At 39.1% G+C, this 106512-nt stretch carries 101 protein-coding genes, 2 tRNA genes and 1 other annotated feature; of the genes, 70 read left to right on the top strand and 33 right to left on the bottom strand.

Annotated elements, in window-relative coordinates; all coding sequences use genetic code 11:
• The first annotated feature begins 186 nt into the window (after positions 1–186).
• From ku to BABA_RS18495, 4 genes are all read left to right on the top strand, one after another.
• Positions 187–1017, top strand: coding sequence for a non-homologous end joining protein Ku (gene ku / locus BABA_RS18510; RefSeq protein WP_007086756.1), 831 nt, complete (start codon positions 187–189; stop codon positions 1015–1017).
• A 131-nt stretch (positions 1018–1148) separates the two neighbouring features.
• Positions 1149–2111, top strand: coding sequence for a nucleoside hydrolase (locus BABA_RS18505; RefSeq protein ID WP_007086755.1), 963 nt, complete (start codon positions 1149–1151; stop codon positions 2109–2111).
• A gap of 230 nt (positions 2112–2341) precedes the next feature.
• Complete coding sequence (locus BABA_RS18500; RefSeq protein ID WP_007086754.1) at positions 2342–2542, top strand: cold-shock protein; 201 nt, start codon at positions 2342–2344, stop codon at positions 2540–2542.
• 136 nt (positions 2543–2678) lie between these two features.
• A complete protein-coding gene (locus BABA_RS18495) occupies positions 2679–2882 on the top strand; it encodes a cold-shock protein (protein WP_007086753.1) in 204 nt (67 codons plus the stop codon).
• A 39-nt stretch (positions 2883–2921) separates the two neighbouring features.
• Here BABA_RS18495 and BABA_RS18490 read toward each other — a convergent pair whose 3' ends face one another.
• On the bottom strand, positions 2922–3215 hold the full coding sequence (locus BABA_RS18490; RefSeq protein ID WP_007086752.1) for a DUF6509 family protein: 294 nt from the start codon (positions 3213–3215) through the stop codon (positions 2922–2924).
• Positions 3216–3404: 189 nt separating this feature from the next.
• Here BABA_RS18490 and BABA_RS18485 point away from each other — a divergent pair, with 189 nt between their 5' ends.
• Genes BABA_RS18485 through BABA_RS18475 form a run of 3 tightly spaced genes read left to right on the top strand, consistent with a single transcriptional unit; the run spans position 3405 to position 7282 of the window.
• Positions 3405–5756 (top strand): DMSO/selenate family reductase complex A subunit, encoded by a 2352-nt coding sequence (locus BABA_RS18485; RefSeq protein ID WP_007086751.1) that lies wholly within the window; start codon positions 3405–3407, stop codon positions 5754–5756.
• Positions 5757–5768: 12 nt separating this feature from the next.
• Entirely contained in the window at positions 5769–6356 is a 588-nt protein-coding gene (locus BABA_RS18480) for a DMSO/selenate family reductase complex B subunit (protein WP_007086750.1), read from the top strand.
• Between the two features lie 20 nt (positions 6357–6376).
• Positions 6377–7282 carry a 4Fe-4S dicluster domain-containing protein gene (locus BABA_RS18475; RefSeq protein WP_007086749.1) on the top strand — a complete coding sequence of 302 codons (906 nt, stop codon included), beginning with the start codon at positions 6377–6379 and terminating at the stop codon, positions 7280–7282.
• 63 nt (positions 7283–7345) lie between these two features.
• On the opposite strand, the gene BABA_RS18470 is transcribed toward BABA_RS18475, so the two are convergent.
• Positions 7346–7434, bottom strand: a tRNA-Ser gene (locus BABA_RS18470).
• An 8-nt stretch (positions 7435–7442) separates the two neighbouring features.
• Positions 7443–7516: transfer RNA gene (locus tag BABA_RS18465), tRNA-Gly, on the bottom strand.
• Positions 7517–7730: 214 nt separating this feature from the next.
• Here BABA_RS18465 and BABA_RS18460 point away from each other — a divergent pair.
• The 3 genes from BABA_RS18460 to BABA_RS18450 are packed head-to-tail and all read left to right on the top strand — an operon-like array spanning position 7731 to position 11276.
• Positions 7731–8483, top strand: coding sequence for a DeoR/GlpR family DNA-binding transcription regulator (locus tag BABA_RS18460; protein WP_007086748.1), 753 nt, complete (start codon positions 7731–7733; stop codon positions 8481–8483).
• Positions 8480–9394, top strand: coding sequence for a 1-phosphofructokinase (pfkB, locus tag BABA_RS18455; protein WP_007086747.1), 915 nt, complete (start codon positions 8480–8482; stop codon positions 9392–9394). Before BABA_RS18460 ends, pfkB begins: the two co-directional genes overlap by 4 nt.
• A gap of 13 nt (positions 9395–9407) precedes the next feature.
• Positions 9408–11276, top strand: a complete 1869-nt coding sequence (locus tag BABA_RS18450; protein WP_007086746.1) for a PTS fructose transporter subunit IIABC — start codon at positions 9408–9410, stop codon at positions 11274–11276.
• A gap of 46 nt (positions 11277–11322) precedes the next feature.
• On the opposite strand, the gene BABA_RS18445 is transcribed toward BABA_RS18450, so the two are convergent.
• Positions 11323–12600: a bacillibactin exporter BcbE gene (locus BABA_RS18445; protein ID WP_007086745.1), complete on the bottom strand. Its 1278-nt coding sequence runs from the start codon at positions 12598–12600 to the stop codon at positions 11323–11325.
• A 178-nt stretch (positions 12601–12778) separates the two neighbouring features.
• Positions 12779–13030: a binding site (T-box leader), on the top strand.
• A gap of 64 nt (positions 13031–13094) precedes the next feature.
• Between BABA_RS18445 and trpE the strand changes: the two genes are divergently transcribed.
• The 11 genes from trpE (at position 13095) to odhB (ending at position 25563) form a co-directional block, all read left to right on the top strand.
• The gene (trpE, locus tag BABA_RS18440) at positions 13095–14483 is read left to right on the top strand and encodes an anthranilate synthase component I (protein ID WP_007086744.1); all 1389 of its coding nucleotides are present in this window, start codon (positions 13095–13097) and stop codon (positions 14481–14483) included.
• Positions 14480–15091 (top strand): anthranilate synthase component II, encoded by a 612-nt coding sequence (locus tag BABA_RS18435; RefSeq protein ID WP_007086743.1) that lies wholly within the window; start codon positions 14480–14482, stop codon positions 15089–15091. The genes trpE and BABA_RS18435 overlap by 4 nt, the downstream gene beginning before the upstream one ends.
• Positions 15063–16088 (top strand): anthranilate phosphoribosyltransferase, encoded by a 1026-nt coding sequence (gene trpD / locus BABA_RS18430; protein ID WP_007086742.1) that lies wholly within the window; start codon positions 15063–15065, stop codon positions 16086–16088. Before BABA_RS18435 ends, trpD begins: the two co-directional genes overlap by 29 nt.
• Complete coding sequence (gene trpC / locus BABA_RS18425; RefSeq protein ID WP_007086741.1) at positions 16089–16880, top strand: indole-3-glycerol phosphate synthase TrpC; 792 nt, start codon at positions 16089–16091, stop codon at positions 16878–16880. It abuts the gene before it with no gap.
• Entirely contained in the window at positions 16877–17518 is a 642-nt protein-coding gene (locus BABA_RS18420; RefSeq protein ID WP_007086740.1) for a phosphoribosylanthranilate isomerase, read from the top strand. Before trpC ends, BABA_RS18420 begins: the two co-directional genes overlap by 4 nt.
• Positions 17493–18707: a tryptophan synthase subunit beta gene (gene trpB / locus BABA_RS18415; RefSeq protein WP_007086739.1), complete on the top strand. Its 1215-nt coding sequence runs from the start codon at positions 17493–17495 to the stop codon at positions 18705–18707. Before BABA_RS18420 ends, trpB begins: the two co-directional genes overlap by 26 nt.
• Positions 18688–19479 carry a tryptophan synthase subunit alpha gene (trpA, locus tag BABA_RS18410; protein ID WP_211214200.1) on the top strand — a complete coding sequence of 264 codons (792 nt, stop codon included), beginning with the start codon at positions 18688–18690 and terminating at the stop codon, positions 19477–19479. Before trpB ends, trpA begins: the two co-directional genes overlap by 20 nt.
• Before the next feature lie 140 nt (positions 19480–19619).
• Positions 19620–20009, top strand: coding sequence for a hypothetical protein (locus tag BABA_RS18405; protein WP_007086737.1), 390 nt, complete (start codon positions 19620–19622; stop codon positions 20007–20009).
• Positions 20010–20231: 222 nt separating this feature from the next.
• Positions 20232–21302 (top strand): tRNA 2-selenouridine(34) synthase MnmH, encoded by a 1071-nt coding sequence (gene mnmH / locus BABA_RS18400; protein ID WP_007086736.1) that lies wholly within the window; start codon positions 20232–20234, stop codon positions 21300–21302.
• Positions 21303–21449: 147 nt separating this feature from the next.
• The gene (locus BABA_RS18395; RefSeq protein ID WP_007086735.1) at positions 21450–24317 is read left to right on the top strand and encodes a 2-oxoglutarate dehydrogenase E1 component; all 2868 of its coding nucleotides are present in this window, start codon (positions 21450–21452) and stop codon (positions 24315–24317) included.
• Complete coding sequence (odhB, locus tag BABA_RS18390) at positions 24310–25563, top strand: 2-oxoglutarate dehydrogenase complex dihydrolipoyllysine-residue succinyltransferase (protein WP_007086734.1); 1254 nt, start codon at positions 24310–24312, stop codon at positions 25561–25563. The genes BABA_RS18395 and odhB overlap by 8 nt, the downstream gene beginning before the upstream one ends.
• Before the next feature lie 43 nt (positions 25564–25606).
• Here the strand turns inward: odhB and sda are convergent, their stop codons facing one another.
• On the bottom strand, positions 25607–25735 hold the full coding sequence (gene sda, locus BABA_RS18385) for a sporulation histidine kinase inhibitor Sda (protein WP_420806005.1): 129 nt from the start codon (positions 25733–25735) through the stop codon (positions 25607–25609).
• Between the two features lie 228 nt (positions 25736–25963).
• Here sda and BABA_RS18380 point away from each other — a divergent pair, with 228 nt between their 5' ends.
• Both BABA_RS18380 and BABA_RS18375 read left to right on the top strand, forming a co-directional pair.
• Positions 25964–27601 carry an AMP-binding protein gene (locus BABA_RS18380; protein ID WP_007086733.1) on the top strand — a complete coding sequence of 546 codons (1638 nt, stop codon included), beginning with the start codon at positions 25964–25966 and terminating at the stop codon, positions 27599–27601.
• Between the two features lie 97 nt (positions 27602–27698).
• Positions 27699–27902, top strand: a complete 204-nt coding sequence (locus BABA_RS18375) for a DUF6501 family protein (RefSeq protein WP_007086732.1) — start codon at positions 27699–27701, stop codon at positions 27900–27902.
• Positions 27903–27957: 55 nt separating this feature from the next.
• Here the strand turns inward: BABA_RS18375 and BABA_RS18370 are convergent, their stop codons facing one another.
• The 5 genes from BABA_RS18370 to BABA_RS18345 all read right to left on the bottom strand — a co-directional run bounded on the left by BABA_RS18370 (position 27958) and on the right by BABA_RS18345 (position 33774).
• Positions 27958–28548, bottom strand: a complete 591-nt coding sequence (locus BABA_RS18370) for a YhcN/YlaJ family sporulation lipoprotein (RefSeq protein WP_007086731.1) — start codon at positions 28546–28548, stop codon at positions 27958–27960.
• A gap of 128 nt (positions 28549–28676) precedes the next feature.
• Complete coding sequence (yidC, locus tag BABA_RS18365) at positions 28677–29471, bottom strand: membrane protein insertase YidC (RefSeq protein WP_007086730.1); 795 nt, start codon at positions 29469–29471, stop codon at positions 28677–28679.
• A 480-nt stretch (positions 29472–29951) separates the two neighbouring features.
• Positions 29952–30695: a pyruvate formate-lyase-activating protein gene (gene pflA / locus BABA_RS18355; RefSeq protein ID WP_211214201.1), complete on the bottom strand. Its 744-nt coding sequence runs from the start codon at positions 30693–30695 to the stop codon at positions 29952–29954.
• A 63-nt stretch (positions 30696–30758) separates the two neighbouring features.
• The gene (gene pflB / locus BABA_RS18350) at positions 30759–32984 is read right to left on the bottom strand and encodes a formate C-acetyltransferase (RefSeq protein ID WP_007086727.1); all 2226 of its coding nucleotides are present in this window, start codon (positions 32982–32984) and stop codon (positions 30759–30761) included.
• A gap of 337 nt (positions 32985–33321) precedes the next feature.
• Positions 33322–33774, bottom strand: coding sequence for a cupredoxin domain-containing protein (locus BABA_RS18345; protein ID WP_007086726.1), 453 nt, complete (start codon positions 33772–33774; stop codon positions 33322–33324).
• Between the two features lie 265 nt (positions 33775–34039).
• Between BABA_RS18345 and mprF the strand changes: the two genes are divergently transcribed.
• Together mprF and BABA_RS18335 are read left to right on the top strand one after the other, a co-directional pair.
• The gene (gene mprF / locus BABA_RS18340; RefSeq protein ID WP_007086725.1) at positions 34040–36568 is read left to right on the top strand and encodes a bifunctional lysylphosphatidylglycerol flippase/synthetase MprF; all 2529 of its coding nucleotides are present in this window, start codon (positions 34040–34042) and stop codon (positions 36566–36568) included.
• A 105-nt stretch (positions 36569–36673) separates the two neighbouring features.
• Positions 36674–37837, top strand: coding sequence for a D-alanyl-D-alanine carboxypeptidase family protein (locus BABA_RS18335; protein WP_007086724.1), 1164 nt, complete (start codon positions 36674–36676; stop codon positions 37835–37837).
• A gap of 52 nt (positions 37838–37889) precedes the next feature.
• Here the strand turns inward: BABA_RS18335 and BABA_RS18330 are convergent, their stop codons facing one another.
• The gene (locus BABA_RS18330) at positions 37890–38150 is read right to left on the bottom strand and encodes a hypothetical protein (protein ID WP_007086723.1); all 261 of its coding nucleotides are present in this window, start codon (positions 38148–38150) and stop codon (positions 37890–37892) included.
• Positions 38151–38328: 178 nt separating this feature from the next.
• Between BABA_RS18330 and BABA_RS18325 the strand changes: the two genes are divergently transcribed.
• A complete protein-coding gene (locus BABA_RS18325; protein ID WP_007086722.1) occupies positions 38329–38817 on the top strand; it encodes an Hsp20/alpha crystallin family protein in 489 nt (162 codons plus the stop codon).
• Positions 38818–38943: 126 nt separating this feature from the next.
• Positions 38944–39372 (top strand): hypothetical protein, encoded by a 429-nt coding sequence (locus tag BABA_RS18320; RefSeq protein WP_007086721.1) that lies wholly within the window; start codon positions 38944–38946, stop codon positions 39370–39372.
• 41 nt (positions 39373–39413) lie between these two features.
• Here BABA_RS18320 and BABA_RS18315 read toward each other — a convergent pair whose 3' ends face one another.
• Entirely contained in the window at positions 39414–39656 is a 243-nt protein-coding gene (locus BABA_RS18315; protein ID WP_007086720.1) for a YkuS family protein, read from the bottom strand.
• A 100-nt stretch (positions 39657–39756) separates the two neighbouring features.
• Between BABA_RS18315 and BABA_RS26720 the strand changes: the two genes are divergently transcribed.
• On the top strand, positions 39757–39897 hold the full coding sequence (locus tag BABA_RS26720; protein ID WP_007086719.1) for a YuzL family protein: 141 nt from the start codon (positions 39757–39759) through the stop codon (positions 39895–39897).
• 60 nt (positions 39898–39957) lie between these two features.
• On the opposite strand, the gene BABA_RS18310 is transcribed toward BABA_RS26720, so the two are convergent.
• Positions 39958–41577 carry an ABC-F family ATP-binding cassette domain-containing protein gene (locus tag BABA_RS18310; protein WP_007086718.1) on the bottom strand — a complete coding sequence of 540 codons (1620 nt, stop codon included), beginning with the start codon at positions 41575–41577 and terminating at the stop codon, positions 39958–39960.
• Positions 41578–41762: 185 nt separating this feature from the next.
• Here BABA_RS18310 and BABA_RS28330 point away from each other — a divergent pair, with 185 nt between their 5' ends.
• Positions 41763–41897: a hypothetical protein gene (locus tag BABA_RS28330; protein ID WP_268870170.1), complete on the top strand. Its 135-nt coding sequence runs from the start codon at positions 41763–41765 to the stop codon at positions 41895–41897.
• Between the two features lie 178 nt (positions 41898–42075).
• Here BABA_RS28330 and BABA_RS18305 read toward each other — a convergent pair whose 3' ends face one another.
• Positions 42076–42678 (bottom strand): SCO family protein, encoded by a 603-nt coding sequence (locus BABA_RS18305; protein WP_007086717.1) that lies wholly within the window; start codon positions 42676–42678, stop codon positions 42076–42078.
• A 163-nt stretch (positions 42679–42841) separates the two neighbouring features.
• Between BABA_RS18305 and BABA_RS18300 the strand changes: the two genes are divergently transcribed.
• Positions 42842–43234: a CidA/LrgA family protein gene (locus BABA_RS18300; RefSeq protein ID WP_007086716.1), complete on the top strand. Its 393-nt coding sequence runs from the start codon at positions 42842–42844 to the stop codon at positions 43232–43234.
• Positions 43218–43895: an LrgB family protein gene (locus tag BABA_RS18295; protein WP_007086715.1), complete on the top strand. Its 678-nt coding sequence runs from the start codon at positions 43218–43220 to the stop codon at positions 43893–43895. Before BABA_RS18300 ends, BABA_RS18295 begins: the two co-directional genes overlap by 17 nt.
• A 39-nt stretch (positions 43896–43934) precedes the next feature.
• Here the strand turns inward: BABA_RS18295 and BABA_RS18290 are convergent, their stop codons facing one another.
• On the bottom strand, positions 43935–44354 hold the full coding sequence (locus BABA_RS18290; protein WP_007086714.1) for a hemerythrin domain-containing protein: 420 nt from the start codon (positions 44352–44354) through the stop codon (positions 43935–43937).
• A 143-nt stretch (positions 44355–44497) separates the two neighbouring features.
• On the opposite strand from BABA_RS18290, the gene BABA_RS18285 reads away from it, so the two are divergent.
• The 4 genes from BABA_RS18285 to narI are packed head-to-tail and all read left to right on the top strand — an operon-like array spanning position 44498 to position 50966.
• Entirely contained in the window at positions 44498–48187 is a 3690-nt protein-coding gene (locus tag BABA_RS18285) for a nitrate reductase subunit alpha (RefSeq protein ID WP_007086713.1), read from the top strand.
• Positions 48177–49703, top strand: coding sequence for a nitrate reductase subunit beta (gene narH, locus BABA_RS18280; protein ID WP_007086712.1), 1527 nt, complete (start codon positions 48177–48179; stop codon positions 49701–49703). The genes BABA_RS18285 and narH overlap by 11 nt, the downstream gene beginning before the upstream one ends.
• Entirely contained in the window at positions 49696–50226 is a 531-nt protein-coding gene (gene narJ, locus BABA_RS18275; protein WP_007086711.1) for a nitrate reductase molybdenum cofactor assembly chaperone, read from the top strand. Before narH ends, narJ begins: the two co-directional genes overlap by 8 nt.
• An 11-nt stretch (positions 50227–50237) precedes the next feature.
• Complete coding sequence (gene narI, locus BABA_RS18270; protein ID WP_007086710.1) at positions 50238–50966, top strand: respiratory nitrate reductase subunit gamma; 729 nt, start codon at positions 50238–50240, stop codon at positions 50964–50966.
• Positions 50967–50995: 29 nt separating this feature from the next.
• On the opposite strand, the gene BABA_RS27725 is transcribed toward narI, so the two are convergent.
• Positions 50996–51133 carry a hypothetical protein gene (locus BABA_RS27725; RefSeq protein WP_007086709.1) on the bottom strand — a complete coding sequence of 46 codons (138 nt, stop codon included), beginning with the start codon at positions 51131–51133 and terminating at the stop codon, positions 50996–50998.
• Between the two features lie 85 nt (positions 51134–51218).
• Between BABA_RS27725 and BABA_RS28325 the strand changes: the two genes are divergently transcribed.
• Entirely contained in the window at positions 51219–51404 is a 186-nt protein-coding gene (locus BABA_RS28325) for a cold-inducible protein YdjO-related protein (RefSeq protein ID WP_083865439.1), read from the top strand.
• Between the two features lie 57 nt (positions 51405–51461).
• On the opposite strand, the gene BABA_RS18260 is transcribed toward BABA_RS28325, so the two are convergent.
• Positions 51462–51647 (bottom strand): hypothetical protein, encoded by a 186-nt coding sequence (locus BABA_RS18260; RefSeq protein ID WP_007086708.1) that lies wholly within the window; start codon positions 51645–51647, stop codon positions 51462–51464.
• Between the two features lie 127 nt (positions 51648–51774).
• Positions 51775–51912 carry a protein YhfH gene (gene yhfH, locus BABA_RS26710; protein ID WP_007086707.1) on the bottom strand — a complete coding sequence of 46 codons (138 nt, stop codon included), beginning with the start codon at positions 51910–51912 and terminating at the stop codon, positions 51775–51777.
• A gap of 258 nt (positions 51913–52170) precedes the next feature.
• On the opposite strand from yhfH, the gene BABA_RS18255 reads away from it, so the two are divergent.
• The gene (locus BABA_RS18255) at positions 52171–54321 is read left to right on the top strand and encodes a PAS domain S-box protein (RefSeq protein WP_007086706.1); all 2151 of its coding nucleotides are present in this window, start codon (positions 52171–52173) and stop codon (positions 54319–54321) included.
• Between the two features lie 133 nt (positions 54322–54454).
• Positions 54455–56515: a formate dehydrogenase subunit alpha gene (fdhF, locus tag BABA_RS18245; protein WP_268870169.1), complete on the top strand. Its 2061-nt coding sequence runs from the start codon at positions 54455–54457 to the stop codon at positions 56513–56515.
• Between the two features lie 57 nt (positions 56516–56572).
• Here the strand turns inward: fdhF and BABA_RS18240 are convergent, their stop codons facing one another.
• Together BABA_RS18240 and BABA_RS18235 are read right to left on the bottom strand one after the other, a co-directional pair.
• Positions 56573–57226 (bottom strand): potassium channel family protein, encoded by a 654-nt coding sequence (locus BABA_RS18240; protein WP_007086703.1) that lies wholly within the window; start codon positions 57224–57226, stop codon positions 56573–56575.
• Between the two features lie 29 nt (positions 57227–57255).
• The gene (locus tag BABA_RS18235) at positions 57256–58593 is read right to left on the bottom strand and encodes a TrkH family potassium uptake protein (RefSeq protein ID WP_007086702.1); all 1338 of its coding nucleotides are present in this window, start codon (positions 58591–58593) and stop codon (positions 57256–57258) included.
• Between the two features lie 277 nt (positions 58594–58870).
• On the opposite strand from BABA_RS18235, the gene BABA_RS18230 reads away from it, so the two are divergent.
• The 3 genes from BABA_RS18230 to BABA_RS27720 all read left to right on the top strand — a co-directional run bounded on the left by BABA_RS18230 (position 58871) and on the right by BABA_RS27720 (position 62106).
• A complete protein-coding gene (locus BABA_RS18230) occupies positions 58871–60373 on the top strand; it encodes a NarK/NasA family nitrate transporter (RefSeq protein ID WP_007086701.1) in 1503 nt (500 codons plus the stop codon).
• 225 nt (positions 60374–60598) lie between these two features.
• Complete coding sequence (locus BABA_RS18225) at positions 60599–61900, top strand: MFS transporter (RefSeq protein WP_007086700.1); 1302 nt, start codon at positions 60599–60601, stop codon at positions 61898–61900.
• Positions 61901–61944: 44 nt separating this feature from the next.
• Complete coding sequence (locus tag BABA_RS27720) at positions 61945–62106, top strand: hypothetical protein (protein ID WP_040346874.1); 162 nt, start codon at positions 61945–61947, stop codon at positions 62104–62106.
• A gap of 95 nt (positions 62107–62201) precedes the next feature.
• Here BABA_RS27720 and BABA_RS18215 read toward each other — a convergent pair whose 3' ends face one another.
• Positions 62202–62387, bottom strand: a complete 186-nt coding sequence (locus BABA_RS18215) for a hypothetical protein (protein ID WP_007086699.1) — start codon at positions 62385–62387, stop codon at positions 62202–62204.
• 404 nt (positions 62388–62791) lie between these two features.
• Here BABA_RS18215 and ltaS point away from each other — a divergent pair, with 404 nt between their 5' ends.
• A complete protein-coding gene (ltaS, locus tag BABA_RS18210) occupies positions 62792–64747 on the top strand; it encodes a lipoteichoic acid synthase (protein ID WP_007086698.1) in 1956 nt (651 codons plus the stop codon).
• A gap of 44 nt (positions 64748–64791) precedes the next feature.
• Here the strand turns inward: ltaS and BABA_RS18205 are convergent, their stop codons facing one another.
• The gene (locus BABA_RS18205; protein ID WP_007086697.1) at positions 64792–65268 is read right to left on the bottom strand and encodes a hypothetical protein; all 477 of its coding nucleotides are present in this window, start codon (positions 65266–65268) and stop codon (positions 64792–64794) included.
• A gap of 194 nt (positions 65269–65462) precedes the next feature.
• On the opposite strand from BABA_RS18205, the gene BABA_RS18200 reads away from it, so the two are divergent.
• Both BABA_RS18200 and BABA_RS18195 read left to right on the top strand, forming a co-directional pair.
• On the top strand, positions 65463–68870 hold the full coding sequence (locus BABA_RS18200) for a hypothetical protein (RefSeq protein WP_007086696.1): 3408 nt from the start codon (positions 65463–65465) through the stop codon (positions 68868–68870).
• A gap of 228 nt (positions 68871–69098) precedes the next feature.
• On the top strand, positions 69099–70259 hold the full coding sequence (locus BABA_RS18195) for a cation:proton antiporter (RefSeq protein ID WP_007086695.1): 1161 nt from the start codon (positions 69099–69101) through the stop codon (positions 70257–70259).
• Between the two features lie 48 nt (positions 70260–70307).
• On the opposite strand, the gene BABA_RS18190 is transcribed toward BABA_RS18195, so the two are convergent.
• Both BABA_RS18190 and BABA_RS18185 read right to left on the bottom strand, forming a co-directional pair.
• Positions 70308–71774: a cbb3-type cytochrome c oxidase subunit I gene (locus tag BABA_RS18190; RefSeq protein WP_007086694.1), complete on the bottom strand. Its 1467-nt coding sequence runs from the start codon at positions 71772–71774 to the stop codon at positions 70308–70310.
• Positions 71775–71891: 117 nt separating this feature from the next.
• Positions 71892–72311, bottom strand: a complete 420-nt coding sequence (locus BABA_RS18185; RefSeq protein WP_007086693.1) for a hypothetical protein — start codon at positions 72309–72311, stop codon at positions 71892–71894.
• Positions 72312–72523: 212 nt separating this feature from the next.
• Between BABA_RS18185 and BABA_RS28320 the strand changes: the two genes are divergently transcribed.
• The 11 genes from BABA_RS28320 to BABA_RS18135 all read left to right on the top strand — a co-directional run bounded on the left by BABA_RS28320 (position 72524) and on the right by BABA_RS18135 (position 83055).
• The gene (locus tag BABA_RS28320; protein ID WP_268870168.1) at positions 72524–72652 is read left to right on the top strand and encodes a hypothetical protein; all 129 of its coding nucleotides are present in this window, start codon (positions 72524–72526) and stop codon (positions 72650–72652) included.
• Between the two features lie 205 nt (positions 72653–72857).
• Entirely contained in the window at positions 72858–73856 is a 999-nt protein-coding gene (locus BABA_RS18180) for an ABC transporter substrate-binding protein (protein ID WP_007086692.1), read from the top strand.
• Between the two features lie 122 nt (positions 73857–73978).
• Positions 73979–75010 carry an ABC transporter permease gene (locus BABA_RS18175; RefSeq protein ID WP_007086691.1) on the top strand — a complete coding sequence of 344 codons (1032 nt, stop codon included), beginning with the start codon at positions 73979–73981 and terminating at the stop codon, positions 75008–75010.
• Positions 74985–75779 (top strand): ABC transporter ATP-binding protein, encoded by a 795-nt coding sequence (locus BABA_RS18170; protein ID WP_007086690.1) that lies wholly within the window; start codon positions 74985–74987, stop codon positions 75777–75779. The genes BABA_RS18175 and BABA_RS18170 overlap by 26 nt, the downstream gene beginning before the upstream one ends.
• Before the next feature lie 247 nt (positions 75780–76026).
• The gene (gene hppD / locus BABA_RS18165) at positions 76027–77142 is read left to right on the top strand and encodes a 4-hydroxyphenylpyruvate dioxygenase (RefSeq protein WP_007086689.1); all 1116 of its coding nucleotides are present in this window, start codon (positions 76027–76029) and stop codon (positions 77140–77142) included.
• A gap of 283 nt (positions 77143–77425) precedes the next feature.
• Entirely contained in the window at positions 77426–78046 is a 621-nt protein-coding gene (locus BABA_RS18160; protein WP_007086688.1) for a flavin reductase family protein, read from the top strand.
• A 5-nt stretch (positions 78047–78051) separates the two neighbouring features.
• Positions 78052–78981, top strand: a complete 930-nt coding sequence (locus tag BABA_RS18155; protein ID WP_007086687.1) for a fumarylacetoacetate hydrolase family protein — start codon at positions 78052–78054, stop codon at positions 78979–78981.
• Positions 78981–80144, top strand: a complete 1164-nt coding sequence (locus BABA_RS18150) for a homogentisate 1,2-dioxygenase (protein ID WP_007086686.1) — start codon at positions 78981–78983, stop codon at positions 80142–80144. Before BABA_RS18155 ends, BABA_RS18150 begins: the two co-directional genes overlap by 1 nt.
• A 105-nt stretch (positions 80145–80249) precedes the next feature.
• Complete coding sequence (locus BABA_RS18145; RefSeq protein ID WP_007086685.1) at positions 80250–80864, top strand: NUDIX hydrolase; 615 nt, start codon at positions 80250–80252, stop codon at positions 80862–80864.
• A 108-nt stretch (positions 80865–80972) separates the two neighbouring features.
• Positions 80973–81515: an NADPH-dependent FMN reductase gene (locus BABA_RS18140; protein ID WP_007086684.1), complete on the top strand. Its 543-nt coding sequence runs from the start codon at positions 80973–80975 to the stop codon at positions 81513–81515.
• A gap of 178 nt (positions 81516–81693) precedes the next feature.
• Positions 81694–83055, top strand: coding sequence for an aspartate kinase (locus BABA_RS18135; RefSeq protein WP_007086683.1), 1362 nt, complete (start codon positions 81694–81696; stop codon positions 83053–83055).
• Positions 83056–83098: 43 nt separating this feature from the next.
• Here BABA_RS18135 and BABA_RS18130 read toward each other — a convergent pair whose 3' ends face one another.
• Both BABA_RS18130 and BABA_RS18125 read right to left on the bottom strand, forming a co-directional pair.
• Complete coding sequence (locus tag BABA_RS18130; RefSeq protein WP_007086682.1) at positions 83099–83680, bottom strand: DUF2238 domain-containing protein; 582 nt, start codon at positions 83678–83680, stop codon at positions 83099–83101.
• Positions 83681–83696: 16 nt separating this feature from the next.
• Positions 83697–84263, bottom strand: a complete 567-nt coding sequence (locus tag BABA_RS18125; RefSeq protein ID WP_007086681.1) for a DUF2238 domain-containing protein — start codon at positions 84261–84263, stop codon at positions 83697–83699.
• 155 nt (positions 84264–84418) lie between these two features.
• Here BABA_RS18125 and BABA_RS18120 point away from each other — a divergent pair, with 155 nt between their 5' ends.
• Positions 84419–85036 carry a GntR family transcriptional regulator gene (locus tag BABA_RS18120; RefSeq protein WP_007086680.1) on the top strand — a complete coding sequence of 206 codons (618 nt, stop codon included), beginning with the start codon at positions 84419–84421 and terminating at the stop codon, positions 85034–85036.
• Positions 85037–85231: 195 nt separating this feature from the next.
• Positions 85232–85360: a hypothetical protein gene (locus BABA_RS28315; protein ID WP_007086679.1), complete on the top strand. Its 129-nt coding sequence runs from the start codon at positions 85232–85234 to the stop codon at positions 85358–85360.
• Between the two features lie 113 nt (positions 85361–85473).
• Here BABA_RS28315 and BABA_RS18115 read toward each other — a convergent pair whose 3' ends face one another.
• Positions 85474–86610, bottom strand: coding sequence for a DUF2515 family protein (locus BABA_RS18115; RefSeq protein WP_007086678.1), 1137 nt, complete (start codon positions 86608–86610; stop codon positions 85474–85476).
• 120 nt (positions 86611–86730) lie between these two features.
• Here BABA_RS18115 and shc point away from each other — a divergent pair, with 120 nt between their 5' ends.
• The 3 genes from shc (at position 86731) to BABA_RS18100 (ending at position 90238) form a co-directional block, all read left to right on the top strand.
• Positions 86731–88635, top strand: coding sequence for a squalene--hopene cyclase (shc, locus tag BABA_RS18110; protein WP_007086677.1), 1905 nt, complete (start codon positions 86731–86733; stop codon positions 88633–88635).
• Between the two features lie 138 nt (positions 88636–88773).
• Entirely contained in the window at positions 88774–89319 is a 546-nt protein-coding gene (locus BABA_RS18105) for an HXXEE domain-containing protein (protein ID WP_007086676.1), read from the top strand.
• A 16-nt stretch (positions 89320–89335) separates the two neighbouring features.
• The gene (locus BABA_RS18100) at positions 89336–90238 is read left to right on the top strand and encodes a TIGR01777 family oxidoreductase (protein ID WP_007086675.1); all 903 of its coding nucleotides are present in this window, start codon (positions 89336–89338) and stop codon (positions 90236–90238) included.
• Positions 90239–90315: 77 nt separating this feature from the next.
• Here BABA_RS18100 and BABA_RS18095 read toward each other — a convergent pair whose 3' ends face one another.
• The 3 genes from BABA_RS18095 to BABA_RS18085 all read right to left on the bottom strand — a co-directional run bounded on the left by BABA_RS18095 (position 90316) and on the right by BABA_RS18085 (position 93649).
• The gene (locus BABA_RS18095; protein WP_007086674.1) at positions 90316–90777 is read right to left on the bottom strand and encodes a hypothetical protein; all 462 of its coding nucleotides are present in this window, start codon (positions 90775–90777) and stop codon (positions 90316–90318) included.
• A 185-nt stretch (positions 90778–90962) separates the two neighbouring features.
• Positions 90963–92519, bottom strand: a complete 1557-nt coding sequence (locus BABA_RS18090) for an ABC transporter permease/substrate-binding protein (protein ID WP_007086673.1) — start codon at positions 92517–92519, stop codon at positions 90963–90965.
• Entirely contained in the window at positions 92519–93649 is a 1131-nt protein-coding gene (locus BABA_RS18085; protein ID WP_235749738.1) for an ABC transporter ATP-binding protein, read from the bottom strand. The genes BABA_RS18090 and BABA_RS18085 overlap by 1 nt, the downstream gene beginning before the upstream one ends.
• 159 nt (positions 93650–93808) lie before the next feature.
• Between BABA_RS18085 and BABA_RS18080 the strand changes: the two genes are divergently transcribed.
• The 4 genes from BABA_RS18080 to BABA_RS18065 all read left to right on the top strand — a co-directional run bounded on the left by BABA_RS18080 (position 93809) and on the right by BABA_RS18065 (position 97159).
• Positions 93809–94480, top strand: coding sequence for a response regulator transcription factor (locus BABA_RS18080; RefSeq protein ID WP_007086671.1), 672 nt, complete (start codon positions 93809–93811; stop codon positions 94478–94480).
• A gap of 2 nt (positions 94481–94482) precedes the next feature.
• Positions 94483–95868 carry a sensor histidine kinase gene (locus BABA_RS18075; protein WP_007086670.1) on the top strand — a complete coding sequence of 462 codons (1386 nt, stop codon included), beginning with the start codon at positions 94483–94485 and terminating at the stop codon, positions 95866–95868.
• Between the two features lie 72 nt (positions 95869–95940).
• Positions 95941–96333 carry a hypothetical protein gene (locus BABA_RS18070; protein ID WP_007086669.1) on the top strand — a complete coding sequence of 131 codons (393 nt, stop codon included), beginning with the start codon at positions 95941–95943 and terminating at the stop codon, positions 96331–96333.
• A 145-nt stretch (positions 96334–96478) separates the two neighbouring features.
• A complete protein-coding gene (locus tag BABA_RS18065; RefSeq protein WP_007086668.1) occupies positions 96479–97159 on the top strand; it encodes a M50 family metallopeptidase in 681 nt (226 codons plus the stop codon).
• 42 nt (positions 97160–97201) lie between these two features.
• Here the strand turns inward: BABA_RS18065 and BABA_RS18060 are convergent, their stop codons facing one another.
• On the bottom strand, positions 97202–98188 hold the full coding sequence (locus tag BABA_RS18060; RefSeq protein WP_211214199.1) for an NAD(P)H-dependent flavin oxidoreductase: 987 nt from the start codon (positions 98186–98188) through the stop codon (positions 97202–97204).
• A gap of 269 nt (positions 98189–98457) precedes the next feature.
• Here BABA_RS18060 and BABA_RS18055 point away from each other — a divergent pair, with 269 nt between their 5' ends.
• The 3 genes from BABA_RS18055 (at position 98458) to BABA_RS18045 (ending at position 101581) form a co-directional block, all read left to right on the top strand.
• Positions 98458–99708 (top strand): DHH family phosphoesterase, encoded by a 1251-nt coding sequence (locus BABA_RS18055; RefSeq protein ID WP_007086666.1) that lies wholly within the window; start codon positions 98458–98460, stop codon positions 99706–99708.
• Between the two features lie 253 nt (positions 99709–99961).
• Positions 99962–100945 (top strand): acyltransferase family protein, encoded by a 984-nt coding sequence (locus tag BABA_RS18050; protein ID WP_007086665.1) that lies wholly within the window; start codon positions 99962–99964, stop codon positions 100943–100945.
• A gap of 171 nt (positions 100946–101116) precedes the next feature.
• Positions 101117–101581 carry a GreA/GreB family elongation factor gene (locus BABA_RS18045; protein WP_007086664.1) on the top strand — a complete coding sequence of 155 codons (465 nt, stop codon included), beginning with the start codon at positions 101117–101119 and terminating at the stop codon, positions 101579–101581.
• Between the two features lie 98 nt (positions 101582–101679).
• Here the strand turns inward: BABA_RS18045 and BABA_RS18040 are convergent, their stop codons facing one another.
• Both BABA_RS18040 and BABA_RS18035 read right to left on the bottom strand, forming a co-directional pair.
• Entirely contained in the window at positions 101680–102201 is a 522-nt protein-coding gene (locus BABA_RS18040; RefSeq protein WP_007086663.1) for a MerR family transcriptional regulator, read from the bottom strand.
• A 103-nt stretch (positions 102202–102304) separates the two neighbouring features.
• Complete coding sequence (locus BABA_RS18035; RefSeq protein WP_040346890.1) at positions 102305–103180, bottom strand: MerR family transcriptional regulator; 876 nt, start codon at positions 103178–103180, stop codon at positions 102305–102307.
• Between the two features lie 289 nt (positions 103181–103469).
• On the opposite strand from BABA_RS18035, the gene BABA_RS18030 reads away from it, so the two are divergent.
• From BABA_RS18030 to BABA_RS18020, 3 genes are all read left to right on the top strand, one after another.
• Positions 103470–104255 (top strand): DUF2935 domain-containing protein, encoded by a 786-nt coding sequence (locus BABA_RS18030; RefSeq protein ID WP_007086661.1) that lies wholly within the window; start codon positions 103470–103472, stop codon positions 104253–104255.
• 143 nt (positions 104256–104398) lie between these two features.
• A complete protein-coding gene (locus BABA_RS18025; RefSeq protein WP_007086660.1) occupies positions 104399–104746 on the top strand; it encodes a hypothetical protein in 348 nt (115 codons plus the stop codon).
• A gap of 129 nt (positions 104747–104875) precedes the next feature.
• Positions 104876–106378, top strand: coding sequence for an aminotransferase class V-fold PLP-dependent enzyme (locus BABA_RS18020; RefSeq protein ID WP_007086659.1), 1503 nt, complete (start codon positions 104876–104878; stop codon positions 106376–106378).
• Positions 106379–106512: the final 134 nt, after the last annotated feature.

The raw sequence follows: 106512 nt of genomic DNA, 5'->3' as shown, positions 1-106512 counted from the left end.
CGCCTCCGGCTCTTCGTGTTTCCTTTATCTCAGTTGGAGTGCTCCAGGCCATACGCCGCTGACCAGGGCGCTTGCGCTTTTCTTTAATTTGCTTCATGGGTGACCACTTCATCCTTTTCCAATTGTTTTTAGGCATGTAATCGTATGCTATACCGCAAGATAAAAGAAAAAGAATGGAGAATCCCTATGCATACGATGTGGAAAGGAAGTATCAGTTTTGGACTAGTTAACATTCCCATCAAGCTTCACACGGCGACAGAAGATAAAGACATTAAGCTCAGAACCCTGCATAACAAATGCCATGCGCCAATTAAATATGAAAAAACTTGCTCTGTCTGTGGGGAAGAGGTAAAACCGGAAGATATCGTGAAGGCTTACGAATATACAAAAGGGAAATTTGTTGTTTTAGATCAAGAGGATCTTGAAAAGCTGCGGAAGGAAAATGAAGAAAAGGCCGTAGAAATCATTGATTTTGTCAAAATTGAAGAGATAGATCCGATTTATTTTGATCGAAGCTATTATATGTCACCTAACGAAGGTGGCGGTAAAGCCTATTCGCTGTTACGCAAGGCACTCCAGGAATCACAAAAGGTTGGTCTTGCGAAAATCATCATCCGTTCAAAGGAACAGATGGCAGTTATTCGAGTGTATGAAAATACATTGGTCATGGAAACCATACATTTTCCTGATGAGGTTCGTAAAGCCGGGGATGTCCCGAATGTTCCTTCAGAGGATAAGGTAACGAAAAGAGAATTAGATACAGCGATATTATTAATCGATCAATTAACAACTGTTTTTGAGCCTGAAAAATATACTGATGAATATCGAACAGCACTTCTTGAACTTATTGAATTAAAACGCAGCGGTAAAGAAACAGTTACTGCCGCAACAAAGGAACCTGCTTCAAATGTTACCGATTTAATGGCAGCCTTGCAGGCATCGATTGATCGGACGAAACCCAAAAAAGCTGCAGCCCCAAGGAAAAAGGCTGCTTCAAAAATCAAGAAAGAAGCATGACAAGTAAAATGGGAAAAAGCCAATTCGAAATTCATCGAATCGGTTTTTCCTTTTCATTTATGTTCTTTCACATATGTTTTTATCATAATTTTAAAAAGGACAATAATTCGTAGTAAAAGGGAGGAAAGGTAATGGCTTATAATGTACTCCTGGTTGCTGATCCGGGTATAGATGATTCCTTTGCCATTATGTATGCCTTACTTAATCCGCAAATAAATATAGTCGGTATTGTCAGTGGTTATGGAAACACGCCTAAGGAGCAGTCAGTAAAGAATACCGCTTATTTGTTAACTTTAGGTAATAGAGAAGATATTCCTATTATTGCTGGTACGGCTGGTCCTTTATCAGGTGAACCTATCCAGTATTACCCGGAAATTCATGGAAAGGAAGGGTTAGGGCCACTTAAACCACCAGAGACAATCAAAAATACACATGTTTATGATATCAATAAAATCCTTGAAATTGTTAAACAATATAAAGGGAATTTGGTAATTGTTTCAGTTGGGCGATTAACAGAGTTAGCATTGATGTTTATCTTATATGGAAATAATGCCTTACTGGATGTCACAGCTTTTTATATCATGGGCGGAGCATTTTTGGTGCCTGGTAATATTACTGCTGAAGCAGAGGCCAATTTCTATGTAGACCCAATTGCCGCAAATACAGTAATGGAAAAAGCACACAATATTTATTTATATCCGCTAAATATTACAAATAAAGCCATTATTACACCGGATATCATCAATTTTCTCGGTGAAAATAGTCCAACTCCATTTAAACCATTAATAAAACCGGCCTTTGATTATTATTATAAGGCATACCAAAAAAATGTACCGGGGATTCAAGGTGCGCCACTACATGATGTAGTTCCGCTTATGGCTTTAACGAATCCTGATCTAGTTAAGTATATACCTCGCCGTGTCAGAGTTGAGGAATTTGGTACCGCAAAAGGAAAAAGTATAGCTGATTTCCGCCCTAAGCCAGATAAAGAGCCCGCAAAAAGCATTGATTACATTGGAATGGAAGCTGATATACCGAAATTTACCACCAACTTTATTGAAATATTTATGAGAGGGGATTTTGGTAAAGTGTAATACAAAATATTTTCAGTATTTCCTAGTTTTAGAAATTAGATTGACAAATGGAGGGAAATACGATAAACTAGAGTTACGCTTTAATGTTCGTTAATATTTTTACTAGTAAGTAGCCGTAACTGCACGAATATGTGGGGAATGTCTATTACCCAACCGTGTAATTACGTTTTTTTTATTATTTTTAATGTACGAGTAACTTAAAGTGAACAAATTGTTGGGGGTAAGTTTTCATGAATAACGGTAAAGTAAAATGGTTTAATGCAGAAAAAGGTTTTGGATTTATTGAAGCAGACGGCGGTCAAGACGTATTCGTTCACTTCTCAGCTATTCAATCAGAAGGATTCAAAACTTTAGAAGAAGGTCAATCTGTATCTTTTGAAATCGTTGAAGGCGCTCGTGGACCACAAGCGGCAAACGTACAGGCAGTTTAATTCCTTAACATAAAAGGGTGATGCAGACGATGAAGGCATCACCTTTTTATCTATATAATATTACTAGAATAATAAATTCAAAACTAACAAACATAGGTTCAAAAACAGTCATAACTAATTTAAAGGAGTGATCGTTTTGGCGTTTGGTAGAAAAAATGAAGAAGAAATCAAATTAGAAGAAACAAAAATTTGGGTATGTACTTCAGAAAGTTGTAAATGCTGGGTTCGTGATAATTTTAAAAGTAGTGAACTGCCGCTTTGTCCCATTTGCAAAAGTGAAATGAGTCAATCAACAAAAGAACTACAGGTTATCCATAATCACAGTAAGAATTTTATGTAATGAAAATACAGGGAGAATCTACTCTCCCTGTATTTTTTTTTATTCTTCTTGATGCTGTTGGCAATATGTAAGGACAACTGCTTCCTCGTCTTCTTCTAGGGCAAAATCAAGAATCTTCTCGCTGCCACCTTCATAAAAATAATAACTAGAAATTTTGTCACCACTTTCCTCACTTACGTAAATGACTTTTAAGCCAATTCCGTTCTCAGAATAAAGTTCATCCTCTATGTCAACATCAAGTTCAAGGAAAAATTCATAACGATCCCCTGGTAATAATCCAAATGGATCTTCCAGTTTTTCCATTTCATGGCCAGTAATATTCAAAAGTATCATCCTTTACGGTTTAATTAGACCTCCTTATTATACACATTTTCCTTATAAGAGAGTAAATACATCTGCCTATTGATATTTTGCTGAATTTGAATTATATGTGAATAATTGCACAAAGTGATTCCGACTATGGCAGATTGAGGTAAGATATAAATATAAAGGAATAGTAGGAATAAAAAGGGAGTGAAAAAAATGAAGAGAAGGACTTTTTTGAAATGGTCTGGGGCAATGGGAATTCCCGTTATTGCCGGTGGAATCGGTACAAAAATGCTTGTCGATCATAAAGAGGAAACAGAGGTAGTGATTGCACAAGAAAAGGAGAAGGTTATTTCAACCTGCAGTATTAATAATTGCGGTGGACGCTGTGTGATCAAAGCGCATGTGAAAGACGGTGTGGTTGTTAGGGTTAGTACTGATACACAGGAGAGCGGGGACTTTTCAACACCGCCATTAAGAGCCTGTGTGAGAGGACGGAACTATCGAAGTATGCTTTACCACCCTGACCGGCTAAAATATCCGATGAAACGTGTAGGTAAACGGGGAGAAGGGAAATTTAAACAAATTTCATGGGATGAAGCGATCGATATCATTGCATCCGAAGTAAAGCGGATTGGCGATCAATATGGCCCCGAGTCAAGATATGTCAACTATGCTTCAGGGCAAAGCTGGGGACTTCATGGAGGTAAAAACGCCGCAAGGAAACTTTTGGCTCTTACAGGTGGTTATTTAAATTATCACAATGATTACAGCTCCGGGGCAGGAAATGTAGCCACCCCCTATACATACGGTACAAATAACACCGGTAGCAGCTTTGATTCCCTCTTACACTCAAAATATATTATTTTGTGGGGGCAAAATCCATCAGAGATGATTTTTTCAACGCCATATCGCGACTATTTAATGCAAGCAAAGAAAAATGGCGCAAAAATTATTGTGATTGACCCTCGCTATACGGATACTGCAATTGCTTTTGCCGATGAGTGGATTCCGATCTTGCCGACAACAGATAATGCAATGATGGATGCAATGGCCAATGTGATTGTAACGGAAAACTTACATGATCAAGCATTCCTTGATCAATACTGTATTGGTTTCGATGGTGATCATATGCCTGAAGGGGTTTCAAAGGAAGAGTCGTTAAAAAGCTATTTGCTTGGTGAGGAAGATGGGGTGGAAAAAACCCCTGAATGGGCGGAAAAGATTTGTCGTGTTCCGGCAGAGAAGATTCGTGAAATTGCCCGTGACTATGCAAAAATGAAGCCAGCGGCACTCATTCAAGGCTGGGCAGCACAACGCCAGGCGTATGGGGAGCAATTCATGCGCGGGGGTGCGCAGCTTGCCTGTATGACAGGGAATGTTGGGAAGCTTGGCGGTTGGGCAGCGGGAACTGGTTATTGGAGCCGATCAGATATTGTGTATCCATTTACATTTGAAAATCCAATCAAGGCCTCCATCCCATGTTTCCTTTGGACAAAGGCAGTAGAAAAAGGTACTGAAATGACTGCGCAGGATGGTTTACAAGGAACGGATAAATTAATGACCAACATTAAATGTATTTTTAATATGGCTGGAAACATGCTGATTAATCAGCATTCAGATATTAATAAAACCGTTAAACTGCTTGAGGATGAAAGCAAAGTTGAATTTATTGTTGTCAGCGATCTCTTTATGACGCCAAGTGCTAAATTTGCGGATATTTTATTACCCGGTACAACCTTTTTTGAACGGTATGATATTGGTGTTCCGTGGTGTTTTGGTGATTATGTTGTATTTGGTGATAAGGCAATAGAGCCGCTTTTTGAATGTCGTGATGAATATGATGTGTTTGCTGAAGTGGCCGGAAAATTGGGGTTAAAGGAAAAATTCACAGAGGGAAAAACAACCCTTGATCTAGTTAAGGAAAGTGTGGAAAGAACGAAGAAAGAACTTGATTCAAGGTTCCCGACATTTGAAGAATTTCGTAATAAGGGGGTTCACCATTTTAAATTTGAAGCCCCACTTATCGGCTTCAAAGAGCAAATTGATGACCTTGAAAATCATCCATTTGAAACTCCTTCTGGAAAAATTGAATTGTTCTCAAAAGCATTATGGGATATGAATAGGCTCGATGAAATTCCCGCAATTGCGAAATATATACCTTCCTGGGAAGGGCCAGAAGACCCGTTAATAGAAAAGTTCCCATTACAGTTAATAAGCTGGCATTATAAACGAAGATGTCACTCCACCTATGATAATCAGCCATGGCTTGAGGAAGCAGCTAAGCAAGAAATGTGGATGAATCCAAAGGATGCGGAAAAACGGGGAATTATCGATGGAGATCGTGTCAGAGTCATGAATGAGCGCGGTTCTCTCTTTATCGCTGTAAAGGTAACGCCTCGTATTACTCCTGGAGTTGTTGGGATTCCCCAAGGTGCATGGTATACACCGGATAAAGCTGGATTAGATCAACGGGGATCAATAAACGTGCTAACATCGCAGCGGCCGACAGCTCTTGCGAAAGCAAATCCGCAATTAACGAACCTTGTTGAAGTAAAAAAAGCGTAGGGAGTGAGGAAGTTGGCCCAGTTAGGATTTTATATAAATCAAAGTCTTTGCACTGGCTGTAAGGCCTGTAGTGTGTCATGTAAGGATAAAAATAATCTCAATGTAGGTATAAATTTCCGCAGAGTATATACCTATGAGGAGGGCAGCTTCATCCAGCAGCCGTCCAGCGGAATTGTCCAAAACGTTAAATCATTTTACTTTTCCATTGCTTGTAATCATTGTACACATCCGAAATGTACACAAAGCTGTCCGGTAGGGGCAATAAGTAAAGATAAAGAAAATGGCGTGGTAACGATTAACCAAGAAGTTTGTCAAGGAACACAATTATGTGTGAGGGCGTGTCCATACGGGGCGCCGCAATATAATAAAAAGATATTTAAATCTGATAAATGTGATTTTTGTATCGATCTTCAAGATAAGGGCGAGGAACCGGTATGTGTTTCGACATGTCCGATGAGGGCAATTGAATTCGGCCCAATAAAAGAGCTGCGGAAAAAGTATGGAAATGTCAGCCAAATTAAAGGGATGCCAAATGCTTCGATTACACATCCAAACATAGTGATCACACCGCATAAGGATGCGGAATTATCCAGTAGTTAACAAATTTTGGAGCTGGTCATATGTCATTACTTGTTAATTGGCTTGAAAGCCTGCATGTCGATGTGAAAATTTCTAACAAATGCTCAAGAAAGAGAAATCTTCATTCTACCTGTACGTTTTGTGTGGAGGAATGTAATTTTGAAGCAATAATCATTCACCAACAAACAATTGAGATAAATTCAGAACGCTGCACTTCCTGTGGGGATTGTATGATTTCTTGCCCATTGTCAGCCATCGAAGGTATACCGGCTTCAAGGAAATTTGACAAGGGAAGGCTTATGTATATTGAGGACTACACCCCTTCTGTAAAAGAACTGTTGATTTATAGGAAAAGAGGATTATACTCAATTGCCATTGTAGAGAATGCGCTTAATCAAAGGTGGGAATCCGTTCTAAATGAAGCCAATTGTAAACTGAAAATCCTTGGTGATCAAGCAATTGTTGTCATTCAAATCGATAAGGAAGCAACCCTTTCAAGAAGAGCGTTTTTTAGCTCCTTTCAAAAAGAAGGGAAGAATATGGCAAAAAGTATGGCACCTGCTCGATGGAAGATAGAAGCTGATGAGTGGATCCTTAAAAACTATTACCCGGATTATCAATTTTTTAAAGTAAAGATTGATCAAAACAAATGTACACTTTGCCAGGCATGTTTTTCCTTTTGCTCGCAAAAAGTTTTTCGTGTATTTGACACTTTTGTACAAATTAATAATGAAAAATGCGTAAATTGTAGGGATTGTCAGGATATTTGTCCGGAACATGCCATTCAAATAATAGCGGATTTTCAAGAAAAAAGTAAACTACTTGAAAACTTTCGTAAAAAAGAATGTCGAGATTGTGGTCAGCCTTTTCATACCTTTAAGCAGGAACGGGAGAAATGTCATGTTTGTACCGGAAGGGATCCTGAATGGTTAAGTCCTTATTTATAAAGGAAAGCAAAAAACGCCAGAAATCTCTGGCGTTTTTTACATGTATTATTGAAAGAATATGTAAGGAGAAGATGAGATTCGAACTCACGCAACGGTTACCCGTCCTAACGCATTTCGAGTGCGCCCCCTTATAACCACTTGGGTACTTCTCCAAAGTCTATGGAGCGGGTGAGGGGAATCGAACCCCCGCCGTCAGCTTGGGAAGCTGAAATTCTACCATTAAACCACACCCGCAGATATGAATGAACAACAATTATTATAGCATATTAATTAATAGAGTAAAAGTGAAATGTAGTATAAGGAAGAAATGATGAATGAAAATCCTCCAATAAAAGGAAAATCATTCAAAAGCAGTCGCTGTTTGAATGATTTTGAAAGAAAATGATTGATTTTTGGAATCGGTTTCAGTATAATAAACACATGAATAATAAATCAAGGTGGTGATGACTTGTTAACTCCTGAACGTCATCGAATCATTCTTCAATTATTAAAAGATAAAAATATTGTGAAAATCCAAGAAATCATGGAGCTGACGAACAGCTCAGAATCAACGATTAGAAGGGATTTATCCCAATTAGAAGAGCAAAAGTTCTTAAAAAGGATTCACGGCGGTGCACAAAGATTGAAAGGGAAACTACAAGAGCCAAGCATGATAGAGAAATCATCCAAAAACCTTCAAGAAAAACGACTGATTGCCCAATATGCCGCAAGTTTAGTGGAAGAGGGAGATTGTATTTATCTTGATGCCGGCTCAACTATCATTGAAATGATTGAGTACTTACCTTTAAAAGATATTGTCGTGGTAACAAATGGACTCATGCATATATCGCCGTTAGTAGATAAAGGGATTTCAACCTATATTATTGGCGGGCTAACAAAGTTAAAAACAAATGCTGTAATTGGGCGAGGGGCATTAGCAAGCCTAGACCTTTACCGCTTTGATAAATGCTTTATCGGAGTAAATGGGATCCATCCGCAGTTTGGCTTCACAACTCCCGATCAAGAGGAAGCGATGGTCAAGCAAAAAGCGATTTCTTTATCCAGAGAAGCCTTTGTGTTAGCAGATAACACGAAATTTGCTGAAATTTCTTTTGCGAAAATTGCCGATATCAATGAGGCATCCATCATCACAAATGAATTAGAAGATGAAACAATGGAGCAATACTTAAATCGAACTTCAATAAAGGTAGTGACACCATGATCTATACATTAACGCTTAATCCATCTGTAGACTATATTGTCCAGCTGGAAAGCTTCCAGCTAGGAGAGTTAAATCGCACCATAAATGAAACCAAGTTTCCAGGTGGTAAAGGAATTAACGTCTCAAGGGTGTTAAATCAATTTGCTGCAAAAAGTAAAGCGCTTGGATTTGCAGGCGGTTTTACAGGAACATATGTAGAACAATTCCTACAAAAAGAACAAATTGATACAGATTTCGTTCGGGTCGAGGAAGATACCCGGATAAATATAAAACTTAAAACGGGTCAGGAGTCAGAAATCAATGCATCCGGTCCTCAAATTTCTGAACACCATTTCACAAAATTAAAAGAAAAAATTCAGCAGTTAGGTTCTGAAGATTTACTGGTAATTGCCGGAAGTATTCCCGCAACATTGCCGGAAACCACTTATGAAGACTTAGTAAAAGTTTGCCGAAAAAATGGTGCTAAATTTGTTGTCGATGCTGAAGGGGAGCTGCTTAAAAAAGTCCTTCCATACGGGCCGTTTTTAATCAAACCAAATCATCATGAGCTAGGGGAACTTTTTGAAACATCGATTTCAAGTGTAGAGGAAGCAATCCCCTTTGGTAAAAAGCTGATTGCAATGGGAGCCCAAAATGTTATTGTCTCACTTGCCGACAAGGGGGCTGTATTAATAAACAAAAATACTTCCTTCATGGCCGAGGTTCCAAAGGGAAAGGTTAAAAACTCAGTTGGTGCAGGTGATTCGATGGTGGCGGGATTTTTGGCTGTTTATGAAAAAACTAAAAATATCGAGGAAGCCTTTCGATACAGCGTTGCCTCCGGCAGTGCAACTGCATTTTCGCTTGGTCTTTGTACAAAGGAAAAAGTAGAGGAACTCCTGCCGCAGGTTCATATAAAGGAATTATTTTAAGGGAGAAAAGGCCATGAAAATTACAGAATTGTTATCGAAGAATACAATTTTACTAAATATTAAAGGCAATGAAAAAGAAAGTACAATTGATCAGCTTGTTGATGTCTTATTAAAGGCGGATAAAATTTCCGACCGCGCCGAATTCAAAGCGGCAATAGTAAAGCGTGAAGAACAAAGTACGACAGGAATTGGCGACGGGATTGCAATTCCTCATGCGAAAACGAAGGCCGTGAAGGAAGCAGCGATTGTTTTTGGGAAATCAGCTGCGGGCGTTAACTATGAATCTTTAGACGGCAAACCTTCCCACCTATTCTTTATGATTGCGGCTCCGGAGGGTGCAAATAATACCCATTTAGAAGCTTTGGCACGTCTTTCAGGATTATTGATGAAAGTAGAAGTTCGATACGAGCTTTTAATGGCGACTACTGCAGAAGAAGTTATTAAAGTAATAAATCGGTTTGACAAAGTAGAAGAGGAAACACCAGTTACAAAAAATAACGAACAGTTAGTTGTTGCGGTTACAGGTTGTCCTACAGGAATTGCTCATACGTATATGGCTGCAGATTCACTTAAAGTAAAAGCGAAAGAAATGGGTGTAGATATAAAGGTTGAAACCAACGGCTCCGGCGGTGCTAAAAATATTCTCACGAATGAAGAAATTGAAAAGGCGACAGCTGTTATTGTTGCTGCCGATATCAATGTGGAAATGGAACGTTTCAAGGGAAAACATGTCATTCAAGCCCCGGTTGCAGATGGAATTCGGCGACCTGAGAAATTGATTGACAAGGCCTTAAAGCAAGATGCTCCTGTTTATCAGGGGAATGGAGCTAAAAGTACTCAAGATACTGACCAAAAGGGTTCTCGTAAAGGCTTTTACAAACATCTGATGAATGGCGTATCAAATATGCTTCCGTTTGTTGTAGGAGGCGGAATTTTAATTGCAATCAGCTTTATGTTTGGCTATAACTCAGCAAATCCAGACGATCCATCTTATAATCCGATTGCGGCAGTCATAAAGGCCATTGGCGGTGATAATGCATTTGCATTAATCGTTCCCGTTCTTGCCGGATTTATAGCCCTCAGTATCGCCGACCGTCCTGGTTTCGCCCCAGGTATGGTAGGAGGTATGATGGCTGCAAGTGGAGGGGCTGGCTTCCTAGGCGGTTTAATCGCCGGTTTCCTAGCGGGTTACATTGTGCTTTTATTGAAAAAATTATTTGCCGGTTTGCCACGCTCGCTTGAAGGAATAAAAAGTATTTTAATATATCCTCTATTAGGGATTGCCATTACAGGATTTTTGATGCATTACGTTGTCAACAATCCGGTGGCATGGATTAACAAGGAAATTGCTGATTGGTTAACAGGTCTTGGAACGGGTAATGCGGTATTATTAGGGATTGTCCTCGGACTAATGATGTCCTTTGATATGGGTGGCCCCATTAACAAGGCGGCCTACGTGTTTGGAACAGGATTGTTAGCAAGTGGTGTGTATGGGCCAATGGCAGCGATTATGGCAGCAGGAATGGTACCGCCGCTAGCCATTGCAATTGCAACCACGGTTTTCAAAAGTAAGTTTAACAAACAAGATAAAGATGCCGGAAAAGCTTGTTATGTGATGGGACTATCATTCATAACAGAAGGTGCCATACCATTTGCCGCAGCGGATCCGCTCCGCGTCATTCCTTCTGTAATGGCTGGTTCTGCTATCGCAGGGGCCCTATCAATGGCATTCGGTATTGGCCTTCGGGCACCGCATGGCGGAATCTTTGTCGTTCCATTGGTTGAAGGCGGTGCCTTACTGTATGCTTTGGCAATCATCATTGGTTCAGTAGTTTCGGCATTATTAATCGGTTTCCTTAAGAAACCGGTAAAATCGGTATAAAACAAGACAAACAAAAGTGCTGAGAAAGTCTTCCTCAGCACTTTTGCTATGCCTCCGCTTTCGGCTTAATCGAAAAGAGAGCCACAATGGCCGCAGCAACACTAAGGCCGCTCAGTAATATAAATATCCAATGATTCGCATATTTCATTAGCACAGCTATAATCGGGGGGCCTGCTGCGACTCCGATGAATCTCATCGAATTGTAAATCGATGTAATAGTGCCCCGTTCTTTCTTCTCCACTCCCTCAGTAATTAAGGCATCCAAACATGGAAGGCCTAAACCAATTCCTACTCCGCTGATCAAAAACATGGCAATCATATACCATAGTTTAATCGAAAACCATAGTGCAGCAATGGATAATGCTGCTGCAACTATACCGCCAAAAGTTAACCATTTCATCAGCACTTTATTTTTCTTAATTACTTTTCCGCTTATAAAGGACGATAAACAAAGTGCTCCTAACGGTAATGCTAAAAATAATCCCTTTTTAACATCTTTTATACCATATTCACTTTCAAAAACCTCTGACAGATAAAATAAAATTCCAAATAGAATTAGCATCAGGGTTCCGCCAATAAAAAAGATGGCATAAAGCCAACGTCCCTTTTCGGTAAAAGTTTTTTTTACATTGACAAAAAACTCTTTAAAGGGAATTTTCTTTTCATCTGTTTTTGGACACTTGACGAGAAAAATCATCATGATAACGGATATAGCACAAAAAATCGGAAAGGAGAAAAAGGGTAAAAACCAGATAAACCCTGCAAGAAATGCACCTAAAATCGGACTTAATACTTTCCCAAAGGTATTGGATGTTTCAATAAGCCCTAAGCAGGTACTAACATCATCATCATTTTTAAACATGTCACCAACCAGAGGCATGACAATCGGTGCCGCCCCAGCGGCGCCTACTCCTTGTAAAGCCCTGCCAGCTAAAATAAGCCAATAGGCATCATCTAACTTCCATGAGGCGAATCCAGAAACCAGGCCTCCTATTCCCGCAATGATTAGGCTGGGAATAATAACCTTTTTCCTGCCGATGTGATCTGACAAATAACCGGCAACCGGAATTAAAAAAATGGCAACAATGGAATAAACGGTAATGATCATGCTGGATTGAAAGGAGGAAATCGACAATTTTTTTTCCATTGATGGCAATACAGGTATTAGCATTGAATTTCCTAACGTCATAACCAATGGAATGGAAGACAGTGAGATTATTGCCCACTTTTGCTTAGATACCTCATTGGATCGCTTTTGTCCTGCTGCAGATTGCTTCTTTTTTGCAGCACGTGGATTTTGGCTTAATTGTTCAATATGTTCCATGAATATTCTAGCCTGCCTTCATTTATTTGCTACTGTTAATATTCACTTATTTAGATTTAAAAAACAATGAAATGTAAATCCTTTTAATGGAAGTTCGAAAAGCAGGTTTGCGAAAAGTCAAAAAATAATTCCTTGACAGTGGACTGCAATGTATATTAACATGATAAAAAATAATCATAGTAAATCGTTGAGCAAGAGGAGTACACATATTTGATTCTTTCCAGGGAGTCGGGGCAGGTGGGAACCGATAAGATAAGATTTGTGGAATGGACTTGCGAGAGGCATCTTGAACCTGTAGTAGGGATGCACGGAGTTCCACCGTTAAAAGGATAGGATATCGAACGACATTGTTTCTGTATCCGAAAGAGGAAGCAGATTTTTTCTGTTTCAAATTTGAGGTGGCACCACGGTCAACAGAATCGTCCTCTATATGCGCAAATTATTTGCGCATATAGAGGACGATTTTTTTTTTTTACTTTGAGAGGAGCTAGGACATGAAAACAGTAGATGGTTTTTTTATCCGGGAAATAAAAGGTGATACATTAACGCCAATCTCTATTTTGCAAAAGATAAGTGGAAGCAAAAAATTCTTATTGGAAAGTTCCCATAAATACAATGACTCCGGGCGCTATTCGTTTATCGGGGCAGACCCGGCCTTTGAACTAATTTCGAAGGGAGGTCGTAACGAAATTGTCAATCGGGATGGTAAGAAAAGGGTATTTACGGGCAACCCATTGGAAGTGTTAAAGGAGCTTTTACCGCCAAGAGATTTTGAGGAGCATGCCTTTCCCTTTGTAGGCGGTGCTGTAGGGTATGTTGGATATGACATTATCAGATCCTACGAAATCATTGGTGAGGAATATTCAAACGGGTTAGACATGCCAGATGTACACTTAATGTTTTATGAGGAAGTCATCGTATTTGATCATCTAGAAGAGAAAATCATGCTTTGCGGGCTTCCGCTTACAGAAACAACTACGGAAGAAGTGATTGAAAACCGTTTAAAGAAAAGGATAGAGGAGTTAAAACAGCCGATTTATTATCGTGATGAGGAGCCCTTTCATTTCTCCGGTTTTTATTCGGATACGGAAAAGGAAACTTTTATTAAACAGGTTGAAATCGCAAAGGAACATATTTTAGCTGGGGATATATTTCAGGTGGTGCTATCAAGACGGATGAAGTCATCGTTTCAAGGAACACCCTTATCCCTGTATCGAAAACACCGCAGTCATAATCCAACACCTTATATGTTTTATATTGATTTTGATGACTATACCGTTATCGGTTCCTCCCCGGAAAGCTTAATAAAGACAAAAGGGAAAATGGTTATTTCAAATCCTATTGCCGGAACGAAGCGGAGAGGGGAGTCTAGACTTGAGGATCTGCAGATTGAACATGAATTAGTAACCGATGAAAAGGAGCTGGCTGAGCATCGAATGCTTGTTGATCTTGGCAGGAATGATCTTGGAAAGGTTTGTGAATTCGGGACGGTTCAAATTGAAAAGTATATGGTGGTGGAAAAATTCCGACATGTCATGCATCTAGTGTCAGAGGTAAGCGGTGAGCTTCTGCCGGAAAAGACAGCCATTGATGCCCTTGCCGCATGCCTTCCGGCAGGAACGGTTTCAGGTGCACCAAAGGTAAGGGCGATGGAAATCATCAACACCCTGGAAAAATCAAAACGGGGTCTCTATTCAGGAGCCATTGGGTATGTATCGGCAAGCGGAAATATCGATTTTGCCCTTGCGATTCGAACGATGATCATAAAAGATGGAACAGCTAGTATCCAAGCGGGTGCAGGCATTGTCTATGATTCGAATCCGGAGTCAGAGTATGAGGAAACTGTAAATAAGTTAAAAACCTTTTTGGAGGGTGAGCAATGATCTTACTGATCGATAATTTCGATTCGTTTACATTTAATCTTTATCAGTATTTAGGTGAATTAGGAGAAAAAACTGCTGTATATCGAAATAATCAACTTTCCATCGAACAAATCAGAGATATGAATCCAAAAGCCATTATTCTATCACCTGGTCCCGGACGACCTGAAGCTGCAGGTATTTGTATAGAAGTGATTCAAACATTCTACCGGGAAATTCCGATTTTGGGTATATGTCTCGGTCATCAGGCTATCGGTGCCGCATTCGGAAGTGTAATAGGCAGGGCCCATTCCATTAAGCACGGGAAATCATCTTCCATTACACATGACAGCAGTGGGATTTTTGCTAACCTAGAATCGCCTGTTGAGGTAATGCGCTATCATTCCTTATCCATTGATAAAAGCCATATTGCTGAGCAATTAAAGGTTATCGCCATTTCAAGTGATGATAATGAAGTAATGGCAATCAAACACCAGCAATTTCCTGTCTACGGTCTGCAATTTCATCCTGAATCAATTGGAACGCCATTAGGAAAAGCAATGATTGCTAACTTTTTACTTGAAATAGAAGGGAAGAAGACAAATGAAGAATTATTTACTCCAATTAGCTGACAAACAATCATTTTCGGAAAATCAAATGAAAGAAGCCTTCAATTTTATCTTGGGTGAAGAAGTTTCTGAATCGGAAATTGGTGCCTTTTTAATGGGTTTAAAATCAAAAGGTGAAACCGTCGAGGAGATTGCTGGGATTGTGAAGGCATTGAAGGATCATACGCTGACATTTAACCGGAAATTCCCGAATGTTCTTGATAATTGCGGGACGGGGGGAGACGGATCGTCGAGTTTTAATGTCAGTACCACTTCTGCCTTTGTTATTGCTGCGGCTGGTATCCCTGTTGCAAAGCACGGGAATCGGAGTATATCAAGTAAAACAGGGAGCGCTGACGTACTAGAGCACCTTGGGGTAAATTTAAATTTATCGGCAGAACAAACAGAGGAAATTCTTGAGGAAATCGGTGTGGCCTTTTTATTCGCTCCACATGTACATCCAAAATTAAAAAAAGTGATGACAGTAAGGAAGCAATTAAAAATTCCGACTATCTTTAATTTTATCGGCCCTTTAACAAACCCCATTGATTTGGACTATCAATTGCTTGGTGTTTACCGAAGGGATTTATTGAATGTATTTGCGGAAGTACTGCAGAAGCTTGGCCGCAAACGGGCTGTGGTCATTAATGGTGCGGGGTATATGGACGAAGCCTCCCTTCAAGGGGAAAACCACTTTTCCCTTATGGAGGATGGATGTATTACCAATCATTCCTTTTTCCCCGAAGAAATGAATCTTACTCGATATGACAACAGTTGTATAAAAGGTGGGGATTCAAAAGAAAATGCTGAGATCCTAGTCAAAGTTTTAAAAGGGGAAAAAGGAGCCCATCTGGATACTGTTTTACTTAATGCCGGTATCGGAATTTTTACCGCTGGGAAAGCAGAAACGATGAAAGAAGGAATAAAATTTGCAAAAGAGATGATTGACACGGGTGCGGCATATGAAAAACTTACCGTGCTCATTGATAAATCACGAGCAAGCAGGAGAGAGGCGATTTAAATGGTGACAATTCTTGACCAAATCATTGAACAGAAGAAGAAAGAGGTGCCTCTTCTTCAAGAAAGTATACACAGGATTCCGCAAACAGAATTCCCAAAAAGATCCTTTATTCAGAAATTGCAAGAAGCGAATCAATTGTCGATTATCGCTGAATTTAAACGAGCATCGCCTTCAAAGGGAATCATCAATAACGGAATTGAACCAGCCCGACAGGTAGCAATTTATGAAGAATCCGGTGCATCCGCCATTTCTGTGTTAACAGATCAACGTTTTTTTAAAGGTTCATTTTCCGATTTGCAGAGAGTACGTGAAACGGTGGATCTGCCTATTCTCTGTAAAGACTTTATCATCGATCCGTTGCAAATTGATATGGCAGCCGCTAATGGTGCCGATCTGATTTTGTTAATTGCAGCCGCATTAGATGAAACCCGATTAAACGAGTTATTTCAATATGCCAGATCGAAAGACTTGGAGGTTTTGGTAGAAGTCCATAATCAGGAAGAACTAGAAAAGGCACTTAACACAAATGCCAGGCTAATTGGGGTAAATAATCGGGATTTAAAAACCTTCAATGTTTCACTTGAAGTGACTGAAGCATTGGCCAGAGCAGTAAAAAAATCCGGTGCTTACCTAATTAGCGAGAGCGGTATTCATCACCAAGAGGATGCGGAGCGGGTTAGAAATGCCGGCGCGAATGGAATTTTAGTAGGGGAAGCGTTAATGACAAGTAGTGATGTCAAAAAAGCCTTCCTAGACCTGCGTCTGCCACTTCGGCAGGTGATAAATGAATGAATGTGAAAATTTGCGGAATAACCGATGTCGAAACAGCACTTGCGACAGCCGGATATGGGGCGGATGCCATTGGTTTTGTATTTGCTGAAAGTAAGCGGAGGGTTTCGATAGAAAAAGCAAAAGAAATTGTTGCGTCTTTACCAATTGATGTATGTAAGGTTGGTGTTTTTGTAAATGAAACAAGGGAAGAGATCGAAAGAATTACCTCAGTCGTCGGTTTAACACATATCCAATTACATGGCGACGAACCCGCTTCATTCTGCGAATCGCTTTCATTACCTGTAATTAAATCAATAAGCTTTCAGGGGAATGATGGTCTGGCAGAAAGTGTTCAATTTCCGGGGGAGTATATACTGCTCGATAGCCCAAAAGAAAAATATCGGGGTGGAAATGGTACTGCGTTTGAATGGAATGAAGTAAATACTGCCCTTTTAAGTGAGAAAAAGGTTATTCTAGCAGGTGGTTTACATGTAAACAATGTGGAGCAGGCGATCAACATCATTAAACCGGATATGGTGGATGTAAGCTCCGGTGTTGAATCCGAGGGAGTAAAGGATCTAGTAAAGATAAAAGAATTTATTGAAAAGGTAAAAAAACTAGGGGGGAACGAAAATGAGCACTTATACATTACCAAATGAGAAAGGAAATTTCGGTATTTTTGGAGGAAGATTTGTACCGGAAACCTTAATGAAGGCCGTTATTGAACTAAATGAAGCATATGAAACAGCAAAAAAAGACCCTGCCTTTCAAGCGGAGATTGCCCAATTATTAAAAGAGTATGTGGGGAGAGAGACTCCATTATATTTTGCAGAAAATCTTACTAAACATGCAGGCGGCGCAAATATTTTTCTTAAAAGAGAAGATTTGAACCATACGGGTGCGCATAAAATCAATAATGCTATTGGTCAGGCATTACTTGCGGTTAGAATGGGAAAACGAAGGATTGTGGCTGAAACCGGTGCCGGTCAGCATGGTGTGGCGACGGCAACTGTTTGTGCATTGTTAAATCTAGATTGTATTATTTTTATGGGTGAAGAGGATATAAAAAGACAGGCATTGAACGTCTTTCGCATGGAATTGCTGGGTGCAAAGGTGGTTGGGGTTACCTCAGGGAGCGCCACATTAAAGGATGCCGTTAACGAAGCATTAAGATACTGGGTAGCCAATGTGGATGATACTCACTATCTGTTAGGTTCTGTCATGGGTCCACATCCATTTCCCGTCATGGTCAGGGACTTTCAAAGTGTAATTGGTAAAGAAACAAAGGAACAATTCCTAAAGCGGGAAGGCTGCCTCCCTGATGCAGTTGTTGCCTGTATTGGTGGTGGAAGTAACGCGATGGGGATGTTTTATCCGTTTATTGAGGATAAGTCAGTCCGTTTATATGGGGTTGAAGCCGCTGGCGCCGGTGTTGAAACCGATTTTCATGCCGCTTCATTAACCAAAGGCAGACCAGGTGTTTTACATGGTGCCTTAATGTATTTATTGCAAACCGATGATGGTCAAATTCAAGAAGCTCATTCCATATCTGCCGGCCTCGATTATCCCGGCGTAGGACCGGAACACAGCCATCTAAAGGATAGCGGAAGGGCAAGCTATTATTCTATTACAGATCAAGAAGCCTTGGATGCCTTTCAACTTTTATCAAAGCTTGAGGGAATTATTCCTGCACTTGAAAGTGCCCATGCCGTTGCCTTTTGCGTTAAGCTTGCCGCCGAAATGAACGATACACAAAACATCGTTATTTGCTTATCGGGTCGTGGCGATAAAGATGTAGATACTGTGAAATCCAGGCTAGAAGGGGGAAATGAACATGAATCGAATTGAACAAACATTTTCAATATTGCAAAGCAATAACAAAAAGGCGTTCATTCCTTACATATTGGCAGGGGATGGAGGGCTAAATAGTTTAGTAGACAGATTATCAATACTTGAACGATTCGGTGCAAGCGCAATCGAGGTTGGAGTACCTTTTTCTGATCCAGTTGCAGATGGGCCAACCATACAACAAGCGGGATTAAGAGCACTTCAAAACGGTACGACATTAAAGGGGATTATTGCAGAATTAGAAAAAGCGAGAGAAATCATTTCTATCCCTATTCTCCTTATGACCTATTTAAATCCAATTTACTCTTACGGAATCGATAAATTTGTTCACGATATCCGAAGTGCAGGGGTAGATGGGTGTATTATTCCCGATCTCCCCATTGAGGAAGAAGAGATCATTACACCCCAGCTTGAGGAGGCACAAATTGAATTAATTCGTTTAGTTACCCTTACAACACCCCTTGAGCGAGTAAAAACAATCTCAAGTAAGGGCAGAGGATTTTTATATACTGTTACAGTTAAAGGGATTACAGGGGTAAGAAATGAATATGACGCTAAATTACAGCAATTTCTTAAAACGGTAAAAGAGATAAGCCCTATTCCGGTAATGGCCGGATTTGGGATATCAACAAAAGAACAAATGGCGGAATTAACAGAATACTGTGATGGAGTTATTGTTGGCAGCAAAATAGTTGATTTATTTGCACAGAATGGTCTAAGCGAAATGGAAGAATTAATGTCTAGTTTCAAACAGGAAACAAAATTAGTTTAAGGGTAAAAAAGTCTACTTCATCACGAAGTAGACTTTTTTCCTCTTACGTGTCATTTGTTACAGCAGGATGGGTCTAGTTTTACTATAATTTGGTTTGATATATACCGAAAAACTATAATGGTAAATAAGGATGAGGGATTATGATGATTTATGAACCAATCCTATCTATTATGGCTACACTTGAAGGGTTTGGAGGAATTTCCTATCAACTAAGAGTGGATTTTGAAAAAAACACGTTTGCTTCCTTGGAATGGAGAAATAAAGAAGTTTGTCAGCCATTTTCAGATCTCCGAATAGTTAAACCTGGCAATTTGGAGGAGTTTAAAAGGGAAGTTTACACACTAAATATTTGGAATTGGAAGTCATTTTATTGCAAAAAGGATGGGATTATTCTGGAAGGGAAGTACTGGTCTGTAAAAGTGAAAACGAAGGGGAAGGTTTATGGTAGCGAAGGAACTGAATGTTTTCCTGCTAATTGGGGTCAGTTTTGCAGTGCGGTGGAAAAGTTAACGGGAACCCCGTTTCGATAAAAGGAAAGAGTGTTAAATGCTGACATAGGTCGACAATTTCTTGATAAGAACGGTTATCTCCTTTATAATATGTGTATACTTGCTTTATGAAAAAGAACTTGAAAATTCTTAGTCTTTGTTTTCATACCTTTGCATGAAACTTCCAGTTGTGGAAGTTTTGTTTGTTTTTATAGATATTTTTTACACATGCAATAAGATTATTTTTTCTAGGGGCGTTGTGTTATGAAGGATTTAACCGTGGAAGAGCTTTTTAATTTGAAAGAACCAAAGATCATCGATATCCGCTCACCAATTGAATTTAAGGAAGGCGCTATTCCAGGAGCGATCAATGTTCCTTTATTTTCCGATGAAGAACGTCAAGAAGTCGGAACCATTTACAAACACGAAGGGCAGGCAGCAGCAAAGTGGAGAGCAATGGAATTTGTTTCACCGAAAATCCCTATGCTTCTTAAAACGATAAAATCCCATCATACCGAGGGAGAATTAGTGATCCATTGTTGGCGCGGCGGGATGCGCAGTAAAGCGGTAGTGACTTTTTTAGAATTTGCCGGAATTTATGCATGGCGGTTACTTGGCGGTTATAAGGCATATCGTCATCATATTCTTGAAAAAGTCCCCACCATCATTCCTAATCAGGCGGTTGTTCTTCATGGGATGACAGGTGTTGGCAAAACAGAGGTGTTGAAGGTTTTGGAAAGGAAAGGCTATCCAATCCTTGACCTTGAAGACATGGCAGGTCATCGTGGGTCTATTTTCGGTACAATTGGTCTTGGGGAGGGCCATAATCAAAAAACATTTGATTCCCTTTTATTTAAGGGACTTCAGAAAATCCAGGGCAGCGATTATTTTCTTGTGGAAGCAGAAAGCAAACGAATTGGCAAAGCCGTTCAGCCAGAAAAATTGATGGATGTTAAATTTAAAGGGATTAACATTTATATCCATTCATCTCTTGAACAAAGAGTTACGCAGCTTGTTTCTGAATATGTGATGCCATATGAACGGGAGCCTTGGTATTTCGAACAAATCTCATTGGGTATTGAAAAGGTATTAAAACGTGTGAAAGATATAGAAATAAGAAAAAAACTCATGGAATCTTTGCATGAAAAGAATTATCGAGAAATGATCATGATATTACTCGAACACTATTATGACCCGCGCTATGACCATGCAAGACAAGAGTATGAAGGAGAATTCTTTGACATATTTGCTGAAGATCCAATGGACGCCGCGATCCAAATTGCAGGTAAACTGAATGAGTTTTTATTTCAGCCCATTTTAACGGAAAATAAATAGAAATAAGATTCAAGGGATGTCATTAGGGTAAATAACCTAAATGGCATCTTTTTTTGATTTATATCAATTTCTGGTTCGTTTTATTGTGAAATGATAATAGTAATAAAGATGGTTTACAGAAACATATGGTTTAAGGGGGTTCGATGAATGGAAAGAAGAGATTTAGAAAAAGGAGCCTTTCTAAATAATTTTTCAGGTCCTAATCTTGGCTATTTGATCGATCAATTTGAAAGGTATATAAAGGAACCGCTTTCAGTTGAAGTAGATATGAGAGAACTTTTTGAACAAATGAATGAGGAAGACTTTTCTGCTTTTGCGAAAACAATACCAAAATCGGTTTCGGGTTTGGATCGAACGATTTCAGCTTCTGAACTAACTCAGCAGAGAAAAATAATAGCAGCTGTAAAACTTGCTGATAATATTCGGACCTATGGGCACCTTGCTGCCAATATTTATCCGTTAGGAAATCATAAACCAGATCAAACACATTTTGAACTTGGAAATTATGGGCTAAGTGAGGAGGATTTAAACACCTTACCAGCGGAAATTCTTTGTTCATATTGTGATTTGGCAACGGCCTTAGATGCGTATCGATTTTTGAAGGATGTTTACACGAAATCCATCGCCTATGAGTTTGACCATGTTCATGCCGTAGAAGAGAAAAATTGGCTGATTGAAAAAATCGAAGCAGGTAGAAATAGTCCTTTTATTTCCGAAAACAAAAGGCTAAAAACATTAAAACGGCTGTATGAAGTAGAAGAGTTTGAGAGGTTTCTTCATAAAACGTTTGTCGGTCAAAAGCGTTTTTCCATTGAAGGACTTGACGTGATGGTACCAATCATTGATGAAATTATTTCGGATGCCATTAAAAACGGCGCTGAATACCTAAATATTGGCATGGCACATCGGGGAAGATTAAATGTGCTTGCACATGTGCTTGGAAAGCCATATGAAATGATATTTGCGGAGTTTCAGCACGCACCTAATAAAGAACTCGTGCCCTCAGAAGGTTCAATTGGAATCAATTTTGGCTGGACAGGGGATGTCAAATATCATCTCGGTTTAAATAGACAGCTTCCAGTTGAAAATTCAGTTAAAGCCAAAGTGTCTCTAGCGAACAATCCGAGCCATCTTGAATATGTTGGGGCTGTTGTTGAAGGTTTTACAAGGGCTGCACAAGACGATAGAAATAAACCAGGTTACCCAAATGAAAATAGTAAAGCAGCGCTTGCCATCTTAATTCATGGTGATGCAGCATTTCCAGGCGAAGGAATTGTAGCGGAAACATTAAATTTAAGCCGCTTAAAAGGATACAGAACCAGTGGCACTATTCACATTATCGCAAATAATACGATAGGATTTACAACGGAATCAGAGGATTCCAGATCCACTCGTTATGCTAGTGATTTGGCGAAAGGATTCGAAATTCCGATTATTCATGTTAATGCAGATGATCCGGATGCCTGCATGAAAGCAGCCTTTTTAGCAGCAGAATATCGCGCCGTTTTTCAAAAGGATTTCCTCATTGATTTAGTGGGATACCGTAGATATGGTCATAATGAGATGGATGAGCCGATGACGACAAGCCCGCAAATGTATACAATCATTCAGGGTCACCCAACCGTTAAAGAGATTTATACGAAAAGTTTAAAAAATGAAGGAATAATTACCGAAAGTGATGCAGCGGGAATGGAAAATGAAATTAAGGAAAAACTGGATGCTGCTTTCCGGAAAGTTTCACTTATCTCGAAGGATGGTGAAGTAAAGGTACCTGAACCTCCTGTTTTTATAAAAGAAGAGGCATCGATTATCACGAATGTCCCTTTAGAAAAGCTTCAAAAAATAAATAATGAACTACTTGCATGGCCAAAAGATTTTAACGTGTTTAACAAACTAGAAAAAATCTTAAATAGACGTGCCGAAGCGCTGAATGAAAATGGAAAAGTGGATTGGGCATTAGCGGAGGCTCTTGCATTTGCAACTATTTTAGCGGATGGAACGCCGATAAGATTATCGGGGCAAGACTCGGAGCGGGGTACTTTTGCCCAACGTAACTTGGTGCTTCATGACAGCAAAACCGGAGCGGCATTTTTACCCCTCCACCTCTTGTCCGATGGAAATGCTTCCTTTGCCGTTTATAACAGCCCATTAACAGAAGCAGCGGTAGTTGGTTTTGAATATGGGTATACAATATTTTCTCCCGAAACACTCGTTATTTGGGAGGCGCAATACGGTGACTTTGCAAATGCTGCGCAGGTCATTTTTGATCAGTTTATCGCAGCGGGCATGGCAAAATGGGGGCAAAAATCTGGGCTCGTCTTATTGCTGCCACATGGGTATGAAGGCCAAGGGCCGGAACATTCAAGTGGAAGGCTGGAGAGATTTCTACAATCAGCAGCGGAAAAAAACTGGACGATTGCCAATCTATCAAGTGCGGCACAATATTTTCATATTTTAAGGCGTCAGGCGGCAATGCTGACGAAAAAGGAAGTACGGCCACTTATTATCATGGCACCAAAAAGCCTGTTAAGAAATCCATTGGTATCCTCGTCGGGGCTTGAACTAAGTGAAGGAGAATTTAAACCTGTTTTGGAGCAATTCACTTCCGCTAGGGATCATAAAAAGATAGCGCGTGTTGTCCTTTGTTCAGGAAAAGTCGCAATCGATATTGCTGAGCAATTAAAAGAAGAGAGTCAATATGATTGGCTTCAAGTGTTAAGGCTGGAGGAAATCTACCCATTTCCAACAACCATTCTAGAAGAAATATTTGGACGATACAAAAATCTAAAGGAAATTTTCTGGGTTCAGGAGGAGCCGAAAAATATGGGTGCCTGGAATTTTGTAGAACCCCGAATCAATGGAATTGCCCCAAATGGAATAAGGGTGGAATTTGCGGGGCGCCGCCGCCGCTCCAGTCCTGCTGAAGGTGAGCCAAATGTTCATAAACTCGGTCAATCAAAAATTCTTCATGCAGCACTTTCACGGAATGAACAAGGAGGCGTAAATAATGGCTGAAATAAAAGTACCGGAATTAGCAGAATCGATTTCAGAGGGAACAATTGCTAAATGGCTGAAAAATGTTGGGGATCACGTTGAACAGGGAGAGTACCTTGTCGAATTAGAAACTGATAAGGTGAATATCGAGATCATTTCCGATTATTCCGGTAAAATCACCGAGCAGAAGTTTTCAGAAGGTGATAGTGTAAGGGTGGGTGAAACGATTGCCGTTGTTGATGAAAGTGGCGAAAGTTTCGCACCAGCAGTAGAAAATAAACCAGCAGAACCAATGGCCGAACCAACAAAATTGGAACCGATTGTGCCTATTGCGGATTCCAAAGAAACTGCAAACAGTCAAAAGGCAGATCAAAGCACTAGCCAAAGACCTATCGCCTCTCCGGCCGCTCGCAAGCTAGCAAGAGAAAAAGGGGTAAACCTAAATGAAATACCTGCAATGGATCCACTAGGAAGGATTCGAAAGCAGGATGTAACTTCTTTTCAGCAAGAGAATAAAAATAACCAACCAAACAAAGAAGCAGTTCCTAAGGTTCAAGACGAGTCTAAACCAATTATTTATGAGCGGATGTCAAGACGCCGGCAAACGATTGCTAAGCGCCTTGTCGAGGTTCAGCAAACAGCAGCAATGCTTACAACCTTTAATGAAATTGATTTGACCGCTGTGATGGATCTTAGAAAACGGAGAAAGGATACATTCTTCGAGGAACATGATGTCAGGCTTGGATTTATGTCATTTTTTACAAAAGCAGCTGTTGCAGCATTAAAGAAATTTCCCTATATAAATGCTGAAATTCAAGGTGATAATCTGCTGATAAAAAAATTCTACGATATTGGTATTGCTGTTGCCGCAGCAGAAGGACTGGTAGTTCCCGTTGTAAGAGACGCCGATCGTAAAACGTTTGCAGAAATTGAGCTGGATATCATGCAGCTTGCTGAAAAGGCAAAAACGAATAAATTAGCATTAAAGGACTTACAGGGGGGAACCTTTACCATCACAAATGGGGGAGTGTTCGGGTCTTTACTGTCGACACCGATCCTAAATGGCCCGCAAGTTGCCATCCTTGGGATGCATAAAATTCAACTCAGACCAGTAGCGATGGATAAGGAAAGAATGGAAAACAGGCCAATGATGTATGTTGCTCTTTCTTATGACCACCGGATTGTCGATGGAAAAGAAGCAGTTAGCTTTTTAAGCAAAATAAAAGAATTGCTTGAGGATCCAGAAAATTTACTATTGGAAGGATAATATGAGAAAAACCGCTGAACTAATTCTCAGCGGTTTTTAGCTTTTAATTGCGATTCTTAAAGGGTCTTAATCCACGACGTTGAATTTCATCTTTTAAAATTTTGATCCATTCCTTTTCCTTTCCAGACTTTAATGCATCCCGATACGAAACAACCAACTGCTCGTTACTCATAATTTTCAATTTGAGAATGCCCTCCTTGGAAAAATGGATTGAATATTCAGTTTTTACTATTGTAATGGTTTTCTAAGCTTTTGAGAACCCCTATTTTACAAATGTAAAAAAAGGTTCACAAAAGCTGAATAAAGTTGTATTCAAAAAATATTGAATATTCACTCAGATGTGGTAACATATTTTTGTAAGCGTTCTTTTATTTCGTTTGTAATGTTAGGGGGATGAAGGATGTCATCATTATTAAATATTACCATTGGAAAACTAGTAGAAGAAAAAGCAGCGTTACACCCGGAACATCCTGCAGTGGTTTATTCCGATCGGAACTTAAGATGGACGTATCGTGAATTTGATGATATTTGTCGCCGTGCTGCAAAGGGTTTTATGAAGCTCGGAATTGACAAAGGAGAACAGCTTGCTGCTTGGTCTACTAACACCCCTGAATGGCTCGTAACCCAATTTGCTACCGGTAAAATGGGTGCTGTTCTTGTCACAGTTAACACGAACTATCGGACTGCTGAACTTGAATACCTCTTAAAACAATCAGATACAACCACAATTGTTTTAATGGATACTTTGAAGGATACATCTTATATTGATATGATTTATGAAATTGTCCCCGAATTGAAAATCTCAGAACCTGGCAGGCTAAAAAGTAGTCTATTGCCGTTTCTTAAAAATGTCATTGTCTTAGGTGAAAAAAGGTATCCTGGAACATTTTCCTGGGAAGACATCATCAAGCTTGGAGAAACCATTTCAGATTCGGAATTAAATAGGCGAATGGATTCTCTTGAACCGGATGATGTCATTAATATGCAGTATACTTCAGGAACCACGGGGTTCCCAAAAGGAGTCATGCTCACCCATAACAATATTGTCAATAATGGCTTTAATATTGCAGGTTGTATGAAGCTTACCGTGGCTGATAGGCTTTGTATCCCTGTGCCGTTTTTTCATTGCTTTGGATGTGTCCTTGGAACGATGGCAAGCGTTTCAGTCGGCGCGACAATGGTTCCAGTACAGGAATTCAGCCCAAAAAGAGTATTACAAACGGTTCAAGATGAAAAGTGTACAGGGCTTCATGGTGTTCCAACCATGTTTATTGCCGAATTAAATGACCCCGATTTTGACAAATTTGACCTTTCAACGTTACGAACAGGTATTATGGCAGGATCCAACTGCCCTATCGAGGTCATGAAGGCTGTCATCGAAAAAATGGGAGCAACAGAAATCACAATCGCATATGGTCAAACAGAATCATCACCGGTGATCATGCAAACGAGAACCAATGATCCAATTGAGTTGCGGGTAGAAACAGTAGGAAAAGCATTGCCGAACGTGGAAGTGAAAATTGTTGAACCGGGAACGGATAGAGAAGTCGGATACGGTGTTCAGGGCGAACTTTGCACACGAGGATACCATGTTATGAAAGGGTATTATAAAAATATTACGGCCACAAATGAAGCGATTGATGCAGAAGGGTGGCTGCATACAGGCGATTTAGCAGTGATGGATGAAAACGGTTATTGTAAAATAACAGGGCGGTTAAAAGATATGATCATTCGCGGTGGCGAAAATATTTATCCTCGAGAAATCGAAGAATTTTTATATTCTCATCCAAAGGTTCTTGATATCCAGGTAATTGGGATTCCAGACGAAGTATATGGGGAGGAAGTAATGGCATGGATTATTTTAAAAGAGGGAGAAACCGCTACTGCTGAAGAGCTAAAAGAATTTTGCTTGGGGAGGATTTCCAAGCACAAAATTCCCCGTTACATTAAATTTACGGATGCCTATCCAATGACGGCATCAGGAAAAATTCAAAAGTTCCGTCTTAGAGAAAAAGCGATTGAGATGGTAAAAAATTAATAGTTGTCCCAAGAAAAGAGGATGGATATTGTTGCACAACACTTGCCCGATTGATTATACTAGAACATGGACAATACTGAAAGGAACGGTGGCAGCAATGATTCATTTAACATGGCGGGATCGTGAAACAGTAAAAAAAGTAAAATGCGTTCATACAGATGCCAAAAAATATCTTGTAAATAACGCCCTAACTGCCGGTACTATTTATGATGTAAAAAACGAAACAGAAGAGTTTTATTACATAATTGATAATACAGGAAAAGTCGGCGGATTTTACAAGGAATATTTTCAGGATATTTAATGCTTTAAGGGTCAGATTCCTATTAGGAATCTGACCCTTTTAATCGTCTTAACAATTACCTAGCATCAGGGAACACTCTTCTGATGGTATCCGAAAACTGATTGAAGAAACCTGAGATTGGTTTTCCATTTCGGATATCGCCAGCATAATTATTCATTCGATCATAAAAATCTGGATTAACGGATACATAAACATTGTCGACACTGGAGTCGACCGATTTAACGGCTCGAGAAATTTTATTCTCTATCTTCGAAGTCAATTCATTACGTGAAGAAGGATCCAGCCTTGCTGCAACATAGGCGTTGTTATCGGTTACAAGGATATTTGCAGTGTCAACTTCAGGCAGACCAGATACCTTATCTGCCGCTTTATCCGCAATTCTTATTTTTGATTGATGGTTTCCTACATTATTTCGATTATCGTTTCGAACATTCATTATGTTGTTACGATTTCGATCCAGACCTCGGTTGCTTGTGTCAACCCCCGTAATCGCAGGTCCACCGTTATTTGGGGTATTATAATTTACCCTTGTTGGTTCATTAATTCGGTTGCGGTACGCGACATCATCATTGACATTATTCTTCGCACAACCAGATAAATACAAACTAAATATGAGGGATCCAATAACAAATAAGCTTTTTTTCATGTTGGTAAGCACTCCTTTAATCTTAGTTGTACAAAAATAGGTTGTCTAATTTAGCAAAGGACTATCCTGCCAACATTTTGAAAAAAAAGAAGAAGCATTCATCAAGAAATGCTTCCTTTTCATATCCATTATTTTTGTTTAACTGGAGTCGTGTCGATAGATTTTGCTGATTTATATAGTCTGTGGCTAATGAAGGTTTGGATGGTTAAGAATAGCCCGCCAACAACCCAATAAAGCGGCAGTGCAGCTGGAGCACTAAAGGAAAACATTACAATCATTAACGGTGACATCAGACCCATAATTTTCATTTGCTGCTGCTGTGCAGTCGGCATATTGGTTTGCGAAACTTTAAACTGGAAGTAGTAAACTACCCCTGCAATAATCGTGATAATGATATCAGGATGACCCAAATTAAACCATAAGAATTGATGGGCGGCAATTTCCTTTGAGCCGCGAATCGCATAATAAAAGGCGGTTAAAATTGGCATTTGAATCAAAAGAGGTAAACAACCCATATTCAATGGATTGACACCGTGTTTTTTATACAAACCCATCATTTCAGCCTGAAGCTCTTGTTTTTTCTTAGGATCCGTTTCCGTCTTCATTTTCTTTTGGATAACATCCATTTCAGGCTTTAAGACATCCATTTTTTCCTTCATTGCCATTTGATTTTTGTATTGTTTTAACATGAACGGCATGAGGATAAGTCGGATAATCAGAGTGACCAGAATAATTGCTAAACCATAGTTTCCATTAAATAGTTCAGCTGTTGCATGAATAATGGTCGAAAATGGATGGACAAAATAAGTTTGAAAAAATCCAGTGCTATTACCATTTTGTGCATTTGATGAGCAAGCTGATAATAGTAGCGTTGGTAAGATTAAAAGGACTGCAAGTAAGATAGATGATCGTTTCGTTTTCATATTTCCTCCTAAAATGTTGTATAAATTGTTTAAGTCAAAAGGAAGGAAATAGGTTCTTCGGAATCATCCTTGGTACAATCTTTCCTACGAATATATTTAACAATTCTTTTCAGAATAAAGCTTCCATGTAAACCACTTTTTTTGCGGTAAAAAACCAATGGGTGAATAATTTTTGTGTTTGCTGGATTGGAAGTATTGCCCATGAAGGAATACTCGACACCCCAAGCCAATAAAAATTTGAGTATTAATCCCAAGTAAATACTGACGTAAAGAGCATTCAGGGTATTTATATCCGAGTGGTCAATGAGTAACTGAAACAAAAATTTTCACCTCTTTCTTTTTACCAATGATATGAGTATAGCGGAGAATAGCCAAATAATCAATTTAAACCCTATAAAATACTAGGTGGGAATGACTTCCTAGCTAAACTAAAAAATCTTCAAACACCAATTCTTCAGGAATTGGTGTTTGAATTCTACTTTAACGTTTTTTCCAATGGGCAGTTATTGTTTGATAAGCATACTCCGCCTTTTCCTCAGTTGGCGGCTCAACATGTTTTAACGGATATTCATGCCCAAGTGCTTCCCATTTATATACACCAAGTTTGTGGTAAGGAAGGATCTCAATCTTATCCACATTTTCAAGTGTCCCTATGAACTCACCGAGTTTTTGCAAATCTTCCGGATCATCGGTAACGGTAGGCACCAACACATGACGAACCCAAATAGGAACTTTCCGATCAGATAAAAATTTTGCGAATTCAAGAATGTGGTCATTTGCCATTCCAGTCAGCTGAATATGTTTTTTTCGATTAATATGCTTTAAATCTAGGAGAACCAAGTCCGTTACCTGTAAAAGCTCTTCTAGCTGTTCAATAAATAGCTTTGAATGGGAGAAGCAGCCGCCGGATGAATCAATAGTAGTATGAATTCCTTGGCGTTTGCATTCCTTGAATAATTCCGTTAGGAAAGGGACTTGCAGTAATGGCTCACCGCCGCTGACAGTAATCCCGCCTCCAGATGCTTGAATGAAAGGGAGGTAGCTCATTAGATCATCCATGATTTCGGAAACAGTCATCTGTTTCCCTGAGCCGATTTCCCATGTATCCGCGTTATGGCAAAACTGGCAGCGTAAAAGACAGCCTTGAGTAAAAATAACATAGCGAATCCCTGGCCCATCGACCGTTCCTAATGTTTCAATAGAATGAATATTTCCGTTCATGATGATGACCCCTTTCATTTATAAGGCTGGGGCTCCTCGCAGTAGGGGAGCCCCTAAGAATTTTACTTACAATGACTCATGGAAGGTACGATTTATTACGTCAAGCTGTTGTTCTTTTGTTAGTTTGATAAAGTTTACCGCATATCCGGACACACGAATCGTTAATTGTGGATAGAGTTCCGGATGTTCCATCGCATCCATAAGTGTTTCACGATTAAAGACGTTTACGTTTAGATGGTGTCCTGTTTTGATGGCATAGCCGTCCAAGATGGAAACTAGGTTGCGAACTTGGCTTTCTTCTTCTTTTCCAAGTGCCTTTGGAACGATGGAGAAAGTATTAGAAATTCCGTCCATTGCATAGCTATATGGAAGCTTGGCAACAGAAGACAAGGAAGCTAATGTTCCTTTTGTATCACGGCCATGCATTGGGTTTGCACCTGGTGCAAATGGTTCACCGGTACGGCGGCCATCTGGTGTATTGCCCGTTTTCTTCCCATATACCACGTTTGAAGTGATGGTTAGAATGGACAATGTATGCACTGAATCACGATAGGTTTGGTGTTTGCACAGTTTTTTCATAAATGTTTCGACAATTTCAACCGCGATACTGTCAACGCGATCGTCGTTGTTTCCGTATTTAGGGAAATCGCCGTTTATTTCAAAATCTACGGCAATACCGTTTTCATCACGAATGACCTTTACTTCACCATATTTAATGGCACTTAGTGAGTCGGCAACAACACTTAAGCCAGCAATTCCTGTTGCCATTGTACGGAGAATTTCCGTATCGTGTAAAGCCATTTCTATGCGTTCGTAGCTGTATTTATCGTGCATGTAGTGAATAATATTCAAGGTGTTAATATAAAGACCTGCTAGCCATTCCATCATTTTATCAAATTTCTGCATGACTTCATCGTAATTTAAAACTTCTGCAGTAATTGGCTGATATTGTGGTCCGACTTGAAGTTTTAGTTTTTCATCGACACCGCCGTTGATAGCGTAGAGCATTGCTTTTGCAAGGTTGGCACGAGCGCCAAAGAATTGCATTTGTTTTCCGATTTCCATCGCTGATACGCAGCAGGCAATCCCGTAGTCATCACCATATTCTGGACGCATAATCTCGTCATTTTCATATTGAATGGAGCTAGTCTTGATGGACATCTTCGCACAATATTTCTTAAAGTGTTCAGGCAATTGTGTTGACCATAAAACGGTTAAGTTTGGCTCTGGTGCAGGGCCTAGATTATCTAGTGTATGAAGGAAACGGAAGGAGCTTTTCGTTACTAATGAACGTCCGTCAAGTGCCATACCACCAATGGATTCTGTTACCCATGTTGGGTCGCCGCTAAATAATTCGTTATAATCAGGTGTCCGGGCAAATTTTACAAGACGCAGCTTCATCACAAAATGGTCGACAAGTTCCTGGGCTTCCACCTCTGTTAATCTACCATTTTGTAAATCTCTTTCAATATAGATATCAAGGAATGTAGACACGCGGCCAAGGCTCATCGCTGCCCCGTTTTGCTCCTTAATAGCTGCCAAGTATGCTAGGTATAACCATTGGAATGCTTCTTGAGCTGTTTCAGCAGGGCGGGAAACATCAAATCCATAGCTTTTTGCAAGTTCTTTCAGTTCTTTCAACGCACGGTATTGTTCGGAAAGTTCTTCACGTAAACGAATGTTATCTTCTGTCATGACGCTGCTTGTATTTTTATAATCTTTTTGTTTTTCTTTCATCAAGAAATCAACACCGTATAAGGCGACACGGCGATAATCTCCAATAATGCGGCCGCGGCCATAGGCATCTGGAAGTCCGGTAATGATTCCAGCCTTACGGGCCTTCAGCATTTCTTCTGTATAGGCATCAAATACACCTTGATTATGTGTTTTACGGAACTCTGTAAAGATTCTCTCGATTTCAGGATTTAATTCGTATCCGTATGCTTCGCATGCTGCTTTCGCCATTCTAATTCCACCAAAAGGCTGCATGGATCGATTAAATGGTTTATCTGTTTGCACACCTACTACTTTTTCAAGGTCTTCATCTAGATATCCTGGTCCATGTGATGTGATCGTAGAAACCGTTTCGGTGTCCATATCTAGGACACCGCCATTTTCACGTTCCTGTTTCGTTAACTCCATTACTTGTTCCCATAGTTTATTGGTTGCGTCAGTAGCAGTAGTTAAGAAGGAATCATCACCTTCATAAGGATTAAAGTTCTTCAAAATAAAGTCGCGTACATTTACTTCTCTTGTCCATGTTCCTTTACTAAATCCTTGCCATTGTTCCATGATTATTCACCTCTTATATTATTTAAAAACTATATAACAGATTATCTATTTATATCTTAATTAGAGTATAACAGGGATAATGTGAAAAGTGTCACATAAAATAGGGTCAAATTGTTAAGATATTGTGAAGTGTTGTTATAATGGGGTTTTATAGCGGCATTTTTGAATAATTTGTGAACATGATTGTTAGTAATAGTAAAACTGTACTATAAGAATTTTGGAAAGTAGAGAGACTGTTATATAAGAAAAAACCAATAATATCAACGTAGTAATAGTGGAAACAAATGAAACAGAACCATTTGAGTAATGAAAAAAGCAGGATACATATATCCTGCTTTTAATCGACTACAATATAGGCAATCATCGGTCCGTTATTTGACCTGTCTGAATGCACCTCACAGATTAACCGATAGGTTCCCTCTTTATCGAATTGAAGTGGAACTATCGTTTCCTCACCCTTTTTCACTGTACCTTTAATTTTTGTCCCTTCAATATAAAATGGATGTTTTTCACCATTTATTCCACTAATGAGCAGCCTCACTTTTTCCCCTTTTTCAATGGTCACCGTGCCCGGATCCCAACGGTAGGCTTCTAGTACTTTCCCATCCTTTGTTGTTGCCTTGAATTCTCCTGTAACCATATGGATTTCGCGGATTTCTTTATCTGATTGTTGATTAAAAACAGTGGCATCACCGGCTTTTAACAAAAACCAGGCAGAAATACTGGCGATTACAATGCCGACAGCTAAAAAGAATAGTAGTGTATCTTTCTTTAAAACTAAGAATTTCATGAAAAAATAACCTCCCCATAATTTGTCCTATTTATACTTATGCAGGTAAGGTTAGGAAACTTGTCTCTTTTTAAAACTTTTATTACTTAGTTTATCTTTTCAGAAATATACTATAGTAGCAATGAGTTACGCAAAAGACGGTTGAACCTTATCTAAAATGTCTACAATTAAACTAACTATGTTCTATTATGGAATATATTTCTTTGTTTTTCCTAGCGGAGAGTTTATAGTAAAATCAGGAATGAAAAAATAGGTGGTAATCTTGTTGGGGATAAGAAAAGAAAAGATAGTAAAAGGTGCAAAATTTATCTTTCCATTGTTTTTATTAATTTTCGCCATTATTGAGATCAGAAAATTTACCGGGAATTTGAATGGCCAATTACTCAAAAATGAAATAAATCAACTGAATACCTGGAGTTTATTATTGATTCTCGTGGTTACCTTTGCAGCGGTTTTACCGATGCTGCTTTACGATGTCATTTTAGTGAGAGTTTTAAAGTTAAATGTTTCAAAAAGGGAACTGCTGGAACAATCATTTATCGCTAATTCCTTTTCTAATTTAATCGGTTTTGGCGGATTAATTGGGGCCATGCTAAGAACTTACTTTTTTCATAAGCTTGAACAGGATAAGCGGAAACTTCTAGGGGTAATTGCTTCTGTATCGCTTTATTATCTAACGGGGATTTCTATTCTTACTTGGATTGTCACGATCCGCTATCGTCATTTTCCGTTGTTTGTTGAAACCAAATGGCTTTATTTTGCTGTTGTAGTGGTAGGTTTATATTTACCCGTTTTTTTAATAATACATATGATTAAGTCAAAGAAAGATAATCAGACATTAATAACCACTTACGTGACTATCAAGCTAGTCATTGTCTCAGTTATCGAATGGTTTGCTGTGTTTATAGCCATATTTATTTTGAGCAGGATTCTTGGTATTTCTATCACCTTCGAAAATTTATTTCCGGTATATATTGTAGCTGCATGTGCAGGGATTATCAGTATGATTCCCGGCGGGCTCGGTTCCTTTGACTTGGTATTTATTTGGGGGATGCAGGATTTACACGTACCAGAAGAGAAATTCCTCGTCTTGCTTTTGCTTTACCGAATTGGGTATTACTTCATCCCATTTTTGGTCAGCTTAGTCTTTTTTATCAAGCTTTACTGGCAAAGGTGGAACCAATCCTGGAATTATCTTCCTAAAGCAATTATACAGGGATTAAGTCATGCCATTTTAACCATGCTTGTATTTTTATCAGGGTTAATCTTGCTTTTATCTGCAAGTGTTCCGGGAATTATGTCAAGGCTTAAGATTGCTCAGGAGCTGCTGTCTTTTCCGATTATAAATGTGTCACATCAACTTTCGGTAGCAACTGGCTTTTTGCTATTAGGGTTGTCACGCGGCATTGAATACAGCGTGAAAAGAACATATGACTTGACCATGCTTGCGTTGATTCTGGCTGCCTTATTCTCCATTTTTAAAGGGATTGATTATGAAGAAGCTATCTTTTTAATCATCGTCGCGCTCCTGCTAAGGATGTCAAAGGGGCAATTTTATCGGGAAAGCTATGTACTTACGTGGGGAAAAACCATTTTCGATATCACAGTGATTCTGGTTATTACCTCCATGTATATTTTGATTGGGTATTTAAATTTGCCAAAAGCAAAATTAACTATTCCCACAAAATTCTTACCGTATGTCATTGTCGATTATCGTGACTTGTTCATGAGTGCCGGTATTGGGTTAGTGATAGCATTATTGATCTTGTTTTCCGGCTATTTGATTAGCTTGCCTAAAAAGTGGAAATTTGAGAAATCAATAGGTCATGAAGAAGAAATAACTAACCATTTAACAAAGTATAAAGGAAAAGTATTATCCCATTTAATCTTTTTACATGATAAATATATTTTCTGGAACAGCCAGAAAAATGTTTTAATCCCATTCCAAAAATACGCGGATAAATTAGTCATCCTTGGCGACCCTGTTGGGGAGAAAAAGGAATTATCAAATGCAATTGAGGAATTTCAAGAAATTGCCGATTTGTATGGTTATACCCCTGTTTTTTATCAAGTTAGTGATGACATGCTGCCATATTTACACGGGCATGGCTTTGCATTTTTTAAATTGGGTGAGGAGGCTTTTGTAGATTTGAAGACCTTTACACTTAGTGGAAACAAAATGAAGGGATTAAGGGCCTTAAAAAATAAATTCAGCCGTGAACAGTTCCATTTTGAATTAGTAAATCCTCCTTTTTCGATAGAATTATTAGAAGAGTTAAAAGGAATTTCAAATGAATGGCTGCAGGGGAGAAAAGAAAAAGGTTTTTCGCTCGGTTTCTTTGATGAACACTATCTAAATAAGGCTCCCATTGCCATTATCAGTGATGAGAATAAGCGAATTCTTGGCTTCATGAGCATTATGCATGTATATGATGAGCATCAAACTATTTCGGTTGATTTAATGAGAGTGAGACCGGATGCACCATCTGGAACCATCGATTTTCTGTTTCTTTCGTTAATTGACTGGGCAAAGAGACATGGCTATGATCGCTTTAATATGGGAATGGCACCTTTGGCGAATGTGGGCCTTTCGAGATTTTCCTTTTTAAGCGAGAAAATAGCAGCGCAAATCTTTCTGCACGGCCATTTTATTTATCACTTCCAGGGTCTGAGAAAGTTTAAGCAAAAATATACAAATATTTGGGAGCCGAAATACTTAGCTTACAGAAGAAAATCCTCATTGCCCTTCATAATGACCCAAATAACGCTATTAATTTCAAAAAAAAGGACATGAAAGCAGACCGGTAGGATGTTCCTATCCGGTTTTTTTTCTTTATTTTTTTGAAGAATCTGTTAAAATTTAAAAGGGATAAATTGTAATGGTAAGGGTGTTTATTAATTGAAAAATTTCGTTTCCTGCATCATCATCGTGCTACTCCTATTTACTACTCAAATTAAAACCTTTGCTGCTGAAACCGAGCAGTTGGATCTAAAAAGTGAATCGGCAGTTCTATTAGATTCCGACACGGGTGCTGTTCTTTATGCTAAAAATGCCAATGAAAAAATGTACCCTGCAAGCGTAACGAAAATTGCTACTGCCATCTATGCCATTGAAAAGGGGAATTTAGATGGAATCGCGACTGTCAGTGCGAATGCCGCAAGCCAAGACGGTACGCGTGTCTACCTAAATGAAGGGGAACAAGTTCCGTTAAAGAAGCTGATTCAAGGAATGCTGATTAATTCAGGAAATGATGCTGCAATGGCAATTGCCGAACATCTTGATGGCACCATAGATCATTTTGCCGAAAATCTAAATCATTATTTAAAAAACAAAGTTGGTGTAAACAATACGCATTTTACGAATCCGAATGGTTTGTTTGATGAAAATCATTATACAACGGCCATGGATTTAGCCTTAATAACCAATTATGCGATCAAGAACCCTGTTTTTGCTGAAATATTTGGAACAAAGGTGTTGGAATGGAAGGGGCAATCTTGGGAGGCTACGCTTTATACCCATCACCGGATGTTAAAAGGGGAGCTTCCATATCCTGAAGTAACTGGAGGAAAGACTGGTTATACGGATGAAACTAAACAAACATTGGCAACCACTGCCGATAACGGAAAAATCAGGCTGACAGCGATTGTGCTAAAGTCTGATTTAAAAAATGATAAGTATAACGATACCGCTTTATTATTGGATTACGGTTTTAAGGCCTATCAACGTTCAACCATTAGACAGGGAGAAATTTATAAAGCTGAAAATAAAGAATTTTATCCAGAAACCGATATCCTTATTACAGAGGATGTCGAAGGGTGTATGAAAAAGATCAATAATGACGGGATCCTATCGATTGAAAATCATGATGTCCAGTCAAATCAGTTGATTCAATTAAAGGAAAAAGAGCAGCCTGTGGTGAAAATGGCTCCTCCAACAACAGTAGGTAAAACGAAAGAAAAAAAGCAACAGATTTTAGATATAAATGTAATCTTTGGGTTTACGCTCCTTGCATTCTTAGTGGTAATCATTGGTTTCCGCAAGAAATGGATAAGTAAAAACTGAATCTTGTTTGAAATAAGCCGTGGAAAGGGACTCCCTTCCATGGCTTATTTCTTTAGGTCTGCTTATCAATTGTAATTGGCCGGGAGTCGAAGGAGGAGGGAGAGTCAATTTGGTCTTTATCATCGACAAAACTTCTTGTTCCCACAAAGTCACTTTTGTCACCAAAATTTTGCCCGTAGCCCTGGTTTTTTTTATCTGAATTATGCCACTCAGCCAATAAGTTTTGCCCTATATTTACGGCAGACGCATTTTCAAAGGAATTTATTTTTATCATAAATATATTTATATTAATATATGGAACCGGTGCCGGCATCTAATCCCCTCCTTTTTCCTTGCTATTAACTATATGCTTTTTTTGAAGGTTTATGAAACGGGCATAATAGTTGGATTAAATTTCTAAACAGATTAGTAAGATGGAAGTAGGAACGTAAAAAATAAATTTCCTTTTGTACTCCACACATATTTAAGAGGGAAGAAAGGGGTGTGGATAGATGGAGATGGATAAATTAAAACAATGGATGGACATTGCTAAGAATATGCATGGGGGAGACTTCTGGAACAATATATTTGATCAAGATTTCGCCAAGCAATTTATGAACGAACAACAATTCAACCAGCCGACTTCCAACACTAATGGACCATCTGCTCGCGAGGAAAAAACTGCGAAAACATTCCCGGCCATTGATGTATTAGAGAATGAGAATGAGGTGGTTGTCATGATTGAAGTGCCTGGGGTCATGAAGGAAAATCTTGAATTAGGGCTAAACGGCACAATCCTTACCGTTAAAGGAAAGGCCTTACCGATCAATCCACAACTAAATTTAACCTATTCGGAAAGATTTTATGGTGAATTCCAACGACAAATTACCTTACCGGATCCCGTTAGTCCTAACCAATTAAATGCAAAGTTTTGGAACGGAATCCTTTTCGTAAGTTATCAACGTACGGTTGAAAAAGGAGAAATCATCCCTATCGACTAAACCATTTTGCCCCGAGAACCATAATGATTCGAACATTTATATGTTCGACTATTTTGCGATTGGACATGTTATGATGTTTTCTCCATATAAATAAAAGTAAGGTATAAAATAAGGGAGTTTGTGAGCATGTCACTTAAAGATGTATTCCTACTTTTCAGGAAAAATGATGAAGAACAGGAATTAAAGAAAAAATTACTTTCCTTAGAAAGGAATATCGAAGAGTTAAAAAAATCGCTGCAAGACTTCCAAGAACAAAAGCCAAAGGGTAATAAACCAACTGATCCTCCAATCATCATTGAAAAAATTAATATAGAAAAAATCATTTTAGATAAATATGAGTTAAATAATAATTTTGGTCAACTTGGTATTAAAGAGTTAAAAGGTAAATTGAATATTGGAGCAACATATGGGAGTGAATTCACCCCAAAGTTGGACGAAGAAGATATAAACGAGGATGAAGAAAATAAGGGTGAAAGAAATGTAAAGGGAAAAATGAAGAAGCCTTCGGCAGAAAAAGGACCAAAGGTTACGATCCATGCGAAAAAGGAGAATTAAAAAAAGACTAAAGTTTGCATCCTTTAGTCTTTATAAGGTAATTATTGCAGTCTGCTCTCAACTTGCTGGCATACTTCATCAGCTGACATCCCATTTGCATCAATGACAGAGCCTTTTGTAAAGGTATCCTGCATACCCATTACGTTTGAATCAAGGCCAGTAACAACACAACAGTCACAATTTTGCGCATCTGACTCCTGCTTCAGTTCAATCACATCATGACCTTTTTCCCTTAGTGCTTGTTGAATATTTGTAAGCGATTGTTCTACTCCAACTTTTGCCATACAAAACACCTCCTCAATAAATTATCATGCCAAAGATTACGGTAAATATTCCGTATAGCAGGCATTAATTTTCCAAAAGATAGTAGGGGAGGTGTGTCAAATGGGAAAACGCAGTAAACGAAAAGCTGATCCATCCACAATCGGGCTTAGCTCGCCGCAAGTAGAGGGTCAGGGGACAACCATGACTGAAACAGGTTCACGAGAAGAACCATCTTCTAGAAAAAAACAAAAACGCTACTAAAACAAAGAAAGAGGATGTCCTCAGAAGGGGTTGAGCCCATGAGACATCCTCTTATTATGATTATTTATACATTTCCGCTACTTGCTTTTGAATTTCATCATTTTCAAGATATTCGTCATAGCTCATTTGCTTATCTACTAGGCCATTTGGTGTAAATTCAAACACTCGGTTTGCGATGGTTTGAATGAACTGATGGTCATGTGATGAAAAGAGCATCGAACCTTTGAAATTGATTAATCCGTTATTAAGTGCAGTGATGGATTCTAGGTCTAAATGGTTTGTTGGCTCATCGAGCAGCAATACATTTGCCCCGTTTAGCATCATTTTAGAGAGCATACAACGAACTTTTTCACCACCGGAAAGCACACTTGCTTTCTTTAACACATCTTCTCCAGAAAATAACATTCTTCCTAAAAATCCACGCAAGAAGCTTTCACTATCATCCTTTGGCGAGAATTGGCGAAGCCAATCGACAAGGTTAAGATCACTATTCTCAAAATACTCGGAGTTATCCTTAGGGAAGTAAGCCTGTGAAGTAGTGATGCCCCACTTAAAGGTGCCGCTGTCCGCTTCCATTTCACCCATTAATATCTTAAACAGAGTGGTTTTTGCGACTTCGTTTGTTCCTACAAGCGCAATTTTATCACCCTTATTCATAAAGAAATTAATGTTATCAAGGATTTTAACACCATCAATGGTTTTTGTTAAACCTTCCACACGTAATAGGTCATTGCCGATTTCACGTTCTGGTGTAAACCCTACGAATGGATAGCGGCGAGAGGATGGTCTGATATCATCTAGGGTGATTTTATCTAATAGCTTTTTCCGAGATGTTGCCTGCTTGGATTTAGAGGCATTTGCACTAAAGCGGGCAATAAAGCTTTGCAGCTCTTTAATTTTTTCTTCCTTCTTTTTGTTCTGATCCGATGCCATTCTTGATGCTAACTGGCTTGATTCATACCAAAAATCATAGTTCCCAACATAGATTTGAATTTTACTGAAATCCAAATCAGCGATATGTGTACAAACTTTATTTAAGAAGTGACGGTCATGGGATACAACAATGACGGTATTTTCAAAGTTTATTAAGAAATCCTCAAGCCATTGAATCGCTTTGATGTCTAAGTGGTTGGTAGGCTCATCGAGAAGTAAAACATCAGGTCTGCCGAATAATGCCTGCGCCAGCAATACTTTTACTTTTTCAGATCCCGTTAATTCGGCCATTTTTTTATCATGAAGATCTTCGCCAATCCCAAGTCCTTTTAAGAGAATGGCTGCTTCAGGCTCAGCTTCCCACCCGTTTAATTCAGCAAATTCTCCCTCGAGTTCGGCAGCCTTCATGCCATCTTCGTCAGTAAAGTTTTCTTTCATGTAAATGGCATCTTTTTCCTGCATCACTTCATACAATCTTGAATGACCCATGATGACGGTTTTTAAGACTTCAAATTCCTCATACTCAAAATGGTTCTGTTTTAATACAGCCATCCGTTCATTTGGTCCAAGTTGAACTGTTCCGGTTTGGGCTTCAATCTCTCCGGATAAGATTTTTAAAAAAGTTGATTTTCCAGCGCCATTCGCACCGATCAGTCCGTAGCAATTGCCCGGTGTAAACTTGATGTTAACATCTTCAAATAGCTTACGGTCACCATATCTTAAACTTACATTACTTACAGTAATCATGATTCAAACATCCTCCAAAAAACATATTGCTTTAAATTATACCATTAAAATAATATAAGAGCGAATTTTTCCAAGTGGAGCGAAGGATTAAAGAAAAAAATTCTAAAAAAAATTTTCCATATTCACACTTTATTCATATATTTGTTGTAAAATTAATTTAAGATGTTTTAAAGAGGGTGAGAAGTATGGCAAAAAAACAGCTTACTGAACTCGTAAACAAGTTAAAAAAAGCTGGTATTAAAGCGAGTCTAACTAAACCAAAGTCCAATTACCTTTTATCAATGCAGCAACTGAAAAAATATCCTTCATCCGTGAACTAATTAGAAAATTGGTATTAAAAAGCGATTAATCCAAGTGGACTAACCGCTTTTTTTATTGGCCAGCTCCAGCGCCTAGCCCCTCGGGTCATAAGCAGCCCCGCTGTGGTGGCTGGGAAACTGCCTCCTCGCGGTTCGTCTTATGCCTGTCGGGGCTGAACAAGTCGCTTCCGCTTTTTTATTACTTAATTTTATCAATAATTTTATCATAAACTTCTTGTTCCTTAAATTCATTACCCATAGGGAACTTTGCAACAAATTTGTTGTTTTCATCCACTAAATAGGTGAAGGTTGAATGGATAAATTGCCCGTTCCCAGGGTCTTTGTATTGAAATTGCATAGCATCAGTAACTTTCCTAATTTCTTTTTGAGAGTTTTTCATGTTTTGCTTTTCACCGGTTAAGAATACCCAATTCTTATCATCTTTTATGCCAAACCCTTGTCTATATCCTTGTAAAATTTCAGGGGTGTCACGATAGGGATCAATGGTAATGGTGACAAATTCAATATTCTTACCAAATACTCCTTTTTCAACTAAATCATTTTTCAATTTAACCATCTTTTGGGTGGTGGTGGGACAAACATCAGGGCAATGAGTATAGATAAACTCAATTAGTTTTAATTTCGTTTTATCTTTGCCAAATTGATAGGGGTCTCCATTTTGGTTAATCAACGTAACATCTGCTGGTATTGCCGCATTTGTATCCCGTATTAGGAAAAAAGAAATTCCTCCTGCAATCCCCAGGAATACAGCAAGACTGCAAATTAGATAGATTTTTTTCATCGCAAACCCTCCTACAACTAAGATAAAGAACTTTTTCGAAAAAAGAAATGGATATTCTGTGAACAAAAGTGGATGCGGCAAAATGGTTATTCATTTATACTGTAATATTATGAGGGATTTTTGAAAAATCAGATTCTTTATTTGGGAGATAGGTGTTTTTAAGATGAAAATGGTTTGGAAATTTACGATGCAATTGGTCATTCTGATTGTAATCTATCAACTTGGGAATTTGACAACACGGTTTTTTCATTTGCCGATTCCCGGAAATGTCATTGGCATTGTTATATTGTTCGTTTTGCTTTGGTTAGGTGTGATTAAGCTTGAACAAATTGAATGGGCATCCGGTTGGTTGTTGAAACATCTTGGATTCTTTTTTATTCCGATTTCAGTTGGTCTCATGACACTAGGAGATGTTTTCGCAGCGAAAGGTTTGTTTCTCTTGATTATTCTAATTTTTAGTGCTTTTCTTGGTTTGTTTTTTGCCGGGAAAGTCACGCAAACCGTTATTGTGAAAAATGAGAAGGAAAATGTAACGTATCATGATCACGCTCTATAGTATTCTTATTACCGTTTCTGCCTATCTATTTACTCGTTTCTTAGGGAAAAAGTATTCCTCTCCGTTAACGAGTCCCGTGTTTTTAAGCACCATTATCATCATTGCTTTATTAGTGGTTTCACATATTTCTTTTGACGAATACATGCCGGCAAAAACCATCATGACCTATTTACTTGGCCCGGCTACTGTTGCCCTTGCTGTTCCCATTTATAAAAATCGGGATTTGTTTAGAAAATACTTCTGGGCTGCCTTTGTAGGCCTGTCATTCGGGATTGTTACCACAATTACATCTGCCATTCTTCTAGCCAGGTGGCTAAACCTTTCTGACATGTTCATCCGAGCATTAACTGTTAAATCAGTTACTGTCCCAGTTGCGACTGAAATAGGGAAGATTATTCATGGCAATATCTCGCTCATCGCTGTTTATGTGATTATCACAGGGATGATTGGGGCGATGTTTGGGGCCAAACTTTTGAACGTATGTAAAATCAATCATCCGTTTGCAAGGGGCTTGGCGATTGGAACGATTGCACATGGCATCGGAACGGCCGAAGCGGTAAAAGAAGGAGAGGTACAAGGTGCTGTAGCAGGTGCAGCGATGGGGATTGCGGCCGTGTTAACCTCTTTTATTATTCCGATTATAATCGGTTTCATAGTATAAAAAGCAAAGGATTTCGCCTTTGCTTTTTTTGCGCTCATTTTATTCCATTTCAAATAATGAGTGTTCCTCTTCGTCATTATGAATCTCAAACACAACGAGCAAGGCCTCAAAATAAGGCAGAATCTCCTCAGTCACTCCATTACTTTCCTTCTTTTCTTTAATAGACCGCACGATTAATTCTAAGATTTGATGATCCCTTTTTAATTTAATAATGGTGTCGTGCAAATCAGGCTGATCTTTTAGCTTTTCAACAAAAAAACCTTCCTCTTCAGATTGAGCATGTGCTAAAGTTCGTGTCTCCCAATGTTCAATCAACGCATCACATACCTCATTACTATTTTCTGCTTTTTTTTCACGTACTAATTCTTTCAAGACATTTGTTAAATCTCTAGCCTCCGTATAGATCCCATCATGGATGGAATGGTGGGCATGTTTTTTTCTTAATGACGGTCCTGACATTGAAATTCTCCTTCTAATAGTTTTACTATCCAAGTCATGTCCAAAACCCATTTTTTTTAAAACTAGGGAACGGAAAACAACGGTATACATTGCTAGTTATTGGGAAGCTTACTAGATAAAAATGTCATGGGAAGGTGAAGAATGTGGAGCGAAAAAGAGCGCCGCTAATGAAAAAGTTAAAATTTTTCGGGCAGTCAAAGGATATCGCTGACCATGCCGTCCTGTCTCCTATGTGCAGAGATTCTGAAAAAATTTATCGCAGAAGATGGCAGCACGATAAAACCGTTCGTACCACACATGGGGTGAATTGCACCGGCTCATGCAGCTGGAAGGTACATGTCAAGGATGGGATTATCGCATGGGAAACCCAACAAACGGATTATCCTTCAACAGGTCCAAATATGCCTGAATATGAGCCTCGAGGATGCCCGAGGGGTGCTAGTTTTTCTTGGTATATTTATAGTCCCTTACGCGTTCGGTATCCATATGTCCGTGGCAGTCTATTAAAGATGTGGCGTGAGGAATTGGCAAAAGCAGGTGACCCTGTTTCTGCATGGAAGGAAATAGCCACAAATCCTGAAAAATCGAAGAGATATAAGCAGTCGAGGGGAAAAGGCGGACTTGTCCGCGCATCATGGGACGAGGTAAATGAATTAATCTGTGCCGCCCTAATTTATTCAATACAAGAATTTGGCCCGGATCGAATTTTTGGATTTTCACCGATTCCGGCTATGTCGATGGTCAGCTATGCGGGGGGCGGGCGGTTCTTATCGCTTATTGGCGCTTCACTGCTAAGTTTTTATGACTGGTACGCAGACCTTCCGCCTGCATCGCCGCAGGTTTGGGGAGAACAAACGGATGTACCGGAAAGCTCTGATTGGTTTAATTCATCCTATCTACTAATATGGGGCTCTAATATTCCACAGACACGGACACCTGATGCCCATTTCATGGTGGAAGCAAGATACCGCGGAACAAAGGTGGTGGCGGTAAGCCCGGATTATGCGGAGTATGTTAAATTTGCGGATAATTGGCTAAATGTTCAGGCAGGTATGGACGGCGCACTTGGGATGGCAATGACCCACGTCATTCTAAAAGAATTCTATGTGGATCAAGAAACAGAATATTTCTATGATTATACGAAAAAATTTACTGATCTGCCGTACCTTGTCAAATTAAAAACCCATGGGGATCATTTTGTATCCAGTACTTTTTTAAGAGCAAGTGAACTGGATGCTCAGATTGCAAATGGGGAGTGGAAAACAGTAGTCTGGGATCAAGAAACGAACAAACCGGCTTTTCCGAACGGAACGATTGGACATAGATGGGAAGATAAAGGACAGTGGAATCTCCATTTAAATGATACAGAACAAGATCTTACCAATCTTCAGCCGTTATTAACACTTTTAGGAAATGAAGATAAAGTAGTCCAAGTGGAATTTCCTCATTTTGAGGTGGAGCAAAGAGGAACCTTTAAACGCGAGGTTCCCGTGAAGGAGATTCAAATAAATGGAGAGACCGCTTATGTGACGACTGTTTTTGATTTGATGCTATCAAAATTCGGAGTATCAAGAAATGGACTTCAAGGCGATTTTCCTAAAGACTATGATGATCCTAAACCGTATACTCCAGCATGGCAGGAAGGTTTGACAGGTGTTGATGGGAAGCTTGCGGCACAGATTGCTAGAGAGTTTGCACAAAACGCCATTGACTCCAAAGGTCGTTCGATGATTGTCATGGGATCGGGCATTAACCAATGGTACCATGCGGATGCTACCTACCGAACTGTTTTAAATTTGGTTCTTTTAACTGGATCCCAAGGTGTTAATGGCGGCGGCTGGGCCCATTATGTTGGTCAGGAAAAAGTACGTCCGCTAGAAGGCTGGCAGACACTGGCGATGGCACGCGATTGGGGAGGGCCTCCAAGGCTTCATGCGGCAACACCGTTCTTTTATTTTGTTACAGAGCAATGGAAATACGATGACCAATCTGTTGAGGATCAGATTTCACCGCTTATTAGTGAACCAAGGTACAAACATTCGGGAGACTATTATTATTTAGGAACAAGACTTGGGTGGACGCCATCCTATCCACAGTTTGATAAAAATCCACTTAATCTGTCAAATGGATTAAAGGCTTCGGAGAAGGATCAGATAGTCAAATCTATCGTAGATGATGTGAAACAAGGAAAAACAAAATTTGCCATTCAAAATCCCGAAGATCCAAAAGCATTTCCAAAAGTGATGTTTGTCTGGAGAGGGAATTTAATCGGCAGTTCCTCCAAAGGGCATGAATATTTCCTTAAATATATGCTGGGAACTCATCATGGCAATTTAAGTGAACAAAATACGGAATTGAAAACAGAACAAATTGAATGGGATGCGCCGTCTGTTGAGGGGAAACTCGATTTAATGGTTAATATTGATTTCCGGATGGCTGGAACGGGTCTGTACTCAGATATCATTCTGCCGGCGGCAACTTGGTACGAAAAATATGATATTAGCAGTACGGACATGCATCCTTTCATCCATCCCTTTAACCCGGCTATTGCCCCTCCTTGGGAGTCAAAATCGGATTGGGATACTTTTAGAGGATTGGCAAAGAAATTCTCTTCCATGGCTGAACGCTATTTTAGCGAGCCAGTTCAAGATATCGTGGCCACCCCAATGCTTCATGATTCGCGTGATGAAATTTCCGAGGCATGTGCTTTTGGAAAAATACCTGATTGGCAAAATGGCGAATACGAACCAATACCTGGGCAAAATTTCCCACGTCTGCATGTAGTGGAAAGAGATTATTCAAAGATATATGAAAAGTTTATTTCTCTTGGGCCGGTTATAAAGGAGCAAATTGGTGCCAAAGGAATTGGCTGGAATGCCAAGGAAGAATATGAAAAATTGAAGAAAATTCTAGGAACAGCCAATAAAACCGCCTATAAGGATTGCCCAAGCCTTTATACGGCAAGAGATGCTTCAGAAGCCATTCTTTCGTTATCAAGTGCTACAAACGGTTCGCTTGCGATGAAAGCGTGGGAGGCGCTGGAAAAGAAAACAGGTCAAAAGTTGAAAGATTTAGCAGAGGAAAGGGCAGAGGAGCACATGTCCTTCAATGATATTACTGCTCAACCGCGCCAAGTCATCTCTACACCCGTTTTTAGCGGAACAGAGACAGGGGGGCGCAGGTACTCTCCTTTCACCACAAATGTTGAACGGTTAATCCCGTGGCGAACCTTGACAGGGAGGCAGCATTTTTATTTGGATCATGAAACCATGATTGAATTTGGCGAGGAATTTCCGGTCTTTAAGGCACCGCTAAGAAAGGCGGCGTTCCAAACAAAGGATCGGAAGCCGATCAATATGGGGAAGGAAATAAATTTACGATATTTAACACCGCATTTTAAGTGGTCATTCCATAGTACCTATGGAGATATTTTACCAATGTTAACGTTATTCAGAGGGGGACCGCATGTATGGATGAACCTCGATGACGCCAAGGAAGTTGGAATTGCAGACAACGACTGGCTGCAAATGTATAACCGAAACGGGGTAGTTGTGGCAAGGGCAGTCGTTACGCACAGACTTCCAAGGGGCGTAGCTTTTATGTATCACGTACAAGAACGGCATATTAATGTTCCAGGATCACCGATTACAAAGGAACGCGGCGGAACCTTCAACAGCCCAACAAGGCTGCAGATGAAACCAACCCATGTGATTGGCGGATATGCACAGCTAAGTTTTGGATTTAATTATTATGGACCGTGCGGAAGTCAGCGCGATGAAAGAGTAATCATAAGCAGACTTGATAGGGAAGAGGTGGACTGGCTTGAGAATTAAAGCACAATTTGGGATGGTTATGAATCTCGATAAATGTATAGGCTGCCATACATGCAGTATCACTTGTAACAATACATGGACAAACCGTCCTGGTGCGGAATATATGTGGTGGAACAATGTTGAAACTAAGCCCGGTGTTGGTTATCCGAAAGAATGGGAGAATCAAGAGAAATATAAAGGCGGCTGGGTATTGAAGAATGGGAAACTCGAATTAAAGGCCGGAGGTAGAGTTTCCAAACTATTAAATATCTTTCATAACCCAGATTTAGCCCAATTAGATGATTACTATGAACCATGGACATATGATTATGAAAATTTAACAAATAGCCCGGAAAAAGAACATCAGCCTGTAGCACGTCCCAAATCACAGGTCACCGGAGAATATATGGATATAAAATGGGGACCTAACTGGGAGGATGACCTCGCTGGTGTTTATCAAACAGGGAAAGATGATCCGAATATAAATGGGATAGAAGAAAGAGTCAAATTTGAGTATGAACAAACCTTTATGATGTATTTACCAAGGATTTGTGAGCATTGCGTCAACCCAACCTGTGTGGCATCCTGCCCATCCGGGGCCATTTATAAACGGGAAGAGGATGGCATTGTGCTAGTGGATCAGGATGCCTGCCGCAGCTGGCGGTATTGTACAACAGGCTGTCCCTATAAAAAGGTTTATTTTAACTGGAAAACCCATAAGGCTGAAAAATGCACCTTTTGTTTTCCAAGGATAGAAGCAGGACTTCCAACGGTATGTTCAGAGACGTGTGTCGGCAGACTCCGCTATTTAGGAATTGTCTTTTATGATTTGGATAAAGTGGAAGCTGCTGCATCGGTTACAAATGAAAAAGATTTATATGAGGCCCACCTAGGTATATTTTTAGACCCGCATGACCCTAAAGTGATTGAAGAGGCGAGGAAAGCGGGATATCAAGAAGATTGGATTGAGGCAGCACAAAGGTCTCCGGTTTATAAGCTTGCTGTGGAACAACGAATTGCCCTGCCGCTTCACCCGGAATATCGAACACTGCCGATGGTATGGTATATTCCGCCGCTTAGCCCGGTTATGAGTGCTTTTGATGGTGGATTAGATGGAGTAAATCCGCATGTCATTTTCCCGCAAATTGACCAGCTTAGGATTCCGGTTGAATATTTGGCAAACATGCTAAGCGCCGGAGATACTGAGGTCATTCGTAAGGTATTAAAGAAAATGGTAGCGATGCGCAGCTATATGAGATCTCTAAATCTTGGGCAAAAGCCCGAAAAAAGCATTCTTGATGCCATTGGGATGACAGAGGAAACGATGCATGAAATGTACCAGCTTGCGGCAATTGCCAAATATGATGACCGCTATGTCATTCCAAAATCCCATCGTGAAGATGCCGCAAATCAGTACTTAGGGCAGGGAACTGGTGGATTTGATTTCATGGAAGCATGTTCAGGATGTTCCACCACACCAGGTATGCCTGAAGACTATAAGGTTGGGGACGATTATTGGGGTGAGATGAATGGGTGAATATGAACATATTTTTCGGTTGGCCTCTGCACTGCTGCAGCATCCGGAAGAAGAATGGCTAACAGGTGAAGAATTGAAAAATGAAATTGCCTCTATTGAAAACCAACTAGTAAAAATGCTCTATAGGCAATTTTTTAATCATCTTCAATCCATTTCGTTTTTGGAGCTCTGTCAGCAATATGCACAAACCTTTGATTTTAGTGATAAAACAACACTTTATTTGACCTATCCGATTTTCGGAGAGAACCCTGACCGCGGAAAAGCACTGGTAAAATTAAAAAATGAGTATTTTGAAGCTGGTTACCCGTTAGAAAGTGATGAACTTCCGGATTACCTACCATTAATTCTCGAGTTTTGTTCCATTGCTCCTATCGAATCTGCCCGGAAAATGCTGCAGATTCATCGAAAATCGATTGATCGATTGTTAAAAGAATTATCCTTAAAGGATAGTCCTTATCAAATGCTTCTGCAGGCATGCGTGGAAACAATTGAAAATATCCTTGGAAAACAAAAGGCTTCGTAGGGGGTAGAAAAATGACGTTTTTTCAAAACTTTTTCTGGGTGTCTTTTCCCTATATCATGCTGACGATGTTCGTAGTCGGACATATATATCGCTATAACGTTGACCAATTTGGCTGGTCAGCTAAATCGAGTGAGTTTCTTGAAAAAAAGCAATTAAAGTGGGCGAGTATTTTATTTCACTACGGGATCATTTTTGTGTTTTTTGGCCATGTGGCTGGAATCCTAATCCCAAAAGCCTTTTATGATGCTGTGGGGATTACCGATCATATGTATCATTTTGGTGCTGTTTGGATTGGTGGTTTAGCGGGAGTTGCTACAATCATTGGGGTTTTGTTATTAATGGTGCGCAGGTTTACAGTCAAACGCATCTATATTCATAGTACTTTTCGTGACATTCTTGTGCTTGTACTGCTCACCCTGATTATTATTACCGGCTTTTTTAACACGGTTTGGATTACAGGCAGGGGGATCGCCTTCGAGTATAGGGAAACAATTAGTCCGTGGTTTCGCAGTATCCTTTCCTTAAATCCAACACCTAGTCTCATGATTGGAATACCGGTTGGATTCCAAATCCATGTTGTATCAGCCCTGTTACTTTTTGGAATTTGGCCATTTACAAGATTAGTTCATGTGTGGAGTTTGCCATTAGAGTATTTAAACCGCAAATTTATCGTCTATCGTGCGGTTTTTGGAAGACGCCATTTAGCCATGTCTACTGAAAGGAAAGATAAGCTAGAGTAAAAAAACGGAACCACTTTGGTTCCGTTTTTTTACTGTTTAGTTTGGAGAAAATTTTTTGCTAACAATTTTTTCACTTCATTATAACTTAATCCGGATTGACTGTTTAACCGTTTTACTTCCTCGATGTCGGTACCGACCTTTGTAAAGCGCTTGTGATTGACAACCATGATTTCAACACTCCTAAGTAATTAGAAATTCTGGAAATGAAATGTTCCATAATTGGACATACTAGGATAAAAGGAGGCGGTTCCCATTTTTTACGGTAGAAGAGCAAAAGAAGAAGAAATTGAAACCATACTCGTTGATACTGAAGTCTATTCTTGTATGGATAATTCCTGTATAGGCTGGATGCGAAAGGATTTCGTTGCTGATGACCTGCTTTGTCCGATGTGTGGCAATGAAATGATGCAGGAAATAAGAGAGCTTCCTAAAATATAAAAAAATCCTGCTATCAAAGACTGTCATCGTAAGTAGACAGTCTTTTATTTTTTCTATTTAAAGATTTTCATTTTGCTGGTGAATTTCATCCCCGCTTATAATGGTATTTGCTTCTTCAAGATATTTATGCTCATCAACAGAATCCCCCGCCACATTCTTTTTATTAGGGAAAATGGATCCATTCTCAATCGTCACTTGTGGTTCTTTTGCAGCAGGTGTTAAATAATCTTCCTTTTTAGCCATGCAACATCATCTCCTTACATAAAGGGTTTGCATTGCAAAAAGGGTTTATACGTGCCTATTTATCTCCAAAACGGAAATTTATTGAAAACATAAGGAAAGCTCTCCGGAATCCGGAGAGCTTTGGCCGTTATTCTTCTCGTTTCGATAAGCAGCGATCACATTCCATTAAGTAACTTTCGGCTTGTTCCTCCATAATGTGCTGACCACATTCTGGACATTCCTTTTTTGGCAGGTTGCGGAAAAATTCAACTGGACTCATTAACATTTTAAAAATCCCCCTTTAGTAATACAGTTTATTTTATTCCCTCTTGTTATAGTACAGTATAAACAAAAAAAACAAAAATGTGTAGACTTTTTTTAAAGAAAACTGAAATTTTTTAAAAAATAAGTCTTTTATCACAAATTTGCTTCTTGGCATGTTATTTTAAAAAATTTATGAGTGCGTATGAAATAGTGCTTCCATACGCACAAACTTTACATTACAATCATAGTAGAATCATTGTTACCCGGAGGGATGCTGTTAATGAATGCATTACTAGGGACGTTTCATCCTTACTTTATCGTTATTGCCATTGGATTAACCATCATGGCATCATATACTTCATTAGATATGTTTACTTTAATAAGGTCATCAAACCAAAATAAACGGCTTCTGTTCCTTGGCGGTTCATTGTCAATGGGAATTGGAATTTGGGTCATGAATTTTATGGCACTCATTTCTGCAGATACAAATCGGCTTGCTAGCTATCATATTCCGCTGACGATTCTGTCTATTTTTATCGGTATAGCTTTTACCGGAATGGCATTTTTGGCCTTTTTTGGAAAAACAATTAAATTCCCGCATTTACTTATTGGCAGTTTATTTCTAACCTTAGCAGTTATTGCGATTCAGGTAATCGGTTTATATGCGATGGATGTCAGCATTAAGTACAATGTATCACTGCTGCTCTTTTCAGGATTCGTCATTTTTGGTTCATTTTTATTTTCTTTGTGGATTCTTTTTTCATCAAGCTATTCACAAGGACATCAGTCTTGGTTAAAACCAGTCAGTGCGCTGATTATATCCGGTGCTATTGCTGAAGGTCATTTCCTATTAAAACGAGCAGCTATTACGACAAGTGAAGTGGCTCAAAGCTCGAACACAGATAGTCCCTTTTTTATTTTTTTGGTGTTATTTGTTTCTGTCTTAATCACTGGCGGACTAATTATTTCGAGTACGTTGATCAGTAAACAATTAGCGGCAACCGATACCAATTTAAAAGATATTAAGGCAGCACTTGATGCATCATCCATTGTGGCGATTACTGACCGACATGGAACTATTGCCTATGTAAATGATAAATTTGAGGAGATTTCCAAGTACCAAAAGGAAGAGATTATTGGCAAAAACCACAGGATGTTAAACTCAGGGTATCATTCTCAAGAATTCTTTCAACACTTATGGAAAACGATTCAATCGGGTCAGATCTGGCGTGGAGAAATCCGAAATAAAGCGAAGGACGGTTCGTTTTATTGGGTGGATACCACCATCGTTCCGTTTTTGAATAAAAAAGGTAAACCTGTCCAATATATTGCTATTCGCTCGGATATCTCTAATCGAAAAAAAGCAGAAGAGCACCTAAAGGAAACCATTAAAGAGAATGTAGATATCAAATTTGCTCTTGATCAATCGTCAATTGTTGCATTTACTGATGCAAAAGGGAAAATTACCAACGTAAACGAAAAATTCTGCGAGATTTCAAAATACAGCCGCGAAGAAATCATTGGTAAAGATCATAATATCCTTAATTCCGGATATCACTCGAAAGACTATTTCAAAAACCTTTGGAAAACCATTGGTGAGGGAAAGGTATGGAAAGGGGAAATCAGGAATAAAGCCAAGGATGGAACCTTTTATTGGGTGGATACGACGATTGTTCCGTTTTTAAATGACCACGGGAAGCCGTACCAGTATCTTGCCATTCGTAATGATATAACGGAACGTAAGAAAACAGAAGAAGTTCTCCACCGCCAGGATAAGCTCGCAGCCGTGGGCCAGTTGGCTGCAGGTGTCGCACATGAAATTCGCAACCCGCTTACCTCGATGAAAGGGTATGCGGAATTCTTACAATTAGATGAAAAAGATCCAGAACGAATGGAGTTTTTAAATATCATTCTTGATGAAATTGAGCGGGTTAATACGATAGTTGAGGATTTTATGGTGTTGGCGAAACCAAAGGCAGTCGAATTAGAGGAAAAGAATGTCGTTCCGGTCATACAAAACGTTGTGTCCTTGCTTGAATTTGAAGCGAGAAAGAAGAATGTCCGCTTGTCCTTTGATTGTCATCATGAAATTATTCAAATTGAGTGTGATGAGAACCGCTTAAAGCAGGTTTTCCTAAACTTTATTAAAAATGGTATTGAAGCCATGCCAAATGGCGGAGACTTACTTGTTAAAACAGTGATACAGGATCATAATGTGCAAATCTCGATTCAGGACTCAGGAGTCGGAATCCCGAAAGACAAATTGCAGAAGCTGGGAGAACCGTTTTACACCACGAAGCGCAATGGAAATGGTTTGGGATTAATGGTGAGCTTTAAAATTATTGAAAGTCATAACGGTAAAGTATTTGTTGAAAGCGAGCCTAATAAAGGAACAACCTTCAATATCTTATTACCTACAAAAATAGCGTAAAAACGAGAGATTTTCTCTCGTTTTTATTTTTTTGAAAAAAAGACATAATTTTTTATAAAAAGGAGCCTATAAACGTAATAAATAGATTAATATTATTATATAGATTGTAAGGTTATTTTGGGGAGGGAAAATAGTGAGTGAAGCAAGTTTGGTAAAAACAATCTGCGGATACTGTGGGACTGGCTGCGGCTTAATCGTAGAAGTGAAAGACAATAAAATTATGAAAATCCGCGGCGATAAGGAAGCTACAGTGAACAAAGGGCAGACATGTGTAAAAGGTGCATTTGCCTATGAGTATGTCCATGCCAAAAATAGATTAACATCACCGCTTATTCGTAAAGCCGGCCAGCTGGTTGAAACAACTTGGGAAGAGGCCTATGAATTCATTGCCGAAAAATTAACGGGAATCAAAACGAAATGGGGTTCAAATGCAATCAGTATGTTTGCTTGCGCACGAAGCACGAATGAATCCAATTTTATTACCCAAAAGTTTATGAGAACGGTTATCCACAGTAATAATATTGATGGCTGTAACCGAACGTGACACGCTCCTAGTGTTGCCGGTCTGGCAACTGTTTTTGGAAGCGGTTTCCCTACAAATACACTTGAAGATTTTGATAAGGCTGAAGTATTGCTTTTAATGGGTTCAAATACGACTGAATCCCATCCAATTATTGCGAATCGCATGAAAAAGGCAGTAAAATCAGGACTGAAAATTATTGTCATTGATCCTAGAAAAATAGACATGGTTAAGGTGGCCCATCGTCATTTACAAATTAATGTCGGTTCAGATATCGCATTAATTAATGCATTTATCCATGTTATTCTGAAGGAGGGTCTATACGATCCTGCCTTTATCAATCAGTTTACGATTGATTTTGATCGGTTAGAAAAACATGTAGAGCTGTATACACCTGAATATGCAGCAACGATTACGGGTGTAAGTGCCGAAGATATTGCAGCCACCGCAAGGGAGTACGCCACTTCAAGCGGCTCGATGATCGCATACACACTTGGGATTACTGAGCATCATTGCGGTGTAAATAATGTATTTGATATTGCCAATCTTGCCTTGTTAACCGGGAATATTGGCAAAGAAGGAACAGGAATCATGCCGCTTCGGGGGCAAAATAATGTCCAAGGCGCAGGTGATATGGGATGTCTACCCAACCAATTAGCGGGAGCGATGAGCTTAGCAAACGAGGAATTCCGCGCCCGCTATGAAAAGGAATGGAAGGTAGAGCTAAATCCGCAAGCCGGTGACACCCAAACCCGGACATTTGATCGATTGGAAATGGGCGAGCTAAAGGCACTATATATAATAGGAGAAAACCCGCTCCTTGCTGATGTAAATATGAATCATACAACAAAGCTTTTTGAAATGCTTGATTTGTTAATCGTCCAGGATATTTTTATGACTGAAACCGCGAAAATGGCTGATGTTGTCCTGCCGGCCCGTTCATGGGGTGAGGTGGATGGAACGTATACAAATACAGACCGGAGAATTCAACTTGTGCGCAAGGCTGTTGATGCCCATCCAAATACGAAAGAAGACTGGGTAATCCTTTGCGAACTATCGACTTTAATGGGCTATCCGATGCACTATAATAACAGTGAGGAAATTTGGGATGAAGTGAGAAAGCTTGCCTGGGAGATGTACGGCGGTATTTCTTACGAGCGGCTTGAAAAGGAATATAGCATCCATTATCCATGTCCGGATGAAAACCATCCGGGAACATTCATTATGCATGAACGATTCCATAACGACCAGCCGGTTGTGAAAAAGTCACCATTTGTCCCAGTGGATTATACGGAGCCATTAGAATTGCCTGATGCGGAATATCCATTCACGTTAACAACAGGAAGGCGCTATGAGTCTTATAATACCCATACGCAGACACGCCACTATGCAGCGGGTGTTAAAGTGAAACAAACAGAAGAAACGGTTGATATCCATCCAGATGATGCAGCGGCACTAGGAATTACTAATGGGGAAGTAGTACAGGTCCGTTCCCGAAGAGGGGAGCTTGAGGTGAAGGCAAAGGTGACAGAACAGGTGGTTCCAGGCCTTGTCTTTATGAGTTTTCATTGGAGTGAAACACCGACAAATGTATTAACATTAAATGAATATGACCCTATTTCCGGGACAGCTGAGTATAAAGCATGTGCGGTCGCTATTTCAAAGGTTCACTAATTCGTTTTGATAAGAAAAACACACTTCTTTTTTAAAGAGGTGTGTTTTTTTCGTATCTTAATGTAGATTTGCAAATTTTTCGAGATCTCGATTCTCTCCAATGACGACCAATACATCCCCATAATGTATTTTCTCATCTGGTGAAGGGGAAATATTGATGTCGTCGTCATGACGTATGGCGATGACACTTAGATTAAACCTGGCCCGTAAGTCTAGCTCTCGTAAAGTTTTCTCCATCATCCGATCTGGAATTTTCACTTCTTCCACACTATAATTTTTCGAAATCTCGATGAAATTCAAGACATTTGGTGATAACAGTTGATGGGCAACGCGGATTCCCATATCCCGCTCAGGAAACACAACCCAATCTGCGCCAACTTTTTTTAATACTTGACCATGGAGTTTGTTGATCGCCTTGGCAATTACTTGCTTTACTCCAAGTTCCTTCAAGAGTAATACTGTAAGGATACTGGCTTGTATATCATTTCCTATTGCTACAATCACTGTATCAAAATTACGTATTCCGATTGATTTTAGTGCCTCTGCATCAGTGGAATCTGCAATAACGGAATGGGTGGCAAATGGATGTGACTCTTCAACCCGTTCTTCATTTACATCCACGCCAAGAACCTCCTGACCAGATTCATATAACTTATTGGCAATGCTAAGCCCAAATCTTCCCAAACCAATAACAGCATATTGATTAGCCATAGTTCCCAAATCCTCCTTGATGTAAAAAACTACCCTATCATAATTTTTCCTTTAGGATAACGGAAGGAATCAGGGTTTCTGCGCATCGTAATGGCAAAGGCAATCGTTAAAGGCCCCACCCTTCCGGCAAACATCGTAAAAGTTATTAACATCTTACCGAGAGGGGACAAATCACGAGATAAGTCCATTGATAAGCCTACAGTTCCAAAAGCCGAGGTTGCTTCAAATAGAAGCTTTAAAAAATCAGTTCCCCGCTCTGTAATTGTTAATAACATCGTAATGGTAAAAACAAGAAACAGTGCACTAAAGGAGACGGTTAAGGCCTTATAGATGGTTTCATATTCAACCCTATTCCTGAAAAATATGACATCTTCCTTTCCACGGATTTGCGACCAAATTGCACCTACTAATGTAGTAAATGTAGTTGTTTTAATACCACCTCCGGTAGAACCCGGAGAAGCACCGACAAACATTAAAAATACAATTAATAATAAAGAAGTTTGGCTCATTTCGGCAATATTTAAAGTATTAGCACCGTCGGTTCTTGCGGCTACAGATTGAAAGAGTGCTCCTAAAACTTTTCCTGAAAAGGATAATGGCTTTAATGTTTTTTCATTAGAGAATTCAAATAAAAAGATTCCTATCGTCCCGCCAATCAATAGTAACGAACTTGTTATTAAAACAATTTTGGTATGTAAGGATAAACGTTTAGAGCTGCGGAATTCAAAAATTTCATTCATAACGATAAAGCCAATCCCTCCAATTGTAATTAATGAACAAATGGTTAACACAACTGTTGGATCACCCACGTATCCTGTAAGACTTTGATAATGACCGAAAATATCAAACCCTGCATTATTAAAGTTAGATATAGAATGAAAAATCCCGTAATAAATTGCTTTACCTACCGGCATTTCAAAAGAAAAGCGAATGGACAAGATGAGTGCCCCAGCAAATTCAATAACCGCCGTGAATATTAAAATACGTCGGGCTAGCCGAACAACGCCTTCCATCGAAAGGTTATTTAAAGATTCTTGAAGTAAAATTCTTTCTTTTAAAGAAATCCTTTTTCCTAGTAAGAGGGCAAATAAAGTAGCGAATGTCATAAACCCAAGTCCGCCAACTTGAATCATAAACAAGATGACTAATTGACCAAATAATGTAAACGTAGTACCGGTATCCACTACAACAAGTCCTGTGACACATGTAGCCGAGGTGGCTGTAAAAATAGCGTTTAAAAATGTCAGGCCTTGTCCATTCGTTGTTGAAGCAGGGAGAGTTAATAGAATAGATCCTATTAAAATAATAGCGGCAAAACCAAGGACAAGGATTTTTGGGGGATCAAGAAAATTCTTTTTCTGATGCATAAATGTTCTCCCTATTCTATTTTGTTTTTAACAAACAAAATCTACTATAGATTTAAAATGCCATAATGTTAAAATACTTATTACAGGAAAAATATACTACTGCATTTAATTTATGTAAATAAATTCTTTTTATTTGTGTCATACCTCACTGAATTAAAAAGAAAAGTGTTCTATAATACATTAAGAAAATTTTTCCATGTAATGATTTTACCGTGTAAATATATAACGGTTAACCTGAGGGTATAGTAAAAGGAATGGGATTACGAGGAGGATGAAAATGAAACAAGGAACAAAGCAGCTCATTATTCAAACGGGAAGTCTTGTTGCTGGCTTTATGGTTTGGGTGCTTATTTCTTCATTAATGCCTTTTATTAAGGAGGATATCCCGCTATCGTCAACTCAAATTGCTTGGGCAACGGCTGTACCCGTCATTCTAGGTTCATTGCTCCGTGTACCAATCGGTTTTTGGGCCAATCGGTATGGCGCTAGAATTTTATTTACGATCAGTTTTATTATTTTGTTAGTACCTATTGCACTTATTAGCTATGCAAATTCAATCCTTATGTTGATTTTAGGAGGATTTTTGCTTGGAATTGGCGGAGCCGTCTTTTCAATTGGTGTTACCTCATTACCGAAATACTATCCAAAAGAAAAACATGGCTTTATAAATGGAATCTATGGAGCAGGTAATATAGGAACGGCCATTACATCATTTGCAACACCTGTTTTAGCTAATTCCTTTGGATGGAGGACGACGATTCAAATATTTTTGATCATTGTCCTTATATTTGCCATTATAAATTTCCTTTTAGGTGATAAAAAAGAACACAAAGTAAATAACTCTGCAAAAGAGGTAATTAAAGAAGTTTATAAAAATCCGAAACTTTGGTTTTTAAGTTTATTTTATTTCATCACATTTGGCTCCTTTGTTGCCTTTACGATTTATTTACCTTCTTTTTTAGTCAATCACTTTGGATTAGATAAGGTGGATGCAGGATTACGTACTGCTGGTTTTATAGCCCTTGCTACCTTTTTCAGACCAGTAGGGGGGTGGCTCGGCGATAAAATAAACCCTTTTCTAATACTCATGGCTGTATTTTTTAGTTTAACCTTTGCTGGGTTCCTGCTTTCATTCACACCATCTCTGCCGATTTATTCATTTGGATGTTTACTAGTTGCTTTCTTCGCAGGGATTGGAAATGGTGCTATTTTTAAGTTAGTTCCATTTTATTTTTCAAAGCAAGCAGGGATTGTTAATGGTATTGTGGCCGCAATGGGTGGCCTAGGCGGCTTTTTCCCGCCGTTAATCCTAACAATTCTGTTTAATTGGACTGGACATTATGCGATTGGTTTTATGTCACTTTCCGAATTCTCGCTGGCAAGTTTAGTGATCGTTGTGTGGCTTTACTATCAAGAAAAGCTTGATATTTCCGCTAAGATTGTGAACCACGCTGTAGATGGAATTTGTTTGACAGATATTAACGGGATCATTCAGAGCATCAACCCTGCGTTTACAAAAATCACCGGTTATAGTAAAGAAGAAGTAATCGGTAAAACACCGAGTGTCCTGCAATCCGGAGAACATGATAATGAATTTTATAAAAAAATGTGGGATAGTCTAAAATCAAAAGGAATTTGGGAAGGGTATATTTGGAACAAACGGAAAAATAATGAAATTTATAAAGAGTGGTTAACCATTACTGCCATAAAAGACGATGCAGGGGAAACAAAAAATTATGTGGCAATGTTTAACGAAGAAAATAAGCGTTCCAAGGAATAAATGACAGGAGAGACCTTCAAATCGGAGGTCTCTTTTTTTGTGCTATTTAATCGAAATCGTTATAAATATTACGACTTTTTGACAATCCATTTGTGTTCACAGTTCCTTCACTATTTTTGTGACGTACGTCACTAAAATCATGTTACCATGTGGTTTATATTAACATCATCAACAACAACAACTTAGTAAAATAAAACTTTGAAAAACATATAGGGGGAAAAAATCATGGCACGAATTAATTATTGGAATCCGGAAGATGAAAAGTTCTGGAACGCAGAAGGAAAAAAACATGCAAGGAGGAATCTTTGGATCTCTGTACCATCTTTGATGCTTGCATTTATCGTTTGGCAAATTTGGTCTGTCGTTGCTGTTAGACTTAACGATATAGGTTTTCACTTTACTGAAGAACAATTATTTACACTTGCGGCCATACCTGGTCTCGTTGGTGCAACTTTACGCTTTGTTTATACTTTCGCTGCTGGAACTATGGGTGGCAAGACCTTTACTGTGATTTCAACAGCCGTTCTTGCTATTCCGGCAATCGGTATTGGTTTTGCAGTTCAAAATCCTGACACTCCATTCTCCATCATGCTATTACTTGCAGCACTTTGCGGTCTAGGCGGAGGAAACTTTTCATCTTCTTCAGCCAATATTAGCTTCTTTTTTCCGAAGAAAGAAAAAGGGACAGCACTTGGAATTAACGGTGGCTTAGGCAACATGGGAGTATCTGTTGTACAATTCGTAACACCATTAATTATCACTTCAGGAACTTTCGCGCTTGTTGGCGGCAAACAAGTTTTAGCAAACGGCCAGGAAGTATGGTTACAAAACGCTGCTTTCATTTGGGTTATTCCAATTGTGATTATGACATTGCTAGCCTTCTTTAAAATGGATAATGTTCCGGGAGCAAGACAATCGGTTGCAGATCAATTTGTTATTGTAAAACGAAAACACACATGGATCATGACAGCTCTTTATGTAGCAACATTTGGTTCATTCATTGGCTATTCTGCGGCATTCCCGCTTTTATTAAGATCACAGTTCCCGGAACACATCTCGCTAGCCTTTCTTGGCGCATTGATGGCGGCAGCGGCAAGACCTGTAGGCGGATGGTTGGCTGATAAACTTGGTGGTGCACGAGTGACTGCTTACGTATTGGTCATCATGGGAATCGGAGCAGCAGGGGTAATATACTTCTTAAACGGAAAACAATTTGCAGGATTCTTAATCGCCTTCTTAGTGCTATTCTTGGCATCAGGTATTGGTTCTGGTTCAACTTTCCAAATGATTCCAACTATCTTTATTCCTAAAGAAGCTGCTCCAGTAATCGGATTTTCAGCAGCATTTGCAGCATATGGTTCATTCTTTATTCCGAAGCTTTTCGGATGGTCAGTTAATACAACAGGTACACCTGTAACTGCTTTCTACTTCTTTATTGGATTCTACATTATTGCTTTTGGACTTAACTGGTTCTTCTATCAAAGAAAAGCAACAGTTGCAAAACAATTGGCAAAACAGGTTGGATAATTTCCACTTCCTTTAGGTATCATAAAAAAAAGGAGTGAGGAATGATGCCAAGAGGGAAAGAATTAGAGCAGCTTCCAATGGCGAATATAGCACCAGGTGCCGGAAAAGATGCTGGAGGTTATAATAGAGAGGTTCTTGGGAGTATGGGACAAAAAGAACAGCCAGAGCCTAGCGATATTGATAAAGAGAACGAAGATATGGTGTGAGGCAGGATTTTATCCTGCCTTTTATTTATGTTTATTTACATATAAATGGTTTGGGTGTTTGTAATCGCTTTCTTCTATTATATATATGCTTGTTACTAGTCGTCATAAAATTGAATCCGGACTCCATTTATGGTTCCAGGTTCGTCTATATTTTCAAGGCTCAACAAATAATTCGCTAATTCAATTTGCAGTTCATTTGGAGCACCTGGCTTCAAATGCCAATTGCCGGGTTCATCTACAAAATAAGGACTTTTTGTAAATTCTGGCCTAATTCGGGGCATATAGGATTCCTCTTTTCATATCATTCTTATGTCTTTTGCGGTTATGCTTTCCAATCATGATTAAATTATTCAGGAAGGATTTCAAAAGATAAGTCAAAATTCATATTGCACCATCTATGTTTCAAGTATATAGTAGGTGGAAATGTTATTTCTCTAATTTGGATTTAGTTGGAAATTGACTCTGAAGTGGTAAATAAAAAATATGAAACTATTTTTTTTCTTATTCGTCTTATATAAATGAGGAATGAAACAGTCATGTCCCACAAACAACAATCATACAAATAAAGGGAATGTTTTCGGTTATTGAAAACAACATTTATGTTTTTATTTCTAAAGAAAATGTGATATAGTAATTTAGGTTCGTTTACCGGAGCTTAATTGGTAAGTGAGAGGAGAAGTTAGACATGAATAAAATTAGACTACCTAAAAAATTCAACAATAGTCATATTTCATTCTTCGCAATTGCCGTAGTATTATTCTGGTTCAAAACCTATGCGGCATATCAAATTGAATTTAATCTTGGAATTGATAATAACCTGCAGAAATTTTTGTTATTGATAAACCCGTTGAGTTCAGCGCTTTTCTTTTTTGGATTGGCACTGCTCTTTAAAAAGCGTACGAAGCTTGTCATGCTTATTACCAATTTCCTATTATCTTTCTTGTTGTACGCGAATATTGCCTATTATCGTTTTTTTAATGACTTTATTACAGTGCCTGTTTTAATGCAGACAAAGACAAATGCAGGACAATTGGGAGACAGCGCCCTTTCGTTAATGTCCCCATTCGATATTTTTTACTTTACTGATTTTTTTATTTTAATTGCTCTAGCATTAACTGTATTTAAGACAGTTACGGTAACAAACAGAAAGTCATTTAAAATTGTGCTTTTGTTTGCCATTACTACTTTTTTGTTTAATTTAGGATTGGCTGAGAAGGATCGTCCGCAGTTATTGTCACGTTCATTTGATAGAAATTACTTGGTCAAATACCTAGGAGCATACAATTTTACGATTTATGATGTTATTCAAAACGTAAAGTCATCTAGTCAGCGTGCATTAGCAGATAGCAGCGATATTACGGATGTAGAGAACTATCGCAAGGCAAACTATGCAGCGCCAAATCCGGATTTCTTTGGTAAAGCAAAAGGAATGAACGTCCTTTATATTTCAATGGAATCATTCCAAACATTTATGATTGATTATAAAATGCCTGACGGACAGGAGGTCACACCATTTTTAAATTCATTGGCACATGATGGCAGTACCTTTTATTTTGATAACTTTTATCATCAAACAGGTCAGGGTAAAACATCTGATGCCGAGTTTTTAATGGAAAACTCCTTATATCCAATGGCACAAGGTGCAGTATTTGTTAACAAAGCACAAAATACGTATCAAGCAATGCCATCTATACTTAAAGGCCAAGGCTACAGCTCGGCAGTATTACATGGTAACTATAAAACATTCTGGAATCGAAATGTAATCTATAAAGCATTCGGATACGATCAGTTTTTTGATGCGGAATACTATAACATGACAGACGAAAATACGAAAAACTATGGGATGAAAGATAAACCATTCTTTAAAGAATCGATTCCGTTGCTTGAAAGCTTAAAGCAACCGTTCTATACCAAGTTTATTTCATTGTCAAACCATTTCCCGTTTGAAATGGATCCAGATGATACTGATTTCCCTGCAGGTGATTATGGTGATACAGTTGTGAATCAATATTTCCAATCTGCACACTATATGGATCAGGCATTCGAACAGTTTTTTAATGACCTAAAAGCAAACGGTATGTATGATAATACAGTGATTGTCATGTATGGTGACCACTACGGTATTTCCGAAAACCATAACGAAGCAATGGCAAAGGTTTTAGGGGTTGACGAAATCACTCCGGCCATAAATGCTAAACTGCAGCGTGTGCCATTGTTTATCCACGTTCCTGGTGTAAATGGCGGCATACAGCATCAAGTTGGCGGGGAAGTAGACGTTCGCCCAACAGTACTTCACTTATTAGGAACAGATACAAAGGATTACATGGAGTTTGGGTCTGATTTATTATCGCCACAGCACCGTAATTGGGCTTTATTTAGGAATGGTGATTTTGTTTCATCTGATGTCATTCAAATAAAGGATAAATGTTACGCTGATGCTACCGGTGAATTAATGGAAGATCCTGAGGCGTGTAAGGAAACTTCAGAAAAAGTGAATACAGAGCTGCAAATGTCCGATGAAATTGTTTATAAAGATCTTTTACGTTTCTATAAACCAGATGGATACACCCCAATTAACCCAAATGACTATGAATATTTGGGACCTAAGGGGAAGGCAACCAAAACATCGGAAAATAAATAAACACAAAAGAGACTGTCCTATTAGCGGGACAGTCATTTTTGTGTTTAATTCCGTTTAAAGCCTTCTTCTTTCAAAAACTCTTCCGCCTCATCGTAGGTATCGAAGCTAGCATCAAGGTTTAACCCAAAGTAAATATTCCAGGATTCGTTTTCATTCACCAGAATGAGAAGATTGTTTTCTTCATCTGTCCAACGCTCACCATCGGAATCGCCAACTATGGCTTCCTCAACAATTGTTTTTTCTTGCGGTGATAGCGCTTGGATCGATTCTTTCAGCAAGTGGTGCAGCTGATCAGCAGAAAAATCGCGGATATTTACCATGCCTTTGTCATCTGTGTCATAGTTATGCAAGTGCCCAGCATAAACGAAGCCGTTGCCTTTTGGGTGTAAATGGTAAACAATATTTTTTTTATCGGATATACTGTTTGAAAACTGAAAATTCACACGCCCGAGTGAAACATTTTTCCTTTCTAATTCGCTAAAAGATTCAATAATCGCTAATTTTTCATCATACGTAAGCATAGTTTCCTCCATTTGTTTAACTACATAATTTCTAATCATACAGATTTTTCTCCTAAAGGTAAAATTAATTCATGATAAGGATTGAAAATATGTTGTAAAGTGGTGTAAAATTACACTATAAGGGAAAAATAAGGAAGGCTTTTGAATTGTTCATGAGCCAGTCCTCATAAGGGAAGGAATAGAGGGGAGATTGAATGGAGCCAAATAGTAATGAAGAGAGAAGAAGAATTTTCAGGAACGAACTAATCACCTTAAAAGAAGAAGGGTATTTGTCCGAAAAAGTCGTTGAGCACGTAGCAAGGGCACATCATCAATATCACTTGGATTTAGTAGAGATTGAGGCGATTCCGGCTCCAACGGAAACGGTTGCCCAAAAGCCTAAACCTGCTCCTGCAAAACCAGAAAAGGTGAAAAAGACACTTACTCCTGAGCAGATTCGTGAAAAGAACATAACGTGGTTATTAAATATTGGGGTCATATTTTTATTGATTGGCGGTTTGTTTGTGGCAACGAGTAATTGGGAATCCATGACAAGCTTCATGAAAAGTGGCTCTATTGCGATTGTATCATTACTGTTTTACGGCATCGCCTTATTAACAAACAGAGTTCTGCATATCGAGAAGACCGCTTTTGCCTTTACTGTCTTAGGCAGTTTATTCCTGCCAATCTTTATCCTCTCATTAGGATGGTTTTGCCTTTTAGGATCCTATTTATCAATATATGGTGAGGGACGATATTTTCTCGGCATGCTGGGAAGCTTTTTACCGCTGCTTGTTTATCTGTTATTTGCGAAGAGGTTACGTTCTAGATTATTTGTTTGGTTTAGTTTTGTTTCGTTATCCGCTGGAGTAGCCTTTTTATTGGCTGGAACCAAAATGACAGTGGATTATTTTTATCTTGGAATGATGGCTTTTAATGCGATTCTCATTTTTGTCTATCATAAGTTGAAAAGCAAAGACTCACTTCAATTTTTTACGAAAGAATTTGTACCTTACGTCCAGGTTAATCTTGTTCTATCCACCCTGTTTATGCTTTTTTTCTATCAAAACGAAGTGATCTATAGTTTTAACCTTATATTGACTGCGATTATTTATTTATCGATGATGTATGTCAGCGGGAAAAAGGAATATCATTTTATTTTTAGTGTGATGATTGTTTATGGAGCATATCAGCTGATTGAGCATAGTTTTCTTGAGTATTTTGGAGCGATTGCTTACGCATTCATTGGTTTTGGAATAGTATTTGTTCCAAAGGTATTAGACAATCAATTTTCCTTAAATAAAGTCTTTCACTATACGAGTGCGGTTATTTCTGGGTTCGCATTTATTTACATTAGTTTAGAAGGTATATTCCTTCGTGCAGGGAATCCGTCCGTCGTCCTTATGATCGCTTATTTTGTCATTGCAGCCAATTTTATTTATTTATCCCATCATAACCCGAGACGGTTATTTCCGTATTTAAGTTCCATATTTGTGGCATCGGGCATTTATGAACTTATTGTGTTACTTGTTCAACCTTTAGATGTAATCAATTTTTCACTTACATTATCCATAGCAGGTTTTATACTCTTTACCGTCTTTGGTTTTGTCCATCTATCCACCTATTTAACAATCATTCGAACGGCATCAAGGGATCTGGGATTAGCATTAATGGCGCTAGCCGGAATGACTGCCATAGCATTTCTATTATGGTGGGAACTTGGTGTCATGCTTTTCCTTTTTGTTATTGCAGCCTTTTTCCTTCATAAATTTGAAGAAAGGATGCTTTATAAAGAAATAGCAATTTTTTTATTGCCACTTTCAATTGGTTTTTCTATTGCGTCTTTTGGCGAAGAAATAAATGTTCAATATCCTGTTTATCGACATGAATTAGGTTATCCAATTAATTTTGCCATAGCGGCGTTCTTGGTGTTATTGACCAGTTTTGGCTGGATGAAAGTAACCGAGAAAAAGCTCGCCCAAATTTCACTATTTGTCTCGCAAGCACTTTATACGATTGCTATAATTCATGCGTTGCTAACACCAAAAATTCAATTTTGGGTGCAGCCGCTTGTGTTATTGGTTGGAATCGGTATGTATTCCTATTTTTATAAAAAGATTAGTGCAAAATGGGTGGCGTTTGCTATCAGCATCATAACACTGCTGTCTTATTTTTCGCTTATTCAAGCGATTAAGCTGAATGTAACATTTAATCCTACCATGAATTCGTTAATTACTTCTGCAAGTGCCTTACTATTGTTACTGATTGCCTATCTATTTCGAAAAAAAAATCGAGACTTATCGAATGCCTTTGCTTGGACAGGTCATATTGTACTTCCCGCAGCACTCGCTTTTACTTGGTTTGTCTTTCATACAGAATCAGTCTACAGTTTCATCCTCGCATTATGTGGATATGCAATCAGCACAAAATTAGCTGAGTGGGAATGGAAAATCAAAGTCTTTCTTTACGGAAGCTTTACAGCATTGTTTTTTGTTGTTTCAACAGGTTTGGATCGAATCGTTACCGAAACCATCGGACAATATGAATTCCCGATCACTAGCGGGCTGATTCTAATTTTCTCATTTCTCATTACAGATGAGTTTAAACAGCGTACAGCTTATTATTTCGTGCCATTTTCGATTATTGGAGCCGGCTGCATGCTTGTTACTTATCCGTTTGGCTGGCTGCCCTACATCATCACTGGAGCCTATTCTTTCGGGATTCTGTTCTTTTTGCATAAGAACAAATGGGATGTCATTGGGATCGTACCATTATTCTTACTTTTTGCGGCAACAGTTGAATTTTCATTTTTTAGTGATATGACGAAGCTTGAAAAATTGCTCCTATCAGGTGGTTTAGGAATTCTGATGACAATCACTGGACAGCTTGTGTACAAGAAACTGTTTGAAAGTGCTGCAAAGCTTCAGGAAATCAAGTTTGATGGATATACAGTCATATCCTTCCTGTACTTTTGGTTTATGTACTTTTTTACAAGTCAGCATCTTGTGAGCCAAGCGCTGCCGGGGGTTCTTATTGCGGCCGCCATCTGGCTGCAGAGAAAGAGAGTGCCGGCAAGAGTCTCTGTCTTTATGCCAATCTTGGGAGGAACCTATTTATTACAGCCATACTATATGATCATTAATCAGTTAAATATTCCGCCATTATGGGATCGGGAGGTTCGGGTTCTGCCCTTTATCATTCTGGTGATTTTCATACGCCGAAGTTTAAAAGGGAGATATGCGGATTTGACAAAGGCGATCCAATGGGGAGTGCTCATTATCGTATCACTGCTCCTAGTCCAAGATGGGTTGGCAAGTAATACGATTTATGATGCGATAATAGTAGGGTCGCTCTCACTTGTTTCGATGATGGCGGGGATGTTCCTGCACGTTAAATCATACTTTTTCGTCGGTTCTGGTGTTTTACTCTTAAATGTCTTCCTGCAAACCAGGCCATATTGGGGAAACATGCCGTGGTGGGTCTATTTATTAATTGCTGGGTTAATCTTAATAACCGTAGCAAGCTTTAATGAATGGCATAAACAAAAAGGTCAAAAAGGGGAATCAACTTTCATCACCGTTCTGAAAGAAAAAGTAATTGATAAAATAAAAAAGTGGGATTAAATCGTGATGTATTATGCTGGAATACAGGGATAATTCATCTTTTATTGAAAAATAACATAAAGTCTGTTATAATAGAGTTAATTAAATAACTGTAGTAAATGGAGGAGCCTGTCACCAAGGGAATAGTATGTCCTTTGGTAGACGGGCTCTATTTATTTTCTCTTAAAAAGAGTCTGTTGATAAAAAAACAGACTCTTTTTAATTTTATGAAAAGGGATGGGTGATTTGATGCAATTACTATTTGAATTGGCGATTATTTTACTGGCTTCTAAAATTGCAGGAGAAATAAGTGTAAAGTTAGGGCAGCCCTCGGTTCTAGGAAAACTAATTGTGGGAATTATTTTAGGCCCTGCCGTTTTAGGACTTGTTACAGAGACGAAAACATTAGAAGAACTAAGCCAAATTGGTGTTATTTTGTTAATGTTTATTGCCGGGATGGAAACGGATTTAGATGAATTTAAACGTTCAGGGAAGGCTTCCACACTTGTAGGACTAAGTGGAATTGTCGTTCCGTTATTTGTTGGCTACCTTGCCGGAATTATCATGAATATGTCTACATTTGAAGCAATCTTTTTAGGACTTTTGCTCTCGGCAACAAGTGTCAGTATCTCTGTCCAAGCACTTAAAGAACTGAATAAAATGCAGTCAAAAGAAGGAACAACCATTTTAGGTGCAGCTGTCATCGATGATGTCGTGGTTATTATCGCCTTAGCCTTTTTAATGAGTATGGCAGGCGGGGATGTAAATTTAAGTATGGTAATTGTGAAAAAGGTTCTCTTTTTCGCAGGAGCTATTTTAGCTGCATGGAAGGTAGTACCATGGGTATTAAAAAAGTTTGCACCATTAAACGTGACAGAATCGTTGCTTTCCGCGGCATTAATTATCTGTTTCCTATTTGCGTATGTAGCTGAATTAACAGGGGTTGCTGCCATCATTGGAGCGTATATCGCTGGTGTAGCAATCAGCCAAACGAAATTTAAGCATGAAATATTTGAAAAGGTAGAAACTGTTGGCTATTCCATTTTTGTCCCAGTTTTCTTCACTTCCATTGGTGTAAAAGCAAGTTTTGATGGGATTTCGCAACATCTGGGTGTGATCTTTGGACTTAGTATTTTAGCCATCTTAACAAAATTAATTGGTGCCGCAGCAGGTGCCAAATTAGCGAGATTTTCATGGAGGAGCTCAATGGGAATTGGTGCAGCTATGGTATCAAGGGGTGAGGTAGCATTAATTATTGCGGCCATTGGCTTAGAAACTAAGTTAATCAGTCAAGAACTATTTTCCATTTTAGTCATTGTCGTTCTAGTTACCACCATTGTTACACCACCAATGATGAAATTCTTTTTTAAGCAAAGCGATAAACAAGAAGCGGTGAAAATTACTGCGTAATAAATACGAAACAATCCAGCCAAACCGAAGAGCTGGATTGTTTTTGGATTAGGAAACAGATTTAAGCGATTTTTGCTCTGTTTGCTTGCCAACATTTTTTAAACCGATAAAAAACCTTGTTGTAAAAATTATGGCAGCTACAATAACAAAGATTCCGCAAATGGCACCTACCTGGTCAGAACCTGTCCATTCCGGAAGATGTTCAGCCCAGCGGCGCGGTGCGCTTATTTTTCCGGCATAAAGGAATGAGCCTGCAATACCGGAAAAGAAAAAGAAATAGATGGAAATAGCAAATTTATCAAGCCCTGTTTGCCTTTGTGATCCTTCAGTTTTATTGAAATAATACATAAACCCGAAAATCATAGCGACTACACCCATTCCCATGTACGTATGGAAATGTCCTGGTACCCATTTCGTATTGTGCATCACATGGTTTACGACAATAGTAGCATCAATAATGGCAGGCACGGCACCGGCTACCCACCCGAACATTGCTAAAAACATCATACTGGAAGCAAAGTCCCATTTAACAGCGGAACGGAAGACAATCATTAACGCCCCATAAGCGGTGACCACCATTACTGGAAGTTCGTTCGCGTAAGAAAAAACTTGACCGATGATTAACATCCATCTAGGTACGGCAAAATCCATTAATAAATGGTGTGTATAAATCATTAAGGTAAATAAGGTTGAAAAGTTCCAAGCAATTAAAAAGGCTTTATTTGATTTCCAAGGACGTCCTGTATACTCGGATAATACTTCATAAACAGTAATAACCGCCATATAGATGGTACAGTTTGCGAAAATATGGCCAAAAGCATATGTTAAATGCTTTGCGAGCATAGGATTAAAAGTGAAATTAGGATTAATGATGTTAATGATTGATTCAACTAAGGCTGTTGCACCGGCAAGAATTCCAGTTGAATTTGCAATGATGACCATTGTAGTGGCAACCACAGCCGGAGGTGGTCCATATCCTTTTTTACCTCTAAATATATAGTCCCAGCCAAGTGATTTTCCTAACCCGCCATATTCTTTAATAAGCCTAGCGGCTAAGTAAAAATACATAACCAGATAACCAACGCCTAATAGGAGTAAACCGAATAAAAACAATAATGCTCCGGTTGTCCCATATATTTTTGCGGAGAATGATGGAAGTGGGTACAAGAATGTCCAGCCATCAGAAAAATTAAACCCGAAAATGGCAGTCAATATCATCACAACACCAATTAAAGACAAAATTAAATTAGCAAAAAAGATTTTATGATTCAAATGAATATACTTTGATAAGTAGTACCACATGATGGCGCTTCCACCTAATGCTGCAATACCAATCATTCCCGTTCCATGAATCGTCATAACCTTATAAAACATCTGTGCAGGGATTTTAACCATATTCCCTTGATTCAATAACATGATTACACCGAAGATCATCATTAAAACAAGAACAACTGAGGTAATCATTAATGATAAAGCAACGCCTTTTTTAATCGAGTTCCGTGCATTACTTTCCATCTTATTTACCCCCCTTAGGTTTAACAACAATATCTTTGATCATCACATGGTGGCCAGCGCTGCAATATTCCAAGCACAGGATCTTATATGTTCCCGGTTTATCAAAGGTGATGGCGACTATGTTTTGTACCCAGGCATTGCCTGTGTCTGGGCAATCAGCTCCATTTTTGGGTTATACAGACCAAAACCGTGAGTGACATCCTTACTTGTGACGCGAAACTGTACCGGCTCCCCAACCGTAAAGTTTTCATCACTTAATTCCCAGGCGAATTGCATCCCCGTAACATCCACAATTTTGCCATCCTCTTTAGCAAGGACATGCTGGTTGTGATAGGGAAGCTTGCTTAATGATATAGCTGAAGCAAACCCCATCACGGCAAGTAAGCCAAGGAAATAAAACTTGCGAATTTTGTAGCCTTTTTCTTGAATCGGTCCATACTCTCTTAATTTTCTCGATTCCCCATACACGAATGAAAAAGCAAGTGCAATGAGGAAAACGAAAAACAATGTAGCGTACCACGCAATTGATTGGTACATACTTTCCCCTCCCATTAAATGAATTCCAGAATAAGCAATCCCCCAACCGCTTACCTGATACATTTCCCATTGTAAACTGCTTTTTGTGAAAAAATAGTGAACTATATCATACTTTTACTAGTAATCTGTTAAAAAGGAAAAATACCCCCATGATTTGTTACAGACGGTCGAATTATTTTATACAAGAACAAAAATGCTATGGAGGTTAGATAATGGGAATCGTTTTTATTGATATTGACAAATTACTTGAAGTAACATCAGATCTAACATCTGAGAAGAATAGCCAAAGGGTGAAAAAGGTTGAAATTGATCAATTACTTGAAAAGACGCGTGAATGGTAACAATTATACCTTGTCTTATACATAATATGCTTCGGGTGCCTTCTACTAAGTAGAGGGCATTTTTTCTATCATTTATTATGTTGCTTTAAAGCAAAAAAATATTTTTGCGATTTCTATTGCTTTTAGCCTAAAAAAATACTAGAATAATTTCTAATATATTTAATTTTTAGAAAACTATATAGTTAAATTAGGGGGATGTAAACAAATGAAGAAAAAAGTTAAAGGACTTTCGATTGCGTTAGCAGGAATGCTGCTGCTGGCCGGCTGCGGAAGTAAAGAATCAGCAGGTGGTTCGGAAAAGGGTGGAGCGGATAAGGAATTTAAGGTCGGCATTAGCCAATTTGCTCCGCATCCGTCTTTAGACGCAGCGACAGAAGGGTTTAAAAAGGCGTTAAAGGATAAAGGAATTAAGGTAAAGTATGATGAGCAAAATGCCCAGGCGGATCAGAATAATGTCCAGACAATCGCCAAGAATTTCGTTGGCGACAAGGTAGACCTGATTTTCGCTAATGCCACTCCAAGTGCAACAGCGGCATTAAATGCGACAAAGGAAATCCCTATTGTCTTTACATCAGTAACAGATCCGGTTGTTGCAGAATTGGTGGAATCGTTAGATAAACCAGGGAAAAATATTACCGGAACAACTGACAACCATCCAGATGCGACGAAAACAACGATTCATTTTATTACGGATGAAGTAAAGGCAAAAAATATTGGGGTCATTTATAACGCTGGTGAGCCGAATTCAGAAGTGCAAGTAAAAGAAGTGAAAAAGTTAGTTGAAGAAAAAGGTGCAAAGCTTGTCGAAGTTTCCGTAGCTACTACATCAGAAGTGAAACAAGCTACCGAGTCATTAGTCGGCCGTGTGGATGCGATCTACGTTCCAACAGATAATACGGTTGTTACCGCTCTTGATTCTGTTATTGCCGTTGCTAACAGCAAAAAAATTCCGCTTTTCGTTGGTGAATTGGATTCTATGAAAAAGGGCGCGGTAGCAGCAAGCGGCTTTAGTTATTTCGACCTTGGCTATCAATCCGGTTTAATGGCGGTTGATATTTTAACCGGGAAGAAAAAGCCTTCTGAAATTCCAGTGCAATTACCAAGCAGCCTAAAACTAGTTATCAATAAGAAAGCCGCTGAGGCACAAGGCTTAAAGGTGAATGAAGAATGGAGCAAGCTTGGCGAGTTTTATGACGGAAAGTAAAAATTAACATTTCTCAAGGAGGGAACCTTTTTAGGGAGGCTACCTCCTTGATTCTTGCATAAGAATATGGCCTAATTGTATTTTAACCTTAGGCCTAAAGACATAAAGAAAGGATGATCTCATTGTTTACAGCCATATTTGGATCATTTGAAGCAGGTATCATCTATGCGATTATGGCGCTGGGCGTCTATCTTTCCTTTCGTATTCTGGATTTCCCGGATTTAACGGTGGATGGGAGTTTTGTAACGGGGGCAGCACTTTCAGCGGTATTAATCGTGAATGGAGTAAACCCATTTATCGCTACAATTGCGGCCTTACTTGCCGGTTTTGCAGCCGGATGTATAACAGGACTATTGCATACGTTTGGCAAAATTAATAACTTGCTCGCCGGAATCCTAATGATGATTGCCCTTTACTCTATTAATCTTAGAATCATGGGGCGCTCAAATATTCCCTTATTAAATACAGATACAGCTTTTACAAAAATCAGTAGTTTTTTTGAAAAAACAGGAATTGATTCGTTCTTCAATAGTATTCTCTCGGCGGTTGGTCTTGGCGACGACCTGCCGGAAACATGGGGAATTCTTATTTTCATGATCTTTGTGACCTTCCTGATTAAATTCTGTACGGACTGGTTCTTAAAAACTGAAATCGGCCTTGCTATTCGAGCAACAGGGGACAATAAACGGATGATTCGGAGCCTATCCGCTAATACCAACCTGCTGGTCATTCTTGGCCTTGGCTTATCCAATGCGTTGGTAGCCTTCTCTGGAGCACTGATTGCCCAACAAAGCGGATTCGCGGATGTTGGGATGGGAATTGGGATGATTGTCATTGGTTTAGCTTCTGTTATCATCGGTGAAGCATTATTTGGAACAAAAACGATTGCTAGAACTACCCTTGCTGTTATTGGCGGTGCTATTATTTATCGACTGGTAATTACCTTAGCTCTTCGTGTGGGTTTCTTGGAGACAGGCGATATGAAACTTATTACTGCGTTGATTGTCATTATTGCATTAACAGCTCCAAAAATTATTGACGGTTTCAAAGAAAAAAAGCGAAAAGCTCGAAGAAAAGCTGAATTAATGGACATCATCCAAACTTCTGTAGAAGCGAAGGGGGAACATCATGCTGCAATTAAATCAGATTCATAAGATTTTTAATGAAGGGACACCTGATGAGAAGATTGCCATCGATCATGTGACTCTTTCCCTAAAGCCAGGAGATTTTGTGACGGTCATAGGCAGTAACGGTGCCGGAAAATCCACGTTGATGAATATCATTTCTGGTGTGTTAACCCCTGATGTCGGGACAGTTCAAATCGGTGGAAAAAATGTTACCAATATGTCGGAATTTAATCGTTCAAGAATGATCGGGCGTGTCTTTCAGGATCCGATGGCCGGAACAGCCCCTAGTATGACGATAGAAGAGAATCTCGCAATGGCGTATTCTCGAAATAAAACGAGAGCACTGCGAAGAGGTGTAACGAAAAAAAGAAGGGATTATTTCCGCGAAGTATTGGAATCCCTGCACCTTGGATTGGAAAACCGTCTTAATGCTAAGGTCGGGTTGCTCTCTGGAGGAGAACGGCAGGCGCTATCCTTATTAATGGCTACCTTCACTGAACCATCCATCCTGCTTTTGGATGAACACACGGCCGCCCTTGATCCATCGCGGGCAGAGGTCATCACGAACCTGACAAAGGAGATTGTGGCTAAATACAATCTTACTACCTTAATGGTAACCCATAATATGCAGCAGGCGATTGATCTCGGAAACCGATTAATCATGATGGATAAGGGACAGATCATTTTAGAGGTGAATGAGGAAGATAAGAAACATCTTACAATTGAAAGTTTATTGAGTGAATTTAAAAGAATCCGCGGTGTGCAAATGGCCAGTGACCGTGCAGTCCTTTCTTAAGAGAAAAAACTTTTCTACAATTTTAGACAGACATTTTAGATTTTAACTATATTTCCAATAAGAAGATGATGGAAACATACCTTGTTTAGGTATGTTTTTCTTTTTTTTACTGGAAATAATGGAGCTTGGAAGGATAGGGTCTTTAGCACTCGACAGCGGTATTGCTTTACATCCTGCTCTTGAGTGGATAACCGTTTTCCACATAAAATTAATTCTGAATATTATAACTGTTATGGGAGGTTACAAGATGAAAGAAAAGCGCATAAAAGCTGACCAGCTAGTAGATGACTTTTTTTCTGTACGGGATGTTGATTATATTGAGATTTACACCGGCAATGCCAAGCAAGCCTGTCATTTCTTTTGTACAGCATATGGGTTTAAGCCTGTTGCCTATTCAGGCCTCGAAACCGGAAATCGTGAAACTGCTTCCTATTGTTTGAAGCAGCGGAATATTCGTCTCGTGATAACTGGATCTTATTCAGAGGAGAGCAGGGTTGCCCAGTTTGTTAAAAAACACGGCGACGGGGTAAAGGACGTTGCTCTCTTGGTTGATGATGTGGAGAAGGCGTTCGAAGAAGCGGTCAGCAGAGGGGCTATCGCCCATGCAGCCCCATTTGAAATGAAGGATGTCCATGGTGTTGTCAAGAAAGCCGTTCTTGGTACATATGGCGATACTATCCATACGTTAATTGAACGGAAAAATTATCAAGGGGTGTTTTTACCAGGATTTGAACCATATATTACATCATTGCCAATCGAGGATGCTGGACTAATTGGAATTGACCATGTGGTAGGAAATGTCGAGAGGATGGAGGAGTGGGTGGAATACTATTCAAAGGTGATGGGCTTTAAAGAAATGAAACATTTCTCTGACAAGGACATTACGACTGAATATTCTGCCCTAATGTCAAAGGTGATGCATAACGGCGGACGGATTAAGTTCCCAATCAATGAACCGGCTGAAGGGAAGCGTAAATCGCAAATCCAAGAGTATTTAGAGTTCTACAATGGCCCTGGAGTGCAGCATTTAGCGATTTTAACTGAGGATATTGTATCAACCGTAACCACCTTAAAAAAGAACGGTGTAGAATTTCTGAAGACACCAAGCACGTATTATGAATCATTAGGAGAACGGATTGGAAAAATTGATGAGGAAATTGAAAAGCTGCGTGAACTAAATATTTTGGTTGATCGCGATGATGAGGGGTATTTATTGCAAATTTTCACGAAACCAATCGTAGATCGTCCTACGTTGTTTATCGAAATTATACAGCGCAAAGGTGCCCGCGGTTTTGGCGAAGGAAACTTTAAGGCATTGTTTGAATCGATTGAACGGGAGCAGGAAAGACGCGGAAATCTTTAATATATAGATAATAATAGGGGTCTAAGCTCGGAATAAGGGAGAAAAGATTCTCCCTTTTAAAAAGGAAAGTCCACTTTCGTACGTTTAATCTTAAAAAAAGCAATTGGTTCAGTGTAATATTACACTATTATACAGATTAAACTGATTTATCGGCGAATTTTATAAGTTTATCAGCGAATCTACGAATATATCGGCGAATATATCTAATATATCAGCGAATATTCAATTTTATCAGCGAATTTAAATAGTACGCTGGAAATAGCGATAAAGCGAGGGAATCAATTTGGAGATTACTCCGGAAACACTTGAATGGAGAGACGCGTACAAGCTATTAGTGGGGTCGATTTTGCCTCGTCCAATCGCTTTTGTCTCTACCATGGATGAGAACGGTACGGTCAATGCTGCACCGTTCAGTTTCTTTACAGCCATTTGTGCCGATCCCATGTTAATATGCTTTTCACCCATGAGAAGGGGTACGGATGGGGCGAAAAAAGATACGCTGGTCAATATTGAAAGTACTGGCCAATTTGTGGTTAATATTGTCAGTGAAAGAATAGCTGAACAAATGAATGAGTGTGCAATAGAATTTGCACCAGAAATCGATGAGATGGAAGAAGCTGGTCTAACAAAAGAACCAAGCCTAAAGGTGAAGGCACCACGGATCAAGGAATCACTCGTCCATTTAGAGTGTGAACTCCATCAGGTCTTGGATTTTGGCGATACTCCGGGTGCCGGCAGCCTTGTTATTGGCAGAGTGGTTCTTGTCCATGTGAACGATGAACTGTTTGAACATGGAAGAATTAACACGGCAAAATTACAGCCGGTTGGCAGGATGGCGGGCAACCTTTTTACCGACCCTATGGCTAAAACATTTGAAATGATTCGAAAAACAGAAAAAAGGTGAGTTCAGTGAAATTTGTGACCTTTACAAAAAAAGATGGATTGGTCAGTGCAGGATGGTTAGCCGATGTAGATCATGTAGTAGATATGCACGAAGCATCCGGTGGGGTGCTCCCTAATAATCTAGTGAATTTCCTTGATCATTCTGAAGAATATATGAAAATAGTCAATCATTTTGTTCCCAATGGCCAAAGAGGGATCTACAGGCTTAGTGAAATTCAATTAAAAGCACCACTGCCCGTCCCTAGAAGCATTCGGGATTTTTATGCCTTTGAGCAGCATGTGAAAACGGCTAGAGAAAACCGAGGACTAGAGATGATACCGGAGTGGTACGAGATTCCTGTTTTTTATTTTTCCAATCATCTAGCGATTAAAGGCCCGGGAGAAAGCATTGTAATACCAATAGAGTGCGAGTGGCTTGATTATGAGCTTGAAATTGCCTGCATTATCGGGAAAGAGGGAAGGGGTATCTCTGAGGATAAGGCAGATGAATATATATTCGGGTACTGTATTTTAAACGATTGGAGCGCAAGAGACCTGCAAAGAAAGGAAATGAAGGTAGGACTTGGCCCTGCGAAGGGGAAGGATTTTTCAACCTCCATCGGCCCGTGGGTTGTCACTAAGGACGAAATGGAACCTTTTAAAGCTGGAAAGGGCTTTAATCTCACGATGAAGGCTCGTGTGAATGGCAGCCTGCTTTCGGAAGGGAATATGAAGGATATTTATTATTCCTTCGGAGAGATGATTGCGAGGGCTTCACAGGGCGTTACACTTTATCCAGGTGAGATAATCGGCTCAGGAACTGTAGGTACAGGATGTATCCTTGAGCTTGGTGAGGAAATCCATCGCTGGCTCGAACCTGGAGATGAAGTAGAATTGGAGATTGATCATTTAGGGGTGTTAAAGAATACCATTATCGCCGGAAACGAGGTGAAATGATGTATTACCGTCAAATGGGAGAGGTTCCACACAAACGACACACCATGTTTAAAAAAGGCGATGGCAGCCTATATAGAGAGCAGGTGATGGGAACAAGAGGTTTTTCGGGAACACAATCGATTTTATATCACCATTTTATGCCAACTGAAGTAATGAAATCGGAATTGATTGGGGGCTATTTGCCTGAATATGAGGAGCAGCAGACGTTGAAGCACCGTCATTTCTTTACTAGTAAAATCGATGAGCAGGGTGATGCACTTAAAGCAAGGACCTATTTATTAGGTAACCAGGATTTATTGATTGGAACAGCGAAGGTAACGGCAGCGATGGAAAGTTTTTACCGCAATGGCGACGGAGATGAGATGCTTTTTATTCATCATGGCACGGGAAAGCTTGAGACGATGTTCGGAACGATTTCCTACCGGCCGGGTGATTACTTGGTGATTCCGATTGGCACCATTTTTCGGGTACTCCCAAACGAAAAGGAAATGACAAAAATGCTTTTTGTAGAATCTTTTAGTCAAATTACGACTCCAAGGCGCTACCGGAACGAATATGGTCAGCTCTTAGAGCACAGTCCATTTTGTGAGCGTGATATCCGCGGGCCGGAAGCGCTAGTGACGTTTGCTGAAAAAGGAGAATTTGAGGTAGTTACAAAATCCCGGGGGATGATTTCCTCGCATATTCTTGGACACCACCCGTTCGATGTGGTTGGCTGGGATGGCTATTTATATCCGTGGGCCTTTAATATCGAGAATTTTGAACCGATTACCGGCAGGATCCATCAGCCGCCCCCAGTCCATCAAACCTTCGAAGGAAATAATTTTGTGGTCTGTTCCTTTGTGCCAAGATTGTATGATTACCATCCGGACTCCATCCCTGCTCCGTATTACCACAGCAACGTGAATAGTGATGAGCTCCTCTATTACCTCGAGGGTAACTTCATGAGCCGTAAAGGGGTGCAGGAGGGCTCGATTACCCTTCATCCTAGCGGGATCCCTCATGGTCCACATCCGGGGAAAATAGAGGCGAGTATTGGCAAAAAGGAAACACTTGAACTAGCCGTGATGATTGACACCTTCCATCCTCTGAAAATTGTAAAGTCGGCACAAAACATTGAAGATCCTGCCTATATGTATTCTTGGCATGAAAAGAAGGAGTAAACTTAGGAAACAATCCAACTTCAATTGTTGGATTGTTTTTTTTCCAAAGATTACATAAAAAGTGGTATGGTAATAGTAAGTAATGGAATGAATGGGGGTGAAATCATGGAGTTGGAAAAGGTTTTAGGCAAATTAAATGGTCATTCACCTAAAATACTTGGAAGTGAAACTTTTTCAAAATATGCTGTCATGGTGCCCATGCTGCAAAAGGAGGATGGGATTCATGTGTTATTTGAGGTTCGTTCCCTTGAATTAAGGAGGCAGCCCGGAGAAATTTGTTTTCCAGGGGGAAGAGTGGATGCTGATGATGTAGATGAAGCGGGTGCAGCCATTCGTGAGACCGTGGAGGAATTAGGAATTAATAAAGAGCAAATTACAGGGGTGTATCCCTTGGATTATATGATTTCCCCCTTTGGAATGATTCTCTATCCTTTTGCGGGATACATTAATAAACCAGAAGAAATTCAGCCAAATCCTGCGGAGGTTGGCGAGATTTTTACGGTTCCACTGTCTTTTTTAATTGAAAATGATCCAGAAATCCATCATGTTCAATTAAAAGCAGAACCGGAGAAAAGTTTTCCGTATGATTTAATCCCCGGCGGTGAAAATTATAAATGGCGTACCAGAGGAATAGAGGAATATTTTTACCGCTATGGTAATCGAGCAATTTGGGGATTAACCGCAAGGATCCTTGCCCATTTTATCGAAATCATTCGTTAATAATTTGAAATCTCCAATTTATTTGAGCAGGTTTCTTGGTTTTTAGCTGATTATTTACTATAGTAACTATATTGAAAAAAATACATCGATGATAAGGGGTATTGAAAGATGAAAATAGTTGCTATTGTGGGAAGTAATCGGAAACAATCGATTAATAAAAAACTTGTTGCTTTTATGAAGGAACGCTACCAGGAAAAAGTGGATATTGAAATCCTTCCCATTGAAGACCTGCCAATGTACAACCAAGATGATGAATTAACACCGCCGCAAGTCGTAACGGAAATCAAAAAAATCGTTGCTGAAAGTGATGGAGTCCTCATTGCCACTCCAGAATATAATCATTCAATCCCTGCTTTCTTAAAAAATGCGCTGGACTGGTTTTCCCGTGTAGACAAAGTCATGATCAAGAAACCAGTTATGGTGGTAGGTGCAACGCCAGGTGTTTTAGGTACCATTAGAGCACAGCTTCACCTAAGACAAATCTTGCATGCATTGGGAGCCTTGACTTTGCCAGGAAACGAAGTTTTAATCAATTCGGCACTAGAAAAAATGGATGCGGAGGGCAACTTGACACATGAACCGACCCTTGCATTTCTTGATACCGTAATGGAAAACTTTATTGATTGGGTTGAAAAAACAAAAAAATTATAAAAAGTACGTAAAATCAGTGAGATTTCCATATGGAATCTCACTATTTTTACATACTCTCAGGCGAATGTCTCCCTTGAAAATACAAATGTACATATAAGGTGGAAAAAAACTCTTGAATATTTTCAAAATTGTAATAAAATAAAGATTATATTTTTTTAAAAGAGTAGGGGATGTAACGATGAAGGTCACAAAGTTTGGTGGATCCTCTTTAGCATCCGGAAAACAGCTTGAGAAGGTATTTCAGATTGTTGTATCTGATCCTGAAAGAAAAGTTGTCGTTGTATCAGCTCCGGGGAAGAGATTTGCAGAAGATACAAAGGTTACCGATTTATTGATTGAATGCGCTGAGAAATGTTTACAAAATCAAAATCCCAAGGAAAAGCTTGAAGCTGTAATGGAAAGATATGCAGCGATAGCGGAAGAATGTAATCTTCCCGACGAGGTTATTCAGGAAATTTACGCAGATTTAGTAAACAGGTTTGAGAGCGACAAAAGTAAACAGGATCGGTTTCTCGATTTGATCAAGGCGAGTGGTGAGGATAATAACGCAAAATTAGTGGCTGCTTATTTCCGAGAGCGGGGAATCGACGCTGAATATGTAAATCCCAAAGAGGCGGGGCTTTTGGTTAGTGCTGAACCGGGAAATGCTCAAGCATTACCGGAAGCATATGAACGCTTATATTCATTGCGTGATCACCCAGGGATATTAATTTTTCCAGGATTCTTTGGCTACAGCGAAGAAGGCGAGGTATTCACATTTTCGCGAAGTGGTTCCGATATTACCGGCTCCATTCTGGCTAATGCGCTAAAAGCGGATCTTTATGAAAATTTCACGGATGTGGATGCTGTCTATTCCGTTAATCCATATATCGTGAAAAAACCGAAGGAAATTAAGGAATTGACCTATCGTGAAATGCGAGAGCTTTCCTATGCTGGATTTACGGTGTTACATGATGAAGCACTTGTCCCGGCATTTAGAGCAGGAATTCCTGTCCACATTAAGAATACAAACAACCCTGCCGCTCCAGGGACAAGGATTGTCAATGAACGGGATAACACGAACGGTCCTGTTATTGGTATTGCCAGTGACGAAGGGTTTTGCAGCATCTATGTAAGCAAATACTTAATGAATAGGGAAGTTGGCTTTGGCCGCAAACTGTTAGCTATTTTAGAAGATAGTGGCCTTTCCTATGAACATACCCCTTCGGGAATTGACGATGTGTCCGTCATCTTAAGAGAAAACCAGCTCGATGAGAAAATAGAAGCAGATATAATCAACCGGATTAAGAATGAATTACACGCTGATGAAGTGAAAATCGAACATAGCCTTGCGCTCATCATGGTGGTCGGGGAAGGCATGCGCCATAATGTCGGGACGATGGCAAGAGCCTCCAAAGCATTGGCAAAGGCAAGCGTCAATATTGAAATGATTAACCAAGGTTCGTCAGAGGTCAGTATGATGTTTGGTGTCAAAGAAGTGGACGAAAAGAGAGCCGTTAAGGCCATCTACGAGGAGTTTTTTGCAGCTGTAACAGTATAAGGGTTATTGAAAAAAGGTACGCCGATTTGTGATGGCGTACCTTTTAGTCTGAAACTTTGTTTAATTTGATCTTCGTTCGAATTCCCGCCCAGATAGCAATCACGAGTCCGCCAACGGCATCGGCAACTAAATCAGTCATCGTGTCTTTGTTGCCGCCGCCTTGTAAGGTCATGCCAAAAAATTGGTCGCAGCTAAATTCATAAATCTCCCAAAGAACACCCCCGAGTGCTGCGAATGAGAGGGTAAATAAGAAAACAAACCATGGAGAAATTTCATCCCCGGCATTTCTATGAATTAACCTTTCATATAAAGCAATGCCAGAAAAGGCAAGAATGGCACCACTGACCAAATGCATAAAAGTATCCCACCAGCCGAGTCCATACCATCCTCGGATTGATCCGAAATATTGTGAACCGATTAAGAAAATTAAATAGGAAATGACTATGGGCAGATTGAATTGAAGCTTTGTAAAAAGTGCTAAAAGAAGTGGAACGGCACCACAGACAATTCCACCAATGGCTACGGTTGATTTAAAGGTTACACCATTTTTAAAGTAATAAACTGCTAAAATGGCCATGAAAATAACATATAATGAACTAAAAATAATAACGAGCTTCCGATTCATAAATGCCACCTCGACTTTACACTTTCTTTTTTCTTATCAACGAGTAAAAAGCAACGATGAGACCGCCGGCAACACCGCAAAGTAAATCATACATGGTATCCGTATTACCACCACGCTGCATCGTGCGTGTAAAGGTCAAATCACCGACAAACTCATAAACTTCCCATAAAATACCGGCTAATACAGCAAGTGAGAGCACGAAAAGAAAGAGGATCCCGGATGAGACATCTTGGCGGACTTTTTCAGGGATCATTTGTTTGTAAAGGGCTATGCCAACAAAACCAATGAACATTCCTTTGTAAAAGTGAACGGTAGAATCCCACCACTTGTAATGCAGATAAAAGCTTGCAATTGAACCTAGAAATAACGAACAAAATATAAAAAAATAAAAACCGAGTAGGATGGGAATGTTAAATGGAATTTGCTTCATCCGTAATAAGAGAAGTGGTAAAGTACTAACTAAGATTCCGCCAAGTGCGACCTGCCATCTGGAGGAATCACCTTTGACGAGATAATAAATACATAAGACCGTCATAAAAATGATAAAACAAATACTGAAAATAAGGATAACCTTTCGTTTCACATTTCTCACCCCATTTCAAAAGACTCTTTACAATTATGTCCAATTTTGACCGAATATAAATGAATTTCCTGTTTGCTCGCAAAATGGCACTAAAAAAGGTATAGTGAAATGATAAAAGACATCCATATTTTTGATGATAGTGGTGGAGGATTTCAATGCAAAAGGCGCAAATACCAACTTATGAGCGAATTGCCATCGATTTGGCAAATAGGATATATGATGGAAAGTTTAAAGTGGGGGAAAAGATCCATGGCAGATCAACCCTGGCAAGTGAATACAAGGTTTCCCCCGAAACTGTTAGAAGGGCGATAAAGATTTTGGAAGATGTGGAGATTGTGCATTCTACAAAGGGCAGCGGGATTGTGATTTCTTCACGGGAAAATGCGTATAAGTATATTCACCGTTTTTCCAACCTGGCAAGTATCAAGGATCTTGAAAAGCAGATGAACACACTCATTTCAGAAAGAGCCAATCTTGATGATCAGCTTTTTGAGACGCTAAGAAAGATCATGGACTACTCTGGCAAGCTTCGCCATACAAATCCGTTAGCGCCGATTGAGGTGGAAATATTCCCAGGCTGTATACATATTGGAAAAACCATTTCGGAAACGAAGTTCTGGCAAAATACAGGTGGAACTGTAATTGGCATGAAGAGGAAAGGTGAGTTAATTATCTCACCAGGGCCATATGCTTTAATTCTTGAAGGCGATGTATTGTTAATCATTGGCGATGATAAAACCTATGATAGAGTCCTCCATTTTTTAGAGGATTAGGATTGATTCTTCAATAATTAACCTCGTTACACTTTTAAATAGCAGGCCTGATTTTGGGTTTAAGCCTGCTTTTTATATTGGAAATTTTATCATAAATCCTTTGGCAGCGTTTATTAAATCATTTTAAGTATATTAAACTTGTCATATAAGTGAAATGTTGATTATTAAAAAGGATTTGCTTCATGGGGTTCTACCATGTCAAACTATTGGAAAGTTGAGCCGCGTTACGTGAACATTGCCCCGAATCGCCCTTGGATGGATCCCGAGGGTGTGCTCACTGCAGTGGATGAAAATACAATTGGTGTGATACAGACTTTGGGGTAACGTATACAGGCAGATTGTGGTAAATGATATAAGCCGTATATATCATGAGATATACGGCTATTCGTAATGCGTTCCGGAAAGGTTCGCTTATTTTTTTTCATTCGGGTTTATGATTATTCTTCTTCTCGTAACAGAAGGGCTTCCTTCGCCATAACCGCAAGTTCAATTGTTTCAAGGGTTTTACAATAATTATTTAAAATCTCCCCATTCAAACTGACTTCTTTATGAATATAATCCAGAACATGCCAATCCTCAAACCAATCACCGCTCTCCGCATCTTCATGAGGGGTATTCGGCCAGGCGTATTTTAAAGGCGGGCTGTACAGCCGCTCGGCTCCCTTTCTCAACACGCAATTCTTGACCCGTCGTTTATAAAGGGAACGGGGAAAAGATTCATTTACATCATTAAACAAATCAGGCCAATAATCTTTCCGTGAGCCCGTGTGAGGGCGTTCATGCGCCCATTTCATGACCCCTGCCAAAATCTTTTCACGCTGAAAGAGCAGGGAATACAATTTTTTTCCGAATAATATTCTTTCGTGGAGCGAAGTGAAATGCCGTGAGGTAGCTCCTACAAGTGAAGTTTTCTCCCTTTTTTCCTCTTCACAGTAGGGAAAAAGAATGTTATTGAGTCGCAAAAAATCATACATTTTTAAGCTGACCGTACCGGTTACAGTGTTTTTGAAATGATTATTTTGAATCAATCTTTTTTCCAAATAGCTTTGTTCATTTATCACCGTCGCAATCGCCAAGGTATAGCTATCCCCGCTATGCCAAAAATAACGCCACAACGTCTCCATGAACGTGGAAGTGGAAAGATGAGGTAAAAGGTGGAACATTTCTTGGCTGCATCTCACACTTAGATCATAAACCAAAAATTGAGGATACACATCTTGAAAAATCAACCAACTGCCACGTTCCAAAAAGGAAAAAAAAGCTATCTGATCTCTTTCAGGCAGAAGTTTTGTCAGCAATTCCCCTTTTAAATCCGTCATGTTCCAACCGACGTTTCGCGATACCATATGTCCGAGTAAGGCCCAATGTATTTCAGGGTGCTTAAGGTAAAACTGAAAATAAGCTTGCGTCCGTGCTATATTGTTTTGGTTAAGTTGTCTTGTCTGTTCTCTTATATGGTGAATACATTGTTTATCATTTTCTGATAAACAGGGCAGAAGGCCGGAAGATTTCTTTTTCATCTTTTTTTTCAATTCCTTTTTTACATCTGAGAAAGAATCCAGCAAAAACGGCATCACCCACCCTATACCAAAGTTTATTTTGACTGTTTCAATCCACCCCATCAAAGGAATGCATATTCATATTGCCCACGGAATATGAATACAAAGAAGAATTTTGGGGAGAGGATCGGTAATATGGAGAATCGGGTATATAAGGAAATTAACGGAATCGCTAATCAGTTCGTCCAGGATCAATCAGAGGACGGCGCCTGGCGTTATCCTTTCGAGACTGGGATCGCAACAGATTGCAGTATGATTATTTTATTACGGACATTGGAGATAAATGACGAGGAGTTCATAAAAGAATTGGTGAAACGTATCGCCGGAAAACAGCAGGAAGATGGGTCATGGAAGCTGTTTCATGATGAGGAAAAAGGGAATCTGACATCCACTGTGGAAGCTTATTATGCCCTTCTTTATTCTGGATACCGGGACCTGAAGGACCAGGAAATCCAGGCAGCAAGAAGGTTTATAATGGCGGGCGGAGGGGCCGCGGAAGTCCATATGTTTTTGAAACTCATGTTGGCCATAACTGGACAATGTGCGTGGCCGCATTTCCCCATTAATATTGAAGTGATGCTTTTACCAGACTCCTTTCCCATCAATCTTTTTGACCTCTCCGTGTACGGAAGAGCGAACATTATCCCATTTTTGATTCTCGCCAATACGAATTTCCGTAAGAGAACGCCTCGATCACCAAATCTCTCCGATTTGTTTCAAAAAAAAGAAGTTCGTTTTTTTACAGAGGATCAAGCAGAAGAGGCCCGCTCGGTGATCAAATGGATTAAACAGGGGATTAAGGGTCTGAAATCCCATGTAAATCTTCGCGAATTGGCATTATATCGTGCAGAAAAATATATGCTGGATCGAATCGAACCGGACGGCACCTATTTAAATTATTTCAGCACTACCTCTCTTATGATTTTTGCCTTACTGGCGAGGGGGTATTCGAATACACATCCGGTGATTACTCGTGCCGTGCAAGGTTTAAAGGCGATGACCTGCCGGATCGATGGAGAACTTCACTGCCAGTATACGACAGCTACGGTCTGGAATACGACTTTAATCAATTATGCTCTGCAAGAATCCGGAGTTCCCTATTCATCCAACACGATTCAAACGGCAAATCATTACATTCTCTCCCGTCAGCATCTAAAATATGGGGATTGGGCCATTCATGAACCGAACCTGTTACCGGGAGGTTGGGGGTTTGCGGACATGAACACAATCCATCCAGATATTGACGACACAACAGCTGCGCTAAGGTCGATCCGTACTTTGGCCATAGAGCAAGTGGATTACCGGCAGGCATGGGATCGAGGAGTAAACTGGCTCATTTCCATGCAAAACAATGATGGCGGTTGGGCGGCATTCGAAAAGAATGTGAACAAGAAAGTGTTGAACTTGTTACCGATAGAGGGTGGAAAGGATTTATTGATTGATCCGTCGACGGTTGATTTAACGGGAAGGACTTTAGAGTTCTTCGGAAACTATACTCATTTGGATTATCACCATCCCATGGTGAAACGTGGGATTCGTTGGCTGTTGCGACAGCAAAATTCGAATGGTTCCTGGGTGGGGCGATGGGGGGTGTATATTTATGGCACATGGGCGGCTGTAACGGGAATGGTTGCAGTTGGGGTTTCCACGAATCATCCAGCTATTCAAAAGGCTCTGACTTGGTTACGGAATATTCAGAATCCCGATGGGGGTTGGGGAGAATCCTGTAAAAGTGATATTAAAAATTGTTATGTGCCGCTCCGCGAAAGTACCCGCACTCATACCGCTTGGGCTCTTGACACACTTATCGCAGCTGCAACTGGAGTTACGCCAGAAATTGAAAACGGTGCAGCTTTTTTAGTGGATAAGAAGGAAAAAGATTGGACGAAGACCTACCCAAAAGGAAGGGGAATGGCAGGATCCTTTTATCTCAATTATCATTGTTATGAATATGTTTTTCCATTGATTTCCCTGGCCCATTATCAAAAATTAGCTGGTGGACAGCTCCTAACGGATTTGTCACACAAGGATTTTAATTGAGGATTTGTGTATTCATAACATCACTTGAGTGACCCTTGGCATACTTTTATATCCTGTCACATAAAATGAACAAACCAAAACAGAGGGCAGTCTAGGAGAAGAATGAAATCTTACCAACTAAAAGGAGGCAGACAAAGGATGCTAGGGGCGCTCCACCAATTTTTGGATCTTAAAACATTAATTTGGTTGTTTCCCATCATTTTTATTTTCCATGACTTAGAAGAGATTATAACCATTGAATCTTCCATGGCTGCAAACAGAAACAAATATCCGAAAACTAACTTCATCGAACTAACATTAAGAATGAGGGAGAAACTAGGTTCGACAGCTGCCCAGCTTGCTGTTTCGGCTACATGGATTTTACTGATTATCTCATTCACTGCAGTGATGACCGCCCATTTTTCAACTAAAGGAGGGGGTTTTCTTTTATTTACAGCCATTCTTAATTTATTTGTTTTGCAGGCATTCATGCATATTGTTCAAACCATCATGTTCAGGGGCTACACGCCTGGCATCATAACTTCACTGTTCCTCCTTATCCCTTACAGCCTCCTTACATATTATTTTTTAGCCAAATATGGGCAGATGGACTGGCATTTGATAATCACCAGTCTCCCTGTTAGTCTGATCTTGATCCTGATTTTTCTAGTTGGAAATCTTTTAGGCCGTTATTTTATTCGATAGGCATTGGAGGGATGGAATGAAGATTGTTATTGCTGGTGGTTCGGGATTAATAGGACAGAAATTGACTGATTACCTTATAAGGGCGGGCCATAAAATTATTATCTTAACAAGGAAAGCAAAAAAGAATTCAGGCAATGTTCATTATGTACAATGGCTTGAAGAAGGGACTTCTCCTGAAAATGAAATTAGAGATTCCGATGTTTTTATTAATTTAGCAGGGGTTTCAATAAATAATGGAAGATGGAATACCAACCATAAAAAACAAATTTATAATAGCCGGATGGCAGCAACAGATGAATTATTACGAATAATATCCCTATTACCTATAAAACCATCCGTATTAATCAATGCCAGTGCGATTGGCATTTATCCCGCGTCAATAAATGCTAGATATACGGAAGATTCGTTAGAAACATCAAATGATTTTCTAGGTCAGACTGTATATGACTGGGAAAACAAAGCTAAACAAGTAGAAACATATGGAACCCGAACAGCGCTTATGAGATTGGGTGTTGTGCTTGATATGGAAGGTGGAGCACTTCCACTTATGGTGCTGCCATATAGATTGTTTGCTGGTGGTAAAGTGGGTACCGGCGAACAATGGGTCTCTTGGGTTCATATGGTAGATGTTGTCCGAGCAATAGAATTTGTCATTACTAATTCCAATTTACGTGGACCGGTAAATGTCACAGCTCCCATTCCAGTTCGTATGGAGTATTTTGGTAAAACAATTAGTTCTGTTTTACATCGCCCACATTGGTTACCTGTTCCTACTTTCGTCATGAGATTAATATTAGGACGAAAAAGTAGTCTTGTTCTTAAGGGTCAACATGTTGTTCCGAAAGTGTTAAGCGAAAATGGGTTTACATTCATGTTCCCAACACTCCACTCAGCATTAAAAGATTTACTTATAAAATAAACGACTCTAAATTCAAATTTTGAACTTTTAGAGTCGTTTTTTAGTTACCCCAACTGATACTTTTCAAAAAACCCGTATTATTGGGTAGTTGTATTTTTAGGTGATACTTCTGTATCACTATTTGGACTTAATGTTAATGATTTATCATTATTTCCTAATGGATCCATCTTGTCATATAAGGAATTAATATCGGGCAGTATAGTTAAAAGTTCTCCAAGGGATGGGGAGCTATTTTCCTCATTTAAACGATTGGATTGCAATGAGGACATGGTTTCATTTAAAAGTGTAACCAAAAGATCTTCTAGAAAATCTGAAGAGCTAAGACTTTCAATCCCATTTTGATTTTCGGTAAGGGTATTTGTTTTTAGTTGTATAGCAGCAACCCCTTCATTTAGGATTAATGCTAAAAATTCACTCTTTGAAGAAAGACCATTGAATTCATCGTGGTTTTTAATTGTATCGATAAACCTTTCTAAGTTCGTTTCCTCCGCCTCGTTAAATTCTACTATAAAACCTTTCTCGCCCTTTTTATACTCCATTTTCGATTCCCCTGTCACATAGGATTTTTAGAACTAATACTACATAAATTATTATTTTTTAATGAAAATGTTCATATATAGTTAAAAGGATTTTCTGAATCCATGCGCTTATAAGTTAATTGTAAAAAAATACCCCCAAAAATGGGGGATAATAAGGCTGTTATTGAAAGGTATAACCCTGTTTCTTAATCAAGTAATCCTTCTTTTTCTAAAAAGTCTTTTGCCACCTTTGCAGGGGACTGCTTGAGACTGTCGACTTTATAGTTTAGTTGACGCATTTTTTCATCGGTAAGTTTACCGGCTAAAGAATTGATGGCTTTTTTCAACTCAGGATGTTCTTTTAACGTTTCCACTTTAATGAGTGGTACAGCATAATACGGTGGGAAAAAGTTTTGATCATCCTTTAATACCTTCAAATGAAAGGCTTCGAGTAATCCATCGGTTGAAAAGGCATCGATTACATCGCTCTTATGGTTATCTAGAGCAGTATAGCGCAATCCGCCATCAACCGCTTTAACATCCTTGAATTCTAGATTATAGGTTTTAGAAAGCCCGATTAATCCATCTTCTCGGTTTGGAAATTCAATGGTTGGTCCCATAATTAAATTTCCACTTACTTTAGCTAAATCGGAAATCGTTTCTAAACCATATTCTTTTGCTGTGTCTTGGCGAACTGCTAAAGCGTAGGTATTATTAAATCCAATCGGCTTTAACATTTCAAGTCCATATTTTTGTTTGAATTCTTTTTGTACATAAGTGTAGACCTTGTCAGGATCGCTCTCAGGCGGCTGTTTTAAAATGTTTACTAAACCGGTTCCCGTATATTCGACATATAGATCAATATCACCACTATTTACGGCACTAAAGGCAACCTGTGTACCACCGAGATTAAGTTTTCTTTCTACCTGAAGATCCGTTTTGTTTTCAATTAAATCGGCTAGCATGTTTCCTAATATCATCGATTCACTAAAGTTCTTCGAGCCAATGATAACTTTATCTTCGGCACTGGCAATGGAATAAACCTTGAACCCACCTGCGATCACGATAATAAGGGAGGCAAGTGCAATCATCCATCTTTTTGTTTTCTTTCCAGACTTCGATGCCGTTTTTTGTTTACTTGTATAAGAAAGAGATGTTTCAAGTTTTCCAACTGCAAAGTCAATGAGAAGAGCTAAGATACAGGCCGGAATTGCTCCAGCTAAGATCATATGGTTATCAACAGTTTGCACACCTGAGAAAACTAGGTAACCAAGACCGCCAGCTCCAACGAAAGCAGCAATAGTCATCAACCCGACTGCTGTTACCGCTGAAATTCTGATACCCGCCATAATCATCGGGAAGGCTAGCGGCAGCTGAACCTTTCTCATGGTTTGACTCTTTGTCAGACCGATGCCTTTGGCGGCTTCCAGAATGTCCCCGTCAATATTCGTCAAACCGGTATACGTGTTCTTGACGATTGGGAGAAGTGAATAAAGAACGACCATTACAATTGCCGGCGCACTGCCAATTCCTATGAATGGGATGAGGAAGCCAAGTAATGCCAAGCTTGGTACGGCTTGAATAACGTTCGTTGTCCCAATAATCGGTTTGGAAAGCTTTGGTTCGTTTGAAATTAAGATCCCTAAAGGAACTCCAATAATAATGGCAATTAATACTGAAACGATACTTAAATATAAATGCTCACCCAGTAAATCGAATATTTGCTGATAGTTTGCTGTTAGATAATTCCAAAATCCACCCATTAAAACGCCACCTCCAGATCAATTAATTGGCTGCTCAAGGCCGATAAAATGCTGCTGCGAGTAATGAGTCCTGTTAATTGCTTTGCACTGTTTACCACAGGAAGGTAACCGATTTTGTGCTCATTCATAGTTGCTAACACGGAAATTAAATTGGCATCCTGTGAAACAGAGAGTACATTTTGCTCCATTATCATTTCTATTGGCGTGTTTCGGTTGAGCAATTGGATACTTTTTAATGTGACAAGTCCTTTCAGTACATTTTGCTTATCTGTTACCATTAAACTATCCACCTTATTGTCTTTCATAATTTCAATGGCTTGTAATACGGTGCGCATGGCGGTTATTTTTACAGGCTGTGGAATCATAATATCCTCTGCCAGCATTAATTCCGGATTATTCCAAACCCTTCTTTTTCCAATAAAGCCCTCAACAAAATCATTTGCCGGATTTTTAAGGATATTTTCGGGTGTGTCGAATTGAAGAATATCTCCATCTTTTAATATACAAATCTTATCTGCTATTTTAATAGCTTCATCCATGTCATGGGTGACAAAGACAATCGTCTTATTTAATTCCTTTTGCATTTGGAATAATTCATCTTGAAGTGAACTTCTTGTTACAGGGTCTAGTGCACTGAAGGGTTCATCCATTAAGATAATATCGGAGTCCGTGGAGAAGGCCCTTGCTACGCCTACTCTTTGCTGCTGTCCGCCGCTTAATTCCTTTGGAAACCTGTTTAAGTATTCCTTAGGGTCTAGTCCGACCATTTCTAGTAAATCGTTTGTTTTTTTCTCAATCTGGGCAGGATCTTCACCCTTAAGTTTTGGGATTAATTCCAGGTTTTCTTTAATCGACATATGTGGAAACAATCCAGTATTTTGAATTACGTAGCCAATATTTCTGCGAAGCTCAATCGGATTCATTGCGGAAATATCTGTCCCATTCACAAAGATCTTCCCCGATGTTGGCTGGATAAGTTTATTTATCATTTTTAGCAATGTTGTTTTTCCGCAGCCGCTTGGTCCAATAAAGACAACTAACTGGCCGGCATCGATTTTTAATGAAAAAGGATTAATAATGGATTTTGTTCGATATTTTTTAACAATATCTTTAAATTCTATCAAGTTCATTCCCCCTTGTAATAACTTGTGTTCGATTAGTAACAACCCAATGTTAACACACAAGTTGTTACTTTGTCGAATGGTTGGGCAAATAGATGATGATCTATTCTTTCAAAATGCCTATCCTTTAAGTACAATGGAGGGAGAAAAAAATAGGAGCGTGCAAGCGTGAAAACTATATTGATCGTTGATGATGATGAATATATTCGCAGTTTAGTAAAAGGGATATTGATGAAGGAAGGCCACAAGGTTATGGCTGCCGAAAATGGTTTGTCAGCACTTGAGATTTTAAAAACAGAGCTCTGTGATTTAGCGGTTGTGGATGTCATGATGCCAGTGATGGACGGATATCAATTAACAGCGGAAATCCGCAAAATGTATGATCTGCCGATTATTTTATTAACGGCCAAAAGCCAAATAGAAGATAAGGAAAAGGGATTCGATTCAGGGACGGATGATTATTTAATCAAACCTTTTGAGCCGAAAGAATTAATTTTTCGTGTAAATGCACTGCTAAGAAGATATGGTAATGCCAGTGAGGCAAATCTCAATTTGGGATCTTTATACATAAATAAAAAGAGCTATGAGGTAAAAATCAACAACAAAACCTTTATGTTACCCTTAAAGGAATTTGAATTGTTAACTTTTCTTGCGACACATCCAAACCAGGTGTTTAGCCGCGGGCACCTCATAGAAAAAATTTGGGGTCTTGATTTTGAAGGGGATGAAAGAACGGTAGATGTCCATATTAAACGATTACGCGAACGGTTTACGGGCATTGCTGATGATTTTTCCATTAAGACCATCAGAGGGGTAGGCTATTCCTTGGAGGTTTGCTAAAAATGAAAATGAAATCGCTGTACAGTAAATTTGCTTTTATCACGATTATGATTATGATTTTTAGCGGCATTTTTTCATTTCTCCTTTCTAACATTTATTATCAAGTGAAGCTAAAACAGCAAAATGATGCGAAAATCACAAATTTTGCTTTTGAGATTTCGTACTTTGCCAGTAAACATCCTCTAATAAGTTTAGAGGACTATTTTGACCATATTGGGGCCATCGGATATCAAATTCTTTTGGTTAGCCAGGAGGGGGACAAGCAGTATTTTGGCTCAAGTTTTAGAGTAAAGGATTTGCCGGAAGCCATTTCCGCAAATGTACTGCACGGTGATGTATATCACGGTGTCAGCCAATTTCCACATAAGACGTTTGTTACCGGCTTTTTTGCAAATGAATTAAAAAATTCAGTCGGTGTTCCCTTAAAATACCAGGGAAGAAACTATGCCTTATTTATCAGACCGGATATTAAACTTATGTTTAATGAGATGCATATTCTGTTTGGTTGGCTATTGATTATTTCGATTTTACTAAGCATTCTTCTAGTATTAATTAGTACTAAATATTTGGTGATGCCGATTAGAAAGTTGAACCAGGCAACAACGGAAATTGCGGAAGGTAATTTTTCTATTTTGTTGGATATTGATCGAAAAGATGAAATCGGTCATTTAGCTGCCAGCTTTACGACCATGGCCCAAAAACTTGCGAAGGTTGATACGCTGCGGAAGGAATTAATCTCAAATATTACTCATGATATTCAATCTCCGCTAACCAATATAAAAGGATATCTGAATTTGCTTGAAAATAACGGGAAAAGTGAGCAGGAAAAACAACAGTATATTCAAGTGATCCATTCAGAAGTGAACCGGCTTTCCAAGATGACAAAACAGCTTTTATTGCTTTCATCGATTGAGAGCAAGAAGGATTTAATGGAAATGAGCACTGTTGACATCGCTGGCCAATTAAAAAGTGTCATCCATCAATACCAATGGAGTATCCTGGATAAAGGGATTATGATGAGTTATACGCTCCCGGATGCTGTGATAAAGGGAGATCCTTCCTTGTTATTTTCTGTGTGGGAAAACCTAATCACGAATGCGATTAAATATAATCAGGAGAATGGAACCATTGATATTGAATTGGCTAAAACAAAATCAGCTATTGAAGTGATTGTGAAGGATACTGGAGTAGGTTTGGATGCAAAGGAAGCGGAAAGAATATTTGACCGCTTTTATCGGGCGGATCCGTCTCGAGATCGTTCAGTGGAAGGAACGGGACTAGGGCTATCCATCGTCAAGTCCATTGTGGATATGCATCATGGGAAAGTGGACGTATCAAGTCAAAAAGGCAAAGGAACGACGTTTACGGTGATTCTCCCCAAAATGTAACCCGTTGTTCACATTCCGTTCATATTTGTACCGTATTCTCATTACGAAGTGAACGAAGAAGGTGAATCACATATGAATAAATATAGTAATCTTTTATTAAAAGTTGCAGCCATCTTTGGTTTGATTGGAGCAGGGCTTGGCGGGCACATGGCCGGTTCTGGCTCATATGCCCTTCGTCCCATTCATGCGCATATTTTAGTGGTCGGCTGGCTTACGTTATTTGCTTGGGCTGTATATTACAAAGTATTTCAACCGAAAAGTCGTATTTTAGCAGGGCTTCATGTGTATTCGGCCATCGTGGGTGCCGTTGGATTAACCGCGGGGATGGCATTATATAACTTTAAACCTGCATTTCTTCCGGAAGCAGTCGAAACCGCAATTTATATCGGTGGCGGCGCAATCCTCTTATTAAGTTTTGTGTTTTTCTGCCTGCTAACCTTTACACAAGGAAACAAAGAAAAATAGAAAACAAATGGTTACAAGATAGAAAGCTGGTATTCCAAGTGATGCTAGCTTCTTTGTGTTTAAAGAGTGAAAGTTTGCAAAATTATTCATGGAAAATGGTAGAATAAAGGTATAAAAAAGTTTTTACAAAAGAGGAGAATTCATTTTGAGCTTTGTTCGGGACAAATTCAGTGCGAAGTTTTTTCTTTTCCTCGTGTTAGCGTTTTTATTGATTCATGTGCCAATCCTTGGGAATTATGTAAAGGTAGTCAATACATTATTCCATGAATCCGGCCATGCATTGATTGCCCTTCTCGGCGGGAATGTTGAAACGATTTCTTTATTTATGAATTCTGAAGGGGCAACCATCAGCCGTCAGTCAACGTGGGTAGGCAGCTTCTTCACTAGCCTTGCAGGCTATACATTTGCTTCATTTATGGCGTTTCTTTCCTTTTTACTAATAGGGAGGAAAAAGGGAACGCTTTTAATTGATATTTTGTTAGCGTTTATTTTCCTAAATCTAATCTTTTGGGTACGCAATCCATATGGGATCTTTTGGCTCTGTTCATTTGCAGCGGCTTTCCTCTTCTTACTTATCAAAGGGAGTCAAAAAGTAAGAGATCACCTCTTACTCATGATTGCTTCGATTTTATTAGTTGATTCGGTTCAAAGTGCATATGAAATCCTTTATATTAGCGTTGTTCAGCCACAAGCAGCAGGGGATGCGGCCAATCTTGCTCAATTAACCATCCTTCCGGCGTTTATCTGGGGATTATTCTTTTTTATGCAAGCACTATGGTTTTGTTATTTTGGGTTAAAAAGAGGGTATTATCGATTAGCGAAATGAACGAGCAAAAGCCAACCAGTGCACGGTTGGCTTTTAATGTTTTTACAATATAGACAATGAAGAATCGCGATACTCATTTGATAGATTGTCGATAATGGTTTGGACTGGTAGTATTTCCTTGATTTCGGCTACCCTGGCACCGGCGAAAACGAGCCCATTTTCAACATCGCCATTAACAGATGTAAGCAGGGAATCAAGAGTACAAAACCGGTAGGAACAATTTTTTAAACAATCATGGCATTTGGCTATTTTCAATTTTTCCGGGCCGGTAATTAAATTTGTAAAGTTATTCTTGATAGCCCTTCCTTGTAAGCCGACGGTGGTTTTAACCAAAACCAGATCATCTATATCGGCATTTACATATTTTTGTTTAAAGGCTAATGGGGCGTCACATTCTACGCTTGCTACAAACCGGGTCCCCATTTGCACGCCAGCGGCTCCCATAGCAAGTGCTTTGGCAATATCAGCGCCTGTCATGATTCCTCCGGCTGCAATAACAGGGATAGAAACTGCTTCAACAACCTCGGGAAGGATATCGAACATTGGACGGTCCGTCCCAAGATGTCCGCCTGCTTCAAAGCCTTCAACTACAACTGCCGCAGCGCCAAGCCGTTCAGAAATCCTGGCTAATTTAGCAGATGAGACGATCGAGATAACCGGAATTCCTGCTTGTTTCCCCCATGCATACATGTCCCGTGAAATTCCAGCACCTGAGATGATAAAATCAACCTTTTCTTCGAGGGCGGCTTTCATTTTCTCAGCAAAGTCATTCATGGCAAAAAGTACATTTACGCCAATATAGCCTGCATTTTTTTTGACACGTTCTTTAGCCCGTCTAATATGTGAGCGCATATCGTCAACTGAAATACCAGTACCGGAAATAATCCCGATCCCGCCGGCATTTGCGACTGCTGATGCTAGTTTACTAAGAGAAATACCTACACCCATTCCGCCTTGCAAAATCGGAACTTTTGGTATCATATGACCAATTTTTAGTTGTGGAAAATTCAATTTATAACCCCTTTTCAATTGCTAGTAGTAGGAACTTTCCCTCGTATCTTACCATTTTGTAAATAGGTTGTATGTGATGATTATCACCAGGTCCTAAGGGCAGGTTTTATTAACTTGTATAATTTTAAGCCGAAAAAGTCGATTTAATCCTTTAATTAGTATATATTTAGCGAATAGTAATCAAATGAACTGACTTATACTAGGTCTGCTGCGTTTAACTCTGTATAAGAATATGTTTCAAAACCAAACTATACGTTATGGAATGAAGATTGGATGGGGTGTCAGATATGGTAAAACTTTTTACAGATATGGATTTAGACGGACTTGGATGCGGGCTGATTGCAAAACTAGCCTTCGGGGATAAAGCCAATGTATTTTATTGTTCCTATCGGAATTTAAATCAAAGGGTTGAATCGTTTATTAAACATCCGGCGAATAACCAAGAAGAAACTTATATCACCGATTTAGCGGTAAATGAGTTGGTTGAGAAAAAACTGCAGGATCGGTTTCAACGGGGCCTGCATATTCAAATGATTGATCATCATGTGACAGCGATGCATTTTAATGAATACGAATGGGGCTGGGTAAAACCCGAATATGATAATGGGAAAAAGACTTGTGCGACCTCGTTATTTTATGATTACCTGATTGAGCACGGGAAGATGGAGCGAAATCATGCCCTGGAGGAATTCATTGATTTAGTTCGCCAATATGATACCTGGGAATGGGATGAAAATAATAATGTAACGGCTAAGCGATTAAATGATTTATTTTACATAATGAACAGGGAACAGTTTGAAGAAGAAATGTTGAAGCGGTTAACGGAAAATACCGATTCGTTTCAGTTAACGGACACGGAAAATATGATTCTTGATATTGAAGAGCAAAAAATTAATCGCTATATCCATTCTAAGAGCAGACAGATTGTGCAAACCTTTGTGGGTGATTATTGTGTAGGGGTTGTTCATGCAGAGCAGTATTTATCAGAGCTAGGCAATGCCTTAAATAACATTTATCCTCATATGGATATGATTGTTCTTTTAAATGTTAGTGGAAAGAAAATGGGCTTTCGAACCATCCATGATGAAGTGAATGTTGCCGAATTTGCCCAGAAGTATGGAGGTGGAGGACATCCGAAAGCTTCCGGATCGGAGTTGACAAAAGAAGGATTTGAAACCTTTATTGTCAATGTTTTTGAACAGAACCCGCTTAAACCGGATGGCGATCGGAATGAATATAATGTGAAGGAATCAGCCTTTGGAACGGGTTATCAAAACCATATGGGGGAAAGTTCGTATATTTTACCAGCAGGTGATGGGAAATATGAGCTTATCCATAATGGGGAGAGGATGGAACAAACGTTTACTGCCTTTTCCGAAGCGGAACGTTTTCTTAAAAGAAATCATTCTTCCTGGCTAAGGCAAGACCAAGAATTTTTATATAAGCTTTCATCCGCATTAAAGATTTCACTTGATGAATTAAAGGAAAATTACGATGAGATCATTAGTAACCACATGGTCGATATAATGCATATTTAAAAGAGAGCTTGGGATGCCCCAAGCTCTCTTTTATACTTTAAGGTTTCCTTAAGGATAAAGTGGTAAATTAATCGTGGGTATATGGTATTGCTATTTTAAAATTGTAATTACAATGCAACAGAACGTAAATTCAATTACATATCTCTGTAATATTATTGGGTTAATATTGTTATAAGGATATTTGTATTACTATTGTGCACTCCTAACATTTATTCAGGTAGTGTTTGAATAAAAAAAACAGCGGGGTGATGAAATGGCTTCAACCAAAAGGAGTAAATTTTTTGATAATGCAAAATTCATTTTGATTTTTCTTGTTGTTTTCGGACATCTAATCAGTCCTTTAAAGGAACAGGATGGTATTCTTTTCACTTTATATACGGTCATTTTTTTATTCCATATGCCGGCATTTATCCTAATCTCCGGTTATTTTGCCAAAGGATTTAAAAAGAAGGGATATTTGAAAAAATCTGTAAAGAAAGTGTTAATCCCTTATTTGATCTTTCAAATCATCTATTCGATTTTTTATTTTTTAATTGGGAAGGAAGATCGGTTAACAATTGATTTATTCCATCCTCATTGGACACTTTGGTTTTTATTGAGTTTATTTTTTTGGAATTTGCTGTTATATGGATTTGCAAGGTTGAGATGGATCGGATTTGCAGCTGCAATTGTACTGGGAATTGTGATTGGATATGTCGACAATGTGGGCAGTTATTTAAGTTTTTCAAGAACCATAGTATTCTTTCCATATTTTTTATTGGGGTTCCTGCTAAATGGAAATCAGCTAAAAAGAGTGATCAGGGCAAAATTTTCATTCCCAGTTGGAATGGGAATTATTATGATCACATTATTATTCTTTGGAATGGCTTTCCCAAAAGATGCTGTTCCATGGCTGTTAGCTGACAGCTCTTATGCGCATATGGGAGGAACGGAGTGGTCAGATGGGCTCATTCGCGCACTACAATATGGGATTACATTACTGGTGGTGTTTGGATTTTTTGCGTTAATCCCTTCCACGCAATATAAAATAACCAAAATTGGCGAACGAACACTATATGTCTATTTGTTCCATGGCTTTATTATTAAATCACTCCAAGCTTTTATACCGGATGAAAGTTTACCGTTCCTTTCGGAGAACTATCTTTTACTCGTCATCCTCTCTTTTATCATTTGTCTAATCCTAGGAAGTTACTTTATAAAAAAATATACCCGGCCACTAGTTGAGCTTAAGTCTTAAATGCCCTGTTAGCGACTTTTCTGTTTAGATATGGTAATATTATACTAAGATCTTCCATCCATCTAACAAGGAAAATGGGAGGTTTCATTTTTTTTATTTAGGAGGAGTTAAGGATGAATCAATTCATGAAGGCTTGCCGGAAGTTTGACCCTAGCTTGGAGGATACGTATTATGAACCATAGTAACCTGTCCCGTGAATTTTATGCTCAGCAATTGGTGTATATTGATGAAAATATTAAAGATTTAACCACTCTTTATCTATCTTCAACGCCAATCCAGGATAGAATTAAACACTTTTTTAACTTGTATGTCTTAGAGGTTGAAGAGTTATTATCAGAAAATGGCAAAAAAGGTTTTATTTCATTATTTCACAAAGTTTTTATCGGTACAAAAGTGACGGTACTCTTGGAGGAGGATAATGAAACTGAGGACTTTGTCATCTGCCTTCCAGAACAGTCAAACCCGGATAGCGGCTTTATTTCCTTTTTATCACCGGTTGGGCGTCAGCTGCTTTTAAGGAACCTCGGTGAACAGCTCTTACTTAAAATTCCAACGGGGGATCTCCAAGTGACAATTAGGGATATTTCATATGTTGGGGATTTATTGGAAATGGAAGAGCGGTATAAAGAGGCCTGATTATCTACCATTTGAACATGCATTTATTGGCACTTAAATAAAGACCGACTGTATTCATCATTACGGTCGGTCTTTATTTTTCTCTTTGCAAAAGTCTTTCAAAAGCCAAAAATCGAACTGACGAAATTTTTCTTTTTCCGCTTAACCTTGCTATGATCAAATACGCTTAGCTTTTCTGTTTGCGTGGGTTTGTTAAGCTCATTGAACTGGTTTTGAAGCAGCTCAAGCTGTCGGGTTAATATTTTTACTTGATCTTGCAAATCTTCTATTTCACGGCGATGCTGAAGGAGTTGATAGGAAGCAACTGAATCTGCCTTTGCATGCATACATATTTCTATTTCACTCACTTTTGCGGCTAATTTTTCGAGAGCCTGTTCATTTTCAACAGATTTCACAGCTCCTCTTCGGACATTTTTTTTCTCATTCACTGGGGTAATTTCATGCAATAATGTGCCGTTTTGAAGTTGTTCATGAATTTCTTTTAATAGATGAATATCTTCGCTGCTAAAATGATAATGCCCCCGCTCATTTTTTTCCATTGGCAGCCTGAGCTGCTTTACCCAGCGTTGAACCGTACTTGAAGATACCCCTAATAATTTTGCTACTTCACTTGTATTCATGTCGAATCCCCCTAATGAAAAAATAACCATAAACCATGAGTGACGATATGCTAAGTAAAAATGCACAAGAATTAAAGGAGCCAAAATAACTAGAATAGCCTGATTAAGCCCAGAATTTCCACCATTTCTTGTCCTTTGCGGCTGCGACATCACGGAAACTGGTTAACATTTGCTGAAAAGCTGCTTCTCTTTGGGTAACTTCATGCCGGTATTGATTACGCTCTTCAATAAAGAATTCACGGTCTAGTGAAATCGCTTCTGAAAGATTGGAGATTTCATTATTAGTTACATCCACATATTGGGATAACTCTTCAGAGGTCTCGGATAGCTGTTTGGACAGTGAAAAGATCTCTTCAGTGGTCTCGTGAGAAACATTTGCAATATTATTTGCAAGGTACTGCAAGGAGTCAGACGTGACCTCTGAAGACTTTTCAAGTGTATCCGCTAACTCATGAATTTCGGCTTTTGTATTTTCTGTTGATTTATAAATCGAGTCAGAAATAGATTTCACGGTATAATAAGTACCCTTTGTGATTTCCTTTTTTACTTCTTCTAAAACCTCTTTACGAACAACGCTGCGAATTTCATCCTTTACTTCATTTAAGAACGTTTTTTTATAGGATTCCATTGCTTCAAAAAAGAGCTCGGTATTTTTAAGGGCGCTTTCTTCAATGGACACTGGGGTAATTGCTTCTTCAGAAATGATTTCTAAGGAGACTTCAGGTTCCGGGGAGAATTCCTCAACAACGGGCTCCTGTCTTTTATGCAGCCATTGCCGGATCATTTCCTTACTGACTTTTTTGTCGGCCATTTGTTTAATTTCTAACAATTGATCAATTTCCATGTCTGTATAAATTCTTGCTCCTTGTTTTGAACGTGTAATATCAAGGAAATCAACATAATCTTTCTCCCATTGGCGAACAATTCCCGGAGGAACATTTATTTTTTTAGAAACTTCTTTTAATGTATAAGTCTTCAATCTCCACCATTCCTCTCTACTAATCTCTAGGAAATAAATCTTCTTTTCATAATTATTCACCATCTAGTAGTTGTTTTTCCTGCTCCCTGACAAAAGCTCTCAAAACAAGACTGAAATCACGAAATACCAACATATTCCTGCAATATGTGCAGTTATTCTGGAGTAGGGTAATCATTTTTTTGTTTTTTTACTATTTGTCATAACAAGATTTAAGTTTGAATGAATATGCTCTTTATGGAGGAGGTATGGGGATGGCTACGACTATTAGTATGTGGGAGGAACATTTATTTTGGCTGGAAATCTTGCAGGTCATGCTATTTTCGTTCGTGATCATTTGTCAGTAGAAGAAGAAAAGGAAATCGTGATGGCAAAAAGGTTCATTCATTCATTTGGTACCTTGCTCAATCAACTTCGGCAAATGGATACCGGATTAGGTTTTTCATCAAATGAAATGGTTGCGTTTTCGAAACAGGCTTACTCAGTTGCTTATGATTATTTCCGTTTTGAAGGTCATGTTCAAAATTTGCGAATTAAAAACCAGATTAATCTAAATTTATCACCGACTTACTTGAATGGAACATTAAGTGAAAATCAAGAGTATTTGCGGCTTTTATCATACCAGGTCAATGGACAACAATCTGTGCCGCTCAGGCTAGATGAACTGTTAGATTTATGGCTCGAAGATCAATTAGGGCATATAATTTTATTAAGAAATTTAATAGACCCAATAGAATTAGCGGTTGACAGGCAAACAGATGTCTATGCGCAAAAATTCCAGATGTTTATCCTCCAGAATCATCATATAAAGGGATTTTTACGTTTTACAGAGCAGGGGTTCCCACGGCAAAAAGAACTCGCACTGGAAGTCGGCAGAACCGTCATTGAAATGAATATGTATATACGTTCTGTCGTTGAAAAGTACAAGGGGGAACGGATACTAAATAAGACTACCTTAAGATTTTTAGAACATCACTTTCCGGAAACTTGCTATTTTATCAAAAAATTAGCCGAATTTGCGCCAGAGCTTCATTCCGAGAGTACGAATTGTTCATTAAGGAAACCCACCTTTAGTTAAAAAATAGGACTGTGCCATTTCGAAAGATTGTCACAGTCCTATTTTGTTTGATAATATTCTGTAAACTGCCCGAAATCTCTATGTAATCAAACACCGTTATAATAGTGTTAACATAATCTAGACTTTAATAGGCGGGTGTATATATGGAAGAAACATTAGCAAAATCGTATTTACAGAAATCACTAGATGAATGGAAGGACGATATATCATCAGTCTTGACTGAAATTGCGAACGAATATGATGAAGTGGCACAGGAATTAAAAGTTTACTCCTATAAATATGGAATCACGAAGCAGGTGATTCAATCGACCGTAAACGAGGAAATTATCGAAAAGATTCGTGAAATGTACCATAAACCGTTTGAGGAAAGCTATAACCAGCTAAAGGAATACATAAAGGATCTTGAGGAAAAAAGAAGAGTATTTCAAATGTTTATTCAAAAAATTGATGAGGTGACTAAAAAGGAAACTGCTCGGATTACCACGTACTAAGAAGCATACTCATTAAACAAAAAAACCAATCATACCCATGATTGGTTTTTTTTGATAAAAGCAGTTGAAACAGCGGAAAAGTGTCTTGCATATAGTGATTAACAGGACTTAAATGTGAGGTGGAAACAAATGATTACTGCCACTATTGGAAGGAAAACCATTCGCATCCCCGATCATCTTGAGGAATATTTTCAAACGTTTCGCTCACATGTGATTGGAATGAACCAGGAATTTGAATCTCCATTTGGAAAAAAGACCATTATCTACGCAGACTGGACGGCAAGCGGGCGTCTATATCGACCAATCGAACAAAAAATTTCTGAGGTGTTCGGACCCTATATGGCCAATACCCATACAGAATCAAATATCACCAGTTTAATGATGACGGGCATCTATAAGCAATCAAAAACCATCATTAAAGAACATGTAAATGCCGATCAGCATGACGTCGTGATTCTCGACGGCTTTGGGATGACATCTGTTATCAATAAGCTGCAGCGCATATTAGGAATTCGCGTGCATGAACAATGGAAAGAACGCCTCCAGCTTCCTGAGAAGGAACGCCCCGTTATTTTTTTGACCCATATGGAGCATCATTCGAATCAAACATCCTGGCTAGAGACGTTAGCGGATGTGGTGCTAATTAATCCCGATGCAGATGGAAGAGTAGATATACAACACCTAGAGCAGCTCCTTGATTTTTATAAGGAACGTCCCTTGAAAATTGGCTCATTCACTGCTTGTTCTAATGTAACCGGGATTCAAACACCTTATCATCAATTAGCGAGACTGATGCATCAACATGGAGGACTTTGTTTTGTTGATTTTGCAGCCTCTGCTCCATATGTAAGGATGGATATGCATCCCAAGGATCCACTCGAAAAACTGGATGCTGTCTTGTTCTCCCCTCATAAATTTTTAGGTGGCCCGGGAACGAGTGGGGTTTTAGTTTTCGATTCAAGAATTTATATGAATAAGATTCCAGACCACCCCGGTGGAGGGACAGTAACCTGGACAAATCCGTGGGGTGGGCATGAATATTATAAGAATATTGAGTTACGAGAAGATGGAGGGACACCTGGTATTCTTCAAGCCATCCGCACTGCGCTCTGCTTAAATCTGAAGGAGCAAATGGGTGTAGAAAATATCGTAAACAGAGAGAAAGAGCAGCTTAAACTGTTACTCTCAAATTTAGAAGCAATTCCAGGTGTTCATATATTAAATGGGCAAATAAAGGATCGTCTCGGAATCGTTTCATTTTATATCGATCATATCCATTACAATTTAATCGTTCGTTTACTAAATGATCGATTTGGAATTCAAGTCAGAGGGGGGTGTTCCTGTGCTGGAACGTACGGACATTATCTTTTTCAGATTGACCAGGAGGCCTCCAAGCAGATTACGGAAAAAATTAATCTTGGCGATTTGTCGAATAAACCGGGCTGGGTACGAGTCTCAATCCATCCAATCATGACAAATGAAGAAATCTTATTGTTTGTTAGGGCGGTTAAGGAAATTACGATAAACATTGACGAATGGAAAAAGGATTATGTCTATGATTCGGCAAGTAATGATTATTTTTATATAGATCACATTCGTGAAGATATGTCACCATTATTTCAGTTCGAATGAAAAAAAGAGGCTTTTCCATTTGGAGAAGCCTCTTTCATTAAGTAAAAGCATAATTATTACTTTGAAAATTGTCCAGCTCCAGCGCCCTAGCGGCTAGTGTTCTTCGCACTCCGCCCTACGATAAGTCAACATCG

The organism is Neobacillus bataviensis LMG 21833 (assembly GCF_000307875.1).
Lineage (GTDB): Bacteria > Bacillota > Bacilli > Bacillales > Cytobacillaceae > Neobacillus > Neobacillus bataviensis.
Note: the sequence above shows the minus strand (reverse complement) of the source record. Positions and strands in the feature narration are given on the sequence as shown.

Excerpts from the sequence above, each read along its gene's own strand:
- odhB (WP_007086734.1), top strand. The coding sequence starts at position 24,310 with ATGGCTGAAATAAAAGTACCGGAATTAGCAGAATCGATTTCAGAGGGA.
- BABA_RS27725 (WP_007086709.1), bottom strand. The coding sequence starts at position 51,133 with ATGGTTGTCAATCACAAGCGCTTTACAAAGGTCGGTACCGACATCGAG.
- trpE (WP_007086744.1), top strand. The coding sequence starts at position 13,095 with ATGAAAACAGTAGATGGTTTTTTTATCCGGGAAATAAAAGGTGATACA.
- BABA_RS18420 (WP_007086740.1), top strand. The coding sequence starts at position 16,877 with ATGAATGTGAAAATTTGCGGAATAACCGATGTCGAAACAGCACTTGCG.
- BABA_RS18375 (WP_007086732.1), top strand. The coding sequence starts at position 27,699 with ATGATTCATTTAACATGGCGGGATCGTGAAACAGTAAAAAAAGTAAAA.
- BABA_RS18255 (WP_007086706.1), top strand. The coding sequence starts at position 52,171 with ATGAATGCATTACTAGGGACGTTTCATCCTTACTTTATCGTTATTGCC.
- BABA_RS28330 (WP_268870170.1), top strand. The coding sequence starts at position 41,763 with ATGGCAAAAAAACAGCTTACTGAACTCGTAAACAAGTTAAAAAAAGCT.
- ltaS (WP_007086698.1), top strand. The coding sequence starts at position 62,792 with ATGAATAAAATTAGACTACCTAAAAAATTCAACAATAGTCATATTTCA.
- BABA_RS18330 (WP_007086723.1), bottom strand. The coding sequence starts at position 38,150 with ATGCCGGCACCGGTTCCATATATTAATATAAATATATTTATGATAAAA.
- BABA_RS18325 (WP_007086722.1), top strand. The coding sequence starts at position 38,329 with ATGGAGATGGATAAATTAAAACAATGGATGGACATTGCTAAGAATATG.
- BABA_RS18040 (WP_007086663.1), bottom strand. The coding sequence starts at position 102,201 with ATGAATACAAGTGAAGTAGCAAAATTATTAGGGGTATCTTCAAGTACG.
- BABA_RS18185 (WP_007086693.1), bottom strand. The coding sequence starts at position 72,311 with ATGTACCAATCAATTGCGTGGTACGCTACATTGTTTTTCGTTTTCCTC.
- BABA_RS18145 (WP_007086685.1), top strand. The coding sequence starts at position 80,250 with ATGGAGTTGGAAAAGGTTTTAGGCAAATTAAATGGTCATTCACCTAAA.
- BABA_RS18045 (WP_007086664.1), top strand. The coding sequence starts at position 101,117 with ATGAACCATAGTAACCTGTCCCGTGAATTTTATGCTCAGCAATTGGTG.
- BABA_RS18215 (WP_007086699.1), bottom strand. The coding sequence starts at position 62,387 with ATGCCCCGAATTAGGCCAGAATTTACAAAAAGTCCTTATTTTGTAGAT.
- BABA_RS18140 (WP_007086684.1), top strand. The coding sequence starts at position 80,973 with ATGAAAATAGTTGCTATTGTGGGAAGTAATCGGAAACAATCGATTAAT.
- trpC (WP_007086741.1), top strand. The coding sequence starts at position 16,089 with ATGGTGACAATTCTTGACCAAATCATTGAACAGAAGAAGAAAGAGGTG.
- BABA_RS28315 (WP_007086679.1), top strand. The coding sequence starts at position 85,232 with ATGTCAAACTATTGGAAAGTTGAGCCGCGTTACGTGAACATTGCCCCG.
- BABA_RS18370 (WP_007086731.1), bottom strand. The coding sequence starts at position 28,548 with ATGAAAAAAAGCTTATTTGTTATTGGATCCCTCATATTTAGTTTGTAT.
- shc (WP_007086677.1), top strand. The coding sequence starts at position 86,731 with ATGGAGAATCGGGTATATAAGGAAATTAACGGAATCGCTAATCAGTTC.
- BABA_RS18120 (WP_007086680.1), top strand. The coding sequence starts at position 84,419 with ATGCAAAAGGCGCAAATACCAACTTATGAGCGAATTGCCATCGATTTG.
- yhfH (WP_007086707.1), bottom strand. The coding sequence starts at position 51,912 with ATGTTAATGAGTCCAGTTGAATTTTTCCGCAACCTGCCAAAAAAGGAA.
- BABA_RS18225 (WP_007086700.1), top strand. The coding sequence starts at position 60,599 with ATGGCACGAATTAATTATTGGAATCCGGAAGATGAAAAGTTCTGGAAC.
- mnmH (WP_007086736.1), top strand. The coding sequence starts at position 20,232 with ATGAAGGATTTAACCGTGGAAGAGCTTTTTAATTTGAAAGAACCAAAG.
- BABA_RS18100 (WP_007086675.1), top strand. The coding sequence starts at position 89,336 with ATGAAGATTGTTATTGCTGGTGGTTCGGGATTAATAGGACAGAAATTG.
- BABA_RS18150 (WP_007086686.1), top strand. The coding sequence starts at position 78,981 with ATGTATTACCGTCAAATGGGAGAGGTTCCACACAAACGACACACCATG.
- trpB (WP_007086739.1), top strand. The coding sequence starts at position 17,493 with ATGAGCACTTATACATTACCAAATGAGAAAGGAAATTTCGGTATTTTT.
- BABA_RS18290 (WP_007086714.1), bottom strand. The coding sequence starts at position 44,354 with ATGTCAGGACCGTCATTAAGAAAAAAACATGCCCACCATTCCATCCAT.
- BABA_RS18450 (WP_007086746.1), top strand. The coding sequence starts at position 9,408 with ATGAAAATTACAGAATTGTTATCGAAGAATACAATTTTACTAAATATT.
- BABA_RS18240 (WP_007086703.1), bottom strand. The coding sequence starts at position 57,226 with ATGGCTAATCAATATGCTGTTATTGGTTTGGGAAGATTTGGGCTTAGC.
- BABA_RS18090 (WP_007086673.1), bottom strand. The coding sequence starts at position 92,519 with ATGGGTGGATTTTGGAATTATCTAACAGCAAACTATCAGCAAATATTC.
- BABA_RS18445 (WP_007086745.1), bottom strand. The coding sequence starts at position 12,600 with ATGGAACATATTGAACAATTAAGCCAAAATCCACGTGCTGCAAAAAAG.
- BABA_RS18105 (WP_007086676.1), top strand. The coding sequence starts at position 88,774 with ATGCTAGGGGCGCTCCACCAATTTTTGGATCTTAAAACATTAATTTGG.
- BABA_RS18085 (WP_235749738.1), bottom strand. The coding sequence starts at position 93,649 with ATGAACTTGATAGAATTTAAAGATATTGTTAAAAAATATCGAACAAAA.
- BABA_RS18345 (WP_007086726.1), bottom strand. The coding sequence starts at position 33,774 with ATGAAATTCTTAGTTTTAAAGAAAGATACACTACTATTCTTTTTAGCT.
- BABA_RS18505 (WP_007086755.1), top strand. The coding sequence starts at position 1,149 with ATGGCTTATAATGTACTCCTGGTTGCTGATCCGGGTATAGATGATTCC.
- BABA_RS18115 (WP_007086678.1), bottom strand. The coding sequence starts at position 86,610 with ATGCCGTTTTTGCTGGATTCTTTCTCAGATGTAAAAAAGGAATTGAAA.
- trpA (WP_211214200.1), top strand. The coding sequence starts at position 18,688 with ATGAACATGAATCGAATTGAACAAACATTTTCAATATTGCAAAGCAAT.
- narI (WP_007086710.1), top strand. The coding sequence starts at position 50,238 with ATGACGTTTTTTCAAAACTTTTTCTGGGTGTCTTTTCCCTATATCATG.
- BABA_RS18485 (WP_007086751.1), top strand. The coding sequence starts at position 3,405 with ATGAAGAGAAGGACTTTTTTGAAATGGTCTGGGGCAATGGGAATTCCC.
- BABA_RS18135 (WP_007086683.1), top strand. The coding sequence starts at position 81,694 with ATGAAGGTCACAAAGTTTGGTGGATCCTCTTTAGCATCCGGAAAACAG.
- BABA_RS18205 (WP_007086697.1), bottom strand. The coding sequence starts at position 65,268 with ATGCTTACGTATGATGAAAAATTAGCGATTATTGAATCTTTTAGCGAA.
- BABA_RS18395 (WP_007086735.1), top strand. The coding sequence starts at position 21,450 with ATGGAAAGAAGAGATTTAGAAAAAGGAGCCTTTCTAAATAATTTTTCA.
- BABA_RS18070 (WP_007086669.1), top strand. The coding sequence starts at position 95,941 with ATGAATAAATATAGTAATCTTTTATTAAAAGTTGCAGCCATCTTTGGT.
- yidC (WP_007086730.1), bottom strand. The coding sequence starts at position 29,471 with ATGAAAACGAAACGATCATCTATCTTACTTGCAGTCCTTTTAATCTTA.
- BABA_RS18020 (WP_007086659.1), top strand. The coding sequence starts at position 104,876 with ATGATTACTGCCACTATTGGAAGGAAAACCATTCGCATCCCCGATCAT.
- BABA_RS26720 (WP_007086719.1), top strand. The coding sequence starts at position 39,757 with ATGGGAAAACGCAGTAAACGAAAAGCTGATCCATCCACAATCGGGCTT.
- BABA_RS18055 (WP_007086666.1), top strand. The coding sequence starts at position 98,458 with ATGGTAAAACTTTTTACAGATATGGATTTAGACGGACTTGGATGCGGG.
- hppD (WP_007086689.1), top strand. The coding sequence starts at position 76,027 with ATGAAAGAAAAGCGCATAAAAGCTGACCAGCTAGTAGATGACTTTTTT.
- BABA_RS18195 (WP_007086695.1), top strand. The coding sequence starts at position 69,099 with ATGCAATTACTATTTGAATTGGCGATTATTTTACTGGCTTCTAAAATT.
- BABA_RS18320 (WP_007086721.1), top strand. The coding sequence starts at position 38,944 with ATGTCACTTAAAGATGTATTCCTACTTTTCAGGAAAAATGATGAAGAA.
- BABA_RS18380 (WP_007086733.1), top strand. The coding sequence starts at position 25,964 with ATGTCATCATTATTAAATATTACCATTGGAAAACTAGTAGAAGAAAAA.
- BABA_RS18095 (WP_007086674.1), bottom strand. The coding sequence starts at position 90,777 with ATGGAGTATAAAAAGGGCGAGAAAGGTTTTATAGTAGAATTTAACGAG.
- BABA_RS18490 (WP_007086752.1), bottom strand. The coding sequence starts at position 3,215 with ATGATACTTTTGAATATTACTGGCCATGAAATGGAAAAACTGGAAGAT.
- BABA_RS18315 (WP_007086720.1), bottom strand. The coding sequence starts at position 39,656 with ATGGCAAAAGTTGGAGTAGAACAATCGCTTACAAATATTCAACAAGCA.
- pfkB (WP_007086747.1), top strand. The coding sequence starts at position 8,480 with ATGATCTATACATTAACGCTTAATCCATCTGTAGACTATATTGTCCAG.
- BABA_RS18170 (WP_007086690.1), top strand. The coding sequence starts at position 74,985 with ATGCTGCAATTAAATCAGATTCATAAGATTTTTAATGAAGGGACACCT.
- BABA_RS18025 (WP_007086660.1), top strand. The coding sequence starts at position 104,399 with ATGGAAGAAACATTAGCAAAATCGTATTTACAGAAATCACTAGATGAA.
- BABA_RS18500 (WP_007086754.1), top strand. The coding sequence starts at position 2,342 with ATGAATAACGGTAAAGTAAAATGGTTTAATGCAGAAAAAGGTTTTGGA.
- BABA_RS18235 (WP_007086702.1), bottom strand. The coding sequence starts at position 58,593 with ATGCATCAGAAAAAGAATTTTCTTGATCCCCCAAAAATCCTTGTCCTT.
- sda (WP_420806005.1), bottom strand. The coding sequence starts at position 25,735 with ATGAGTAACGAGCAGTTGGTTGTTTCGTATCGGGATGCATTAAAGTCT.
- pflB (WP_007086727.1), bottom strand. The coding sequence starts at position 32,984 with ATGGAACAATGGCAAGGATTTAGTAAAGGAACATGGACAAGAGAAGTA.
- BABA_RS18200 (WP_007086696.1), top strand. The coding sequence starts at position 65,463 with ATGGAGCCAAATAGTAATGAAGAGAGAAGAAGAATTTTCAGGAACGAA.
- BABA_RS18050 (WP_007086665.1), top strand. The coding sequence starts at position 99,962 with ATGGCTTCAACCAAAAGGAGTAAATTTTTTGATAATGCAAAATTCATT.
- BABA_RS18435 (WP_007086743.1), top strand. The coding sequence starts at position 14,480 with ATGATCTTACTGATCGATAATTTCGATTCGTTTACATTTAATCTTTAT.
- narJ (WP_007086711.1), top strand. The coding sequence starts at position 49,696 with ATGGGTGAATATGAACATATTTTTCGGTTGGCCTCTGCACTGCTGCAG.
- trpD (WP_007086742.1), top strand. The coding sequence starts at position 15,063 with ATGAAGAATTATTTACTCCAATTAGCTGACAAACAATCATTTTCGGAA.
- BABA_RS18075 (WP_007086670.1), top strand. The coding sequence starts at position 94,483 with ATGAAAATGAAATCGCTGTACAGTAAATTTGCTTTTATCACGATTATG.
- BABA_RS18230 (WP_007086701.1), top strand. The coding sequence starts at position 58,871 with ATGAAACAAGGAACAAAGCAGCTCATTATTCAAACGGGAAGTCTTGTT.
- BABA_RS18310 (WP_007086718.1), bottom strand. The coding sequence starts at position 41,577 with ATGATTACTGTAAGTAATGTAAGTTTAAGATATGGTGACCGTAAGCTA.
- BABA_RS18475 (WP_007086749.1), top strand. The coding sequence starts at position 6,377 with ATGTCATTACTTGTTAATTGGCTTGAAAGCCTGCATGTCGATGTGAAA.
- BABA_RS18190 (WP_007086694.1), bottom strand. The coding sequence starts at position 71,774 with ATGGAAAGTAATGCACGGAACTCGATTAAAAAAGGCGTTGCTTTATCA.
- BABA_RS28320 (WP_268870168.1), top strand. The coding sequence starts at position 72,524 with ATGGGAATCGTTTTTATTGATATTGACAAATTACTTGAAGTAACATCA.
- BABA_RS18180 (WP_007086692.1), top strand. The coding sequence starts at position 72,858 with ATGAAGAAAAAAGTTAAAGGACTTTCGATTGCGTTAGCAGGAATGCTG.
- BABA_RS18130 (WP_007086682.1), bottom strand. The coding sequence starts at position 83,680 with ATGAATCGGAAGCTCGTTATTATTTTTAGTTCATTATATGTTATTTTC.
- BABA_RS18260 (WP_007086708.1), bottom strand. The coding sequence starts at position 51,647 with ATGGCTAAAAAGGAAGATTATTTAACACCTGCTGCAAAAGAACCACAA.
- BABA_RS18300 (WP_007086716.1), top strand. The coding sequence starts at position 42,842 with ATGAAAATGGTTTGGAAATTTACGATGCAATTGGTCATTCTGATTGTA.
- BABA_RS18405 (WP_007086737.1), top strand. The coding sequence starts at position 19,620 with ATGATGATTTATGAACCAATCCTATCTATTATGGCTACACTTGAAGGG.
- BABA_RS18305 (WP_007086717.1), bottom strand. The coding sequence starts at position 42,678 with ATGAAAAAAATCTATCTAATTTGCAGTCTTGCTGTATTCCTGGGGATT.
- BABA_RS27720 (WP_040346874.1), top strand. The coding sequence starts at position 61,945 with ATGCCAAGAGGGAAAGAATTAGAGCAGCTTCCAATGGCGAATATAGCA.
- ku (WP_007086756.1), top strand. The coding sequence starts at position 187 with ATGCATACGATGTGGAAAGGAAGTATCAGTTTTGGACTAGTTAACATT.
- BABA_RS18295 (WP_007086715.1), top strand. The coding sequence starts at position 43,218 with ATGATCACGCTCTATAGTATTCTTATTACCGTTTCTGCCTATCTATTT.